Raw genomic sequence first — 108,834 nt, 5'->3', positions numbered from 1 at the left:
CGCGGGCGTTCTTCGAGAGCGTGACGGCCAGCATCTCGATCAGGATGCGGTAGACGTTGTTTTCGGGCTGCTGTTCGGTGAGGCCCAGGGAGTTGACCTGGACACCATAGCGGAAGCGGCGGAAGCGGGCGTCGGTGATGCCGTAGCGGGTCTCCAGAAGCTCGTCCCAGAGGGCCGTGAAGGCGCGCATCTTGCAGAGCTCGGTCACGAAGCGGATGCCGGCGTTTACAAAAAACGACATTCTGCCGGCCATAGCCGGGAAATCCTGGGCCGGAACTTTCACTTTCAGATCATCCAGCACCGCGCAGGCGGTGGCGAGGGCGAAGGCCAGTTCCTGTTCCGGTGTCGCCCCCGCCTCTTGCAGGTGGTAGCTGCAGACGTTCATCGGGTTCCACTTTGGGAGGTGCTTGCCGGTATAGGCGGCGACGTCGGTGATGAGGCGGAGCGAAGGCTGGGGCGGCAGGATGTAGGTGCCGCGGGAAAGGTATTCCTTGATGATGTCGTTCTGCACGGTGCCCTGCAGCTTCGACACGTCGGCGCCTTGTTCCTCGGCCACCGCGATGTAAAGCGCCAGGAGCCAGGGGGCCGTGGCGTTGATCGTCATCGAAGTGTTCATCTCTTCCAGCGGGATGTCCGCGAAAAGCGCGCGCATGTCGCCGAGATGGGCGACCGGCACGCCGACCTTGCCAACCTCGCCCCGGCTGCGCGGATCGTCGGAATCGTATCCGGTCTGGGTCGGCAGGTCGAAGGCAACGGAGAGGCCGGTCTGCCCCTTGGCGAGGTTGGTGCGGTAAAGCGCGTTCGAGGCCGCGGCGGTGGAATGGCCGGCATAGGTGCGGAAGAGCCAGGGAGCATCCTTGGGGGCGTCTTTGGTCATCTCGGCCTCGCGAGTCGTTCGGGTAATTTTATTGCGTCAATGGCGGCATACGCGACAGATCATGCCAATGTCAATCGCTGCGCTGCGGCGACACTCCTCGTGCGCCTTTGGCTTCTCGTCGTCAGGCGCGACGCTGCTTGACGAAATCATCGACGACGGTGCCGCTTTGGGGCAGGGTGGCGTGATGTTCGGCACGGTGGCTGTTCCGGTCTGGCTTCTGATCCTGATCCTCGGGTTCGCGACGATCAGCTTTGCCACCCATTTCCTGTTCCCTTCCGTGCGCTGGTTCTTCCGCGACCGCGCCGAACGCGCGCTGACGCGGCTGAATGCGCGGCTTGACCGGAAGATCGACCTTTTCAAGCTGGCGCAGCGGTCGGACATGGTGGCGCGCCTCGCCTATGACCCGAAGGTGGTCGAGGCCGCGATGGCCCATGCCGAGGAGACCGGTGTGCCGGCTGCCGTGGCCTTCGAGGAGGCCCGCCGCTATGCCCGCGAGATCGTGCCGGGGTTTTCCGCGACGCTTTACTTCGGCATCGCGACGCGGCTGGCGAAATGGCTGAGCCGCCTGCTTTACCGCGTGCGGGTCGGAAAGATCGACCGCAAGCTGCGCAGCATCGACCCGCAGGCGACGGTGATCTTCGTGATGAACCACCGGTCAAACGTGGATTATGTGCTGATCACCTGGCTCGTCTCGAACCGGACGGCGCTGTCCTATGCGGTGGGGGAATGGGCGCGGGTCTGGCCGCTGTCGGCGATGGTGCGGGCGATGGGGGCCTATTTCATCCGGCGTGGCAGCCGCAACGCGCTTTATCGCAAGGTGCTGGCCCGTTACGTCCAGATGGCGACCAAGGAAGGGACGACGCAGGCGATCTTCCCCGAAGGCGGGCTGAGCCTTGACGGGCGGCTGCATCCGGCGCGGATGGGGCTTCTGTCCTATATCGTCGAGGGGTTCGAGCCGCAGGACCGGGATGTGGTCTTTCTTCCGGTCGGCCTTGGCTATGACCGGGTCCTGGAGGACCGGGTGCTGGTCGAGGCGGCGAAAGGCCCGACGCGGCGGTTCCGGAACCGACCGGTTCGCGTGGCTTTTCACGCGTTGCGGTTCCTTGTGGCAAGGGTGCTGGGACGGACCCGGGGGTTCGGCACGGCAGCGGCGGCCTTCGGGGCGCCGATCTCGCTGCGCGAATACCTGACTGCGGGTGGGACGGTCGAGGGGCTGGGCGAGCGGCTGATGTCGGCGATTGCCGAGGTGGTGCCGGTGCTGTCGGTCCCACTGGTGGCGAAGGCCCTGGGCGAGGGGGCGGCCTCACGCGAGGAACTGGCCGGTCGGGTGGAGGCGCGGATCGCAGAGCTTGCCGCGCACAAGGCAGAGCTGAACCTGCCGACAGTGGGAACCGAAGCCATCCTGACCGAGGGGCTGACGCCGCTGATCAAGCGCGGCATTGTGACCGAGGGGTTGCAGCCCGTTGCGGCGGAGCGGGACCTTCTGAACTTCTACGCGGCCGCCGTCCCCGAGATTTCGGCCTTGCCGCAACGCGGCAGACATAAAATTACAAAATAAGCCTACCTGCTATTGCATTATTGCGCGCGAGAATGTCATCTGCGCCGAGACGCGCGGTGATTCTGCGGCGCGGCAACGACCGGGAGGCACGATTGGCTTTGGACACGCAGACCGCAACCCAGACGCAGGACGCGCCGAAGAAGGACCTTTACGCGCTGGGCGAGATGCCCCCCCTCGGCCATGTGCCGAAGCAGATGTATGCCTGGACCATCCGGCGTGAGCGCCACGGGGCCCCGGAAACGGCGATGCAGCAGGAGGTCGTGGACACCTGGGCCATCGATTCGAACGAGGTCCTGGTCCTCGTGATGGCGGCGGGCGTGAACTACAACGGCGTCTGGGCCTGCCTGGGCGAGCCGGTTTCCGTCTTCGACGGCCACAAGCAGCCCTATGCGGTCCTCGGCTCGGATGCGGCGGGCATCGTCTGGGCGGTGGGCGACAAGGTCAAGCGCTGGAAGGTCGGGGACGAGGTGGTGGTCCACTGCAACCAGGACGACGGCGACGACGAGGAATGCAACGGTGGCGACCCGATGTTCTCACCCAGCCAGCGGATCTGGGGGTACGAGACGCATGACGGCTCTTTCGCCCAGTTCACGCGCGTGCAGTCGCAGCAGCTGATGCCGCGTCCGAAGCACCTGACCTGGGAAGAATCGGCCTGCTACACGCTGACCCTTGCCACCGCCTACCGGATGCTCTTCGGGCATGAGCCGCATGACCTGAAGCCGGGGCAGAACGTCCTTGTCTGGGGCGCGTCAGGGGGCCTTGGGTCTTATGCCATCCAGCTGATCAACACGGCGGGGGCGAATGCCATCGGCGTCATCAGCGATGAATCGAAGCGCGACTTCGTGATGTCGCTGGGGGCGAAGGGGGTCATCAACCGCAACGACTTCAAGTGCTGGGGGCAACTCCCGAAGGTCAACAGCCCGGAATACAACGACTGGCTGAAAGAGGCGCGGCGCTTCGGCAAGGCGATCTGGGACATCACCGGCAAGGGGATCAGCGTTGACATGGTCTTCGAACATCCGGGCGAGGCGACCTTCCCGGTCTCGTCGCTGGTGGTGAAGAAGGGCGGCATGGTGGTGATCTGCGCCGGCACGACCGGGTTCAACTGCACCTTCGACGTGCGCTACATGTGGATGCACCAGAAGCGCCTGCAGGGCAGCCATTTCGCGCATCTGAAGCAGGCGGCCGCGGCGAACAAGCTGATGGTCGAGCGCCGGCTTGACCCCTGCATGTCCGAGGTCTTCCCCTGGGCCGAGATTCCCCGGGCGCATACGCTGATGTGGAAGAACCAGCACAAGCCCGGCAACATGGCGGTTCTTGTGCAGGCCCCGCGCACGGGCCTCCGGACCTGGGAAGATACGCTGGAAGCCAGCCAGCAGCGCTGATCGTTCTCCCGCGGCGGACCCGGGGCAGAGTTAATCAAGGGTTTACCCTGATCCGTGAAAGTGGAGAGCTGAAGGTTCTGCGGACAGACCGGCGCGCCAGGCGGCGCCAGGCCATCGCCGCCGTGCAAGGCTTTCTGCCCGAGGGTTCGATGCGCCGCCATGACTGGATTTTCGACATGCTCTCGGACCTGCAGGACTATGCGCGGGCAAACGACCTGCCCGAGCTTGCCGCCAGCGTCGGGTCTACACTCGCGGTCGCACGGCGGGAAACGGCGGGCCATGACGCGGTGGGCGAGGTCGACACCTGTCCTGCGGGGCCGGAGCGGATTCACTAGCCTTTCCATCGCCAGCCAACCGGCGTCCCTTACGCTTTGGCGTGAAGCTGGCTAAGGTCCGGCCATGCACGCCCCCTCGCTGATCTTTTCCGACGACCAGGCCGAGGCTTACGACCGCGTCGCCGCGGCCCTCCTGGGGCAGGGCATCAATCTTGCCGAAGGCGGGACGCAGCCGATGGCGGAAGGCAAGGCCGTGGTCCTTGCGGTGATCGGCAAGGCGGGATCGGGCAAGACGATGCTTCTGGCCGAGCTTTACCGCGCGCTGAAAGCGGCGGGGATCGAGATCGTCTCGGGCGATTACGAAGGTCGGCGGCGGAAGGACCGCCGGACGCTGGCGATCCTTGCGCCGACGAACAAGGCGGCGAGCGTGCTCCGCCTGCGGGGCGTCCCGGCGACGACGATCCACCGCATCCTTTACACCCCGGTCTATGATCCGGAATACGAAAAGATCGCCGAATGGCTGGCCGGAACCGGGACGCGCCCCACGGTCGAAGGGCTGACCGAGGTGGCGCTGGACCGGGCGCATGCCTTCTATGCCCAGGTGGCCAGCATTCCCGGGGCGCTGGCGGCGGCGGGGCTGAAGGGCAGCGACTTCATCAAGGGCTGGAAGCGGCGGGAAGAGCCTCTGGATGTGGGATTCGTCGATGAATCCTCGATGCTGGACGAGCGCCAGTTCGAGGACCTGCGCGAGATCTTTCCGACCCTGGTCCTTTTCGGCGATCCTGCACAGCTGGCGCCGGTCGGGCAGTCGGGCGAGATGGTTTTTGACAAGCTTTCCGAAGGGCGGAAGCTGATCCTGCACCGGATCCACCGGCAGACCGAGGACAACCCGATCCTCGATCTTGCCCATGCGCTGGGGGACGACCGGCTGGGGTTCGAGGAGTTCGAGGGGCTGGTGGCCGACACGGCGCGGGAGGATGACCGCGTGGTCTGGTCCGAGCGGGTGGAAGCGGGGCTGATGGCACGCTCGCCGGTCCTCGTCTGGCGGAACGCGACGCGGGTGCGGCTGATCCAGGCCTTCCGCGCGGCCTATGGAGCGCCCGAGGACCAGCTTTTGCCGGGCGAGCCCCTGATCTGCGACGGGATCGAGCTGCCGCTGAAGCACCGGAAGAAGCGGATCGACCTTGAAGCGCGGGGGCTGATCAAGGGCGCGCAGGTGATCTACCTTGGCGAAGGCAACCGGCCCGGCTTTGCGCGCCTGCATGTTGTGGGGGCGGAGGAGCCGCAGGTTTCGGCGGCGAGCATCATCAAGATCGAGAAGCCGGACGAGGAAGAGCCCTTCATCCCCCATGCCGCCACAATGGGCGCGGCCTTCCTGCATGGCGCGGCCGTCACCATCCACAAGGCACAAGGCAGCCAGTGGGAGGAGGTGCAGGTCTTCGCCCCCGATCTTGCCGCCGCCGCCTATTCGGGGCGGTCCGAGGCGGGGGTGCCCTTGTGGAAGCGGCTGGCCTATGTGGCGATCACGCGGGCGCAGACCCGGCTCCACTGGGTGGTGCGGAACCGCCTCGCGCGGCCGACCGGGCCGCTTTCGGTCGAGGATCTGCGGCGCGAACCGTCGCGCCTGACCCTGGACCAGGCGGGCTAGGCCGGGGGGCCACAATTTTTCGGCGAAAAATTGGGTGCGGGCTGTTCAGCTTGCCACCCTTCCCGGCTATCCTTGCGGCAAAGAAGGAGCCGTCCCATGGCATTGGTATTCGTCCAGTTCCGCTGCACGCCCGGCATGACCTACGAGGTCGCCGATGCGATCTGGGACCGCGAGGTGGTCAGCGAGATGTATTCGACCAGCGGCGATTATGACCTGATTGCCAAGGTCTATATCCCCGAGGGCGAGGACACCGGGCATTACCTGTCGTCGAAGCTGTTCGACATTCCTGGCATCCAGCGCACGCTGACCACGATGACGTTTAAAGCGTTCTGATCGCCCGCGCGATCAGGCAAGGCGTTCTGATCGTCCCGGAGCGACCCTTGCCCGACCCCGGGGGCGCTTCGCCCCCCGGACCCCCCGAGGATATTTGGGCAGAAAGGAAGTCTGAAAGAGTCAGAGCCAGTCGCTGCGGCCTGTGCCGACGGCATCGGTGACATTGTCAAAACCGTCGCGGGCGAGAAGGGCATCGAGGCCCTTCGCGATCCTTGGGATCAGGGACAGCCCCTCGTAGACCAGCGCTGTATAAAGCTGCACCGCCGAGGCGCCGGCGCGGATCTTTTGATACGCTTGTTCGGGGCTGGAGATGCCGCCTACGCCGATCAGCGGCAGCTTTCCTTCAGTCAGGTGCGAAAGCTGCGCGAGGATGCGTGTGGACTTTTCGAACAATGGCGCGCCGGAAAGGCCACCTGCTTCGCTTCGGCTTGCAGATTTCAAGCCTTCGCGGGAAAGCGTGGTGTTCGTCGCGATGATCCCGGCAAGGCCGGAGGAAAGGGCGACCTCGGCGATCTGGCCAAGCTCTTCGGGGGAAAGATCGGGCGCGATCTTGAGGAAGACCGGGATCGGACGCGGCAGGGCGGCCCGGGCCTCCATCACGCCATGCAAAAGGGCTGCAAGGGCGGCAGGGCCCTGGAGGTCGCGAAGTTTCTCGGTATTGGGCGACGAGACGTTGACTGTGGCGAAATCGACATGCGGGCCGCAGGTCTTGAGCACGCGGGCGAAGTCGGCAGCGCGGTTTTCGCTCGTCTTGTTTGCGCCGAGGTTCAGGCCGACGGGCACGGCGGTGCGGGTGCGGGCGGCAAGCCGCGCGCGGATCGCTTCCATTCCGTCGTTGTTGAAGCCGAAGCGGTTGATCGCCGCGCGGTCCTCGGTCAGTCGGAAGAGGCGCGGCTTCGGATTGCCGGGTTGGGGCAGGGGCGTGGCGGCCCCGACCTCGATAAAGCCGAAACCGGCGCGGCTGAGGGGGCCGATGACCGTGGCGTTCTTGTCATAGCCCGCTGCCAGGCCCACCGGGTTCACCAGCGGCATGCCGGCAAGGGTGCAGGCAAGGCGCGGCAGGGAGACCGGGCCGGGCAGGGGGGCAAGGCCGGTCTGCAGCGCGATCAGCGACAGGGCATGGGCGCGTTCGGGATCGATGCGGTGCAGAAGGGCGAGGCCCGCGCGTTCCGGAAGGCTCACCACAGGCCCTCGGGGAAGATGTGGCCGGTCGCGCCAAGCGGCAGGGACTTGTCCCAGACGACCTCGTCCAGCTTCAGCGCGCGGTAGAGATGCGGGAAAAGCTGCCCGCCGCGCGAGGGCTCCCATTTCAGCGCGGGACCGAGGCGGTCGGGGTCGAAGGCGACCAGCACCAGGTCACTTTCCGTGGCAAACCATTTCGCCGCCGTTTCCGCCACCTGTGCGGAGGTGGAGAAATGGATGTAACCGTCGGCAAGGTCGATCGGCGCGCCATGCGTCTCGCCTGCGGCGCGGAAGGCATCCCATTCGGGGCGGCGGAGGATCTTGTAGATCAGCATGGCGCGGAAATACCGGCGATTGCCGGGGCTGGCAATGGTCTGCCATTTCCCGCCGACCGGCTGGCGCGAGGGCCTGATCCTTTGACAGTCCGGCGGCCGCGGGCGCAGAGTCGGCCCATAGTTTGTACAAGTAGAGGAGAGTCGCGATGACCGGGTTTTCCAGACTGGCTGTTCTGATCGCCTTGGCCGCCATGCCGGCCGGGGCCGAGACGGTGAAGCTGACGCTTCTGGGCGTGGGTGATGTCTACAATTTCGAGGAAGAGGACGGGCGCGGCGGCTTTGCGCGGCTGAATGCGGTCGCGAAGGCCGAGCGTGCGGCGAACCCGAACACGCTTTACCTGTTCAACGGGGACATGCTGTCGCCCTCGCTGGCCTCGGGTTTTGATCAGGGGCAGAACACGATCGACTTCACCAACCTTGTCCCCTTCGACCTTGCCGTGCCCGGAAACCACGAATTCGACTTCGGGCCGGAGAATTTCTTTCAGAAGATGAAGGCGTCGAAATATCCCTGGGCTGCGATCAACATCACCAAGGATGACGGCTCGGCCATCGAGGGCCTGGGCGGGGTGATGGTGAAGGAGGTGGCCGGGCTGAAGATCGCGCTCATTCCGGTGGCGCAGGATACCTCGCCCGAGGTGAGTTCCACCGGCAGCCTGAAGTTCCTGCCGACGGTCGAAACGGGGGTGGCCGCGGCCGAGAAGGCCCGGGAAGACGGGGCGGACCTTGTCGTCGGGGTGGTCCAGACCAACATGGATAACGACCGCGCGCTGATGGCCAGCGGGGCCTTCGACGTGATCCTGTCGGGCGACGACCATTCCTATGCCACGGCCTATGACGGGCGGACGGCCTATGTCGAGACCTCGATCGACGGGCAGTTCCTGTCGCCCGTCGACCTGACGGTCGAGGTGGAAGTGAAGGATGACGGCACGCGCGAGATCAGCTGGACCCCGGCCTTCCGCTTCATCGACACGGCAGAGGTGACACCCGACCCCGAGTCGGTGGCGATGGCCGATGCCCTGCGCGCGACGATGGACCAGAACCTGAATGTCGAGATCGGCACGCTGGAAGCCCCGCTCGACAGCCGGCGCAACGTGGTGCGGGGCGAAGAGGCGACGATGGGCAACCTGATCACCGACGCGCTGCGCGACGTGACGGGGGCAGATATCGCGATCATGAACGGTGGCGGCATCCGCGGTGACACGACCTATGAGGCGGGCCGCAAACTGACCCGGCGCGATATCTTGACCGAGCTTCCCTTCGGCAATGTGACGGTGGTGACGGAACTGCCGGGCAGCCAGGTGCTGTTGGCGCTGGAGAACGGGGTCAGCCAGGTCGAGAAAGGCTCGGGCCGCTTTCCGCAGGTGTCGGGCGTGACCTTCGCCTTCGATGCCGCGGCCGAGCCGGGGTCGCGGGTCAGCGAGGTCATGGTCGGCGGCGCGCCGCTTGAGGCCGACAAGGTCTATACCGTGGCGGTGAACGACTACATCCTGGGCGGCGGTGACGGCTATGCGTCGCTCGGCGGCGGGCGGATCGTGACCGAAGGGCCGACCGGGCAGCTTCTGGCCAATGACGTGATGGCCTATGTCGAGAAGCTGGGGACGGTGAACCTGGCGGTCGAGGGGCGGATCAGGAAGCTGGGGCAATAGGCCGGGGCGGGCTCCTTACTTCCTTCGGTCGCTCGTCGCGTCCGAGGACAAGCCGAAGGCGCAGGACGAGGGGGGCTCAGCGTACCACGCTGTGAAGCGCGAGGTCGCGGCCATCGTCGTCCTTGAAGAAGGCCATCCATTCCTCGGTCCCGTCCGGATGGCGGTGAATCAGGTGCGGCGCGGAGCTGAAGGTGACGCCGCGCGCGACGAGGTCGGCGTGGCTGGCGGCGATATCGGCGGTCGGCAGGTAAAGAAGGTCCGCCTCGTCCCGGCTGCCGGTTTCGCGCAGCATCAGGCGGGTCGGGCCGAGGTCGATGAAGGCGAGGCCCGGGAAGGCGTAAAGCTCGGGGAACCCAAGCGTGTCGCGCCAGAAGGCCCGGGCGCGGTCAAGACTTTCGACGCGGCGGGCGATCTGGCTGGGCGGTCCGGAAAGCCGCATCTGGGCACCCTTCTGCGCGGAACAGGCCAAACGAGGGTAGCATGGTTTGCCGGGCTTTGCATGCAGGCCAGGTCGCGCCTATCTTGAGGACATGTGCGGCCGGTTCACCATCACCCACCCGACCGAGGCGCTGGCAGCCCTCTTCGATGCCGTGCCGGGCAACGATCTGCCGCCGGGGCCGAACTACAACGTCTGCCCGACGAACACCGTCACCGTCGTCACCTCGGACGGGAGGCAGCGGCGGCTTCGGGCAATGCGCTGGGGGTTCATCCCGTCCTGGTACAAGGCGCCGAACGACGGTCCGCTAATCATAAACGCAAGGTCTGACACCGTTGCCACGAAACCCGCCTTCCGCGAGGCGATCCGCAGCCGGCGCTGCATCGTGCCTGCCTCGGGGTTCTACGAATGGTCGACGGGCGAGAAGGGCGAAAAGCTGCCCTGGTACTTCACCCGTGCCGACGGCATGCCGATGGCCTTGGCCGGAGTGTGGCAGCGCTGGCAGGACATCGACACCGTTGCCATCGTTTCCACCGACGCCGGGCCGGGCATGTCGGGCCTGCACCACCGTGAGGCGGTGGTCCTGGAACGCGAGGACTGGCCCCTGTGGCTGGGCGAGGCGGGCCACGGCGCGGCGGTCCTGATGAAGGCGTCCGCCGAGGGTGTGATGACCCGGCCGCACCGGGTGGGGGTCGCTGTGAACTCGAACCGGGCAGCGGGGCCTGACCTGATCCTGCCGGTTGCCGCCTGAGCCAGGCACCCAAGTCCGCCAAAGGGCAGCACTGCACGCCTTGACGAGACCTCCGGCTGCGCATACCTACCAAAGGCAGCGCGGGCGTTGTGTAATGGTAAGACCTTAGCCTTCCAAGCTAAAGACGCGGGTTCGATTCCCGCCGCCCGCTCCACACCACCGGCCTTGACTCCTGCCGGGGTGACCACAGTGGTCAGAATCTGATTTCCGCGTAAAATCAAAGCCTTGGTCGTGGGCGTTTACGGTTTCGTAACGCATGAACCAAAGCTTGCGACGCTGGCGAATGTCGTGCCAACATCCCGCGCAAGTAACGGCGCGGCGGCGCCTGCGCTGCACGGGGGCAGATCAAGGGAGAGGTGCAGATGACCGATGGCATCAACCGGCGCGGATTCATCAAGGCGGGGGCTGCGGCTGTGGGCGCAACCAAGGCGATGGGGATCGGGGTCGCGGCGGCCCAGGCAGCCGGGCCGGACCTGATCTTCCTGGACGGGCCGATCGTCACGATGGTCGATGCCGCCCCCTCGGCCGAAGCGGTTGCGGTCACGGCAGGGCGGATCTCGGCGGTCGGGACGGCGGCAGAGATCACGGCGCTGGCCACCGATGCGACGCAGGTCATTGACCTGCAGGGGCGCACGCTTCTGCCGGCCTTCATCGATGCCCACGGGCATTTCATGAACTCGCTGCAGGTTGTGGCCTGGGCCAATGTCTCGCCGGTGCCGGTCGGCCCGGTGACGGCGATCCCCGACATCATCGCGGCGCTGCAGGCGCATGTCGAGAAGCGGGGCATCAAGCCGGGCGAATGGATCCTGGGCTACGGCTACGACGGGTCGGCGCTGGCCGACGGGCGCGAGTTGTCGCGCGACGACCTTGACCCGGTGTTCCCCGAGAACCCGGTGATGCTGATGCATGTGTCGAACCACGGGGTGGTCCTGAACTCGCTGGGCTTTGCCTGGGCCGAGATCGACGAGACGACCGAAACCCCGCCCGGCGGCATCATCCTGCGCCAGCCCGGATCGAACGTGCCGGACGGGCTGGTGATGGAGACGGCCTTTGCCCCGATCCTGGCCAACTGGCCGAAGCCGACCGAGGCAGAGCTTCTGGATACGCTGTTCGACGCGCAGCAGATCTACGCTTCGGTCGGGGTGACGACCTGTCAGGAAGGCGCGACCCATATCGGGGACCTGAAGTTCCTGAAGACGGCGGCCGAGCAGGAGCGCCTCTACCTCGACGTGGTGGCGCTGCCGCTGATCCTCGATGTGCCGCAGTATGTGAAAGAGTATTTCCCATCCTGGAGCGGGGGGACCATGTCGATCCCGGACACCGCGTCCGAGGCCTTCGGCCTTTACGACCGGCGTCTCAAGCTTGGCGGGATCAAGATTCCGGCTGATGGCTCGCCGCAGGGCCGGACCGCCTTCTGGACCGAGCCCTTGCTGACCAAGGGGCCGGGCGGCGAAGAGAACTGGCGCGGCCAGCCCAACCTGCCGCCCGAGATGCTGAACAAGGCCGTCGCCGAGATCACCGGGAAGAACGTGCCCCTTTTCGTGCATTGCAACGGCGATGCGTCGATCGACATGATGATCGACGCCACGCGGCTGGCGGGCGTCACGGCGGATCAGGACCGGCGGATCGTCATCATCCATTCGCAGTTCATGCGTCCCGACCAGATCGCCGCCTATGCCGAACTGGGGATGTCGCCCAGCTTCTTCACCGCGCATTGCTTCTTCTGGGGCGATGTCCATGTCGAGAACACCGGCGAGGCACGGGCCGCCTTCATCAGCCCGATGGCGGCGGCACAGGCGGCAGGCCTGCGCTTTTCCAACCACTGCGATTTCTCGGTCACCCCGATGGACCCGATGCGCATGGTCTGGAGTGCGATGACCCGCGAGACGCGGACGGGCCGGGTGCTGGGGCCGGACCAGCGGGTCGACGCCTGGACCGCGCTGAAGGCGCTGACCATCGATGCCGCCTGGCAGATCCGCGAGGAGGCCGAGAAGGGCACGCTGGAGGTCGGCAAGCTTGCGGATCTCGTGATCCTGGATGCCAACCCCCTGACGGCCGAGGTAGGCGCGCTGATGTCGATTGCCGCCGTCGAAACCTTCAAGGACGGCGTGTCCGTCTACAAGCGGGCGGCCTGATGCCGACCGCGCGGCTTCCCGTCACGATCATCAGCGGCTATCTCGGGGCGGGGAAGACCACGCTTCTGAACCAGCTTCTGACGCAGCCGACCGGCATCCGCTGCGCCGTTCTGGTGAACGACTTCGGCGAGGTGAACATCGACGCGGCCCTGATCGCCAGCCACGACGGGGACACGATCAGCCTGCAGAACGGCTGCATGTGCTGCAGCATGGCCGACGGGTTCGCAGCGGCCCTGTCGCGGGTTCTGAAGAACCCCGGCGAGATCGACCATATCGTCGTCGAAGCCAGCGGCGTGGCCGAACCCGGCAAGATCGCCCAGACCGCGCAGGCCTTCCGCGTGCCGATCGACGGGATCATCGTCGTCGTCGATGCCGAACAGGTGCGCGAGCAGGCCCGGCACCGCTATATCGGCGAGACGGTGTGCCGCCAGTTGCAGCAGGCCGACATGGTCGTCCTGAACAAGGCCGATCTGGTGCCGGAGTTCGAGCTGAAGCGGCTGCGGGACTGGCTGGCGGAACATGCCCCTTCGGCCCCCGTGCATGTGACCACGCAGGGTGTCGTTCCCGGCAGCGTACTTCTGGGCGGGGTGCCGCACCGGGAGGTCTATTTCAGCCTGCCCGCAGGCAGCGGCCACGCGACGGCCTACCGTTCCTGGGTCCTGACGCGCGACCGCCCGGTGGCGCGGCAGGCCCTTACCCGGCTGGCGGACCGGCTGGGCCGCCGGGTGTTCCGCGCCAAGGGCTTTGTGCGGCTGGCCGAGGCCCCGGACGAGGTGCAGCTTTTCCAGCAGGTCGGTCGGCGCTGGACCCTGCGGAAGGTCGAGCCGCCGCAGGCCGGTCTGCCCGGCATGCAGGTCGTGGTGATCGAACAGGCGAACGCCCGGTGATCGGGGCGCGTTCCGGTCAGAGGTTCTCGCCCTGCGGCATCCCCAGCACGTGGTAGCCGCCGTCGACATGCACCACCACGCCCGTCGTGCAGGCGCCCTGGTCTTGCCATGCAAGCATCAGCGGTCGGGGTCTTCATCCGGGGGCGACAGGTGGACGATGCCCGTGGTGCAGTGCAGGTACCGGTCCGGCTGATACCTGGCGTATTTGGCCACGAAACGGGCGCGGCTCTCGTGGAAGGACTGCCACTTGCGGCCTTTGCTATAGTGGCGCAGGTGAAAGTCGATGGCCCAGGCCGTGCCGCCAAGGAATTCGGCCTGCAGGCAGATGTCTGGCCCGTAATAGTGAAATCCTGTCAGGTCGTAGGAACTGACCACCGGTCGGGACCGGCGCATCAGGATGAAGCATTCGTCCAGGGACTCGACCCGGCAGGGAAGCGTGCCCAGGCGGCGATCTTCGCCCGACGGGTCCGAGATATGCGTGGCAAGGCGCTTCCAGTTGTTGCGTCCGACGCGCCAGCGGCCCCCTGCCACGCCGGCCAATAGCCACGCGGGGTCAATTGCATCAAGCTCGGAAAGTCGGGCCAGAAGTGCGTCATGGCCGTCTTCGATCAGTTCCACGTCGTCGTGGCAGAAGATCACGTAGCGGCCCCGTGCCTCGGCCAGAAGGCTCTTCGTCCAGGAATAGCCGTCGAACCTATTCCCGGACCGGTTGTCGGCTGCCAGGAATTCCGAGTTCCCGGGGGTAAACCCCAGCCTGCCAAATGATCTGAGCAGGCGGTCGTACTTCTCGTCACTCTGCACCAGCGTGCAGACCGAGAAAGTCAGGGACGAGCCGTCAGGCTCTTGCACGTAGCGGGGAACCGGTCGCGTCACGCTGCGGTGCCCTCCGGAAGCGGTCGTCCGCCTGCCGCTTCACCCTGCCAGATTGACCGCGACCGGGATTCCATGGGGGCCGGACCTAAAGGTTCTCGCCCTGCGGCATCCCCAGCACGTGGTAGCCGCCGTCGACATGCACCACCTCGCCCGTCGTGCAGGCGCCATAGTCCGAGCAGAGCCAGACCGCCGTGCCGCCGATCGCCTCAAGCGTCGCGTTGGCGCGGAGGGGGGCGTTTTCCTCGGTGTGGCGGAAGGTGGCGCGGGCGCCGCCGATCGCTGACCCCGCAAGGGTCTTCATCGGACCGGGGCTGATCGCGTTGACGCGGATCTTCTGCTGGCCAAGGTCGTTGGCAAGGTAGCGCGTCGCCGATTCCAGCGCCGCCTTGGCCACGCCCATCACGTTGTAGTTCGGTACGACCGCGTTCGAGCCCTGGAAGGTCAGGGTGATGAGCGACCCGCCCTCGGGCATCAGGTCCGCCGCGCGCCGCGCGACATCGATGAAGCTGAAGCACGAGATCGACAGCGAGTTCTGGAAGTTGCCGCGCGTGGTGTTGATGAAGCGCCCGGTCAATTCGGCCTTGTCGGAATAGGCGATGGCATGGACAAGAAAGTCCATCGTTCCCCAGCGGTCCTTCAGCGCGGCAAAGCAGGCCTCGAGGCTGGCGTCGTCGGTCACGTCGACATCGACCATGAAGTCCGATCCGACGCTGGCCGCCAGCGGCTGCACCCGCTTGCCGAAGGCTTCGCCCTGGTAGCTGAACGCCAGTTCCGCGCCTTCCGCCGCCAGCGCCGCGGCGATGCCCCAGGCGATGGAGCGTTCGTTCGCCACGCCCATGACAAGCCCGCGCTTGCCTTTCATCAGGTCGGCCATGCTGCGTTACCCCGGATACCTGGACATGACGAGGGTGGCGTTGGTGCCGCCGAAACCGAAGGAGTTCGACAACACGCTGTCGATGGCCACATTGTCCCGCATCGTGGTGACGATCTCGGACGGGTCGAGGGCGGGGTCCAGCGTTTCCACATTGGCCGAGGCGGCGATGAAGTTGCCGTTCATCATGATCAGCGAGTAGATCGCCTCCCACACGCCTGCGCCGCCAAGGCAGTGGCCGGTCAAGGACTTGGTCGAGGCGATGGGGGGCGTCGAGCCCTGGCCGAAGACGCGGCGGATCGCTTCCACCTCTGTCACATCGCCGACGGCGGTCGAGGTGCCGTGGCTGTTGATGTAGTCGATCTTCCGGCCTTTCGGCAGGGTGGAAAGGGCAAGGCGCATCGCCCGTTCGCCGCCTTCGCCCGAGGGGGCCACCATGTCGTACCCGTCGGAGGTTGCGCCGTAGCCGGTGACCTCGGCATAGATCTTCGCGCCGCGGGCGAGGGCGTGTTCCAGTTCCTCCAGCACCACGACCCCGCCGCCGCCGGCGATGACGAACCCGTCGCGGTTGGCGTCATAGGTGCGGCTCGCGCGTTCGGGCGTGTCGTTGTACTTCGAGGACATCGCGCCCATCGCGTCGAAAAGGCAGGAGAGCGTCCAGTCGAGTTCCTCGCCCCCGCCGGCGAAGACGATGTCCTGCTTGCCCATCTGGATCAGCTCGGTGCCGTTGCCGATGCAATGGGCGCTGGTCGAGCAGGCCGAGGTGATGGAATAGTTCACGCCCTTGATCCTGAAGGGCGTCGCAAGGCAGGCCGAGACGGTCGAGGACATGCCCTTGGTCACGCCGAAGGGGCCGATGCGCTTGGGCGCGCCGGTTTCGCGGACGATGTTGTGGGCCTTGAAGAAGGACTTGGTCGACGGGCCGCCCGAACCGACGATGATCCCGGTGCGTTCGTTCGAGATATCGGCCTCTGAAAGGCCCGAATCCTTCACCGCCTGGTCCATCGCGATGAAGGTATAGGCCGCGCCATCGCCCATGAACCGGAGGTCGCGCTTGTCGATATGGTCTTCCAGCGCGATGTTCGGCTGGCCATGAACCCGGCAGCGGAAGCCATGCTCGGCATAGTCCGGGGCAAAGACGATCCCCGATTTGCCCGCCCGCAGGCTGGCCTCGACCTCGGCAGCGGTGTTGCCGATGGAAGAGACGATCCCGATCCCGGTGATGACGACGCGACGCATGGGGCCTCCCTTGGTACCTGGGGAACTGTTTACGGGAGAGGGGGAAGGGGGGCAAGGCAGTTGGGGCACGGTCGCCTGCTGGGCCGGACGCTAAGGTTTCAGATCGTAGGTCACCCACCCGGTTTTCGCGGCAACCCGGTCGTAAAGCGCACGGGCGCGAGCGTTGTCCTCGGCGGTGATCCAGCGGACTACCGACCATCCGCGCTGTCCTGCGATGGCCTTCAGTTCCGCGAGCAGCGCCTCGGCGGCACCAGAGCCCCGCGCCTCGGGTGCGACGAAGAGGTCATCCAGGAACCCGCCGGTCGTCGCCGACAGGGGCCGCGCGAAGGGACGGAAATGGGCGAGCCCTATGAGGCGACCATCGCCTGCCTCGGCCACCAGCCCTTCGGTCGAATGCGCCGGATCATGCAGCCAGCCCCAGACCTTGTCGCGCATCGCCGGCGTCTGGTCGACCCGGTAGAACGCAGCATAGCCCTGGTAAAGGACTTCCCACCCGGCACGGTCGCCCGGCTGGACGGGGCGGATGCGGAATGTGGACGTGGTCATCGGGATCACGCCTCGCTCAGCGCGACCTTCATGTCCTTGACAAGGTAGATCGTCTCGCCATCCGCCTCGACCCGGCCGTCGGCCACGCCCATGGTCAGGCGGCGGGTCTGCAGGGCCTTGGTGAAATCGACGTAGTAGGTAAGCTTCTTGCGGTCCGGCCGGACCATTCCGGTCAGCTTCACCTCGCCGACGCCAAGCGCATAGCCGCGCCCCTGCCAGCCGCGCCAGCCGAGGTTGAAGCCGGTGAGCTGCCAGAGCCCGTCAAGGCCAAGGCAGCCCGGCATGATCGGGTTGCCGGGGAAGTGGCATTCGAAGAACCAAAGGTCCGGGGTGATGTCGAACTCGGCCACGACATGGCCTTTGCCATGCTCGCCCCGGTCCTCCGAGATGTCGGTGATCCGGTCCATCATCAGCATCGGCGGGGCGGGAAGCTGGGCATTGCCGGGGCCGAAAAGCTCGCCCCTGGAACAGGCCAGCAGCGCCTCCTTGTCGAAACTGGTGGGATAAGACGCCATACCTAGTAGTCCCCTGCAATCCTCTTAACCCTCCCTAGCATCCGCGGGCAAAGCGTGGCAAGGCTGGCGGTCCTGACGGGAAGGGTTGCGGCATGTTCCGGCGGTTTCTGGCGGCAAGCGGGTTGGCCAACCTGGGTGACGGGATCGCGACGCTGGCCTGGGTCTGGGTGGCAAGCACGCTGACCCGCGACGCAGGCCTGATTGCGCTGGTCCCCGTCGCCTTGCGGCTGCCCTGGGCGATCTTTGCCATTCCGGCCGGGATCGTGGCCGACCGTGTGGACCGGCGCCAACTGGTGATCGCGATGGACGCGGTGCGGGCACTGGCCTTCCTTGCGGCAGCCGCCGCGCTGACCCTTCGGGGCGAGGCTGGCCCGGCACCGATGGAGGGGGTCAGCTCGGTTCCCCTCTTCATCGCCCTTTGCCTTTGCGCCGTGACCGTCGGGATCGCCGAAGTCTTCCGCGACAATGCGGCGCAGACGCTGCTGCCCGCGATCGTCCCGGATGCCGGGCTGGAACGCGCGAACGGGCGGCTCTGGACGACCGAGGCGCTGGCGAACCAGATGGTCGGCCCGGCCTTCGGGGCCTTCCTTCTGGGCGTGGCCCTGGCGATGCCCTTTGCCTTCAACGCCCTGGCCTATGCGCTGGCCGCGATCCTGATGGCGCGGATCAGGGGCGATTTCCACCCCGGCCCGCCGTCCGAGGCGCGCTGGCGTGCGGCCCTGGCCACGGCCTGGCGCTATCTCTGGGGCCAGCCGCTTCTGCTGTTGCTGGCGGTGGTGACCGGCCTGTGGAACCTCTGCTTCGAGGCGACGCTCTTCGCCCTTGTCCTTCATGCGCAGGAGAACCTGGGACTTTCCGCGCAGGAGTATGGATTTGTCCTCACCGCCTTTGCCGTCGGTGGGGCAGTGGCCGGGCTGACCGGCGACCGGATCGCCGCACGGCTGGGGACGGGCCGCACCATGCGCCTAACCCTGATCCTCAGCGCCATCATGCTGATCCTTGTGCCGCTGGCGCCGAACGGCTGGTGGCTCGCCGCTGCCTTCGTCGTCTTCGAGATGTCGGGGATCACCTGGAACATCGTCTCGGTCAGCCTGCGCCAGCGGCTGATCCCGGACGAATTGCGCGGGCGGGTGAACAGCCTTTACCGGCTTCTGGCCTGGGGCATGATCCCGCTGGGGATCGGCCTTTCGGGCTGGTTGATCGGGCTGGCCGAGGGCCTTGTCGGGCGTCCACAGGCGCTGACGGTGCCGATCTGGGCGGCGGGCGGGCTGATGCTTTTGCTGGCCCTTCTGGCCCAGCGACCGCTGCAACGTGGTCTCGATCAGGTGAAGGGACGCGGATAGGGTTTGAAACCGGGCCGATTTGTCCTTTATATGACGGGACAGACAGGAACCACGATGACCAAGGCGACAGACCCAGGGCAGACACAGCGCAGCACGGCATGGCTGGCCTCGGCCGGATTGCGGCCGACACGTCAGCGGCTTGCCCTGGCCGAGCTTCTGGTCGGCGACGGCAAGAACCGCCATGTCACCGCCGAAAGTCTTTACGCGCTCTCTTCTTCTTCGGGCGAGAAGGTCAGCCTTGCGACCGTCTACAACACGCTCCGCGCCTTCTGCGACGCCGGGCTGATGAACGAGGTCGTGGTCGACGGATCGAAGAGCTATTTCGATACCCGCACCGACGACCACCCGCATTTCTACTGGGAAGACAGCCACACCCTGACCGATGCCCCGGCGGACGAGCTTGAGATCGCCGCGCTGCCGAAGGCGCCCGCCGGCATGGAAGTCGCACGGGTCGAGGTCGTGATCCGCCTGCGCAAGGCCTGACCGCTTGGCTTAACCATTCACCGGGTCAGAACCACTGCCCCGGTTCCATCATCCCCAAGTCCATCAACTGCTGGCTCTTCCACTGGAACGGGACCGAGTTCGGCCAGCGGAAGGTCGGGATCGCATCACGTGATCCAGGGTTCGTCCGCAGCGCCTTGGCCGTCCGGAAGGAACAGACTGCCGCCGTCAGGTTGTGGTGCCAGGGGCAGGCATAGGTGTTGAGCTCGTCCTCGCTCAGCGTGAAATCCGGTGCCATGCGCAGACCGGCCTCGGCCCGGAAGATCGAGATGCGGTCGATCCGGCGGCGGGTCCAGGGCACATGTTCCTCGAACCTCCAGCGCAGGCCGCCATAGACCTCGATCTGGCGCTCTTTCGGTTCCCAGTTCCGGGCCGGGTCCTTGCGCGCCAGTGCATAGTAGTTCGACCGGTCCAGCCAGGCATCGGTCAGCGACACCGCATCGGGCCGGGCCTGAAGGTCCCCGGCGTAAAGGTCGATCACATAGGTCAGCATCGCCGCGCGGCGTTCCTCGGCATGGAAGGCCAGAAGCTCGCGGACGCTGCGGGTCTCACTGAACGGATAGAACAGGTATTCCGCGTTATAGCAGCAGTGCACCCAGGCCCCCGCGATCCGGTCCATCATCCTGTTCACGGCATGCGGCAGGGCATCTTCGGCAAAGACGTCGTGAACGGCGATCTCGACCGCATCCTCATGGTCCGGCGCGACCTCCAGTCCCTTCGGGGCCAGCAGCACGATGTCGCGAAACCCGGCGGAGAGCAGATGGGCAAGGGTGCTGTCCACCTCGACCGCATCCTCGGCCATGACGATGGCCACGGGACCCTTGCGCAAAGCGGCGGCCTTCCGGTCAAGCAGGGCATCAAGTGAGGCGTGGCGCATCGGGGTCCGGTCCGGGTCTTGGCTGCATTGGTCCGCGATCCCGCGGCGGGATGCAAGGCCGGGCTGCGGTGGGGGGAGGGATCGGTTGCGGGACGGGTGGCCCTGCGCTAGAAGCGGCGCATCCCGGAGACCCGTCCATGCCCGACCCGAAGAAGCTCTTCGTCAAGACCTACGGCTGCCAGATGAACGTCTACGACAGCGAGCGCATGGCCGAGGCGCTGGGCGCGGAAGGCTATGTCACGACCGAGGTCGCGGATGAGGCGGACATGGTGCTTCTGAACACCTGCCACATCCGCGAAAAGGCGTCAGAGAAGCTTTATTCCGACCTTGGCCGGCTGCGGAAACTGAAGGCCGCAAAGCCTGACCTCAAGGTCGGCGTCGCGGGCTGCGTTGCCCAGGCCGAAGGGGAAGAAATCCTGCGCCGCGCGCCGATCGTCGATCTGGTCGTCGGTCCGCAGGCCTATCACCGGCTGCCCGCAATGGTGGCGGCGGGCGGGCGGCAGGTCGATACCGACTTCCCGGTCGAGGACAAGTTCTCGCGTCTTCCCGGCCGAAAGGCCTCGCGCGGACCGACGGCCTTCCTCACGGTGCAGGAAGGCTGCGACAAGTTCTGCGCCTTCTGCGTGGTGCCCTATACCCGGGGCGCCGAGGTCAGCCGGCCCGTCACGCGGCTTCTGGACGAGGCCCGGTCGCTGGTCGCCCAAGGGGTGCGCGAGATCACGCTTCTGGGCCAGAACGTCAACGCCTATCACGGCGAAGGTCCGGATGGCGTCTGGGGACTGGCGCGGCTTCTGCGCGAGATGGCGAAGATCGAGGGCCTTGCGCGGCTGCGCTATACCACCAGCCACCCGAACGACATGGAGGACGACCTGATCGCCGCCCATGGCGATCTACCTGCTCTGATGCCCTACCTTCACCTGCCGGTGCAATCCGGGTCGGACCGCGTGCTGAAAGCGATGAACCGCAAGCACACCGCCGAGGCCTACCTGCGCCTTGTTGAGCGCATCCGTGCCGCGCGACCGGATATCCTTCTCAGCTCGGACTTCATCGTCGGCTTTCCGGGCGAGACGGATGCCGATTTCCGCGCGACGCTCGACCTGATCCGGGCGGTCGGTTACGGCGCGGCATTTACCTTCCGCTACTCGGCCCGCCCCGGCACCCCGGCGGCCGAGAAGAACCCGGTCCCGGCCGAGATCGCCGATGCCCGGCTGCAAGACCTGCAGGCGCTGATCACCGCCCAGCAACGCGCCGCACAAGAGGCGATGGTCGGGCGCGAGGTGACCGTCCTTTACGAAAAGGCCGGTCGCATGCCGGGCCAGATGGTCGGTAAGTCCGATCATCTGCACGCTGTCCATGTCGCTGATGCCGAGGGCGAGGTTGGTCAACTGGTGCGGGTGCGAATCCGCGCGTCTTCAACCAACTCGCTGGCGGGCGAACTGCTGTCGCGGATCGGCTGAAGGCGCCGCGATTGTTGCGCGAACGCTCAAGTTCCGCGCCGTCGAGCCAGTTATCCACGAGATTCTGCCCCGACGGAACCTTCGGACTTTCCCTAAACCCTGCGGTCGTTCTATTGCAGGCAACGACAGGTGGTGTGAGTCGCGCGCGCCTGCAGAGACGGGGAGACAGGGGTTCATGGCGAATTCGGGCATGGTCCGGCGCGGGCTGGTTCTGCTGTGCGGGGGTTTTTTGATTGCCCTCGGCGCGGCCGCTTCGGCGCAGGAGGCCGATCTTCAGGGCCGGTCGGTCACCGGCAAGATCGACTGGGGCATTTGGGTCGATCCCGATGGCTGCCAGCACTGGTGGGCCGATGGCGGCACTGAAGGCTATATGGTGGCGCGCCGCGACCCGAAAACCGGCAAGCCGGTCTGCCTGAAGCAGTCAAGCTGCCTGACCGAAAGCACCGACGCCTATTTCGATACGGCAAGCGCCATGCTCAGCGCCGAAGGCCGCGCAAAGCTTGAAACCTTCTTCACCACGTCCGACGCCTTTTCCTACACGGTGGCAGGCCATACCGACAGCCGGGGGTCGGACGCCTACAACCAGACCCTGTCCGAAGCCCGGGCCAAGGCGGTGGCCGATGTCGCGCGCTCGGTGGGTGCAGTGGTGGACAGCGAGACCGGCTTCGGCGAAAGCCAGCCAGTCGCCTCGAACGCGACCGCCGCAGGCATGGCGAAGAACCGCCGTGTCGAAGTCCTGTGCAAGAAGGGGTGAGGTGATGATGCTTGCAGGACCTCACATGCCCCGCTTCACTGCCGCTGCTTCGGTGCGGCCGACCCTGATGCTGATCCTGGTCGCAGGTCTTTCGGGCTGCGGTGCCTATACCGAAGGCTTCGGCTTTGAAGGCACCCAGCCCTATTCCGGCCCCGACTCGGTCATTGCCGTTGGCGAGGACCAGGGCGTCGACAACCGCAATCTCGTCGACGGACAGGCGGGCATCGCCTATGATCCCGACGGCTGCCAGGTCTGGATCATCGACGACGGGATCGAAGGCTATGCCACCGCGCGCTTTGATCCGAAAACCGGGCTGCCGGTCTGTGACGGGCGCTATCCGCCCGGAACGGTGCTTGGTCCCTACGAATCTTCCAACGCGCCCTTCCCCGACCGCGTGTCGGGCCCGCGCGGGAACCCAAGCGCGAACTAGGCGTTCTTGACGCGGGCACCCGGGCTTCGGCGATTGCCGGAGCCCTTTTTCTTTGCGGCAAGGCCTTGGCTGTCACGAAACCTGCATCTTTCCGCACAAGACTTTGTGGTGGCAGCGGGTTTCGCTTGCCAGATCACGTAGGCAGGGGCAGACTTTCCCCGTGGCCCTGACAAGAAGGAGCGCCCGCTTGGGCATCAGCGCGCTGACCCCCCCGACCGCCGAGGATATCATCGAGACTGTCCTTGAATTCCCCGACAACCGGCTTCTGATCGACCTTTGCGGCGAATTTGACCGCAACCTCGCTCAGGTCGAACACCAGATGGGGGTGCATATCCTGAGACGGGGCAACCGTCTTGCGGTGATCGGCGAAAAGGGTGCGCGGGAACAGGCGGCAGCGGTGCTCCGGTCGCTTTACGCCCGGTTGGAATCAGGCCGGGGCGTCGCGGCAGGCGATATCGACGGGGCGATGCGGATGGGCCGCCCGGTGGGTGAGGCGGAAGGCATCGACCAGGGGGAACTCTTCCAGACCGGGATGGAGATCCGCACCCGGAAAAAGCCAATCGAACCCCGGACCGAGGCGCAGAAGGCCTATGTGGCGAACCTCTTCCAGAACGAACTTGGCTTCGGCATCGGCCCGGCGGGGACGGGGAAGACCTATCTCGCCGTCGCGGTCGGGGTGACGATGTTCATCTCCGGCGCGGTCGAGAAGATCATCCTTTCCCGTCCGGCGGTCGAGGCGGGCGAAAGGCTCGGCTTCCTGCCCGGCGACATGAAGGAAAAGGTCGATCCTTACATGCAGCCGCTCTACGACGCGCTGAACGATTTCCTGCCGTCGAAGCAGGTGGAAAAGCTGATGCAGGAAAAGCGGATCGAGATCGCGCCGCTGGCCTTCATGCGCGGTCGGACGCTGTCGAACGCCTTCGTCGTCCTGGACGAGGCGCAGAACGCGACCGCCATGCAGATGAAGATGTTCCTGACGCGCCTGGGCGAGGGGAGCCGCATGGTCATCACCGGCGACCGCACGCAGGTGGACCTGCCGCGCGGCACCGCCTCGGGCCTGGCCGAGGCCGAGCGGATCCTGAAAGGGGTAAAGGGCGTCAGCTTCAACTACTTCACCTCGCAGGACGTGGTGCGCCACCCCCTGGTCGCGCGGATCATCCAGGCCTACGAAGCCGACGAAAGCGCCGGCTGACCGGGCGAAGGAAGCGGAGCGCTGGCGCGCAAGCCTTTCCTCTCGTTGTCGGCCTTCGCCTCCTCCTCGGCTGACGAGGGGCGCTGCTCCTCGAGCTCCCCGGGATATGTTGACAGAAAGGAAAGCCAAAGGGGCGGTTTGACCTCTCGCCAGGGCCACGATAGGGGAGGCGGATGGAGCTGGTCGAGACCCTGATCGAGGATGCGCGCTGGGAGGCTTTCGGCCTTCCCGCCCTCGCCGAACGCGCCAGCCGCGCCACGCTGGCGGCGCTTGAGATTCCGGTCGAGGGGTTCATGGTCAGCCTGATGGGCTGCGACGATGCCCGCATCGCCGCGCTCAATGCAGATTTCCGCGGCAAGCCCCAGCCCACAAACGTGCTGAGCTGGCCCTCGGAAGAGCGGGCGGCCGAGACCCCGGGCGGCATGCCCGACCTGCCCGAACCGGGCGCGGCGGACGACCCCGAATCCCTTGGCGACATCGCCATCGCCTGGGAGACCTGCGCCCGTGAGGCCGAGGCCGCGGCCAAGCCGATGCAGGACCACGTGACCCACCTTGTCGTCCATGGCGTGCTGCATCTGCTGGGCTTCGACCACATCGATGAGGCGGATGCCGCTTGTATGGAGGCGCTTGAGGTGCGGATACTTGCAACGCTCGGGCTTTCTGACCCATACTGAGGCGGTACCCGCAGGACGGGTACGTTCTGGAAAAAGGACCGATGGGCAGTAGCACCGACGGGTCAGCCGCGGCGCAGGGCGCGCTGCAGGACTTGGCCGATGACACGACTTCCGACCAGGGCCAGAAGGGCTTCTTCGGTCGGCTGCTTTCCGCCTTTACTCCCACCTCGGACAGCGCTGGCGACAGTGCCCCGCAAGCCGCCCCTTCGGCCAGCACCGCCGCAGGTCTTGGCGCGCTGCGCCGCATGCGTGTGGATGACGTGGCGATCCCCAAGGCCGAGATCGTGGCCGTGCCGCTGGACATCGGCAAGGACGAGCTGGTCGAGGTCTTCCGCCAGCACGGCTTTTCCCGCCTGCCGGTCTACAAGGGCACGCTTGACCATCCGCAGGGGCTGGTGCTTCTGAAGGACTTGGCCCTTCAGCACGGCTTCGGGGCTACCGGGCGGTTCAGCCTGAAGCGGCTTCTGCGCCCGATCCTTTACGCGCCCCCGTCGATGCCGACCGGGGTCCTGCTGCAGAAGATGCAGAAGGACCGCGCCCACATGGCGCTGGTGATCGACGAATACGGCGGGGTCGACGGCCTTGTGACCATCGAGGACCTGATCGAGACCGTGATCGGCGAGATCGAGGATGAGCATGACGAGGACGAGGGTGCCCTCTGGGTCGAGGAACGGCCCGGCGTGATCCTTGCCCAGTCCACCGCGCCATTGGAAGAGATCGAGGCCGCACTTGGCCTTGCCCTCCGCGCCGGGGAAGAGGACGAAGAGATCGACACGCTGGGGGGGCTTGTCTTCCTCCGCTCGGGCCGGGTGCCTGCGCGGGGCGAGGTGATCCCGCACGAAAGCGGCGTCCAGTTCGAGATCGTCGATGCCGACCCGCGCCGGATCAAGCGGCTGCGGGTGCGGCTGCCGTCGGCGCAAGGCACGGCTCCGCCTCCGGCAAAGACGGACGCGGCCTGAGGCATGGGTCCTGATGCCTGGCTGACGGGCTGGCGCCGTCTGGTCGCGGCGGCCCTTCTCGGGGTGGCTGCGGCGCTGGGCCAGGCACCCTGGCACCTGTACGGCGTGACACTTCTGGCGCTGGCGGGACTGATCTGGCTGGTCAGCCAAGCCGGGTCTGCGCGCGCTGCCTTCTGGATCGGGGTTGCCGCTGGCACCGGGCATTTCGCCCTTGCCCTTTCCTGGATCATCGAACCCTTCCTGATCGATGTTGCCCGCCACGGCTGGATGGCCCCCTTCGCGGTTGTCCTTCTCTCCTCGGGCCTCGCCCTCTTCTGGGCCGCAGCGGCGGCCCTCGCCCTGCGCTTCCCGCGCCCGGCGCTGGCTTTCGTGGTAGCCTTCACCGCGCTCGAATGGCTGCGTGGTGTGATCCTGACCGGCTTTCCCTGGGCGATGGCCGGGCATGTCTGGATCGGTTCGCCCGCTGACCAGCTTGCCGCCCTGCTCGGACCGTCGGGGCTCACCCTCCTGACCCTTCTGGCCGCCGCACTGCCAGTCGCCCTTCGCTGGCGCGGCCTTGCGCTTTCGGCCGCGGTGCTGACCGCTGCCGTCGGCTTCGGCACCTGGCGTCTTGCCCAGCCCTTGCCCGCCGACGGCGCGGCCACACTCCGCCTTGTCCAGCCCAATGCCGCCCAATCGCTGAAATGGGACGAGACGCTGGCGCGCAGCCATCTTGACCGCCTTCTCGCCCTGACCGCCGAAGGTGCGGGCGCCGACCTGACGATCTGGCCGGAAACGGCGGTGCCCTACATGCTGGAATACGCGCCTTCGGTGGCGGGGATGATCACCGAGGCCTCGCAGGGCCGCCCGGTCGCCACTGGCATCCAGCGCGAAGAGGGGGCGCTTTTCTTCAACAGCCTGCGCGTCCTGACCGGGACGGGCGAGGAAATGGCGCGCTACGACAAGCACCATCTGGTGCCCTTCGGCGAATACGTGCCGTTCGGCGACCTTGCCTATCGCTGGTTCGGGATCTCTGCCTTTGCCGCACAGGCCGGGTCCACCTATTCGGCGGGGCCGGGGCCCAGGGTCCTCGACCTTGGCCCCCTCGGCCGGGTCCTGCCGCTCATCTGCTACGAGGCAGTCTTTCCCCGCCTTGTGAACGCCGCCCCGGAACGGGCCGACTGGATGCTGCAGATCACCAACGACGCCTGGTTCGGCATCCGCACCGGTCCGTTCCAGCACCTTGACCAGGCGCGCCTTCGCGCGGTGGAACAGGGGCTGCCGCTGATCCGGGTTGCCAATACCGGCGTTACCGCCGTGATCGACGCCCGGGGCCGGATCCGGCAGGAATTGCCCTTTGGCGAGGTCGGGGTGCTTGACACCACACTTCCCGCGGCCCTCCCGCTGACGCCCCATTCCCGGACGGGCGATCTGCCCGTCATGCTGATGCTTGCCGGCCTCGCCCTCCTTGCCTTGCGCCGTCCACGCGTGGCCGCCCATTGACGGCAGGGTTGCCGGCAGCTAAGCGCAAATGGAACCGCCACAACGGCTTCCTGACGTGGCGGGGATCAACCGAATGGAGCACTTCCCCATGAGCCGCCTTGATTACGTCTTCACCTCGGAATCCGTTTCCGAGGGGCACCCCGACAAGGTGTGCGACCGGATTTCCGATGCCGTCCTTGATGCCTTCCTGAAGGAAGAGCCGAACGCCCGCGTCGCCTGCGAGACCTTTGCCACCACGAACCGGGTGGTCGTCGGCGGTGAGGTGGGCCTGTCCTCGAAGGACGCCACCCATGGCATGATGGCCCGGATCGACGGCATCGTCCGCGACTGCGTGCGCGACATCGGGTACGAGCAGAAGAAGTTCCACTGGGAAAAGATCAAGGTTCACAACTACATCCACGAACAGTCGGCGCATATCGCGCAGGGCGTGGACCGTGACGGCGCGGGCGACCAGGGCATCATGTTCGGCTACGCCACGCTCGAGACGCCCGAATTCATGCCGGCGCCCATCCAGTATGCCCATGCGATCCTCCGCCGCCTGACCGAGGCGCGGAAATCCGGCGCCGAGCCGACGCTGGGGCCGGACGCCAAAAGCCAGCTCACCCTGCGCTATGCCAACGGCAAACCCGTCGAGGTGACCTCGATCGTCCTTTCGACCCAGCACACCTCGAAGCGCCAGACCTCGAAGGTCATCCGCAAGATCGTGGAGCCCTATATCCGCGAGGTGCTGCCCGACGGCTGGATCACCCGGAAGACTGAATGGCACGTCAATCCGACCGGGACCTTCGTGATCGGCGGACCGGACGGCGACGCGGGCCTGACGGGGCGCAAGATCATCGTCGACACCTATGGCGGGGCCGCCCCGCACGGCGGCGGCGCGTTCTCGGGCAAGGATCCGACGAAGGTCGACCGCTCGGCGGCCTATGCCGCGCGGTATCTGGCGAAGAACGTGGTCGCAGCCGGGCTGGCCGAACGCTGCACACTTCAGGTGAGCTATGCCATCGGCGTCGCCAAGCCCCTGTCGATCTACGTCGACACCCACGGCACCGGCCAGGTCGAGGCCGCCCGGATCGAGAAGGCCGTGGCCGAGGTGATGGACCTGACCCCGCGCGGTATCCGCACGCATCTTGACCTGAACAAGCCGATCTACGCCCGCACCAGCGCCTACGGCCACTTCGGCCGCGCGCCGGATGCGGATGGCGGCTTCTCCTGGGAACGGACCGACCTTGTCGAGGCGCTGAAGAAGGCCGTCTGACCTTTTTCCGGGGGGCCGCCCTCGGGGCATCGAGACCCTCGGACGGCGTCGCCACGTTGGGCTCCGGGCTTCCCTTGACCCTTCGGCCCCGCTCTGCTTGAAGGCCCCGGATCAGCTTCGGGGCCTTTTCACATGACGGATGTCGGCGAACGCCGCAACTTCTATGGCCGCATCCGCGGCAAGACGCTGCGTGCCAGCCAGAAGGAGTATCTGGATCGGGACCTTGGTCCTCTGACCCTGCGCGGCGTGACGCGCGAGGATAACCCCGCCCGGACGCCGCTCGACCTCGGCTTCGTGAAGGGTCCCCTCTGGCTCGAGGTCGGCTTCGGCGGCGGCGAGCATCTGGTCCACATGGCCGCCGCGAACCCTGGCGTCACCCTCATCGGGGCCGAGCCCTTCGTGAACGGCATTGCGATGCTCCTTGGCAAGATCCGCGGGGCGGGGGTCCGGAACCTCTGGCTTCACCCCGGCGACGTGCGGGACCTCTTCGATGTCCTGCCCGACGCCTGCCTCTCGAAGGTGTTCCTCAACTACCCCGACCCCTGGCCCAAGGCGCGCCACCACCGCCGCCGGTTCGTGACACCCGAATATCTGAACCCGCTCGCCCGCGCTATGATCCCGGGGGCGGAGTTCCGCGTGGCGACAGACATTCCCGACTATGTCCGCCAGACCTTGGAGGAGGTGCCCCCTGCCGGGTTCACGCTTGTCCATCAGGCGGGGCAGGGCGGGGCGTGGGAGGACTGGCTTTCCACCCGCTATGAACAGAAGGCCCTCCGCGAAGGCCGCCAGCCGCACTACCTGACTTTCCGGCGCACCTGAGCCTCTCTTCGCTCCCCGTCGGTCGCTCATCGCCGGGCCGACCGCGAAGACCGACCGGAGGGAAGGGATGAGCGCCCCGTTACCCCGCCTTGCCCCCCAGGTCCTCAAGGATCGGACAATCAGGCCGATCATCCCCCGCGCAGGCGTGGACAAGGTGGCGCAGGGTGGCCTGCATCGCCTGCATCTCGGCGATCCGCGCCTCCAGTGCTGCGACCTGAACTTCCGCCAGATGCTTCACATCCGCACTTGCCCGCGACCGGTCCTGCCACAGCGCCAGCAGCTCGGCCACCTTCTCCATCGGAAAGCCAAGGTCGCGCGCCCGGCGGATGAAGCGCAGCGTCTGCACCTCCTTCGGGCCATAGGTACGGTAGCCCGACCGCGTGCGCCCTGCGGCGGGGATCAGGCCCGTCGCCTCGTAGTAGCGGATCATCTTGGCCGAGACGCCCGAGGCCTCCGCTGCTTCGCCGATGTTCATGCTGTGGCTCCATAGCGTTTCAGCCGCAGGGCATTGGTCAGGACAAAGACCGAGGACAAGGCCATCGCCCCCGCTGCAAGGACAGGAGAGAGTAGGATGCCGAAGGCCGGGTAGAGGATGCCCGCCGCCACCGGGATCAGCGCGGCATTGTAGGCAAAGGCCCAGAAGAGGTTCTGACGGATGTTCCGCATCGTCGCGCGCGAAAGCCCGATCGCCTGGTCCAGCGCGGGGAGGCGCCCGCCCACCAGCACCACATCCGCCGCCTCGATCGCGACCTCGGTGCCGGTGCCCATGGCGATGCCCACATCCGCCTCGGCCAGCGCGGGCGCGTCGTTGATCCCGTCGCCGGCAAAGGCGAGACGTCCCTTCGCCTTCAGGTCATGCAGCGCCTTGACCTTGCCCTCGGGCGTGACCTCGGCCACGACCTCGTCGATCCCGAGGTCGCGCGCGATGGCCCCTGCCGTCCGGGCATCGTCGCCGGTGATCATCGCCAGCCGCAGGCCCCGCGCCTTCAAGGCCGCGATGGCCCCCGGCGTTTCCGCCTTCACCGCATCGGCGACCGAGATCAGCGCCACCGCCCGCCCGCCTTTCGCGGCATAGACCGGGCTTTCGCCCCGGTCGGCAAGCTCCGCCGCCTTTCCCGCGAAAGCGGAAATGTCGATCCGCCGTGCTGTCATCTCTCGCGCCGCACCGACCACGATCTCCTCGCCCGCCACCCGGGCCGAGACCCCATGCCCGGGGCTGGCGCGGAACCCTTCCGCAACGGGCAAGCCCATCCCCTCAGCCGCCGCCACGATGGCGCGGGCGACGGGATGTTCCGACGCCGCCTCGACCGCCGCGATCAGCGGCAACAGGCCCTCGCGCGTCTCGCCCGCCGCCACGTGAAACGCCAGCAGGCGCGGCTTGCCTTCTGTCAGCGTGCCGGTCTTGTCGAAGGCCACGACCTCCACCCCCTCCAGCGCCTGCAATGCCTCACCCTTGCGGAAGAGGATACCCAGTTCCGCCCCCCGCCCGGTGCCGACAAGGATCGAGACTGGCGTCGCCAGCCCCATCGCGCAGGGGCAGGCGATGATCAGAACCGCGACCGCATTGACCAGCGCCATCGGCAGCGCCGGGGCAGGGCCGAGAAGCAGCCAGAGGACAAAGGTCGCCAGCGCCGCCGCGATCACCGCCGGGACGAACCAGAGCGTCACCTTGTCGACCAGCGCCTGAATCGGGAGTTTCCCGCCCTGCGCCGCCTCGACCATGCGGATGATGCGCGATAGCATCGTATCCGCACCCACCGCCACCGCCTGCATCGTTAGCGCCCCGGCCTGGTTCACCGTGCCGCCGATCACCGTATCGCCCGGACCCTTCGCCACCGGCACCGGCTCGCCCGTCACCATCGCCTCGTCGACCCAGCTTTGCCCTTCGACCACACGGCCATCGACCGGCACCCGTTCACCCGGCCGAAGGTCCAGGATGTCCCCCGGCCGCACTTCGGCTACGGCCACGTCGACGGACCCGCCATCCCGCCGGACATGGGCCACGGCCGGCTGCAACTCCACCAACCGCCGGATCGCCTGCGACGACCGCCCCTTCGCCCGCGCTTCCAGCAGCCGGCCCAGAAGGATCAGCGTCACGATCACCGCCGCCGCCTCGAAGTAGACGGCGATCGTGCCAGGCGGGAGGAGCGCGGGCAAGAAGGTCGCCAGCGTCGAATAGGCCCAGGCCGCCCCTGCGCCGAGCGCAACAAGGCTGAACATGTCGGGCGCGCCCTTGAAAAGGTTCGGCAGCCCACGCGCAAAGAACCGCCGTCCGGGGAAAGCAAGGACGATCGTGGTCAGCACGAACTGAAGCAGCCAGCTTGTGCCCTGGCCGATGGTCGCGTGGACCCAGTGATGAATCGCCGGCACCAAGTGCCCGCCCATTTCCAGCACGAAGACCGGCAACGTCAGCGCCGCGGCAAGCAGAAGATCGCGCTTCAGCCTTGCCTCCTCGGCTTCGGCCCGGGACTTGGCGTCATCGGCCGGGGCGTCCGGCCCCCACACCGCCAGCCGCGCCTCGTAGCCCGCTCCCTTGACCGCGGCGACAAGGGCCTCCGCCTCTGCCACGCCCACGACCTCGGCCGTCTCGGTCGCAAGGTTCACCCGCGCTTCGGACACGCCCGGCACCGCCTTCAGCGCCCGCTCGACGCGCGCCACACAAGAGGCGCAGGTCATGCCGATGATGGAAAGTCCCGTGCTGCGGGCCGGCACGGAGTATCCGGCCCCTTCCACCGCCGCGACCACCGCTGCGACGCCTGCCGTGCCTTCGACCTCGGCCTGCGAGGTCGCCACGTTCACCGCCGCCCCGGTCACCCCGGGTACCGCCTTGATCGCACGTTCGACCCGCGCCGCGCAGGACGCACAGGTCATGCCCTCGACGGGCAGGTGAATGGTCTGATGCTGGGTCATGGCAGGTCCTCCCGACCTTGGGACCTGCCCTAGATAAGGCTTCCCATGATGGGAAGGTCAAGGCCTCCGGATCAGAAAAGGCGACCCCATGCCGACGCCAGCGAAAACCGGGTTAACGTGACCGCTCGGAAGCTCCTAGAGCTCCAGCCGGTCCGCCACCCAGACGCCCATCGCCTGCACCATGTCGTCGCGCCAGCTCAGCGGCCCGGGCCGGTACAGCGCCGAGGCAAGCGCCCGCTGCTGCTTTTCCAGGATCCCCACATCCTCGCGCGCCACCCGCTCCCAGCGGTCATAATAGGGAGCGGCACGCTCGGCGAAATCGGGCTGGTCAAGGCGATCCGCCGGAAAGCAGCCCCCGACCTCCAGGAGCGTCCGGTTCTCGCTGACGGGCAGGGTGTTCAGCCACCACAGGCAATCCTGCGCCACCGCAAACTGGACCGTCGGCAGGACGACGGTGAAATACGTCCCCTGCTTCGCCTCGTCATCCAGCCCCGCGATCGGGTCGAACGGCGGCACCGCATCGGTCAGCGTGGCGATCGACCGGCCCGAGATCACCTGGATGCAGATCCAGTCACCCTTCGTCACCGGTGTCCGCGACTGCTGCGCGCCCACCGTGTTCTTGTGGACGATCCCGGTGTGATAGGTCTCCATCGCGTTTTCCAGGATGAGCTTCCAGTTGCAGGCCACGTCCAGCGTGACCTTCCAGGTGCAGCGCATCTGGCCCAGCTTGTGGCTGGCCATCCGGTCGGGAAAATCCCCCAGATGCTCCCGCAAGGTCGGCCCGTCGTTGGTGAAGCGGGCAAAGACGAACCCCTCCCAGCTGTCAAGGTCCAGCGCCACAAGGCCGTTCTCCACCTTGTCGAAGCCCTCGGCGTCCTTCATGTCCGGGCAGCCGTAAAGCCGCCCGTCGTTCAGATAGCTCCAAGCGTGATAGGGGCAGGTGATCCTCCCGCCGACATTGCCCTTGCCCTCCAGAAGGATCGAGCCCCGGTGCCGGCAGTAGTTGGCAAAGCAGCGCAAGCGCCCGTCATTCCCCCGGATCAGCAGGATCGGCCCGCCGGGACTGTCGAAGGCGCGGTAGTCGCCCGGGTGCGGCAGTTCCTCGTCAAGCGTCAGGAAGAACCAGTGCTTCAGGAACACCCGTTCCCGTTCCGCCGCAAAGATCGCGGGGTCGGTGTAGAACCCCGCCGGCATGGACCGCGCCCGGTTCAGCGGTTCCTTCGCGGCCGCAAACTCGCGATGGTCAAGGCTCATCCTGTACCCCCTGTCTCCCACCCCCGGCAGATGCCTGACTGTGCCGCCAAGGCCCACCAGATGACAAGCCCGCCCGACGATTTGCCGTGCAAGGACGGGGCCAGAGGCGTAGGGTAAGGCATCGCCCGTTCCGGGCAGCGGGGGACTGACATGGCCAAGGGCATGAACAAGCGCAAGGAAACGAAGAAGCCGAAGAAAGAGGCCGCGAAACCGGCCGTCTCGGTCGCTTCGACCAACGCCAAGGTGACGATCTCCTCGGGCAAGCCGAAGGAATGACCCGCAGCAGGATGGGCAATGCCCGACCTGCGCCTCAGAACACCTCCTTCACCGCTTCCATCGCCACATAGGTCGAGGTGTTTGATACATGGGGCAGGGCGCTGATCACCTCGCCCAGCACCCGGCGGTAGGACTGGATGTCGGCGGTCCGGACCTTCAGAAGGTAGTCGAAGCTTGATGCCATCATGTGGCACTGCTCCACCTCCGGCACCGCCAGCACCGCGCGGTTGAAGGCGGTCAGTGCCGCCTCGCGCGTGTCCGAAAGGCGCACCTCCACAAAGGCCACATGCGCCTGCCCCATGCGGATCGGGTCCAGGATCGCGCGGTAGCCGGTGATGACCCCAGCCTCCTCCAGCCGCTTCATCCGCGCCTGGGTCGGCGATTTCGACAGCCCGATCCGCCGCGCCAGTTCCACCGCCGCAATGCGGCCCTCGGTCTGCAGGACCCGCAGGATGGCCAGGTCAAAGCGGTCCAGATCGGCGCGGTCATTTGACATTGCATAATCCCCGTTGGATCGGCGTTCCGCCTGCATATCGCAAAAGCTTCGGGAAAACAGCCCGGCACTTTGCCCTTATACTGGACAAAACGAAGGGTGCCATATGCCAACCGATTCCGCCTGGACCGTGATCACCACCGAAGCCCTCGCCGACGAGACACCGCTCGTCCGCCGGCTTCTGACCGAGGCCGCGCTTGACGCCCCCGCGCGGGCCAGGATCACCGCCGCCGGTGCCGATCTCGTCACCCGCATCCGCGCCAGCGCGCGCCCCGGGCTGATGGAGGTCTTCCTCGCCGAGTACGGGCTGTCGACCGACGAAGGCATCGCCCTCATGTGCCTTGCCGAAGCCCTTCTCCGCGTGCCCGACGCCGAGACGATGGATGCCCTGATCGAAGACAAGATCGCCCCCTCCGACTGGGGCCGCCACCTTGGCAAATCCGCCTCCTCCCTCGTCAACGCCTCCACCTGGGCGCTGATGCTGACCGGCAAGGTGCTGGACGATGCCGAAGGCGGCATCACCCGCCACCTTCGCGCCGCAGTCAAACGGCTGGGCGAACCGGTGATCCGCACCGCCGTTGCCCGCGCGATGAAAGAAATGGGCCGCAACTTCGTCCTGGGCGAAACCATCGACCTCGCGATGGACCGCGCCACGGAACTGGAAGCGAAAGGCTACACCTACAGCTACGACATGCTCGGCGAAGCCGCCCGCACGGAAGGAGACGCCCGCCGCTACCACCTCAGCTACTCCCGCGCGATCACTGCCATCGCCCGCGCGGCGAAAGGCAACGACATCCGCACCAATCCCGGCATTTCGGTCAAGCTTTCGGCCCTCCACCCGCGCTATGAGGTGGCGAAGCGCGCCCGGGTGATGGAGGAACTCGTGCCCCGCGTCCGCGCCCTTGCCTCCCTCGCCAAGGCCGCCGGCCTCGGCTTCAACATCGACGCCGAAGAGGCCGACCGGCTGGCCCTTTCGCTCGAGGTGATCGAGGCCACCCTTTCCGACCCCGCCCTGAAAGGCTGGGACGGGTTCGGCGTCGTCGTTCAGGCCTATGGCCGCCGCGCGGGCGCGGTGATCGACTGGCTCCACGACCTCGCCACCCGCCTTGACCGCAAGATCATGGTCCGCCTCGTGAAAGGTGCCTACTGGGACGCCGAGGTAAAGCGCGCGCAGGTGATGGGGCTGGAAAGCTTCCCGGTCTTCACCCGCAAGCAGGCGACCGACGTCAGCTACATCGCCAACGCCCGCAAGCTTCTGGGCCTCACCGACCGCATCTACCCCCAGTTCGCCACCCACAACGCCCACACCGTCGCTGCCGTCCTGAACATGGCCGGGGAGATGGGACGCTCACCCTTCGACTACGAGTTCCAGCGCCTGCACGGGATGGGCGAACGCCTGCATGACATCGTCCTGACCGACCAGTCCACCCGCTGCCGGATCTATGCCCCGGTCGGCGCGCATCGCGATCTTCTGGCCTACCTCGTCCGCCGCCTGTTGGAAAACGGCGCCAACTCCAGCTTCGTCAACCAGATCGTCGATGAGGACGTGCCCCCCGCGACCGTCGCCGCCTGCCCCCTGACCTTCGTCGAAGGCCTTGCCGCGATCCCCAGCCCCGCCCTTGCCACCGGCCCCACGCTTTTCGCCCCCCGCCAGAACTCCCGCGGCTGGGACCTGACCGATGCGGCCACCCTTGCCGCCCTCGACACCGCCCGCGGCCCCTTCGAGACCACGGCCTTCGACGCCCACCCCATCCTCGCCGGCCGCGCGGTCGGCGGCCCGCGTCATCCCGTGTTGAACCCCGCCACCGGCGCCCTCGTCGGCCATGTGCTGACCGCCGCCCAGCCCGACGTCGACACCGCGCTCCGCCTTGCCGAACCCTGGTCCGCCGCGCCTGCCCAGCGGGCCGAGGTCCTGAACCGCGCCGCCGACCGGCTGGAGGCGGACCACGGCCGCATCTTCGCACTTCTCGCACGTGAGGCGGGCAAGACCTTGCCCGACGCGGTCGCCGAACTGCGCGAAGCGGTGGATTTCCTGCGCTACTACGCGGCCCAGGCCGACCAGCCGCATCCCCCGCGCGGCGTCTTCGCCTGCATCAGCCCCTGGAACTTCCCGCTCGCCATCTTCTCGGGCCAGATCGGCGCCGCCCTTGCCGCCGGGAACGCCGTCCTTGCGAAGCCCGCCCCCCAGACCCCGCTGATCCCAACCCTCGCCGTCCAGCACCTCCATGCCGCAGGCGTCCCCGCCACAGCCCTGCAACTCCTTCCCGGTGGCGGCGAAGTCGGCGCCGCGATCACCCGCGATCCGCGCGTTTCGGGCGTGGCCTTCACCGGCTCCACTGCCACCGCCCAGGCAATCCGCCGCAATATGGCCGACCACCTCGACCCGACCGCGCCCCTGATCGCCGAAACTGGCGGCCTCAACGCGATGCTGGTCGATTCGACCGCGCTTCCCGAACAGGCGGTGCGCGACATCCTCGCCTCTGCCTTCCAGTCCGCCGGCCAGCGCTGCTCCGCCCTCCGTTGCCTCTACGTGCAGGAGGACGTGGCCGAAACCGTCACCGAGATGCTCTTCGGCGCGATGGACGACCTTGCCCTGGGTGACCCCTGGCACCTCTCCACCGACATCGGCCCGGTGATCGACACCGCCGCCCGTGGCGGCATCCGCGACTATATCGACGCCGCCCGCCACGATGGCCGGCTGCTGAAGGCCTTGAACACCCCGCGCGAGGGAACTTTCATCGCCCCCACCGTCCTCTCCGTCCGCGGCATTGCCGACATGCCGCGTGAGATCTTCGGGCCGGTCCTCCACATCGCCACCTTCAAGGCGCAGGAGATCGACGCCGTGGTCGATGCGATCAACGCCACAGGCTACGGGCTGACCTTCGGCCTTCACTCCCGCATCGATGATCGCGTGCAGCGCATCACCGAAAGGCTTCGTGTCGGCAACACCTATGTCAACCGCAACCAGATCGGTGCGGTCGTCGGGTCGCAGCCCTTCGGGGGCGAGGGGCTTTCCGGCACCGGCCCCAAGGCCGGCGGCCCGCATTACCTGACCCGCTTCACCCGCCCGCCCCATCCGGCGGCAACCCCCGACGACAGCACCGCCACGCCCGACGCCGTCGCCCGCGCCCTGACTGCCCCGCCCGCACCCGCCGCCCCTGTCACCCATGACCTGCCCGGCCCCACTGGGGAGTCAAACCGCCTGTCCCTTGTCGCCCGCGCGCCACTGCTCTGCCTCGGCCCCGGTCGCACCACGGCCGAAGCGCAGGCCCAGGCCGTTCGCAACCTTGGCGGCGCGGCAGTCGCAGCACCGGGGCTTGCCCCCGAGGCGCTTGGCAAGCTTCAGGGATTTTCCGGCGCGCTCTGGTGGGGGGAGGCCGAGGCTGGCCGCCCCTACGCCCAGGCGCTCGCCGCCCGCACCGGCCCGATCCTGCCCCTGATCGCCGCACCCGATGCCGGCCACGCCTGCCTCGAACGGCACCTCTGCATCGACACCACCGCCTCGGGCGGCAATGCCGAGCTTCTTGCCGCAGTCGCCGACGCTTGACGGACCTTCGCGGATCGGAAAGGCTGCCGCCGATGTTTCCGATCCGCGATCACAACCCCTCGGGCCGCACGCCCTATGTCACGATCGCGCTGATCGTGATCAACGTGCTGGTTTTCCTTGGCTACTTCGTCTCGCTTTCGGAACCCGAGCTCAACGGTTTCTTCTTCACCTGGGGCCTCGTCCCGGCCCGCATCATGCTGGGCGACGGGTATGAGACGTTCCTCACCTCGATGTTCCTGCATGGCGGCTGGTTGCACCTCGCCGGCAACATGCTGTTTCTCTACATCTACGGCGACAACCTGGAAGACGAGTTCGGTCACTTCGGCTTTCTGCTCTTCTACCTTGCGGCCGGGCTGGCCGCTGCCGCGCTGCAGATGCTGGCCGATGTCTATTCCCGCATCCCGATGGTCGGCGCCTCCGGCGCGATTGCCGGGGTGATGGGGGGGTATCTCCTGCTCTTCCCCAAGGCGCGGGTGGACGTGCTCTTCATCTTCATCATCTTCTTCAGGATCTTCGCCATCCGGGCGTGGATCGTCCTTGGCATCTGGTTCGCGATCCAGATCTTCGGCGGGCTGAACACGCCCGGTGACGCGGGCGGCGTGGCCTATTGGGCCCATGCCGGGGGGTTCATCGCGGGGCTTGTCCTGACCGCCCCCCTTTGGCTGCGGCTTGGTGGCGCGCGCTTCTGGGCCGAGACGCATGGCCACCCGCCGCACCCCGAAACCCAGTTCGAAGCCGCGCGGTCCAGCGTGCCGGTCATCCCGCGCCGGAGGATGTGACGGGGAACCGATTTCTTCCAAGAAATCGGAACGGAGCCTTAGAAGGCTCCGGTCCGGAGTTTTCGAAAACTCCGCGCGCCCTCAGCCCCGCAGCACCCCGGCAAAGGCGTCGAACAACCCGTCATTCCCGGCGACCAGCGCGCCGTCCAGGGGATTGGCGCCCTTGCGCAGCCCTTCGACCATGCCGCCTGCTTCCTTGACCAAGAGGATCCCGGCGGCCACGTCCCAGGGCTGCAGCTCGCGCTCCCAATAGCCGTCGTAGCGGCCCGCCGCGACATAGGCGAGATCCAGCGCCGCCGCCCCCCAGCGCCGCACGCCCGCGCAGGCCGGCATCAGGCGCGCAAGATCCTGCAGCATGGCCGGCAGCGTTGATTTCGCACCGAACGGTACCCCGGTCGAGAACACCGCCTCGTGCATCGCCCGGCGACCCGAAACCCGCAGGCGGCGGTTGTCGTTCAGCCAGCAGCCCGCGCCTTTCTCGGCCCAGAACATCTCGTCCTTCGCCGGGTCATAGACGACGGCCGAAACGATCTCGCCCTTGTGCTCCAGCGCGATCGAAACCGCCCAATGCGGCATCCCGTGCAGGAAGTTCGTGGTCCCGTCCAGCGGATCGACGATCCAGCGCCGGGTCGGGTCGGCGCCGTCCTGCACGCCCGTTTCCTCGCCGATCCAGCCATAGGTCGGCCGGCCGCCGAGGAGTTCTTCCTTGATCAGCCGCTCCGCCTCGCGGTCGGCCTTCGAGACGAAGTCGCCCGGCCCCTTGGTCGAGACCTGCAGGTTCTCCACCTCGCGGAAATCCTTGACGAGGCTCCGGCCAGCTTTGCGCGCGGCCTTGATCATCAGGTTCAGGTTGGCAGAGCCTTGCATGGGCGTACTCCGGTCGGTCTTCGGCTGTCGGCGATGGGGCGGCGTAAGTCTGGGGTCCACGGAAGTCAGGTCGCCGCAGAGGTCGCGCGGGCATACACGGGCGACGCCGCAAAGTGAAGTGCCGGCAGATGCATCGCCGCGTCGATTGCGCGCTTTCGCTTGATTCACTGGCGCAACTCTCCATGCTCGGCACAAGCTTCTCAGGGAGGGTGGGTGAATGATCTTCGATTGGCTTCAGTCAGGGCATTGTGCCGCACTCATCGGCGGTGGCATTGTCGGCCTGGCGGCTGCGCTCCTTCTCGTGCTGACCGGACGCGCCATGAACCTGTCCGCCATGCTTGGCAGCCTCCTTGGTGGCCACGAGGGGCTGGCGGCCACCAGCATTGCCTTCCTGGCGGGTCTGGTTCTTGCACCGACGATCTGGCTGGTCTGGGCGCCGCTGCCCGCAGCGGGCGGCCCGGTGAACCTGCCACTGGTCATCGTGGCCGGGCTCCTTGCAGGGTTCGGTGCGCGCCTTGGCAGCACCGGCATCAGCGGCCAGGCGATCCTCGGACTTGCGCGACCGTCGATACGGTCGCTGGTGGCGGTGATCTGCCTTCTCCTGGGCGGGCTCCTTGGGGTCGGGGCATCTGGATGGGTTCCTGACGCGAGGGTGCCATCATGATCCGGCTTGCTGCCCTGGCCTGCGGGCTCATTTGCGGGATTGGCCTGATCATTTCGGGCATGGCGGATCCGGCTCGGGTCCAGGCTTTCCTGCGCCCCGGTTCCGGCTGGGACCCGGGCTTCGGCCTTGCGATCCTTGCGGCGGTACTGGTTGCCTTCGCGGGCATCCGCCTGCATCGCCGCATCGGCCGCGCCCTGCTTCCCGGCCCGGCTGTCCCTGTCGAGGTCCTTGCCCTTGATGCCCGGCTGGCCGCAGGAAGCCTGATCTTCGGGCTCGGCTGGGGTCTTTCGGGCTTTTCGCCGGGGACAGCGATGGTCGCCGCAGGGCAGTTCCTTGGGGATGGCGCGCTTTTCGCGGCGGCAGCGCTGGTCGGAATGCTGTTGCATGACGTTTCGACCGCGAAAGGGCGCGCCTCGCTGAAGAATCTGCGGTCGCGCGGTTAGGGACGCACTGGAGCCTTGGAAAACGAGCGCGCGATCAGCCCCGCGCCCAGGATCACCAGCCAGAGCGAAAGGGCCAGGAACCCCGCCACCGCCAGCATCCCCAGTACCGGGGCCTCGTGCCCCAGCGCAAGCGCGAGCCCTTCGCCAAGGCCCAGCGTGATGCCGGCCACAGCCACCCCGGCAGGCACAGCCGCGAGCCGCGACCAGGGCAGCCGCGTGACCCAGGCCTGCCGCGCCGCCAGCCCAACCCAGATGACCGTCAGCATCTGGCCGAGGTGTTCGCCGATCGCCACCCCGCCCCACTGGTTCAGAAGGTGGAACCCAACCTCCAGCGCCGCCCGCGTCGCCACGTCTGCAGCGGGATCGGCATAGGCCACCGCCATCCCCGGAATCGCGAAGACCCAGCGCATGAGGCCGATCGCCTGCGCCAGCCCCGCCAGCGCCCCACGATCGCCGCCGCCACGGCCAGCCCCGGCCGCCGCGCCCAGTCCGCCGTCTCCAGCGCCAGCGCCGGGGCGAACAGGATCAGCGCCACCGCAGACAGGGCAAAGGCATACCAGGTCAGCACCAGCGCCGGACCACCGGCGGCAAAGGCCTCCAGCACCTCGCCCGCCGGGCGGCGCAGGATGTCGGGATAGTCGAACTGTGCGGCTAGTCCCGCAAAAGGCAGGTTGTAGCCGATGGCCAGCAGAAGGGCGGCCGTCCCGAGAAGGGTCCGTTGCATGTTGTCCTCACGATGCTTGTGTGTCACTCTATGGTGACTTGAGGTATATCACCGGTCGGTGACATGCGCAACAGCCGGAGGAACCATGCCCGCAGATTCCCCTGCACCCCGTCCCCGCAACCGCGACGAAACCCGCGCCGCGATCCTGCGCGCAGCCCAGGAGCTTCTGGCGGAAGAGGGATTTTCCTCTTTTGGTGTAAATGCCTTGGCCCGCCGCTCGGGTTTCGACAAGCAGCTGATCTACCGCTACTTCGGCGGGCTCGACGGCCTGATCGACGCCTTGGGCGAGGCGCTTGCCGGCTGGGTCGCCAGCCGGATGGACCCCATCCTTGCCAAGGACCCCGGCCCCGGCTATGGCGATCTGCTTCAGGCGGTCCTCTTCGCCTATCTCGATGCGCTCCGCGCCGATTCGCTGATGCAGAAGCTTGTTGCGTGGGAGTTGTCAGACCCCTCACCCCACGTCCGCCGCCTGGCCGACCAGCGCGCCCGAGCGCTGGGCGAGCTCGTCGCACGCCTGCGCGGCGACCGCCAGCCCGCGCCCCAGGTCGACACGCCGGCCCTGAACGCCCTCCTGATCGCGGCGGTTCAGCATATGGTGCTGGCCGGCGCGACCTCGGGCCGGTTCTCCGGGCTTGCCCTGGCCGATGAGGCCGACTGGACACGCGTCAAGGCCTGCCTGGCCCAGGTGATCCGCGCGCTGCAGGGCTAGGGGCGCCCGCCAGGAGGGCCAGCACCAGTACGACCGCAACCCCGCCCGTCACCCGCCCGGCCAGGCGGGGAAGCGCTCGGTCCAGCACCAGCCGCTGCAAGAGCCGATGGCGAGAAGCAGGAGAATCAGGTTGTAGCCGCGCAAACTCTGCCCCTATCCCCCGCCGAACGCGGGCCTACTGAACGATCTCGATCCGCATGTTGTCCTTGCCTTCCGCCTTCACTATCTGGAACAGGATCGCCGCATTGTCCGGATGCAGCCGCACGCAGCCGTTCGACGCCGGAGCACCCAGCTTCTTGATCTGATCCGTGCCGTGGATCGCGTAATGCCCGTCATAGAAAATCGCGTAAGGCATCGGCGCGTTGTTGTAGAGCCGCGATCGGTGATGCTTTGACAGCGCCTCTGCCCCGACAAAGACGCCGGTCGGGGTGACCTTCCCGGGCTTGGCAGTCGAAACGGTCCAGGTGAAAAGATGCCGCCCCTCGTGATAGACCTTCATCGTCTGGGACGAGATCGACACGCGGGCCACCACCCGCTCGGCATGGGCCACGGCAGGGGCCAGAAAGGCCGCAGCCAGGGCAAGCGCAGCGAAATACCCGCGCATGGAATCCTCCGACGTCAATGTTCAATGCCGTCAGGATTCCAGCAAATCGTGGCAAGTCAAAGGAAATTTCGCGGTGAGCCGGGACAGGACTTCCGCCGCTTACCCAGGAGAAGCCGCGGTCAACCGGGGGGTGATCCCGGCACCGCCAGTCCGCCGATCTCGGGCCCCGAAAGCTCGCGCAGAAGCTTGCGGCGGATCGCCTGCGGAAAGTCGATCTGCCGTTCTGCCAGCTCGACAAAGGCCCCGGGTCCGCCGATCACATAGGTCTGGAAGTACTGCACCAGCCCCTGCTCGTGCTCGCCGATGGCAAGCGCGTTGATCGTGATCCGGTCAAAGTCCAGGGTCGCCCGCACGTTCGAGACGAGGGCACCGTCATTGTTCTGCCCGTCCCCCGCCATGTCCAGCACCCGCCGGTCGCAGGGCGGCGCGCGATCCAGGAGTTCCGCACCAAAGCGCATCGCCTCTCCCAGCGCGGTCAGCTGCCGCACCTCGGGCTGGCGTGCCGCGCGCACCGCCCAGATCACCCGGTCCAGCGCCTCGGGGCCGTCGACCATGATCCAGTCCTGCACCAGCTCCTGGTGCCTCGCCCCGCTCCACTGATAGACCGCCAGCGCCACCGTCCCGCCGCCCTGAAGGATCGCGCGCTGCACCTCCCTGTCCTCCAGAGCCAGCGCCAGCCCCTCGGTCTGGATCACGAAATCCGCAGCGTCGATGGACCGCGAGACATCCGTCGCCAGAGCCAGCGCCAGCCGGCACTCGGCGGACGCCGGGGCAGTCATCAGAAGCAGGCTCAACAGAAGGCGCATGCGGTCCCCCTGTGCCAAAGCATAGGGCCATTGCTTCGTCGCACAATGGCAGGGCTTGCATGACCGCAGGCTTGCCGCCACGCTGCCCCCCGAAGGAGCATCTCATGGCCACCGAAAGCGCCGGCGTCGACATTGCCTCAGTCGTGATCCTGCTTGGCGCGGCGGTGGTCGCCGTGCCGGTCTTCAAGCGCGCGGGCCTCGGCTCGGTCCTCGGCTACCTCGCGGCGGGCCTTGCCATCGGCCCCTTCGGCCTTGGCCTCTTTTCCGACCCCATGGCCATCCTTCACGTCGCCGAACTTGGGGTGGTGATGTTCCTTTTCATCATCGGGCTCGAGATGCAGCCCTCCCGGCTCTGGGCGATGCGGCGTGACATCTTCGGGTTGGGGCTGACGCAGGTCCTCGTGTCGATGGCCCTCCTGTCGCTGGTCGGGCTGGCCCTGGGCTATCCCTTCGCGCCCTCGCTGGTCGCGGGCACTGGCTTTGTCCTCACCTCCACCGCCATCGTCATGCAGATGCTGCAGGAACGCGGCGACATCTCGGCCCCCAAGGGTCAGCGGATCGTCTCGATCCTGCTTCTCGAAGACCTCGCCATTGTCCCGCTTCTGGCCCTTGTCGCCTTTCTCGCCCCGGGGGGCGAGGCGCTGACCATGGCCGACCGGGCAGAAGGCATCGTGATCGGCCTTGCCGCCATTGCCGTCCTGATCCTTGCCGGGCGCTATCTTCTCAACCCCGTCTTCTCGCTCCTCGCCGCCGCCCAGGCGCGCGAGGTGATGACGGCCGCCGCCCTGCTCATCGTCCTCGGGGCCGCGCTCTGGATGCAGGTCGGTGGGCTTTCCGCCGCGATGGGGGCCTTCCTTGCCGGTGTGCTCCTCTCGGAATCCTCCTACCGCCACCAGCTTGAGGCTGACGTGGAACCCTTCCGGGGCCTTCTCCTCGGCCTCTTCTTCCTTGCCGTCGGCATGGCGCTGGACCTCTCGGTCGTGGCACGGAACTGGCAGCTGATCCTGATCTCGGTCGTCGCCCTTACGCTTCTCAAGATGCTGGCGATCTACACCGTCGCGCGCCTTTTCAAGGCCAGTCACCGCGAGGCGGTCGAGCGCCTGGTCCTCATGGCACAGGGGGGCGAGTTCGCCTTCGTCCTCTATGCCGCCGCCCTGTCGGTCGGCCTCATCACCGCCGAAGAGAACGCCACCCTGACCGCAGTTATCATCCTGTCGATGGTGATGACCCCGGTCTTCATCCTTCTCCACGACCGCTTCATGCCGAAGGCCGAGGTCTCGACCGACGGCATGCAGGCCCCCGAGGATGACGGCGATGCCGTGGTCCTGATCGGCTTCGGCCGCTTCGGCCAGGTGGTGACGCAACCGCTTCTCCGCATGGGCCTGCGCCTCACCATCATCGACACCGATCCCGAACAGATCCGCTCGGCGCGCGAGTTCGGCTTCAAGGTTTATTTCGGCGACGGCACCCGGCTTGATATCCTGCGCGCCGCTGGCGTCAGCCACGCCCGCGCCGTCGTCATCGCCGTCGACAACCAGGGTGCCGCCACCCGCATCGCGCATCTTCTGCATGACGAATGCCCGCTGATCCCGGTCTTCGCCCGCAGCTTCGACCGGCGCCACTCGATCGAGCTCATCAAGGCCGGGGTGGAAAACCCGATCCGCGAAACCTTCGAATCCGCTCTCAGCATGGGCGCCACCCTTCTGCGCGCCTTTGGCGAGGACCCCGACCGGGTCGAGGAAACCATCGCCGAGGTCCGCCTCCGCGACGCCGACCGCTTCGCCCTGCAACTCGCCGGCGACATCTACGCCGGTCGCGACCTCATGGTCGGCAACGCCGGGATGGCGGTAGAGAACTCGGGCTGACCGCCGATAGGGGGGCTGAAACCGATTCGGGCGATATGGTTAACGTCTTCTCGTCTCTCCGCGCGTAGAGACGGAAGGAAGACAGAAGGAAGACGCGTTCAAGACGCTCAACCTTTCCGAAACACCCCGGATTAACCCAGCGTTCTGAAGGGCTTACAGGTCACGCTGCAGCTTCACCGGCTCCGACCGCGCCAGCCGCAGGAAATGCGCCATGAAGGGCTTCGCCACATCGGCATCCCGCGTCGCTGCGTACATCCGTTTCGTCACCACCTCCGGCCCTAAGGGTCGCGTGACATAGTCGGCATTCGTCTTCACCTCCCGCATCACCCAGTCCGGCAGGACCGCCACCCCCCTGTTCGATCCGACCAGCATCAGGATCACCGCCGTCAGCTCAGCCGTGCGCTGAGCGCGCGGCTCCACCTTCGCCGGCGTCAGGATTTCCGTAAAGATATCAAGCTTGTCGCGGCTGACCGGATAGGTGATCAGTACCTGGTCGCGGAAGTCCTCCGCCGTGATGAATGCCTTTTCAGCCAGCGGATTCTGGGACGAGGCGACGAAGGTCGGGTGGTAATCGAACAGCGGGTTGAACACGATCCCCGGCGGCGGCTCGCGGTCCGAGGAAATCACCAGGTCCACATCCTCGCGGTTCAAGGCCGGCAGCGCCTCGAAGGCGAGGCCCGCCTTGATGTCCACGTCGATCTCGGGCCAGGCGTGGCGGAACATCTCCAGCACCGGGAACAGCCAGTCGAAACAGGCATGGCACTCGATCGCGATGTGCAACCTGCCGGTTCTCCCGGCCCTCAACGCCCGGAATTCCTCTTCCATCGCGTCTATCTCTGGCAGGATACGCTCCGCCGCCCGCAACATCCTGTGTCCCGCCGCAGACAGCCGCATCGGCTTTGACCGGCGGACGAACAGTTCCATCTCCGCCTGATCCTCCAGCCCCGCCACCTGATGGCTCAGCGCCGACTGGGTCATGTTCAGCATCTCTGCCGCCCGCGCGAGCCCCCCGGCCTGCTGGATCGCGCGGATCGTCCGCAGATGACGCAGCTCGATATACATGAACGAACCTCATGAAGAACGTGAGAACTATGAATTGGTCTCACATCAACCTTTCTGGCACAAGATGGGGAAAGGAGACGCCCATGGTCACGCCGCGCATCAGTTTCGAGTTCTTCCCGCCGCAGTCGCTCGACGCTTCGTTCCGGCTTTGGGAAACGGTGCAGGCCCTGGCGCCGATGAAGCCCTCCTTCGTCTCGGTCACCTACGGCGCGGGCGGCACGACCCGGACACTGACGCATGAGGCGGTCTCGACCATCCACCGCAACTACCGCCTGCCGGTCGCGGCGCATCTTACCTGCGTCGACGCCACACAGACCGAGACGCTGGCCATCGCCGAATCCTACGCCGCCGCCGGGGTGACCGAGATCGTCGCCCTGCGCGGCGACGCGCCGAAAGGGGCACAACGCTTCGTGCCGCATCCCCTCGGCTTTGCCAATTCGGTGGAACTGGTTGAAAAGCTTGCCAGAACCGGCAAGTTCAAGATCCGTGTCGGCGCCTATCCCGAACCCCACCCCGATGCCGCCGACAGCACCTCGGACGTGACCTGGCTCAAGCGCAAGATCGACGCCGGGGCCTCATCCGCCATCACCCAGTTCTTCTTCGAGGCCGACACCTTCTTCCGGTTCCGCGATGCCTGCCTGAAGGCCGGGATCACCGCGCCGATCATCCCCGGCATCCTGCCGATCACCTGCTGGGAAGGGGCGAAGAAGTTCGCTGCTCGCTGCGGCACCCGCGTGCCGCCGAAGCTGGACGAGGCCTTCACCACTGCCGCCCGCGACGGGCGGGAAGAGCTTCTGGCGCTTACCCAGTGCACCGCGCTCTGCGACCGGCTGCTCCAGGGCGGCGTTGAGGATCTTCATTTCTATACCCTTAACAGACCGCACCTGACCCGCGAGGTTGTCCGAGCGCTGGGCATCGCGCCCGAGGTGACCTTGGAAAAGGTTGCATGATTTCAGCCTCTTGAAGGCAAACGATGTCTCCCTGGGCGGCTTTCCGACCTGTTCCCCAGCAGGGTCCGGAAAGCCGCCATTTTTCCTTTTGCTTGCCCCCTTGCCATGATCGGCTAATGTCGCCCGAACCCTTGCGGCGGAAGTCCCATGTCCAAGCTTGTCACCCTTCTGAACGGTCCGAACCTGAACCTCCTTGGCCTCCGCCAGCCCGAAATCTACGGGCGCGAGACCTTGGACGACGTGTCCTCACGCGTGGCCGATCTGGCCGAGGAACTGGGCCTGCGGGTCAAGGCGCTGCAATCGAACCACGAGGGCCAGTTGGTCGACTGGATCCAGGCGGCACGCGGCACCTCGGCCGGGATCATCATCAACCCCGGCGCCTATTCCCACACCTCGGTCGCGATCCTTGACGCGCTCAATGCCTATGAAGGCCCGGTGATCGAGGTCCATATCTCCAACATCCACAAGCGCGAGGCGTTCCGCCACCATTCCTACGTCAGCCACCGCGCCGACGGCGTGATCGCGGGCTGCGGGACCGAGGGCTATCTTCTGGCGTTGCGCCGTCTGGCCTCGCTTCTGGCGGCATGACGGACCGCTTCCGCTGGCACCCCGAAGCGCGGCTGTTCGACAGCGCCGGGCGTGAGGTGCCAAAGGGCAGGGCGACTGGCCCGGTTTTGCCCGACAGCGCCGAAGGGCTGGCGCAAGCCTTTGATCTGCAAGCCTTCCGCATTGGTGCGCCTGATCAGTCCGCGCCCCAACAGGCGGATGTTCCGGTCTTCGAAACCCTCACCTCCGGCTCGACCGGCACACCCCGGCGCATCCTGCGGACGCAAGCGTCCTGGACCGCCAGCTTTGCCGTGAACGCAGGCATCGGCATCGGCCCCGGCGCACGGGTCGCGGTTCTGGGGAGGCTGGTGCACTCTCTCTCGCTCTACGGCGCGGTCGAGGGGCTGCATCTTGGCGCCGAGGTCCACCTTCTGGACAGTCTGCGCCCCGACCGCCAGCGCAAAGCCTTGATTGCACGCCGCATTTCCCACCTTTACGCGACACCCGCGCAACTCCGCCTTCTGGTCGACGACTACGGACTTTGCCCCGATCTGCGGGTGATCCTCGTCGGCGGCTCCAAGCTTGACCCCGGCCTGCGGGCTGGCCTCCAGGCGATGGCCCCGGCGGCGCGGGTCCATGAATTCTACGGCGCGGCCGAGACAAGTTTCATCACCTTTGCCGGTGCCGATACCCCGGAAGGATCGGTCGGGCGCGCCTATCCGGGGGTCGAGATCGCGCTGGATCCCGGGGGCGAGGTCTGGGTCAGAAGTCCCTTTCTTTTCAAGGGCTACGCGGGTGACCCCGGCAGCGCCTGCTGGCGCGACGGCTGGCTTACGGTGGGCGAGATCGGGCGGATGGAGGATGGCTTTCTTTACCTCCATGGCCGGGCAGGCCGGATGGTCACGGTCGCCGATCAGAACGTCTTTCCCGAGGAGATCGAGGCCCTGATGCAGGCCCTGCCCGGTGTCGACCGGGTGGCGGTGCTGGCGGTGCAGGACCCGCGTCGCGGGCACGTGCTGGTGGCGATGGCTCAGGGGGACCCCGCCTGCGAAGGGGCCATTCTTGCCGCCGTCCGCGAAAGGCTTGGGCCGCTCAAGGCGCCCAAATCACTGATCTGGCAGGAAGATTGGCCGGTCCTGCCCTCGGGCAAGACCGACCTTCGCGCGCTGGAGGCGCGGATTCCTTGGCCCGCCTGATCGCCGCCCGCCGCACCGCCGTTGTCCCGCGTGGCGGGGCCTTTGCGCGCCTCTCGATCGAGGACCTCGCCGCCCCGGTCGTGCAAGCCGTACTGGCAGATGCCGGGATTGGGGCTGATGGGGTGGACGAGTTGATACTCTCCAACGCCCTTGGCGCGGGCGGCAATCCGGCGCGGCGCGTGGCGCTGGCGGCGGGTCTGCCCGAGCGGGTGGGGGGGCTGACGATTGACCGGCAATGCGCGGGGGGGCTGGATGCGATCCTCCTTGCCGGGGCGCTGGTCGACAGTGGCGCTGCCGATGTAGTTCTCGCCGGGGGGGCGGAAAGCTATTCCCGCCGCCCCTTGCGCCTTGCGACCGATCCCGATGGCGGGCCGCCGCTTCCGTACGACGAGGCGCCCTTCACCCCCTGGCCCGACCGCAATCCCGGCATGTCCGAGGCGGCGGACGCGCTGGCGTCACGGCTGGGGATCGGCCGGCATCGGCAAGAGGCATGGGCGATGGAGAGCCATGCCAAGGCCTTGGAATCAGACCATTCCGTTGAGATCGTGCCGCTTCACGGTGTCACGCAGGATGCCTTTCCGCGCAGGCTTTCGCCCAGCCTTCTGGCCCGTGCGCCGGTTGTCCATGGCAGCATCACCGCCGCCACGGCGGCGGTCGCGGCGGATGGGGCGGCGCTTTGCCTTGTCGTCTCGGACCGCGTGGCAGAGGGCAGGGGCCTCGCGCTTCTGGCCGGGGCCACGGTCGGCGGCGCGCCGCAAGAACCGGGACTCGCCCCTGTGGCCGCCATCGCCCGCATCTGGCGGGGCGAACCCCTTGAGATGGCAGAGGTCATGGAGGCCTATGCCGTGCAGGCCATCGCGGTCGTCGAAGGGGCGGGGCTTGACCCCGCTATGGTCAATCCGGGAGGGGGCGGGCTGGCGCGCGGGCACCCGGTCGGCGCTTCGGGCGCGATCCTTGCGGTGCGGCTCTTCCACGGCCTTAAGGCTGGACGAGGCCTTGCCGCCATCGCGGCGGCCGGCGGGATCGGGACGGCGCTTTTGGTGGAAGCCTCAGGCGCGTGACAGGACCGCGCCGGGGCGCATCCGGGCGAGCTGGCCGGTGACCACTCCGGTAACGGCGGCCTTGGCAAGGTCACCCGGCACAAAGGCAAGGGCGCCCGCCGCCGTCTCGGCCAGCGTGAATTCGTTCATCCACGCGGCCACCGGAATGCCGATGGCGTAAAGCGTGACCATCCCGCCACCCACGGCGGCAACCCCGGCGGCCCAGGGCAGGGAGATCATCGTCAGCCGCTCGGTCAGCCAGCCGGTGACAAAAGCGGCGATGGGGAAGCCGATCACATAGCCGATGCGGGGGGTGTAAAGCACCGCCCAAAGGTTCGCCCCGCCTGAGAGAAGCGGCAGCCCAAGCGCGATGAGTGCAACGAAGACCAGCACCGCCAGCGCCCCTTTGCGGGCACCCAGGACGGCCCCGGCCAGCATCACCCCCAGCGACTGGAAGGTGATCGGCACGCCGGCAATCAGGTCGATCCGGGGCAGGAAGCCCAGCACCGCGATCAGCGCGGCGAAAAGGGCGATATAGGCGATGCTGCGTTCCAAGGCGGTCTCCTTCCGGCTTGGACGCACCTAGACCGAAGCGCTTCTGGCGCGCAAGGCCTCGGCGGCATGGTCGGCCTCATCAAGGGCGGCCAAGGCAAGGGGTGCGAGCAGCCGGTGGCGTGGCTTTCGCGGCGAGCGCGCCTTCCAGGCCCGGGACAGGTCGCCGGCGCGTTGGGACAGGACAGGCACGAAGCGCACCGTCATGGCAAGCGCCAGCGCGATGCGGTCAACCGGCAGGCCAAGGCGGTTGAGGGGGCGCATGATGCGGGAGAAGGTGGCCAGAAGCTCGTCGAACCGTGTGGTCATCAGCATCAAGGTCGCCGCCGCGAACATGGTCAGCATGCGCAGGGTGATGGCGAGGCCGGTCTCGGGTGTCCCGCGAAAAAGGTGCCAGCCGCCGATGACAAGGACAAAGGGCCAGAGCGGCCAGAGGCGGCGGGGCAGCCGTGCCGCCTCGGCCAAGCCGAGGGGCAGGGCGGCGGCCCATACGGCAAGAAGCGCGGCGGTCAGAAGCCTCGGGTCAGCCGTAAGGCCAAGGGCCAGGCCAAGGACGGCGAGAAGGCCAAACTTCACCCCGGCGGGCCAGCGGTGGAGCGCGCTATCAGTGGCCAGGGGCTGCGTCAGCATCTTCGGCTCCGATCCGGTGCATTTCGGCGGTGAAGGCGGGGATCACATCCTCCGGCCGCCCGTCGGCTGCGATGCGGCCTGCCTCGATCCAGATCACCCTGTCCGCCCCGCTAAGGGTAGTGGGGTCGTGGGTGATCGTCACCAGCCGTTGCGGTAAAGCGGCAAGGCGACGTGCCAGCCGGGCCTGCGTCGGCAGGTCGAGGCCAGACAGGGGTTCGTCCAGCAGGATGGTGCGGGGTGCCATCAGAAGGAGCGCCATCAGGCAAAGACGCTGCCGTTGCCCCTGGCTCATCGTCGAGACTGCGGTGGTGGCCCAGTGGGCAAGCCCGTCTGCGGCAAGGGCCGCATGCACCTGTGCGAGGGCGGTCGGGCGTGTCATTCCCTGCTGGACAAGGCCGAAGGCTAGCTCTTCCTCGACCGTCGGAAAAAGGATCTGGTGATCGGGGTTCTGGAAGAGGATTCCCAGGGACGAAAGCGCGGCCTTCCGATCGCGGAAGGGGTCCGCGCCTTCGACCCGCACGGTGCCTTCGCTGGCCGGAATCAGCCCGGCGATCAGCCGCAGAAGCGTGGTCTTGCCCGATCCATTGCGGCCAAGGACACCGATCCGCGCCTCGGTCAGGTAGAGCGACACGTCCTCAAGCACCAAACGCCCGCCAAGGCGCACGGATGCCCCCGCAAGGTGGATGCCTTCGGAGGGCTGCAATGCCGTGGTGTCTGGTGGGGAGGGCATGGAGGTGGGTCCGGGATGCGCTGCCATTCCAGGGTGCGCATCCGGGACCTGAAGCCTCTCCCGCAGGGCGGAAGAGGCGACCGGGATGGCGCCCCGGATCAGGGCGCTTCAGCCATGGGCTCAGGGGCAGGCAGCCTGGAAGGTGTTGCCGTTCGCGTCGCGATAGGTGCACTGGCCGTTGTTATTGCGGGCGATCAGATTGCCGGCAAGTCCACCGGCGATCGCGCCGACCGCGATGCCCTTGTTGCGGTCGCTGCCCGAGGAAACCGCCGCGCCAAGCGCCGCGCCGCTGAGGGCTCCGACGGTGGTTGCCTGGGTTTCCGGAGTGCAGGCCGACACAAGCATAACGAGGGGCAGAGCAAGATAGGTGAGGCGAGTCATGACATTCTCCCGTTCATGGACACGTGAAGCTTTATGCCGTGTCGCGCGCAGTATTCCAGAAGATTCAGCAAGTAGCGCGCTTTTTCGCGCAACCTTTACCAATGAGGGGCCCGGCGACCGAAACGGCCACCGGGGGTGCCAGCCAAGTCTGCCGAAACGCTCAGGCTTGGCGGGCCGCGGCGACCGAAGCCTCAAGGATGTCCATCGCCTCAGCGAAATGGGCATCGGGGATGGTGATGGGGGCAAGGAAGCGGACCACGTTGCCGTAGACGCCGCAGGTCAGAAGGATCAGCCCGCGCTTCTGCGCTTCCATCCGCACCCGGCCGGTGAAGCCCGCGTCGGGCTCCTTGGTCTTGGCGTCGCCGAATTCGACCGCGACCATGAAGCCCGGGCCACGGATGTCGATGATCTCGGGCGTCGTGGCCCGGAGGGCCTCAAGCCGCTGCTTCAGGCGGCTGCCAAGCTCGTTCGCGCGGGCGCAGAGGTCTTCTTCCTCGATCACGTCAAGGACGGCGTTCGCGGCGGCGATCCCGAGGGGGTTGCCGGCATAGGTGCCGCCCAGACCGCCCGGATTGGCGGCGTCCATCAGCTCGGCCTTCCCGGTGACGGCGGCCAGCGGCAGCCCGCCGGCAAGGCCCTTGGCCATCGTGGTCAGGTCGGCCGCAACCCCATGCATTTCCATCGCGAAAAGGTTGCCGGTCCGGGCAAAGCCGGTCTGCACCTCGTCGGCGATCATCACGATGCCATGCTTGTCGCAAAGCGCGCGGATCGCTTTCACAAGGTCGGTCGGCGCGGGGTAGAAGCCGCCTTCGCCCTGCACGGGTTCAAAGATGATCGCGGCGACGCGGGCGGGGTCGAGGTCCGCCTTGAACAGCTTTTCGATCCCCTTCATCGCGTCGGCGGTCGAGATCCCGTGCGGGTCCATCGGGAAGGGCACGTGGAAGACATCCGGCATCATCGCGCCGAAGCCCTTCTTGTAGGGCTCGACCTTGCCGGTCAGCGACATACCCATGAAGGTCCGGCCGTGGAAGCCGCCGCCGAAGGCGATGACGGCGTTCCGCCCGGTGGCGATACGGGCGATCTTGACCGCGTTCTCGCAGGCCTCGGCGCCCGTGGTGACGAAGATCGTCTTCTTCTTGAAGTTGCCCGGCACCTTGTCGTTCAGGCGCTCGGCCAGGCGGATGTAGTTTTCATAGGGCATCACCTGGTGGCAGGTGTGGGTGAACTTCGACATCTGGTTTGCCACGGCGGCCATCACCTTCGGGTGGCAATGCCCGGTGTTCACCACCGCGATCCCGGCGGCAAAGTCGATGTAGCGGTTGCCCTCGATATCCCAGACTTCGGAATTCAGTGCGCGATCTGCGTAGATCTGGGTCATCATCCCGACCCCGCGCGAGATGGCTTCGTCCCGGCGCTTGGCGACTTCGGCGTTCAGCATGGTTCAACTCCTCTTGGCGACCCCCGTCCAGCGTGCATGGGCCCGGGGAGTCGTGCTTGTCTCTATTTGATCAAATTTACCGACCGGGTTCAATCCTTGTTTCACAGGCGGCGCCGGGACGGATTCAGCTTTCGTTAAGGATAGAGAATGCAGGCTACAGCCGGAAGATGACACTGGGCGCGCGAATCGGGGGCGGATGATGGCGGATGGGCAGCTTGTGATCGCCGATGACGACCGGATCGACCGGCTGCGCCTCTTGCGGTCTCGTCGGGTGGGGGCGGTGACCTTCCATCGGCTGATGACGGAACATGGCAGCGCCCGCGCGGCCCTAGCGGCCCTTCCGGCCATCGCGAAGGCTGCGGGGGTGGAAGATTATGAAGTTTGCCCCCTTGGCGTCGTCGAGGCCGAGTTGCGGCAGGGTCGGGCCTTGGGGGCAAGCCTGATCGCGCATGGAGAGGCGGGTTATCCCGCCCTTCTGGCCGAGGTGCCGGATGCCCCGCCGATCCTCTGGGCATTGGGCGACCTGTCGCTTCTGACGCGCCCGATGGTCGCGATGGTCGGGGCGCGCAACGCCTCGTCCCTTGGGGTGCGGATGGCGAAACGGCTGGGCAACGGGCTGTCCGAGGCAGGCTTCACCGTGGTGTCGGGCCTGGCGCGCGGGATCGATGCCGCCGCGCATGAGGCTGCGCTGGAGGGGCCGGGCGGCACGGTCGCGGTCATGGCGGGCGGGATCGACGTGATCTACCCGCCGGAGAATACGGCGCTTGCCCGGGACATCGCCGCACGGGGCTGCCGGATCAGCGAACACCCCCCGGGGCTGGACCCGCAGGCGCGCCATTTCCCCCTGCGCAACCGCATCGTCGCGGGCCTGTCGCGGGCCGTGATCGTGGCCGAGGCGGCAGCGAAATCCGGCAGCCTGATCACCGCGAAGGCGGCGCTGGACTATGGTCGCGAGGTGATGGCAGTGCCCGGGCATCCCTTCGATGCCCGCGCCTCGGGCTGCAACATCCTGATCCGGGATGGGGCCATTCTGGTGCGCGGCACCTCGGACGTGCTGGAGGCTCTGGGCGCGCCGACGCGGCCCGAGCCCGAGGTCCGGCTGCCGGTCCTGCCGGGACCCGAGGCCGCGCAGCGCCCGTTGAAAGAGGTTGCGCTACTGCACTCCATGATCCTGTCGCGGCTTGGCCCCAGCCCCCTGGCCGAGGACCAGTTGGTCCGCGACCTGAAGGTGACGCCCGCCGAACTTGCACCGGAGCTTCTGAACCTGGAGCTTGAAGGGCGGATCGCCCGGCAGCCCGGAGGCCTTCTGGCCCGGATCGACTGACGTCCGGGGTTCAATCGCGGGCGTTCCTGCGTGTCGAAGGTAACCGAAAACGGCCCCTGTAGCGGCGGCAGGTGGTCGCTGGTGCGCCCGGTTGACAAGCAGGCAGCTTCGCCCACATGGTGCCGCCCCATTCGCAAGGCCTTTGGAGTTCGGGTACACCATGCCAGTCGTTGTCGTCGAATCCCCCGCCAAGGCAAAGACGATCAACAAGTATCTCGGCCCCGATTTCACCGTTCTTGCCTCTTACGGCCATGTCCGCGACCTGCCGGCGAAGGACGGGTCGGTCGACACCGAGCATGGCTTCGACATGCAGTGGGAAGTGGCGCCCGAATCGAAGAAGCATGTCCGCGCGATCGCCGAGGCGCTGAAATCCGACGACACGCTGATCCTTGCGACCGACCCTGACCGCGAGGGTGAGGCGATCAGCTGGCACCTGAAAGAAGCGCTGTCCTCGAGTCTGAAGAAGGGCAAGAAGGTTGCCCGGGTGACCTTCAACGCGATCACCAAGGATGCGGTCACGAAGGCGATGAAGGAACCGCGCGAGGTCGATCAGGCGCTGGTCGAGGCCTACCTCGCCCGCCGTGCGCTGGACTATCTGGTGGGCTTCACGCTGTCGCCCGTCCTGTGGCGCAAGCTTCCGGGGGCGAAATCGGCGGGGCGGGTGCAGTCGGTGTGCCTACGCCTGATCGTCGAGCGCGAGATGGAGATCGAGGCCTTCAAGGCGCAAGAATACTGGACCGTGAAAGCCGTCTTCCGCACGCCGAGAGGTCAGGAGTTCGAGGCCGGGCTGGTCACGCTTGGCGGGAAGAAGCTGCAGAAATTCGACATTCCGACCGCGACCGCGGCTGATTTGGCGGTCGCTGCTTGCACTTCTCGAACATTCAGCGTGGCGGCAGTGGAATCGAAGCCCGCCACCCGCAACCCCTGGCCGCCCTTCATGACCTCGACCCTCCAGCAGGAGGCGAGCCGCAAGTATGGCATGGGCGCCAAGCAGTGCATGAATGCCGCACAGCGCCTCTATGAGGCGGGTCACATCACCTACATGCGGACCGACGGCATCGACATGGCGCCCGAGGCGGTGATGGCCGCGCGGGACGAGATCAAGCGCCGCTTCGGCGCGGATTACGTGCCGGACAGCCCGCGCATGTACAAGAACAAGGCCAAGAACGCGCAGGAAGCGCATGAATGCATCCGCCCGACCGACATGGGCCTCGGGCCGGAAAAGATCCGGGTCGAGGATGACCAGCGCAAGCTTTACGACCTGATCTGGAAGCGCACGATCGCCAGCCAGATGGCGGCGGCGCGGCTGGAGCGGACGGCGGTCGACATTTCCAGCCCGGACGGGCAGGTGGCGTTCCGCGCGAACGGGCAGGTTATCCTCTTCGACGGCTATCTGAAGGTCTACGACCAGGGCCGCGACGACGAGGATGAGGATGAAGGCCGCCTGCCGCAGGTGATGCAGGGAGAAAAACTGGACAAGGGCGCCATCACGCCCGACCAGCACTTCACCCAGCCCCCGCCGCGCTACACCGAGGCGACGCTGGTCAAGCGGATGGAAGAACTCGGCATCGGTCGGCCATCCACCTATGCCTCGATCCTGACCACCATCGTCGACCGTGAATACGTCCGGAAGGACAAGAACCGCCTGATCCCGGAAGACAAGGGGCGGCTGGTGACGGCCTTCCTTGCGAACTTCTTCAAGCGCTATGTCGAATACGACTTCACGGCGGATCTTGAATCCGAGCTTGACGATGTCTCTGCCGGGGACCGTAACTACAAGGACGTGCTCGCGCGCTTCTGGCGCGATTTCAGTGCGGCGGTGGCGGAAACCGCTGACCTGCGCATCGGGGAAGTTCTTGAAAAGCTGGATGATTTCCTCAGCCCGCATCTTTACCCGCCGCGCGCCGACGGCAGCGATCCGCGCGTCTGCGCCACCTGCGGCACCGGGCGGCTGCATCTGAAGACGGCGCGGTCCGGCGGGGCCTTCATTGGCTGCAGCAACTATCCTGAATGCCGCTATACCCGCCCCCTGGCGGGCGATGCCGAAAGCGTCGCCTCGGATGGGCGCGTCCTTGGCCAGGACGAGAACGGGACGGAGATCAGCCTGCGGGCCGGACGTTTTGGCCCTTACGTCCAGCGGGGGGAGGCGTCGGAAGCCAACCCCAAGCCCGACCGTGCAAGCCTGCCCAAGGGCTGGTCGCCCGACACGATGACGCTGGAGCGCGCGCTGGCGCTTCTGTCGCTGCCGCGTCCGATCGGGCCGCACCCGGCGGACGGGACGCTGGTCGAGGCCGGGATCGGCCGGTTCGGGCCTTACGTGAAGCATGGGGCCGTCTACGCCAACATTCCGGACGTCGAGGAGGTCTTCACCATCGGCATGAACCGGGCGGTGGAGGTTCTGGCGCAGAAACTTGCCGGACGCAGGGGCTCTGCTGCGCCTGCGGGACCGTTGAAGGTGCTCGGCACCCACCCGGACGGGGGCGAGGTTCAGGTGATGCCGGGGAAATACGGGCCTTACGTCAAATGGGGCAAGGTGAACGCGACCTTGCCGAAAGGGGTCGAGCCCGAGGCGGTGACGCTGGACGAAGCCCTTGCGCTGATAGCCGAAAAGGCGGGCAAGGGCGGCAAGAAGGCCCCGGCCCGAAAGGCAGCAGCGAAAAAGGCGCCAACGAAGAAGGCGGCAACCAAGGCTCCGGCAAAGAAGGCAGCCGCCGGGAAGGCCGCACCGAAGAAGACGGCCGTCGCCGAAGGGCCGGACGTCGTGGAAGACATCTGAACCTAAACGCAGGGCTATCGCAGCCCGTCAGCTTCCGCGCGGGTTGAGAAGCTTGGCCATCAGCCCGGCGGTGCGGATGAGGCCGAGGTTGCGGCCGTTTTCCTGAACGACCATCTCGGTCACCCCGCCCGACATCATTGCCATGATGTCCTTGACCGGGGTTTCCGCGTCAAGCTTGCGCGCCGCCGGGTTTTCGCCTGGCTCCATCACGTCCCGCGCGGTCAGGACCGAAAGCGGGTTCATGTGGGCGACGAAATCGGCGACGTAATCGCTGATCGGGTTGGCGATGATCTCGCGCGCGGTGCCGCATTGGACGATCCGGCCGCCTTCCATCAGGGCGATCCGGTTGCCGATCTTGAACGCCTCATCAAGGTCGTGGCTGACGAAGATGATCGTGCGCTTCAGCGTGCGCTGGAGGTCCAAAAGCTCGTCCTGCAGCTTTGACCGGATCAGGGGGTCGAGGGCCGAGAAGGGCTCGTCCATCAGAAGGATCGGCGCATCGGTCACAAAGGCGCGGGCCAGGCCAACCCGTTGCTGCATGCCGCCGGACAGGTCACCCACCTTCCGGTCGGCCCATTGCGTCAGATTGACCAGCGCCAGCTGCTCATCGACCTTGGCCTTGCGCTGTTCCGGGCTTTGGCCTGCGAGTTCGAGCCCCAGGCCCACGTTCTCGCGCACTGTGCGCCAGGGCAGAAGGCCGAACTGCTGGAAGACCATCGCGATGGCCTCGCGCCGGACGCGCAGAAGCTCGGCGGGCGTGCATTTCGTCACGTTCGCCGAGCGTTCCCCGTCATTGACGGTCACCGACCCGCGCACAACCGGGTTCAGCCCGTTCACGGCGCGCAAGAGGGTGGACTTGCCGGAACCGGAAAGGCCCATCAGCACCAGGATCTCACCCTTGGCCACGGTAAGCGAGCAGTCATGGACGCCCAGGATCTGGCCGGTGGCGGCCTGGATCTCGGCCCTGCTTTGGCCCTTGTCCATCAGGGGCAGGGCGCGTTCGGGGTGGTCGCCGAAGACGATCGAAACGCGGTCGAAGATGACCGCCGGTTTCTCAGTTGCGGTGTCGGTCATCGCGAAACTCTCAGCATGCGGTCGAGGAGGATGGCCACCACCACGATGATGAAGCCGGATTCGAACCCGAGTGCGGTGTTGACGCTGTTCAGCGCCCGCACCACCGGCACGCCAAGGCCGTTCGCGCCGACGAGTGCGGCGATGACGACCATGGAGAGCGACAGCATGATAGTCTGGTTCAGCCCGGCCATGATCTGCGGGAAGGCATAGGGCAGCTCGACCTTCCACAGCCGCTGTTTCGGCGTGGCGCCAAAGGCCGTTGCTGCCTCAAGGAGCGCCTGCGGGGTGGACGAGACGCCCAGGTGAGTCAGCCGGATCGGCGCGGGCAGGACGAAGATCACCGTGGCGATCAGGCCCGGCACCATGCCAAGACCGAAGAATACGATGGCCGGGATCAGATAGACGAAGGTCGGCAGGGTCTGCATCAGATCGAGGACCGGCACCATGGCGCGGTAAAGCCGGGGGCGGTGCGCGGCAGCGATGCCGATCGGCACGCCGAGGCCCATGCAGACGACACAGGCGGAGAGGATCAGGGTCAGGCTTTCGGTGGTTTCCTCCCAGTAACCCTGGTTCAGGATGAAGAGAAAGCCGATCACCACGCCGAGGCAGACCTTCCAGTTCCGCTGCAGAAACCAGGTCAGGGCGACAAAAAGGGCAATGATGATAAGGGGGTGAGGGGTTTGCAGCAGCCAAAGGATGCCGTCGATCATCCATTCCAGCACGGCGGAGATCGCATCGAACACCCCGCCAAGGTTGTCGTTCATCCAGTCGAAGGCTGCTTTCGCGGCCTTGCCTACCGGGATCTTGTAGTCAGTCAGCCAGTCCATTCCGCCCCCCGCGCGAGGAGAAAGGCCCCAGCTTTCGCCGGGGCCCCGTTATCACTGCAGGGCAGCAGCAACCGCTGCCTTGGCATCACCGCCGTCCTTGGTGGTCACGCCTTCGAGCCATGGCTCCCAGGTGGCGGGGTTGGCGGCAAGCCAGGCCTTCGCGGCATCGCGCGGATCGGCACCGTCGTTCAGGATCGCGCCCATGATCTCGTTTTCCATCGGAAGCGAGAAGACAAGGTTCTGCAGCAGCTTGCCGGTGTTCGGGCATTCCGTGACATAGCCGGCACGGGTGTTGGTCGCGACGATCGCGCCCCCGAAGTTCGGGCCGAAATAGTCATCTCCGCCCGAGAGGTAGGTCATCTTGAAGTTGGCGTTCATCGGGTGCGGTTCCCAGCCAAGGAAGACGATCGGGCGACCATCCTCGGTGGCTTTGGCGACCTCGGCCAGCATCCCCTGTTCCGAGCTTTCGACAACCTCGAAGCCGTCAAGGCCGAAGGGGCCAGAGGCGATCATGTCGATGATCAGGCGGTTGCCGTCGTTACCGGGCTCGATCCCGTAGATCTTGCCTTCAAGCGCATCCTTGTGCGCCGCAATGTTGCTGAAGTCGGTGATTCCCAGGGCCGCGCCGGCCTCGTTGGTGGCGAGCGTGTACTTCGCGCCTTCAAGATTGGTGCGGATCGTCTCGACGGTGCCAGCATCGCGGTAGGGGGCGATGTCGGCCTCCATCGTCGGCATCCAGTTGCCGAGGAAGACGTCGACGTCGCCTTCGGCAAGGCCGGTGTAGGTGACCGGAACCGACAGGACTTTTGTCTCGGTCTCATACCCAAGCGCCTCGAGGACCAGAGTCGTCGCGGCGGTGGTGGCGGTGATGTCGGTCCAGCCGACATCTGAGAACACCACCTTGTCGCAGCCTTCGGCAAAGGCGGAGCCCGCCAGGGCGAAGGTTACGGCGGTGGTGAGTAGAGTGGAACGGACGGACATGGATTCTCCCCGTGGTTTTTTGTTGATTGACGAGTCAATAAACTTCGTGCTGATACGGTCTGGCAAGCATTTTCTGGGGCCGCGCCGATGCCGAAGCTTGGGATGGAGCCTATCCGCAAGGAAGCCCTTGTCAAAGCCACGATTTTCGAGATCGGGCGCACAGGTTCGTTAGACGTCACCGTAAGCCAGATTGCCAGGCGGGCAGGCATGTCGAGCGCGCTGGCGCATCATTACTTCGGCTCGAAAGAAGACATGTTCCTTGCGGCGATGCGCCATATCCTGACGCTCTACGGGGCCGAGGTGCGCGGTGCGCTGGCGGCTGCCGAGGGGGCTGACGGGCGGATCAAGGCGATTCTGCGCGCCTCGTTCAGCCCGGGAAACTTCCGGCGCGAGGCGGTCAGCGCCTGGCTGAACTTCTGGGTGCTGGCGCAGTCGGTGCCCGAGGCCAAGCGCCTGCTCGCGGTCTATCAGGGGCGGCTGAAGTCGAACCTGATCGCGGCGCTGCGCCCGCTGGCGGGGGACCGGGCGCCGGATATTGCCGCATCGCTTGGTGCACTGATCGACGGGCTTTACCTGCGCGAAGTCCTGAAGTCGGGGCCGCCGGACGGTGCTGCCGCCGTGGCGTTGGCGCTGCGGCACCTTGAAGCCGAACTGGTGCGGGGGGCCTGATGCACGCGGATTATGTGATTGTCGGCGCAGGGTCGGCGGGGTGTGCGATGGCCTACCGGCTGGCCGAGGCCGGGCGGCGCGTGACGGTCATCGAGCACGGCGGGTCGGACGCGGGTCCGTTCATCCAGATGCCCGGGGCGCTGAGCTATCCGATGAACATGGGCATCTACGACTGGGGCTTTGCGACCGAACCCGAGCCGCACCTCGGTGGGCGGCGGCTGGCGACGCCGCGCGGAAAGGTCATCGGCGGGTCATCCAGCATCAACGGGATGGTCTATGTCCGCGGCCATGCGCGGGACTTCGACACCTGGGCCGAGCTGGGGGCGGATGGCTGGTCCTATGCCGCCGTGCTGCCCTACTTCAAGCGGATGGAGCAGTCGCACGGTGGCTCGGGCGCCGAGTTCCGGGGCACCGACGGGCCGCTGCACATCTCGCGCGGGGCACGGGAGAACCCGCTTTTCGACGCCTTCATCGAGGCCGGGCGGCAGGCGGGATATCCTGTCACGCACGACTACAACGGCCAGCAGCAAGAGGGCTTCGGCCCCTTCGAGGCCACGATCTGGAAGGGCCAGCGCTGGTCGGCGGCGAATGCCTATCTGAAGCCCGCGATGGCTGGCGGCAATGTGCAGATCGCCCACGGCTTCGCCCGCCGCGTGGTGATGGAGGGGACCCGTGCCGTCGGCGTCGAGATCGAGACGCGGGGCGAGAGGCGGGTGATCCGGGCGGGCAGGGAGGTCATCCTTGCCGCGTCTTCGATCAACACGCCGAAGCTTCTGATGCTGTCCGGGATCGGTCCCGGCGCGCATCTGCAGGAACATGGCGTGCCGGTGGTCGCCGACCGGAAGGGCGTCGGGGCGAACCTGCAGGATCACCTCGAGATCTACATGCAGTTCGCGGCCGCCCAGCCGATCACCCTTTACAAGTACTGGAATCTCTGGGGCAAAGCCTGGGTCGGGGCGCAGTGGCTGTTGACCGGGAAGGGCCCCGGCGCCTCAAACCAGTTCGAGGCCTGCGCCTTCATCCGGTCAAGGGCAGGGATCGAATATCCCGACATCCAGTATCACTTCCTGCCGATCGCGGTGCGGTATGATGGGAAGGCCGTGGCAGCAGGCCACGGGTTCCAGGCGCATGTCGGCCCGATGCGGTCGAAGTCGCGCGGGGCGGTCAGCTTGCGGTCGGGCAACCCGGCCGACGCGCCAGTGATCCGCTTCAACTACATGTCGCATCCCGACGACTGGGAAGAGTTCCGCACCTGCATCCGCCTGACTCGTGAAATCTTCGGGCAGGCGGCGATGAAGCCGCATGTGAAGGCCGAGCTTCAACCGGGGCCGGGCGTCGAGACCGACGCCGAGATCGACGCCTTCATCCGCGAGCACGCCGAAAGCGCCTATCATCCCTGCGGGACGGCGCGGATGGGGCGGGCGTCGGACCCGATGGCAGTCGTCGACCCCGAGTGCCGGGTGATCGGCGTCGAAGGGCTGCGGGTCGCGGATTCGTCGATCTTCCCGCAGGTGACGAACGGCAACCTCAATGCGCCTTCGATCATGGTGGGCGAGAAGGCCGCGGACCACATCCTTGGCCGCCAGCCCCTGCCGGCGTCGAACCTTGAACCTTGGATCAACCCGAACTGGCGCACCGCACAGCGCTAGACTTGATCCGGGTCAATGCAGGGTGGGGCCCCGTCTTCTACAATTGGCGTGACAGTCAAGAAGGAGACAGGCATGTCGAACACCCCGCACACGCTGCACGACGAATTCCCGGCAGAGGCGCAGAAGATCAGCGCGCTCAAGGCCGCGGATCCGCATTTCGCCCGGCTTCTGGTCGAGTACGACGCGGTGAACGACAAGGTGCATCGGTCGGAAATGCGGCTGGACCTGTTGACCGAGGAAGAGGAAGAGCATCTGCGCAAGTCCCGGTCGCGGCTGAAGGACCAGATCGCGGCGGCCTTGCGCAAGTGACGCTCGTCGTGCGCCTTCGGCTTCTCCTCGCGGCCGAGGAAGACCGAAGGGAACGACGAGGAATCAGCCGATTTCGTAGGGCAGCACGTCCCGGGCGTTGGGGTTGATCTTCAGCCTGCCTTCCAGCGGCGGGACCGAGCGCTGGTGGCAGTTCACCCGCTCGCAGATCCGGCAGGAGATGCCGATGGGCTCGAACCGGCCTTTCAGGTCAAGCCCGTCGGAATAGACAAGCTGCGGGGCGTGCTGCACCTCGCAGCCCAGCCCGATTGCATAGCGCCGGACGGGGGCAAGGTAGGCCCCCGCCGGTTTCGACACGTCGCGCGCAAGGCACAGGTAGCGCACGCCGTCCGGCGTCTCGGCCAGCTGGCGCAGGAACTGCCCGGGCGTCTCAAAGGCCTGGTGGACGTTCCACAAGGGGCAGGCGCCGCCGAAGCGGGCGAATTGCAGCCGGGTCGAGGAGTGGCGTTTGGTGATCGTTCCGGCCTGGTCGACGCGGACGAAGAAGAAGGGGATACCCTTCGCGCCCGGGCGTTGCAGGGTGGAAAGCCGGTGACCCACCTGTTCGATTGACGCGCCGAAAATGTCGGCCAGCCGCTCAAGGTCGTGGCGCACCTCCTGTGCTGCGGCAAGAAAGGCGCGGTAGGGCAGCAGGGCCGCCCCGGCGAAATAGTTGGCCAGCCCGATCTTCGCGATCTCGCGCGCCTCGTCGGTGGAAAAGCGTGCTAGGTCGAGCGTCGCCTCCAGAAGGTCGTTCTGGGTCAGTAGGGCGATCTGGTGCAGAAGCTGGAACCGCTGCGACGGACCCGAGGCGCGGGCCGAGATGTCCAGCCTGCGCGCGCTGGGATCGTAATGGCGCAAAGGTGCGGTGCCCGAATAGTGCAGGCTGATCCCTGCCCGTTTCAGCAGGTCCTGCGCCAGGACTTCGACGGGTTTCCCGTTGGTCGAGGTGGCAAAGTGTTCGGCTGCCCGGTCGATGGCATCAAGGTAATTGTCGCAGTAATGGAAGAAGTCCCGGACTTCTTCCCAAGCGGAAGGTCGCAGGGCTGCATCCTCTCGCCCCAGCGCCTCGTCAAGCGAGGCAAGGCGTTCATGGGTCTGCCGGTAGGCCCGGTGCAGGTTCAGGAACGCACGCGCCAGGGCAGGGGCGTTCGACGCCGCCAGGCGCAGGTCCGCGACCGGCGGCGTGGCCGAGGTGAAGACCGGATCCGCCAGAGCCTCGCGCATATCGGTGACAAGACGCTCGCTTTCGCCGACGGTCAGTTCGGTGACATCGAGGCCGAACTCCTGCGCCAGCGCCAGCACCACGGCGGCGCTGACGGGGCGGTGGTTGTTCTCCATCTGGTTAAGATAGGGCAACGAGACCGAAAGCTTGTCGGCAAAGGACTTCTGGGTCAGTCCCAGTCGGCTGCGGATCTCGCGCAGCTTTACTCCGGCATAAAGCTTCTGGGTTGCCATTCCTGTCCCCTTTGCAAAAGGGACGTTGGCTTTGCAAAAACGTGCCGTCAAGCGCCGATCTGCCGGGCGCGGCGCATGACGAAAAGGGTTGCGATCACAGAGGCCACCGAAGAGGCCAGCATCAGAAGGATCAGCGGCATCTCGGTCGCTCCGGGGCCGAGAAGCACCCCGGCGACCGCCGCCAGCGCCGCCCCGCCGCCGATCAGGATCGCGCCGCCAAGGCCCGAGGCTGTTCCGGCAAGCTCCGGGCGGACCGAAAGCATCCCCGCGTTCGCGTTCGGCAGGCAAATGCCGTTTCCAAGGCCCATGAAGATCGTCAGGCCGAAGAACACGACCGGGCCAGACAGGCCCGCAACTGTCAGCAGAGCCAGCACAGCAAGGCCAAACGTGGTGACCAGCGTGCCGATCAGGATCATCTGGTTCATGCCGACCCTGACGGAATAGCGACCGGCCAGGAAATTGCCGACCGCATAGCCGATTGCGGTCAATGCGAACAAAGCGCCCACTTCGGTCGAGCTAAGCCCGAACACCTTGTCGCCGACATATGGGGCGCCTCCCAGGAAGGCGAAGAAGCAGCCAGAGGCAAAGGCCGCTGCCAGCGTGTAGCCCCAGAATCGCCGCGAGGCGAGCAGGGTCGGATAACTGCGGACCTGCGCGACAAGGCTGACGTCGCGAAGTTCCGCCGTCTCGCCAAGATCGGCCCAAACCAGCGCCAGCACGGCGATTCCGGCGACAAGAAGCAAGGCAAAGCTCGCACGCCAGCCGAAGGCATCATCAAGAAGACCGCCGATCACCGGGCCGATCATCGGCACAAGGCTCATTCCCATCGTGACATAGCCGATCATGCTGGCCGCCTGCGCGTCGGCGACCATGTCGCGGACCACCGCCCGGGACAGGACCATGCCCGAGGCAATAACCGCCTGCGCCATCCGGAAGATCAGGAAGACCGTGGCATTCGGCGCAAGAAGCGTGCCTACGGTGGCGAAAAGAAACAGGATCAGAGATCCGATCAGCACCTTCCGGCGTCCATAGCGGTCGGAAATCGGGCCGATCACGATCTGCAGCGCGGCCGAAAGCGCCAGATAGAGGGCGACCGATTGCTGCATCAGGCCATAAGGCACGCCGAAATAGGCGGCCATTCCCGGCAACGATGGTAGGAATATGTTCATCGTCAGAGCCGACAGGCCCGCAAGGAGGATCAGCGTGACGATCTTGGGAGGGGTCGTCCGGTCAAGAAAACGGGGAGAAGTCGGCTCGCTCATTGCTGAGGACTAAGCCTCCATTCGGTCGGAGTCCAGCATCCGCCCGCGATGTCCGCAAGGTCGCAAATCGCAAAAATGGGGGCAACCAGAAGCTTGCGCCGCCGGCTGCCCCCAGATGGGCCGATGCGACCCGAAAGGCATGTCGTCCAATGCTCCTTGAAAAAACGTGAAACCCGCAATCAGGCCGGCACGCCGCCTTGCGCGACCGTCACGGGCGCTTTTGCCCAGATCCGGGGGGCCGGGGCGCGCGCCGCGCGGGTCGTTACCGTTTGCGGTTCGGCAAAGGTAACCGCAGTCTTCTGGGCAGTCCTTGCCAGCACATGTCCGGTAACACGGTGAGGGGCAGCCGCCTGATCAGCGGAAATCTTCTGCCCGGGCAGGACCACGATGCCGATGTCGTCAAGCAGGTGCGGCGAGGTCTCCCACATGCAGATGAGGGACCGTTCGTAATCGCGCGCTGCCTTGCGCGCCTTGATGGTCTCGCGGATCGACGCGGGCAGCAGGCGCATCGGCCAGGAAGCCCGCATCGGCGCCGGAGCGGTCTTGAGGTGGTGGGCGAGATCGTCGTTCAGGATTTCCGGCCCGTTGTCCTGGCCGACCAGCGACGTCATGATGACATTACCGTTGCAGAAGGGAAGCATGGCGGGTCTCCGTAGGGTGGGTTTCGGTTCGTCTTGAACTGATGTTCCCTCATCTTGCGAGCCGTTGCTGTTCCCTAGGTAACGCTGGCCGCATCCCCCCGCATGAACATCCTCGAAATGCGCATTGGCGATGTTCCCTGGACACGACGCGCACAGGACCCGCAGGCATTACTCTGCCGGCAGTCTGGGTCTCGACGGGAGAAAAGACTTTGACTCGGTCCCGGAATAGGCCCGGCGCCCGGCCATCAGTTCAAGATGGCATCAGGTCCACTTGTGAAAAATGAAGAAGGCCCCGGTGGCGATGAAGCCGAAGCCCACAAGGTGGTTCCAGGTCAAGGGCTCTTTCAGGTACAGAACCGAAAACACCGCGAAGACCGAAAGCGTGATGACTTCCTGAATGGTCTTCAGCTCTGCTGCCGAGAAATGGCCGTGGCCGATCCGGTTCGCGGGCACCATCAGGCAGTATTCGAAGAATGCGATTCCCCAGCTGACAAGGATCACCGTGATCAACGCGGATTCCTTGAATTTCAGGTGCCCGTACCAGGCAAAGGTCATGAAAATGTTGGAGGCGAGAAGGAGGCCGATGGTGATGACCGGGACGGGAAGTGACAACATGGAGACCTCGGGTTCAGGGCCCGTTCTGGATAGAAGCTGTCGCATCGCAGCACCAGAGTTTCGCAATTTCGCAATTTGATCACAGTACTTTCAAAGACGTTTGCAAATTTTCTCATTCCTGCTTCTTTCGTTTTGTGGCTTCCCCTAGATTGGCCCCGCCATCGGTCATGGGGGGAACGATGAAGGACATCCTGGAACAACTTGAAGCACGCCGTGCCGTCGCCCGCGCCGGGGGCGGGGAAAAGCGCGTCGCGGCCCAGCATGGCAAGGGCAAGCTGACCGCGCGGGAACGGATCGAGCTTCTGCTCGACGAAGGCAGCTTCGAAGAGTTCGACATGTTCGTCGCCCACCGCTGCACCGATTTCGGCATGGACGGGGAACGCCCGCCGGGGGATGGCGTCGTCACCGGCTGGGGAACTGTCAACGGCCGCATGGTCTATGTCTTCGCGCAGGACTTCACGGTCTTTGGCGGCTCGGTTTCCGAAACCCACGGTGCCAAGATCTGCAAGATCATGGACATGGCGATCCAGAACGGGGCGCCCGTCATCGGGATCAACGATTCCGGCGGTGCCCGCATCCAGGAAGGCGTCGGTTCGCTTGCGGCCTATGGCGAGGTCTTCCAGCGCAACGTGATGGCAAGCGGCGTGGTGCCGCAGATCAGCCTGATCATGGGCCCCTGCGCCGGCGGCGCGGTCTATTCGCCCGCGATGACGGACTTCATCTTCATGGTGAAGGACTCCTCCTACATGTTCGTCACCGGCCCCGACGTGGTGAAGACCGTGACCAACGAACAGGTGACAGCAGAGGAACTGGGCGGCGCCAGCACCCACACCCGCAAATCCTCCGTTGCCGATGGCGCCTTCGAGAACGATGTCGAGGCGCTGGCCGAAACGCGCCGCCTGATCGACTTCCTGCCGCTGAACAACCGCGAAAAGGCACCGGTGCGGCCCTTCTTCGACGATCCCGCGCGGGTCGAGATGTCGCTGGACACGCTTGTTCCCGACAACCCGAACCAGCCCTATGACATGAAAGAGCTGATCGTGAAGATCGCCGACGAGGGCGACTTCTTCGAGATCCAGCGCGATTTCGCCGGCAACATCATCACTGGCTTCATCCGGCTGGAAGGGCAGTCCGTGGGGGTCGTGGCAAACCAGCCGATGGTCCTCGCCGGATGCCTTGACATCGACAGCAGCCGCAAGGCCGGACGGTTCGTGCGGTTCTGCGATGCCTTCGAAATCCCGATCCTGACGCTTGTCGACGTGCCCGGTTTCCTGCCCGGCGTCAGCCAGGAATACGGCGGTGTGATCAAGCACGGAGCGAAGCTGCTCTTTGCCTATGCCGAGGCGACGGTTCCCAAGGTCACCGTCCTGACCCGCAAGACCTATGGCGGGGCCTATGTCGTGATGTCGTCCAAGCACCTCCGCGGCGATTTCAACTATGCCTGGCCGACGGCCGAGGTCGCGGTGATGGGCGCCAAAGGCGCGGTCGAGATCCTTTATCGCAGCGAACTCGGCGAGCCCGACAAGATCGCCCAGCGGGTCAAGGACTATGAGGACCGCTTCGCCAACCCCTTCGTGGCAGCCGAAAAGGGCTTCATCGACGAGGTGATCATGCCCCATTCGACCCGCCGCCGTGTCGCCCGCGCCTTCGCCGCCCTGCGGTCGAAGAAGCAGGCCAATCCCTGGAAGAAGCACGACAACATTCCGCTTTAGGTTCCGATGCACGCGCGCGCCTCCTCACGTCTTGCGGTCTTTCTGGCGGCCACGTCGGCGCTTGCCGCCTGTCAGGAGGACGCGCCTGCCGAAGGTTCCATTGCGGTCCCCTCCGGCCGCAACGTCCAGCCGCTGGACGTGATCACCAATGTGCCCGGCACGGCGGGCGCCGCCGCGCGGTTTCGCTTTGTCGTTCCGGGTCTCGACGAGGATGATCTCGAGGCTTCCGCGGCCGACATGCAGGCGCTTTGCGATGATCATGCCATCCCGCTGACGGTCGGAATGGTGCCTGTGCCGCAGCAGATCATCATCACCCTGATGGCGTCCGAGGTTCCTTTCGGCCAGCCTTCTCCTGATGTCGTCCAGTTCTTCGAGACCTACGGGGTCGAGGACGGCGCTTGCGTGGTGGAGCCCTTCTGATGCGTGCTGCACCGGAAATGCACAGAATGTCCCGTTACCGTGCCTTCAGCACACCACGGGCCGCGAATGTGACAAGGGCCTGTTGCCCTTCATCACGCGCTTCGCTATGGGTGGCGGCAGGCCGGCCAAGTTCGGCCACGTTCCGTAAACCGCGCTTCGGCACCGGATTGGTGTCAGCGCAACAAGAAGAATGGAGTCGAGGATGTCGAAGAGCGCTCAGATCGTTCTGGTCATGGCTGTCGCCGCTGTCATGGCGGCTTGCGCCCCGAAAGCGCCGGAGCCTGCACCGGAAATCACCGTCGAGCCGACCGAAACCGGCAAGTACAAGTAATCTGACGGCGCGGGCCTGGCGGCCATCGCCAGCCGGGCCCGCACCTTTCCCCGGCCTCCCGCACAGCGGTCCGAGGCAGTTTTTCCAACCATCATCGGCAGGCTCGCTGCGCCTTTCTGGCACGGTTTCGGCTGATCTGGCCTTCGGTCCTGCAAGGAGCCAAGCCAGATGCTGAAGCACCGCGGCTTTCCGGGGCGCATGCCCGGAACCGATTTCCAGTTCACGATCCGCCGCGCCAACGTCAAGGAAGGCGCGACCAGGCTGATCCGGCGCGAGCGGTTCAAGGACCGCAAGCATGTCGACCGTCTGGCCGACCAGACCTTCATGGCCGCCCTCTGGCAGCATTTCGGTGCCGAACCCTTCGAACGCGGCAATCTCGACGCCGGCCGCCTCTCCTGGCTGTTCGGGCGTGAGGTTGTGCCGGCCGAAGATCCTTTCGACCCCGCCTCCTATGACGCGCTTCTGCGCATCGACGTGAAGCGGGCCGAAGCCTCGTTTCCCGAGGTCTTCGCCGAGGATGCGCCGGTGATCGCCGGGGATGACGACGACGAGGACTCGGCATGATTTCGCCAACGCAGGGTCCGGTTCGGCAAGCTTTCGCGCAGGGTCCGCGCGACCCTGGCATGGGGTTTGCCTTGTCGGTTCCACTGGTGAATTCTTTCGGTGCTGGTCGGGCGCAGCGGCAGTCCGGGCAGCAGAAGACTGATCGCTTCCCTTCCCCTGACTTCCGGTCCGGCCCGTCCCTGGCCGGACCGTCCCCTTACCGGGGCGCAGCGGTAAGCCAGATCAAAAACCGCTTGGAAATCCCTGATTTTCCGGTAAAATCTGCCCCAATAACAACAACGCTACGAGGCAGTTCACCATGCGGAAGTCGCTTATCGTCTTCGCTCTTCTCACCACAACCCTTGCCGGCTGCATGCAGGATCCTGCGACGCGCGGCCTTGCCGGTGCAGCCGGCGGCGCGCTTATTGCCGATGCGCTGGACGAAAACATGCTTGCCGGTGCGGCCCTTGGCGGCATGGCCGGCCTTGCCACCTGCGGGATCGAACTGGGCCTGCCGCCCTGCGACACCGGCTACTGACCTGACCGCCTACGGGCGGACCACAACACCACGCAAGGCCACCCGGGCAGACCGTCCGGGTGGCCTTCGGCATTTCTGCGCCTGAGGGGGACGCCATGTTCAAGAAGATCCTGATCGCCAACCGGGGTGAGATTGCCTGTCGCGTGATCAAGACCGCGCGCAAGATGGGGATCAGGACCGTCGCGGTCTATTCGGATGCCGACCGCAACGCGCTCCATGTCCAGATGGCAGACGAAGCGGTCCACATCGGCCCGCCCCCCGCCGCGCAGTCCTACATCGTGATCGACAAGATCATGGCCGCGATTAAGGCGACGGGGGCCGAAGCCGTGCACCCCGGCTATGGCTTCCTGTCGGAAAACCGCAACTTCGCTGCCGCTCTTGAAGCCGCCGGGGTCGTCTTCATCGGCCCGCCCTCGCCGGCGATCGAGGCGATGGGCGACAAGATCACCTCGAAGAAGATCGCCCAGGAAGCGGGCGTCAGCACGGTGCCGGGCTACATGGGCCTGATCGCCGACGCGGACGAAGCGGTCAAGATCAGCCGCGAGATCGGTTATCCGGTAATGATCAAGGCCTCGGCCGGCGGTGGCGGCAAGGGCATGCGGATCGCCTGGAACGACCAGGAGGCAGCCGAGGGCTTCCAATCCTCGAAGAACGAGGCGGCGGCCAGCTTCGGCGACGACCGCATCTTCATCGAGAAATTCGTCACCCAACCCCGCCACATCGAGATCCAGGTGCTGGCCGACAAGCACGGCAACTGCGTCTACCTCCACGAACGCGAATGCTCGATCCAGCGCCGGAACCAGAAGGTCATCGAAGAGGCACCCTCGCCCTTCCTGGACGAGGCGACGCGCAAGGCGATGGGCGAACAGGCCTGCGCGCTGGCCAAGGCCGTGGGCTACACCAGCGCCGGGACGGTCGAATTCATCGTCGACGGCAACCGCAACTTCTACTTCCTCGAAATGAACACCCGCCTCCAGGTGGAGCATCCGGTCACCGAACTCATCACCGGCGTCGACCTTGTCGAACAGATGATCCGCGTCGCCAACGGCGAGCCGCTGCCCTTCAAGCAGTCAGACATCAGGATCAACGGCTGGGCGATGGAGTCACGCCTTTACGCCGAAGACCCCTACCGGAACTTCCTGCCCTCCATCGGTCGCCTCACCCGCTACCGGCCCCCGGTCGAGGGCAGGACCGACCGCGGCGGGATCGTGCGGAACGATACCGGCGTCTATGAGGGCGGCGAGATCAGCATGTTCTACGATCCGATGATCGCCAAGCTCTGCACCTGGGCCCCGACCCGGGAAGAGGCGATCGAGGAGATGCGGCTTGCACTCGACACGTTCGAGGTCGAAGGCATCGGTCACAACCTGCCCTTCGTCGGCGCGGTGATGGACCATCCGCGTTTCGTGTCTGGCAACATCACCACCGCCTTCATCGCCGAGGAATACCCCGAAGGCTTCCAGGGCGCGACGCTGGACGAGGTCACGCTGCGCCGCGTGGCGGCTGCTGCTGCTGCGATGAACCGGGTCGCGGAAATCCGGCGCACGCGCATTTCCGGCACGATGGACAACCACACTCGCCGGGTCGGCGACGACTGGATGGTCAGCCTGCAGGGCGAGGTCTATGCGGTGAAGATTGCCGCGGATCCGAATGGGTCGACCGTCACCTTCGCAGACGGGCAGGCTTTGCGCGTCGAAAGCGACTGGACGCCAGGGCAGCCCCTTGCCCGGATCTGGGTCGAGGGCGCGACGCTGGCGATCAAGGTCGGGAAGATCCCGATGGGCTTCCGGATGCGCCTCCGCGGCGCGGACCTCAAGGTCCACGTCCGCACGCCGCGCCAGCATGCGCTGGCCGGCCTCATGCTGGAAAAGGCCCCGCCGGATACCTCGAAATACCTACTCTGCCCGATGCCGGGACTGGTCGTGAAGATCAACGTGGGCGTCGGCGATGAGGTGCAGGAAGGCCAGGCACTGGCGACCGTCGAGGCGATGAAGATGGAAAACATCCTAAAGGCCGAACGCCGGGGCGTGGTGAAGGCGGTGAAGGCCAACGCGGGCGCAAGCCTCAAGGTCGACGACGTGATCCTGGAGTTTGAATGATGTCGCCCGTCGCGGCCTCCTCGTGCGACTTCGTCTTCTCGTCGGCGGTGCCGCAGCGAGGAGTAACGAAGTCATCGACGAGCGGTCGCGGATCAGCGCCCCGCCGGGTTCCGCTCCAGCATCTCTTCGCGCCGCAAGGGGAAGCGGTCGATCGCATGCACGATCTCGCGCATCGACCAGGCCGCCGGGGCGCGGCGCTTCACCTCGCCGTCCTTGTCCATCAGGACCAGCGAGAACCCGCGCGGCCTGAGGCGCTGGCGCACGGCGCTGCGCGCCTCGGGGTCGGTGTCGGTGATGACGACGACATCGCGGTCCTCAAGGCTGGCAAGATCTGCCTCGATCGCCTGCATCTGGCGACGGAAGTTCGGATCGTTCGGCGTGTCCGCAAAGACCACTACCGGGCGGCGCAGCCAGAGGAACTGGTCAAGATCGCCGATTTCGGCCGCGCTGTAGGGCCCGACGGTGAACTCCTTCGGCGCGGCCTCCTCAGCCAGGGCGGCAATGGGCAGAACGGCTGCGACGGCAAGGATATGGAAGAACTTCATGCGGCACCCCTTTGGCCCCGATATAGGGCACTGCCGCAGGAAACCCAAGGTTTTGCCGGGGCCTGACCCCCGGACAAGGATGCGAAGGACGGATTCCGATGGCGGACAAGCTTGATACCTGGGCGGCGCTGGCCGCGCGCGAGTTGAAGGGTGCGACACCCGACAGCCTGGTCTGGAACACGCTGGAAGGCATCCCCGTTAAGCCGCTCTACACCGCCGCTGACGTGGCGGGCCTGCCGCAGCTGGACGAGGTGCCCGGCGTCGCCCCCTTCACGCGCGGGGTCCGCGCCACGATGTATGCGGGCCGCCCTTGGACGATCCGGCAGTACGCCGGTTTCTCCACCGCTGAGGAATCGAACGCCTTCTTCCGCAAGGGCCTTGCCGCCGGCCAGCAGGGTGTGTCGGTCGCCTTCGACCTTGCCACCCACCGGGGCTATGACTCTGACCATCCGCGCGTCCTTGGCGATGTCGGCAAGGCGGGGGTGGCCATTGACAGCGTCGAGGACATGAAGATCCTCTTCGACGGCATCCCCCTGGAAAAGATCAGCGTTTCCATGACGATGAATGGCGCGGTGATCCCGATCCTCGCCAGCTTCATCGTGGCTGGCGAAGAGCAGGGCGTGTCCCGCGCGGCCCTGTCCGGGACGATCCAGAACGACATCCTTAAAGAGTTCATGGTGCGGAACACCTACATCTATCCGCCCGAACCCTCGATGCGGATCGTGGCCGACATCATCGAATACACCGCAAAAGAGATGCCGAAGTTCAACTCCATCTCGATCTCCGGCTACCACATGCAGGAGGCCGGGGCGAACCTGGTGCAGGAACTCGCCTTCACCCTCGCCGACGGCAAGGAATACGTGAAGACCGCCATTGCGCGCGGGATGGACGTGGACGACTTCTCTGGAAGGCTGTCGTTCTTCTTCGCCATCGGGATGAACTTCTTCATGGAGGCGGCAAAGTTGCGCGCCGCGCGGATGCTCTGGCACCGGATCATGGCGGGCTACGGGGCGAAGAAGGACTCAAGCTTGATGCTCCGCACCCATTGCCAGACCTCGGGCGTGTCCTTGCAGGAACAGGATCCCTGGAACAACGTGATCCGCACGGCTTACGAGGCGATGTCGGCGGTCCTTGGCGGCACCCAAAGCCTCCACACCAACGCCCTCGACGAGGCGATTGCCCTTCCGACCGAGTTCAGCGCCCGGATTGCCCGCAATACCCAGTTGATCCTGCAGGAAGAGACCGGGATCACCCATGTCGTCGACCCCCTCGCCGGCAGCTATTATGTCGAGGCGCTGACGGACAGGCTCGCCTCCGAAGCCTGGAAGCTGATCGAAGAGGTCGAGGCGATGGGGGGCATGACGAAGGCGGTGGCCTCTGGCATGCCCAAGCTGCGGATCGAGGAGACTGCGGCCCGGCGGCAGGCGAAGATCGACCGGGGCGACGAGGTGATCGTCGGGGTCAACAAGTACCGCAAGGATCAGGAAGACCCGATCGACATCCGCGACATCGACAACATCGCCGTGCGTGAGGCGCAGATCGCCCGGCTGAAGTCGATCCGCGCCAGCCGGGATGAGGCCGCCGTGCAGGCCACGCTGGCCGAACTGACCCGGCGCGCAGGCGAGGGCGGGAACCTTCTGGAAGCAGCCATCGAAGCCGCCCGCGCGCGGGCCACGGTCGGGGAGATCTCGGACGCCATGGAAAAGGTATTCGGCCGCCACCGGGCGGAAGTGAAGACGCTCGCCGGGGTCTATGGCGCCGCCTACGAGGGCGACCAGGGCTTTGCCCGCATCCAGAAGGACGTCGAGGCCTTCGCCGAGGCCGAGGGTCGACGCCCCCGGATGCTGGTGGTGAAGATGGGCCAGGATGGCCACGACCGGGGGGCGAAGGTCATCGCCACGGCCTTCGCCGACATCGGGTTCGATGTCGACGTGGGACCCTTGTTCCAGACGCCCGAGGAAGCCGCCCAGGATGCCATCGACAACGATGTCCATGTGATCGGCATCTCGTCCCAGGCGGCGGGGCACAAGACGCTGGCCCCGAAGCTGATCGAGGTCCTGAAGGCCCGGGGGGCGGGGGATATCCTCGTCATCTGCGGCGGGGTCATTCCGCAGCAGGACTATGATTTCCTGAAGGCCGCCGGCGTGAAGGCGATCTTCGGGCCGGGGACGAACATCCCCGAGGCGGCGAAAGAGATCCTGGACCTGATCAGGGCGGCGCGGGCGTAAGGTGTCCACGGTGGACAATCCTGGACTTGTCAATCTTTGCAACAGGTTAGGATCTTCTGTAAGGGTTTCGTTAACCCCCTGCGAGACCTGCCGTTCCTATCTGCCGATGTGTTCCAGCACCAGTTCGGTCGTATCGCTGGCTGTGATACCGTCTGCGCTGCCGCGGCCTTCCCAAGCGTAGCTGAAGATCTTCGGATGCGATCCGGGCTTCATGAGCCTGAGGTTGAAGACCGATCCCGCCCGTTCCCGGCTGTGGGCGATTTCCCAAAGCACGGCCGCGGAATCCTGTTCAAGGGGACCGTAGTCCTCGATGTTGATGACTTCGGTCATCTGCAGGGGCCGTATGCTCAGTTCGACCCTGAGCGGTCGGCGGTCTTCGCGAAACTCAAGGTTGCGCAACCGTGCCATCAGCGGGCCCTTGATGTTTACCGAAGCCAGCTTGTCGTCCGTGAAGGGATCTACATAGGTCACGCTGTGCGATGTCGGCCCAGCCTCGCCTTCCAGAAGGTAACTTGTGTAGCCGGCATCGGTGAAGCTTAGCCGGATCGGCACGTCGATGGTGTATTCTGCCGTGCCGTACACCCCCGCCTCGTCCTCCCAGCGTCCGGATGCCCTGACGGTCAGCTTGTAGCGCCCGCAGCGTTCCATCGCGGCGCGGATGGCCGCCACCATCGCCGGGTCGAGCGCTTCGTCACCTCCCCCCATGCCAAGCAGCGCCCGCATCCGTTCGTAAAGGATGCCGAACTTGACCAGAACCGTCAGATCCCCGCTGGCAAGGCAGACCTGCAGCGCTTCTTCCAGACAACTCATGACCCGCGCGTTCATGATCCCGGCCACCCGGTCCAGGGCTTCGGACCCCGTGTCCACGCCGAACAGCGCGGTGATCCGCTCGGCCCCGATGATCTCGTTCAGCGCGTTGGTGATATCGCTGCATCGCGCGCCCGGACGGTTGGCAATGGCAGTCTGCCCGGCCTCGATCGCGCGCCTGCCCTCGACCAACAGGTTGACGACCGCGTCCATGCTGGCCCGGCCCGCATTGACTTCGCGCAAAAGCAGCGCTGCCTGCGTCCTGAGCCGGTCAAGCAGGGATGCCTGCTTCCAGCGGTCAAGCTGCAGGTTCACCTGGTCGGCAAGGCTGACGCCCGCACCCGAGAAATGGTCGATCGAAAGGGTGATGCGGTCGCTTTCAAGGCCCGGAATGTGCAGGAACGCGTCCGAGCCGGTCCCGTAGAACCCCCAGTGCAGCCGGTTTTCGACCGGGATCGGGGTTGCCGGCCTGATCTCGAGCGTGGCTGTCCGGGCAAGTTGAAGCCCGTCCGGTTCAAGCAGCACGCCGACAAGGGCCCCGGTCCCTTCGGGCAACCCGGAGGTGCCGGAAATCGGCGTGGCGGTGATCCGGGTGTCGGTCAGGAGCGCACCTTCCGGAAAGGTCAGGAGAAACTGGTCCCCAGCCGCATTGCGAAGGTCAAGCGAGCCCCCGCTGGTTCCGATTACCGCTGACGCAGCGGCGCCTTCATCGGTCGTGACGGCAAGGTCCAGCGGCGCGGGTGGCGTAGAAAACAGGGCCTTGATGTCAGTGACAGTCTCGGCCCCTGCGGCCAGCGGCAGAAGCAACAGGAACAGCCGGAATGCCCACATGGAATCGTCTCCCCCTGAAATGGCGGGGAGATTAGCACGGCCGATCTAGAGGTCTATCTCGCCGTTCGGGCCGGGAACGGGCGTGTCCGGCAGGCGGGGCAGGGGCACGAGGGGTGTCGGCGACCCAAGGGGAGCATTCCGGCGGATCAGGATGTCGCCGTTCGGCAGCATCACCGGCGCGTCGTAATTCCTGAAGTCGTCGATCATCGCGATCAGCTCGGCGATCTTCGGCCTGATCTCCTCGCCGAATCCTTCGAGCGCCGGTCCGACCTCATCCAGCGCCTTGCCCATTTCTTCGCCGAAGCCTTCCAGCGCCGGACCGACCTCGTCCAGCGCCTTGCCCATTTCGTTGAGCGCCGGCTGCATCTCGTTGAAGAGGCCGCGCAGCACCATCCGCGCGCCTTCCTCGACAAGGCTGAAACCGTCGTCTTCCGGCACCGGCGCGGGGGCGGTGTCCTGCGCCAGCACGGGCGCGGCACAAAGCGAAAGGACCAAGGCGAGTCTCATGCCGCCACTATGGGGAAGGCGTCCCTGCAATACAATTCACAACTGGGGAAGGTCGACCGTCACCGGGAAATGGTCCGACGCCTGCAGAAGCGCCTCGCGCAGGTCGGGGACCTTGGCGACATCGGGGTCGTTGAAGGGATGCCAGATCCTCCACTTCGGCCCTGACGCTGCAAGGTCGGGCGAGACCATGATGAAATCGAGCAGGGCTTCGAAGAAGCGCTTCTGCGGCGCAAGGTAAAAGCGCGCCGTCGTCGGTGACAGGCCCACCCGGCTTTGCAGCGCCATCGCGGCATGGGGGTCGGTCAGCCGCAGCGCGGGATCGGGCGTGGTGCCAAGCACGATCTCGACCCCCGAATGGCCGAAGAGCTTTTCGAATTCGTCGATCCCAGGGCCGTCGTTGAAATCACCCATCACGACAAGGCTGTCGCCTTCCGCCAGATGCCCTTCGACCCGCTGGCGCAGCCAGAGGCATTGCGCCAACTGTTTCCGGCGGTTTTCGATCGAAAGGCGCATCTGGGCCTCGCGTCCGATCGCGCCGTAGGGGTTCTTCGACTTGGCATGCACCCCGATCAGCCGCAGCTTCGCGCCCTTGGCGGTCGTGACCGCAAGCTCCAAGGGCGGCTTCGAAAAGCGGATCGTTTCCGAGACCATGTCGGCGTCAAGGTCGTAGCGGAAAGTCGTGTCGAAACGCGGGGCCTCAGACGAGCCATGGCTGGTCGATGCCGCGCCCTTGGGGTCGTGGCGCACATGCAGCCGGTCGGGGTCGTAAAGAAAGGCGATCTCCTGCTCGGTCTCGGAAGGGTAGCCGATCAGGGCCTTCCGGGCCCGCAGGCCATAGGCGCGGGCAAAGTTTTCCAGCGCCTTGACAGTGGACCGTTTGCCGTTCGTATCCGGCGCCTCGATGATGGTGATCCCGTCGGCATCAAGCGCGGTGAAGACGATCCCCAACGCCCCAAGCTGTTCCCCGCGCGAGACCTTGTAGCGCGTCGAGGGGGCGCCATCCTCCAGAAGCCGGCCATGATCGTCGAAGAGCGCGTTGAACCATTCGACATTGTAGGTCGCAAGGCGCAGGGGGCGGTCCGGTATCACGCCGCTTCCTTCGCGTTGATCTCGCGCCAGGCCTCGTTGATCAGCTGCATCCGCCGTTCGGCCAGCTTCATCGCTTCGGGCGGGACGCCGCGGGCCTGCATCACATCCGGATGCGTATCGCGCACGAGGTCCTTCCACGCCTTGCGGGCATCGGCCTTGGTCGCCGTGCGGGGCAGGCCGAGCACGTCATAGGGATCGCGCGGGGCGCCTTCGACCAGACGCGAGCGGACGATGCGGAAGCAGGCCTCGTCCAGCCCGAACGCGTCGGCGACATGGGCAAGAAAGGCGTCCTCGCCCGCGTGGTAGGACCCGTCGGCGATGGCAACCTGGAAAAGCGCCTCAAGGATGTCGACCAGCACGTGATGGTCATCGGCACAGATCTTGTGGCCGTCGGGATTGAAGAGGCGCGCGACCTTGCGGGCATAGGCGTCGAACCCCGCCACGTCCTGCCGCGCAAGGTTGAAGACATGGGCAGCATGCGCCTCTTCGCCTTCGGGGAAGGTGAAGATCCGGCGAAAGGCGGTGACCTCGTCCCGCGTCACGGTGCCGTCGGCCTTGGCCATCTTGGCCCCAAGGGCAAGGACCGCGATGGTGAAGCCGACAGACTGTTCGGGTGCCGGGGCCCCGCGCAGCCGGTCGAAGACGACCGACAGGGGTTCTCCGCTGGCAAGGGCGGACAGGGCTTCGGCGATGCGGGTCCAGATCGACATGATGCGGCGATACTAGCCGCGCAGGTGCCGCTTGTCAGAGGAATTTCTGCATCAGCACAAGGTCGATGAAGCGTCCGAACTTGTGCCCGGCCTCGCGGACGCGCGCGATCTCGGTGAAGCCGACGGCGGCGTGAAAGGCGACCCCGTCCGTGTTCTCTGCCGAGACGCCCGCGATCATCTGATGCGCGCCGGCGGCGGCCGCGTGTTGGCAGATCGCGGTCATCAGCCCCCGGCCGGCCCCACGGCCGCGCGCCGAGGGCGCAAGGAGGATCGAATGTTCCATGCAGGTCCGGTAGCCGACCCCGGCGCGGAATTGGGAGTAGGAGGCAAAGCCAAGGATGGCCTCCGCCTCGGCGACGAAGGTCGCATGGCCCAGCCGGTCACGGTCGGCGATGAAGGCGGCGATATCGGCGGGGGATTTCTCGACCGGGTTGAAGGTCACCGCGGTGTCGCGGATGTAGGGGTTCCAGATTGCCGCGATGGCGGTGGCGTCGGCGGCGTTGGCGCGGCGGATCAGCACAGGACGCGGCTTCCGGTTGGCGTGTCGATGGTGGCCCGCAGGGAAACGCGGTCGGCGTGGATGACCTTGACCCGCGCGTCGTCCAGCCGCCCCATCAGGGCCGCCGACAGGCCTTTTGCTTCGGGGTGGCCGATCTCCAGCCGGGTCAGGCGCAGGCCGTGGTCGGGCAGAGCGGGGGCAGGGTGGGATGTCCCCTCCCAGCGGATCAGCGCCGGGAAGGCCCCGTCGAAGGGGAGCCGACCGTCAGGGGGAACCGCCATCTGCCAGCGATAGTCGCCCCGGCTGAGGGCTATGGGGTCGCCGATCCCGTCGGGCCCCAGCGCCACTTCGGCTGCAAGGTCATCGCAGGCGGCGACCCAGTTCGTCAGGCGTGGCGGTCCGGTGAAGCGATCCATGTCGAACCAGCGCGGGCGGCCAGGGTGGGGCGCCTCGGGGTCGGGGGCGATGACCTCGAGGTACAGATCGCCGAGGTTCAGCAGGCGGTTGTGTGTGCCCATCAGGGGATGCCTGCCGCCCCCGGCCATCGGCACGCCGATCAGCGCCTCGACTGCGGCAACCCCGTCCTCCAGCCGTTCGGCCACGACGGCCAGATGGTCGATGTGCAGCATCAGCCGGTCCGGGTCACGCGGGTTTCGGCCTTCATCGCCAGGGCCAGGGACTGGAATCGCGCCTGCGCCACCTCGCCGAACAATCCTTCGCCTGCGGGGGTCAGCTCCAGTTCAAGGACCCGCTTCTTCGGTTGCCAGATGAGCCTGCCGGCCTTGGCCGGGTCGCCGACCGAGAACATGGCACCGAAGCGCATGGCCTTGCCCAGCACCTCGGCCGCCTGGATCTGGTCTTCCTCCAGAAGGCGGAACATCGGCTCCAGCCGCGAGCCCGAGCGGCTGTTCTTGTAGCGGTGGAGGAGGGCGAGGCCCAGGAACACCCGGCCGGGATGGTCGAGCCCGCCGAGGTTGGCGCGGGTGGCGTTGTCGAAACAGGCTTCGGCGCGGAAGTCGGGGTGCGCGCGCCAGGTGGTGTCATGCAGAAGGCAGGCGGCCTTGATCAGCCGTAGCCGGTCCTTCGGCGCCTCGGGGAACAGGGGCAGGAGGAAGTTGAAAAGCTTCTTTCCGAAGCCCGGGATGCGGGCCTGGACGAGTTCCGACATCCGCGCCGCCTCGATCAGCGGGTCGCGGGCGCGGAGGCCTTCGGGCATGTGTTCGTAAAGAAGCCCCTCGCGGATGCCATAGGCCGAAACGTCGATCTCGGACGGTTTGAAGATCGCCAGAAGTTCGCGCAGGACCTCGCAGGCAAGGGGGACGAGTTCCATCCGTTCGGCGCTTGTCCCCGTGCGGCCGCGCAGGACGGCAAGGTCAGCGACGGCCAGCCAGTCCAGCGTGTCGTCCAGGCTGCGCGGGGTCATGCGGTATTCGTGCAGCACGGTCAGCGGATAGTTCCGCCGCTCCATGTCCAGCCGCGCGATCACGCGCCAGCTGCCGCCCACAAGGTAGATCCGCTCTCCGGTCGACTTCAGCATGGACTGGGCCGACTTCAGCACCTTGTCGATATGCGCCCGGCGGGCCTTTGGATCATCCGAAAGCTGCTGCAGCCGGAACGGGCCAAGGGGCGTCGAGACGCGCTTGCCGACCTTGCCGTCGCCGATCCGGGCCAGCTCCATCGAGTTCCCGCCGATGTCGCAGACGATCCCCTTGGCATCCGGCCAGCCCAGAAGCACGCCCTGCGCCGAAAGCCGGGCCTCTTCGTCGCCGTCAATGACGTGAAGCCGAAGGCCCGTTTCGCGCAGCACCTCGGCCTGGAACTCCGGCCCGTCGGCGGCCTCGCGCGTGGCGGCGGTGGCGACCACGGTCAGGGGGTTCACCTGCATCCCCTCGGCCAGAAGGGCAAAACGGCGGAGCGCGGAGAGGGCACGGACGCGGCCCTGGGGGTTCAGCCGACCGGTCTGCGCCAGACCCTTGCCCAGCCCGCACATGATCTTTTCGTTGTAGAAATAGGCCGGACTGCGCGCGGCACCGTCGAAGACCACCATCCGGACCGAGTTCGACCCGACATCGACCACTCCGACCCGGCTGAGTGCGCGGGCCGAGGGATCATCAAACAGAGGCGGGCCGAACGGGCCTTCGTCATCCTCGTCCCCCATGGGTTTCTGTCCGTCAGCCATGCCGGAATCCCCTTCGTCTTGCGGCGGCATCGTGACCTCCGCCCGGCACATGGTCAATCGTCCGAAAGGGAAGGATATTCCCCTTTGTCTGGACGTTGGGCCGGGTCGATTCGTCCTTTGTCCGCGCGCTGATCTTACTCGGCAGCGGTGTCGCTTGCCCCGGCATCATCGCGGATCTGCACCAGCCGTGGTGCGTCCTTTGCCGCTGTCCCGCGCCCCGAAAGCGACGGGTTTTCCATGAAGAACTGATGGCAGCTGAAGAGCCGTGTCCCCGACGCGCCAAGGTCGCGCGTGTAGGTGCCGTCCGGCGCAAGCACCCAGCTTTGCGCGGTATCGGCCATGTTCGCGGCCATGATCTGCGTCAGGATCTGGCTTTTCACCGTCGGGTTATGCGCCTCGACCAGCGTTTCCACCCGCCGCGTCAGGTTCCGCCCCATCCAGTCGGCGGAGGAAAAGAACACCCGCGCATTCTTGGCCGGCAGACCGAAGCCATTCCCGAAGCAGACGATCCGGCTGTGTTCCAGGAACCGCCCGACGATCGACTTGACGCGGATGTTCTCACTGAGACCCTTCACGCCCGGGCGAAGCCCGCAGATGCCGCGGATCACGAGGCTGATCTTCACCCCCGCCTGACTGGCCGCGTAAAGCGCGTCGATCACGTCCTGTTCGATCAGGCTGTTCATCTTGGCCCAGATTTCCGCCGGACGACCCGCGCGGGCATGGTCGGCCTCGGCGGCGATCATCTCCAGGAGGCGCGGCTTAAGCGTTACCGGCGCAATCGCAAGGTTTTCCAGACCCTCGGGCTGAACATAGCCCGAAAGATAGTTGAACACCTTCGTCGCATCCCGGCCAAGCGCGGGATCGCAGGTGAAGAAGGACAGGTCGGTATAGATCCGTGCGGTGATCGGGTGGTAGTTGCCGGTGCCGTAATGGGTATAGGTGACCAGCTGGTCGCCCTCACGCCGGACGACGGTGCTGATCTTGGCGTGGGTCTTGTAGTTGACGAAGCCATAGACGACATGGGCCCCCGCACGTTCCAGCCGCCGCGACTGCCGGATGTTCGCCGCCTCGTCGAAGCGTGCCTTCAGTTCGACCAGGGCCGTCACCGACTTCCCGGCCTCAGCCGCCTCGCAAAGCGCGCTGACGATGGGGCTGTCCCATGAGGTGCGGTAGAGCGTCTGCTTGATCGCCAGCACGTTCGGGTCCCGCGCCGCCTGTTCCAGGAAGCGGATGACCATGTCGAAGGTCTCATAGGGGTGATGCAGCAGCATATCCTTCTGCCGGATCGCGGCGAACATGTCGCCGTCATGGTCCGTCACCCGTTCCGGCACGCGCGGCGTAAAGGGCGGCCACATGAGGTCCTTGCGGCTGGAAAGGATCAGCTCCTTGAGGTCCGCCACGCCCAGCAGGCCCTTGACCTCAACCACCTCATCCTCGGTGACGGCCAGTTCCTCCATGATGAGCGCGCGCAGCTCTTCCGGGGCACCCGCCGACATCTTCAGCCGGATCACCTCGCCCCGGCGGCGGCGTTTCAACGCGGTCTCGAATTCGCGCACCAGGTCTTCGGCCTCGTCCTCGACTTCAAGGTCGCTGTCGCGCAGGACGCGGAAAGTGCAGTGGCCGCGGTCCGTGTATCCCGGGAAAAGCATGCTGAGGTGCAGAAGCAGCAGCTCTTCCAGCGGCAGAAAGCGGTGCTCGCCGTCCTTCGCGGGCAGGGGAACGAAGCGGGCGATCTGCTGCGGGATCGGCAAGAGCGCCTTCAGCTGCCGGTGGTCGCTTTCCCGCTCCAGCTCCAGCGCAAGGGAAAAGCCGGTGTTCGGAATGAACGGAAAGGGATGCGCCGGGTCAATCGCCAGGGGCGACAGCACGGGAAAGACGTTCTGCAGGAAGTGGGCCTCGAGGTGCTTCAGGTCACGCGCCGTCAGCTTTGCGCGCTGGAGGATCGAGATGCCCTCGCCCTCCATCTCTTTCCGCAGCCGGTTGAAGGTTGACTGCTGGGTCTGCATAAGCCTGCGGGCGTCGGCGTTGATGAGCTGCAACTGCTCGGCCGGGCTTCGGCCGTCTTCCGACAAGGTGGCGTTTCCGTTCCGGACCAGCGCCCGCAGACCTGCCACGCGGACGGTATAGAATTCGTCAAGGTTCGTCGCGCTGATCGACAGAAAGCGCAGCCGTTCCAGAAGCGGGACCGTGGGGTTCGCTGCCTCTTCCAGAACGCGCCAGTTGAAGGCGAGCCAGGAGAGTTCGCGGTTGAAGTAGCGCCCCGGCCCCGCCGTCTCCGCAAAGGGCAGCTCGGTCGCGGGCGGGAAGGCAGAGTTGAGGAAATCGGCTTGGATCATGGGCGAGGATATGCCCTGCGAAGTGTGACGTTGCGATGACAGTCTTTCACTCCGGGAAAAGGCTGTCCAGAACCTCTCCGGCAAGTTGGCGGGTGATCGGTCGCGCCTCGGCCAGGGCGCGGGCGTCTAGTGCGGCCACAAGCTGGCGCGCGGCCGCGATCTGGCGCGGCATCCGGCTGACGAGATAGGGGATCAGGTTGGCCGCAACGGTGACCTGGCGGTCCGCGAAAAGCTTGACGAGGACGGCCGACAGAAGCGCATCGTCCGGGCCTTCCAGATGCGCGACCGGGGCGGCCTGAAGGCGGCTGAGAAGATCGGGGAGCGCGATGCCCCAGTCACGTGGCGGGGTTCGGGCGGTCATCAACAGCGGACACCCCGGCCCGATGTGGTTCAGAAGGTGGAAGAGCGCAGCCTCGCCCGGGACAGAGCCTGCCAGCCGGTCAGCATCCTCGACCACCACCGGCCACTCTGCCAGTCGGTCGATGTCGCAAGTGGCAATGCTGGCGGCGGGCACCAGTTCGGCCCCGTTTTCGGCGGCCCAGATATGCGCGAGATGCGTCTTGCCTGCACTTTCGGGGCCGACAAGGATCATCCGTCCCTGAGGCCAGGTCGCCCACTGGACCAGCATCCCCAGCGCCAGCGCGTTTGAAGGGCCCACGAGGAAATCGTCACGCGACCGGGACTCGGTGCCCGGCAGGTCGAAGGTCAGCTGGCGGATCACGCCCCTTCTCCGCTCCGGCTCTTGCGGCTGCGGCGCGGTGCCGGAGGTTCCATCCGTCTGCCTTCATCCGAGGGTGGCTCTTCCCGCCCTTCGATCCCGCGGTAAAGCAGGCTCGCCTGGTACTGCTCTACGCCGAAGCGCATCAGGACACCGATCATCGCCGCGACCGGCACCGCCACCAGCATGCCGACGAAGCCGAAGACCGACCCGAAGGCCGAAAGTGCCAGCAGGAGCCAGACCGGGTGCAGACCCACCGACTTGCCGACGAGCTTCGGGGTCAGGATGTTGCCCTCGATGAACTGCCCGCTGGCAAAGATCGCCGCCACGATGGCGATCGAGGTCCAGTCGCCCCAGAACTGGAAGAGCGCAAGGCCAATGGCCAGCATCCCGCCAACCAGCGAACCGACATAGGGAATGAAGGTGATCGCCCCGGCGATCACACCGACGATCAGGCCATAGTTCAGCCCAGCCAGCATCAGCGCGAAGGCATAGTAGGTGCCAAGGAGAAGGCAGACCGAAAGTTGCCCGCGCACGAAACCGGCAAGCACGGCGTCGATCTCGCCCGCCAGCCTCCGGATCGTGGGCGCATGGTCCAGGGGCAGCATCGCATCGATCCGCCCGACCATCCGGTCCCAGTCGAGAAGCAGGTAGAAGGCCACGACCGGGACGACGACGATGAAGACCACGATCGACACGAGGCCAATGGCCGAAGACAGGATGCCCCCCGCAAGCTGACCGCCGCGTTCTTGGATCGCGAGGCCGATGTCCTGCAGGGCCTTGCGCATCACCGACGTGCTGTCGGCAAGGTCCGGGAAGGTCTCGATCAGGAAGGCCTGGGCCCGCCGCGCCATCTCGGGCGCCGAATTCACCAGCGCGGTCAGCTGGTTGACCAGCGTCGGGATCACCGCCAGCACCATCAGCACCACCGCCAGAAGCGCCACAAGCGAGATCACCGTGGTCGCAGCCACGCGGCTCAGGCCGGCCCGTTCCAGCCGGTCGGCAACGGGATCAAGGAAATAGGCGATCGCCCCACCCACGATGAAGGGCAGAAGGACGTCGCCCAGGAACCACATCAGGACGAAGAAGATGAGGGCGGCAATGCCCCAGTAGCGGAACTGGTCCTTGATCGGCAGTGCCATGGTCTGTCCTTCTGCGACGTCACAGGTATCGCCGCAGCCGGGGCAACGTGCAAGGGGCGGGTTTCAAAGCGTCAGCGCCTGCTTATCCGGCCCCGGGTAAGCAGCCCGGCAATCGCCAGACCCCGCACCGCCGTGTCAATCGCTGCCTCGCCGAGGCCCAACGCCCGGCGCAATGCTTGAAAGGCAGACACATGCAGAAACTTCTTCTCTCCCTTTCCCTCGCCGCCCTGACCCCGATGGCCGCGCTTGCGATGCCCGCGATCGGCGATGTCGTCGGCACCGATCCCGCAGCCGCGAAGGCCGCGCTGGAAGCCGCCGGCTGCATGGTCGACGAGTTCGAAGCCGAGGACGGCAAGATCGAGGCCAAGTGCAAGGACACGGCGACCAACAAGGACATGGAAGTCTACATCGACCCCGCCTCCGGCGCCGTCGTCGATATCAAGGCCGAAGACTGACATGGTATCCCCCCAGATCGTGCCCAAGGTTGTTGTCCCCGACCTTGACCTGGCAAGCCCGCAGCCGGCAGTTGTCACCGCGCCCAGCCTCTGGGACCCGGTGGTGCGCCTGACCCATTGGGGGATCGCCGTTGCGGTCCTTTCCAACGCCCTTGTCACTGAGGGCGGCAGCCTGACCCATGTGTCCCTGGGTTGGCTCGGGATGGCGCTCCTGCTGCTGCGGGTGATCTGGGGGGTCCTCGGCCCCAATGAAGCGCGGTTCTCGGCCTTTCCGCCGAACCCCGCCGCCGCACTCCGCCACCTCGGCGATCTTGTGCAAGGTCGTCCGCGCGAATACCGCTCGCACAACCCGGCGGGCGCGCTGATGGCCTATGCGCTCTGGGCCTGCCTGGGCATCGTCATTGCGACCGGGCTGGTCTTGACCGGCGGCGCGACACCGATGGAGGTCGCCCGCGAAAAGGCCGCTGTTGCATCCGGCGACTGGTCGGCCTTGATTAAGAAAGGCGAGTCGTCCGACGACGAGGACAGTACGCTCCGCCATACCGCCGAGGAGATCCACGAAGTGGCCGCGAACCTGATGTTGCTTTTCGCCGTGCTCCATGTGGCGGGCGTCGTCATCGAAGGGCGCGCGCTGCGGCGGAACCTGGTCGCACCGATGCTTCTCGGTCAGGGCGACCGGCGCAAATGACCGGCACGACCGACCTGCGCCAGGCCGGTCGGCGGCAGACGGCTGCCCTCGCGGGCTTCCTGGTCGTCCAGACGCTGGGGACCGTGTTCTTCGTCGGCGATGTCATCGGCGACCTGCGCGAGGATCCGGGGTCGGTCCATTTCATCTTCGAGGCCGCGGTCACCTTCGTCCTCGTGCTCGGCATCATGTTCGGCGTCTGGGCGCTTCGCCGCACGATCGAGCTTCTGCGAGCCCAGGAGGCCGCCCTCGATGTCGCGCGCGGTGCACTGTCGCAGGTGATCGACCAGCAGTTCACCGCCTGGTCCCTGACTCCCGCGGAACGGGACGTGGCCTTCCTCGCGCTCAAGGGTCTGGATGTGGCCGAGATTGCGGGCATGCGCGGGGCGGCCCAGGGCACCGTCCGCGCCCAGTTGACGAAGATCTATGCCAAGGCCGGGGTCTCGGGCCGCGCGCAGTTCGCCGCCTATTTCGTCGAGGACCTCCTCGGTGCCAGCCTGCCCCCGGCACGGCCAGAGGCGGATTCCCCCGCCGCATGAGCCCCCCGCCCGTGGGCAGGGGGCGACGCATCAAGCTTAGTGGCAGGCCGGCCGGGTTCCCGGCAGCAGCACCTTGTCGATGACGTGGATCACGCCGTTGTCGGCCATGATGTCGGCCACGATCACGGTCGCCACCTCTCCGGTCCCGTCCGCGATGGTGACGGCGGTGCCCGAGTTCGTGATGCAAAGCCGCTGGCTCGTCAGCACCGGCTTGAAGTAGTTCGACCCCGACGGGATGCCGGCTGCCGTCAGCTTGCGGTCATCGACGTGGTAAAGAAGCACATCGGTCAGCTGCTGCTTGTTCTCGGGCTTCAGAAGCGTGTCGACGGTCCCGGCGGGCAGGGCCGCGAAGGCATCGTTCGTCGGCGCGAAGACAGTGAAGGGGCCGGGGCCAGCCAGCGTCTCGGCCAGACCGGCGGCGGTCACGGCGGCGACGAGGGTCGAGAAGCGCTCATCCCCCGCGGCGATCTCGACGATGTTGGCGGCGTTGGCGGCGGTGCCAAGGGTAAGTGCCGCGAATGCAGCGGCGGCGAAGGTGCGATATGCCATGGTGGTTCCCCATTGGTTGGCGTTGATGCTCCCCTCCCTGTGTTTGGGGATGCAAGCCGGTTACGCGGCGTCATGTCGCACCGGACCACCACGTTACCGGGCCTGACAGAAGGGTGATCGCCCGTGATCAGGCGCGGAGCGTGAAGCCCTTCGCCAGATGCCGCCGCACAAACCAGATCATCAGCACGCCCGGCAGCAGCGACAGGCAGGTCATCGCCATGACCAGGCCGATATCCGTCTGGAACCCGAACATCGCCTGGATCGCCATGGTGATCGGCTTGCCCCCGGTCACCGTCAGGATCCGCGCCAGGACCACCTCGACCCAGGAGAAGATGAAGCAGAAGAAGGCCGCGACGCCGATGCCCGGCGCGATCTGCGGGATCAGGTGGCGCAGGAAGAACGACGGCCCCGAATGACCGTCCAGAAACGCCGTCTCGTCGAACTCTGGCGGGACGGCGCGGATGAAACTTTCCAGGATCCAGATCGCCACCGGCAGGTTGAAAAGGCAATGGACCAGTGCGATGCCAACGGGCGTGTTCACCAGCCCGAACTGCGAGAAAAGGATGAAGATCGGCAGGGACAGCACCACCGGCGGCGTGACGCGGAAGACCAGCATCAGAAGCAGGAAATGCCGGTCTCCGGTAAAGCGCGTGCGCGCCAGCGCATAGGCCGCAGGCAGGCCGAAACTGATGCAAAGCACCACGTTCAGGAGGACATAAATCAGCGAATTGACCATCGCCGCCCGAAGCTCGGGTGAGGCGAGGACACCCCGGTAGTTCATCAGGCCAATGGTGCCCTCCGCCACCGTGTCGGTCGGCAGGGTGGCCGTGAAGCTGAGGATGATTGCCTGCACGAGGGGCAGCAGGATGAAGACCGCCAGCGCCGCGATGCCCAGGTGCCGCATCATTCGGGCCTCCGCGTCACCGCGATGAAGGCCCAGACCACCGCCAGCACGATCAGGAAGTAAAGCGTCGCCCGCGCCGCCGCCTGCCCGTAGGAAAAGCCCTTGATCTCCTCCCCGAGTTCCAGGGACAGGAACCGCGTCGCATCCATCGGCCCGCCTGCGTTGATCGCAAAGGCCTCGGTGTAGATCATGAAGCTGTCGACGAAGCGCAGAAGGAAGACGATGGCCAGTGCGCCCGCCAGCTTCGGGAGTTCAATGTAGCGGAAGACCGCCCAGCGGGACGCCCCGTCGATCGCTGCCGCCTGCCGGTAGGCCGGCGGGATCGCCGCCAGCCCGGCATAGGCCAGGACCACGACCAGCCCCAGCCAGTGCCAGGTGTCCATCACCAGGATCAAGACCCAGGTGTGCCAGCCGGTGAACTTCCAGTCGAAGCCGATGGCCGCAAGGCCGGGCCCCAGGAGCCCGGTCTCGGGCTGGACCAGCCCCAGCCAGAACATCGGGATCATGTTCCAGGGCACCACAAGGGGCAGCGCCACCAGCATCAGCCCCCAGACCGCCCGCCTGCCATAGGCCAGAAGGAGAAGCGCCACCCCGATCCCCAAGGGCACCTGGATGCCGATGGCGAGGGTGGAAAACAGCAGGCTCCGCCCGAAGGTGGCAAGGAAGCGTTCCGATTGCAGGATGTCGGCATACCACTGGAACCCCACCCAGTGGACGTCGCTCAGGGTGAAGATGTCGTGGAAGCCATGGTTGATGACCGCCAGCAGCGGTAACGCGCCGAAAACACCCAGAAGTGTCAGGGCCGGAAGGACAAGAAACCACGAACGGTTGTCATGCGGACGCATGGCGACAGGGGAGGGGGAAGGGCGGGGCAAGTCAAGGGCGGGTCGAGCGGTAACCCGTAGGTCGGGCTTCAGCCCGACTCCCCCCGCCCCGAACCCGTAGGGTGCGCATTCATTGCGCACCATTCTCCCCCACCCGGCTTCACTTGCCCTTAACCGTTTCCCCCGGATAGGATTCCCTGAAACGGAGCGCGCGCATGCCCAACCACCTGCACTACGGCGACAACCTCACCGTCCTGCGCGACAGCATCCGAGATGAGAGCGTGGACCTGATCTACCTCGAACCGCCTTTCAACTCGAACGCCGGGTACAACGTCCTCTTCAAGGCCCCCGATGGGTCGGGGAGTGCGGCGCAGATCGAGGCGTTTGACGACACCTGGCACTGGAACGACAGCGCCGAGTCGGCCTTCGCCGATGTCCTCCGCTCCGGTAACGGGGCCGCGGCGGCAGAGGTGCAGGGTTTGTTTACCCTAGGTGCAAAGGTATAAACAGACTGATGAAGTGCTATCAGTGTAACCGTCCTGCAATGTACTTGGTGGGCGAGAAGGGCAACATACCTCTATGTCTCGACTGCTATGCGAAGCTATCGCATATACAGAATATGGAGTTTCTTCAGAATGCAGCGATGATGAACCGCGCATTAGACGACATAGACATGGTTACTGGCTTTCCAATCTCTGGTGGGCGGATGCCTGTTCAAGCACTTGCCCGAGCGATGCAGAGGAGCCATACGTTGAACAACATTCATATCTCCCAGTCGCAAATCGGCGTCCTGAATACTGGCTCTATCGAAAGAATAGATGCGGCCATTACCCTGTCAAAAGGATCCGACGCAGAGGAAGTGGGCTCCCTGATAAATGCTCTTACGCAAGCAGTCATCAAATCCAAGGAACTAGATACGCTTCAGCAAAACGAGCTAATTGATCTTACTGAGACTCTTGCTGGGGAAGTTGTTGGAAAACGCAAGCCAGCAACTATCACCGCTGTCATGAAAGCAATTACAGAAAAGGTCAGCGGTGTGGCAGCTTTGGCAGGTGCCGCCGAAAAGCTTTGGCAGGCGATCAAGCCGATCCTTCCTGTTTGAGATACGCTTGACACTTGACACTGACGGCGCCGCTTTGCCTATACGTTCACAACGTTCCTAAACGCCTCCACCAATCCCGGCGACGACATCACCCACCTTGCCATCGGCCTGATCGAACATCGTCTGCGCGATGCCTTCCCATCTCTGAAGCCGCCTCTGCGGTACTCCGCGACGAACCCGGATTCGCCCCCGTCCCGAAACTCCAGATCGTCACCGTCGAGGACGCCATGTCCTTGCGGGAACGTACCGTCCAGCTTCCCGCCCGCCGCGACGACGCCTTCAGATGGGCGGCACGGGAAGAGGACACCCCCCGCCAAAGCACGCTCGACCCGTAGGCCGGGCGTCAGCCCGGCGCGCGCCCATCTTCCGACAGGGATGCCGTGCTGAAGCCCGGCCTACGGGAATCGCGCCCATTCCCACACCTTTCCAAACGGTTAACGCCCACGACTAACCCATTGAAATACAATGCGATCCCGGATTTGACCACTGTGGTCAGACCCTCGCACCTTGCCTGCCCGGCCCGGACCCGCTAGGAAACCGAAGTCCCTTTCCAAGGCAGGCTCCCGATGCGTCTTTCCCGCTACTTCCTCCCCGTCCTCAAGGAAAACCCCGCCGAGGCGCAGATCGTCAGCCACCGCTACATGCTGCGGGCCGGGATGATCAAGCAGCAGGCCGCCGGGATCTATTCCTGGCTGCCCCTTGGCTTCCGGGTCCTGAAGCGGATCGAAGAGATCGTCCACCAGGAACAGATCCGGGCCGGTCACATCCCGCTCCTGATGCCCACGCTCCAGCCCGCCGACCTCTGGCGCGAGTCGGGCCGCTATGACGACTACGGGCAGGAAATGCTGCGGATCAAGGACCGGCAGGAGCGTGAGATGCTCTACGGACCCACCAACGAGGAGATGATCACCGACATCTTCCGCGCCCATGTTTCCAGCTACAAGGACCTGCCCCTCACCCTCTACCACATCCAGTGGAAGTTCCGGGATGAGATGCGGCCCCGGTTCGGGGTGATGCGGGGGCGCGAGTTCCTGATGAAGGACGGCTACAACTTCGACGTCGACCGGGATGCGGCCTTGCACGCCTACAACCGGCACATGGTCAGCTACCTGCGGACCTACGAACGCATGGGCCTGACCGCGATCCCGATGCGGGCGGCATCCGGCCCCATCGGCGGGGACAACACGCATGAATTCCTCGTCCTCGCCCAGACCGGCGAAAGCGAGGTCTTCTATGACGACCGGGTGACACAGCTGAAACTCGGCCAGCGCGACATCGACTACGATGACCGGATGCAGGTCGCGAAGGTCTGCGAGGAGTTCACTACCCTCTACGCCCGCACCGACGAAACCCATGACGAGGCCGTGTTCAACCAGGTCCCGGAGGCCCATCGCAAGGTCGGCCGCGGGATCGAGGTCGGGCAGATCTTCTACTTCGGCACGAAGTATTCGGCCTCGATGGGGGCCGAGGTGGTCACCAAGGAAGGGACCAAGGTACCGGTCGAAATGGGCTCGCACGGGATCGGCGTCAGCCGTCTTCTGGGTGCCATCATCGAGGCAAGCCACGACGACAAGGGGATCATCTGGCCCGAGGGCGTGACCCCGTTCCCGGTCGGAATCGTGAACCTCAAGCAGGGCGACAGTGCCGCCGATGCCGCCTGCGACGGGCTTTACAAGGCCCTCAAGGCAAAGGGATTGGAAGCACTTTACGACGACCGCGACGAACGGGCCGGGGCGAAGTTCGCGACCATGGACCTGATCGGCCTGCCATGGCGGATCACCGTCGGGCCGCGGGGCCTTGCGAACGGGGTGGTCGAACTGACCAGCCGCCGGACGGGAGAAAGCGAAGAGATGTCGCCTGAGGCCGCCGTGGCTCGGGTGGCGCAGATCTACGCCGGGGTCTAGGCCCCTGCAAACCGCCTTGCCTGACATTTCCGGTCCGCCACCACCGTGGCGGGCCACCGCAACCCTATGGAGGCCATCATGGACTATCGTCGTCTTGGAAAATCGGGGCTGAAGGTCAGCGAGTTCTCCTTCGGGTCCTGGGTGACCTTCGCCAAGCAGGTGGACCTGCGGCCGGCAAAGGAGCTTCTGACGGCGGCCTATGACGCCGGTATCAACTTCTTCGACAACGCGGAAGGCTATGAGGCCGGGCGGTCCGAGCTGGTCATGGGCCAGGCGATCCAGGAGCTGGGTTGGAGCCGTGACAGCTACATCGTCTCGTCCAAGGTGTTCTGGGGCGGGGAAAAGCCGACGCAGCGGGGCCTTTCCGCCAAGCATGTGACCGAGGCCTGCCATGCCGCGCTGAAGCGCCTGCGGGTCGATCACCTTGACCTCTACTTCTGCCACCGTCCCGACATCGACACCCCGATCGAGGAAACGGTCCAGGCGATGCACAACCTGATTGTCCAGGGCAAGGTCCTTTACTGGGGCACGTCGGAATGGTCGGGTCAGGAGATCACCGAGGCGCATCTGGTGGCCCGCCGTGATGGGCTGACGCCTCCGACGATGGAGCAGCCGCAGTACAACCTTTTCGAGCGCGACAAGGTAGAGCGGGACTATGCCGCCCTTTATGACACGCATGGGCTGGGGACGACGATCTGGTCGCCGCTGGCCTCGGGCCTGCTGACCGGCAAGTACAATGACGGGATCCCGCAGGACAGCCGGGCGGCGCTGCCGGGGTATGAATGGCTGCGCGACATCATCGCCGGGCCGAAGGGCCGCCGCCGGGTAGAGCAGGTGAAGGCGCTGGCGAAGATCGCGGACGATGCCGGGATGCCGATCCACCACCTCGCGCTGCTCTGGTGCCTGGCCAACCCGCGGGTGTCGACGGTGATCCTTGGTGCCTCGCGGCTGGAACAGCTGACCGACAACCTGTCGGCGCTGGACCGCAAGGCGGCGCTGACGCCCGAGGTGATGGCGGCGATCGAGGACGTGGTGCAGAACCGGCCCGAACCGGCGCAGCGCTACTGACTGCGACGTCGGGTCATGCGGCGGCATGACGGCTTGACCTACGCCCTGGCAAGATCATCCTTTGAAAAGGAATACTTGTCAGACTGAGTCCATGACCCTGCCCGCCGACCATTACCGGATGACCAAGCGTGATCTCACGCTGAACGAGCTTCTGGCCGATGGGATCGTGCATGCGCTGGCGCTTCTGGCCGGGCTGATCGCCTTTCCGATCCTGCTGTTTCACACGCTGCAAACGGCCGGGGTCGGGATGTTTGCCGCGCTTTCGGTCTACGCCGCGGGCTTCTTCCTGATGTGGGGGTTTTCGCTGGCCTACAACATGGCCCCGCCTAGCGCGCTGAAATGGCTGCTCAGGCGGTTCGATCATTCGATGATCTACGTTATGATCGCCGGAACCTATACCGCCATCATCCCGCATCTGCCGGCCGGCTGGGCGTGGGGCCTGGGCGCCGTCGTCTGGACCGGAGCCGTGCTGGGCATCCTGGTAAAGGTGGTGCTTCCGGGCCGGTATGACCGGCTGGCGATCCTGGCCTACATGATGCTTGGCTGGGTGGGGGTGATTGCAATCGGCCCGGTTTCTGCCGCGCTTCCTGCGGTGTCGCTGTGGCTGATCGTGGCAGGAGGGCTGACCTATATCGCGGGCGTGGCCTTCTATGTCTGGGAGCGGCTGCAGTTCCAGAATGCGATCTGGCACGCGTTCGTCGCCGTGGCGGCGGGGCTGCACTTTGCCGCGATTGCGGTGGCTTTGGCTTGAGCCGGGTCAGACCATCCGGACGACCAGATTGCCCGGTTTGTGAAAGCTTTCCGCAATCTGATGGGCGCGAGCAAGGTCGTCAAAGGGCAGAACCTGCCCGACGACCGGTGTGTAGCCGCCAGCGACGTGCAACGCCAAAAGCCGCCGCATCGCTGGCAGCCCGTCCCCGCTGGTGCCGGTGATCACCCTCCGTCCGCTGCGCCGGGAGCGGAGGCCCGAACCCAGCATCTCGGCGAGGGTTGCGGTGATCTGCAGAAGCCGCCCGTTTGGAGCGAGGAGCGGTTCGGCCCCGGACCAGCCCAGCCGGCCCATGACGTCGAAGACCACATCGAAGGGGCCGGCGGGCGGCGGATCGCGGTAGTCGGACACGCTTTCCGCGCCCAGCTGCCGCGCAAGGGCGTGGTTCGCGGGCGAGGCCGTCGCGCTGACCCGCGCGCCAAGATGCCGTGCGATCTGGACCGCGGCCCCGCCAACGGCACCGGTCGCGCCAGCTACGAGCAGACGTTCTCCGGAAGAAAGGCCTGCCTTGTCGATCAGGAACTCGGCCGCCGTCAGCCCGCCGAAGAAGAAGGCCGCACCCGTGTCGTGGTCCATGTCCGCGGGCAGGAGCAGGACGCGGCCGTCCGCCGGGATTACCAGGTATTCGCGGTGGGCACCGCCCTTGAAGCCCATGAGGCCGAAGACGCGCTGGCCTGGGGCAAAGCTGGTGACCTTGGCTCCGACTGCGACGATCTCTCCCGAAAAGGCATACCCGGGGGCTACCCGAGGGCGGCTGATACCGATGAAAGCGCGGAGCATCAGGCCCATGCCGCGCGGGACCTTGCCCGAGCGCATGCGAACGTCGGCCGCCGTCACCGGGGCGGCATGGACGCGGACCAGAAGGTCTGTCGGGCCGGGGTTGGGGATCGGGTGATCCTCGAAGACAATCGTCTCCGGCGGTCCATAGGCCGTGTAGAGGGCAACCTTCATCTAGTTTCTCCTGCTGGCGTCCGGACCGGGACGACGGGGCAGGGGCAATCTGCCGCAAACGGGCGATCCCCGCCACCCGTCTCGGTTCGATCCGCGCGTTGACCCGGCCTTTGCCTGCGCCTAGCCTGAAAGGATCAGGGAGGACTGCGATGGCCACGGCACTGATTACCTGGGGCGGATGGGAGGGGCACGAGCCGGACAAGGTGGCGGCGCTTTTCGCCGACTGGCTGCGCGAGGCGGGAATGACCGTCGAGGTGACCGACAGTCTGGCCTGCTTTGACGACCCAGCGCGGCTGGCAAGCCTGGGCCTGATCGTGCCGGTCTGGACGATGTCGAAGATCGGCAAGGAACAGGCGGTGAACGCCTGTGCCGCCGTCGCCTCGGGGGTGGGGCTGGCCGGCTGTCACGGTGGGATGTGCGACGCCTTCCGCGAGAACGTCGACTGGCAGTTCATGACCGGCGCGCAATGGGTGGCGCATCCGGGCAATGACGGGGTGGAATATGGGGTCAGGATGGTGTCGGAAGATCCGCTGGTCGCAGGCGTGAGCGATTTCACGGTCAAGACCGAGCAGTACTATCTGCACGTCGATCCCGTGGTGAAGGTGCATGCGGTCTGCGATTTTCCGGTGGTGGACGGCCCCCATGCGTCGAACGGTCCGGTGGCGATGCCGGTCGTCTTCACCAAGCGCTGGGGGGAGGGGCGGGTCTACTACAACGCGCTCGGCCACCAGCGGAACGTGATCGAGCATGGCCCGGCGGCCGAACTGTTGCGGCGCGGGCTGATCTGGGCGGCGCGCTCCCGTTAGGCGATCAGCCTGTCGAAGGCGGCCTCGGCATGGGCGAGCGGGGCCTTGCTGCCGAACATCCGGACCGAGGCCCAGACCCCTTCCAGCATCAGGAACACCTGTTCCGCCACTTTCCGCGGATCGGTCAGCCCTTGCGCCTTTGCGCGGGCTTCGAGCGTTTCCAGCACACGTCGCTTGACCCCGATGGCGGCGGCATGGGCGGGATGGGACTGATCGGCGAATTCGGCCGCTGACCCCTGGTAGGTGCAGCCAAGACAGTGCGGCCGCCCGGCAATCGCCAGCATGTGGCGGAGATAGGCGGTGAGCGCCTCAGGTCCGTCCGGTGGCGGAAGGTCGACAAGGGACTGCGCCTCGGCCCGTTCGATCCAGGCGACGATGAGGGCGTCCTTCGAGGGAAAGTGCTTGTAGAACGTCGCCTTGGCCACGTCCGCCTCGGCAATCACCCGGTCGATCCCGATGGCGCGGTAGCCTTCGGTGTAGAAGAGCCGGCCGGCGACCTGAAGGATCCGGTCGCGCGGAGATGGCGGCTTTTCGGCTGCGGCGAGAGTTTCGCTTGACATGTAGACAGACCTGTCTGTATCTGGATCGGAGGGTAGACGAACCTGTCTGTCTGTAGCATGGAGCAAGGGCGATGAGAATAGGCATGATTGGCGGCGGCGCGGTGGGCCAGACCCTTGGTGTGGCGCTGCTGGCGCGAGGCCACGAGGTGATGATCGGCGTTCGCAACCCCTCGGCGGAGGAATTGGCGAAGCCGAGGGCGCAGGCAGTGCCGCTGGCGGAGTGGGCACTGAAGACCCAAGGGCAGGTGGGAAGCTTCGCCGAGGCTGCGGCCTTCGGCGAGGTGGTCTTCAATGTCACGCAAGGTGCGCATTCCATTGCGGCGCTGAAGGCGGCGGGGGCAGGGAACCTTGCCGGAAAGGTGCTGGTCGACGTGGCGAACCCGCTGGATTTCTCGGCCGGGATGCCGCCGTTCCTGAGCCGGGAGTTCAGCGGCCCGACCAGTCTTGGCGAGGCGATCCAGGCGGCTTTCCCGGCGGCAAGGGTCGTCAAGGCCTTCAACACGATCACCGCTTCGGTGATGGTCGACCCGTCGCTGATCCCGGGGGAGCACGACCTCTTCCTCAGCGGCGACGATGAGGCCGCAAAGGCCGAGGTCGCTGACATCGCCCGTGGCTTCGGCTGGGCCTCGATCGTCGATCTGGGCGACATCAAGGGCGCCCGGGCGCAAGAGGCGGTGCTGCCGATCTGGGTGAGGCTCTGGATGACCGGGGGCAGCCCGATGGTCAACCTGAGGGTCGTGCGGGCCTGAAGCGCAAGACCGCTCGCGCCCCTTTGCCTTGACCTTTCCGCCCGTCTTGCCCAATGGTCGCGGGCGAGGAAGGCAGGGGTACATGGCAGGCAGGACGGCGCCGTTTTCGGGCTTCGAATTCATGATCGCCTGGCGCTATCTGCGCGCCCGGCGGGCGGAAGGCGGGGTCAGCGTGATGACCTGGATTTCCCTCATCGGGATCACACTGGCGGTCTTCGCGCTGATCCTGACGCTGGCTGTGCGGGCCGGATTCCGGGCTGAGTTCGTGGACACAATCCTGGGCGCCAACGCCCATGTCAGCGTTTATTCCAGCGGCGAGATCGGGGCTGACGGTCAACTGCTCCGCGGCTTCGGCACGCCCGACGCGGTGGCGGCCCGGATCGCCGAAGTGCCGGGCGTGACCCGCGCGGCCCCCTTGATCCGCGGCAAGCTGATGATCACCGACGGCGACGACACCACGGGCGCCGAGGTTTTCGGGATGCTGCCGGAGGACTTCGCGTCGATCCCCCGGATCGGAGCGGGCGCGGACGCCATCGGCGACCTCGCGCGTTTTCCCGAAGGCATTGCCGTCGGCGCGGGCATCGCGCGCGAACTGGGCATCACGACCGGTGACCGCGTCCGGCTGATCGCGCCGGGCGGGGTCAGGACGGCGATGGGCTCGGCCCCCCGCGTGAACGCCTATGAGGTGGTCTACATCTTCAGTGCAGGGCGCTACGACATCGATACCACCCGCATCTACATGCCCTTCATCGAGGCGCAGAGCTTCTTCAACAAGGAAGGACGCTCGGACGAGATCGAAGTCATGGTGGAAAACCCCGATGCGATCGAAAGCTACGGTCCTGCGATCCTTGAGGTGGCCGGACCTTCGGCGCAGCTTTGGACGTGGAAGGACAGCTCGGGTGCCTTTCTGCGTGCGCTTGATATCGAGGACAACGTGATGTTCGTCATCCTGTCGGTCCTTGTGCTGATCGCCGCGATGAACATCGTCTCCGGCCTGATCATGCTGGTGAAGAACAAGGGCCGTGACATCGGCATCCTGCGGACGATGGGGCTGACCGAAGGGTCGGTCCTGCGCATCTTCTTCATCTGCGGGGCCTTCACCGGGGTGATCGGGACGGTTGCGGGCGTGATCCTTGGCTGCGTCGTCGCCCTGAACATCGACCAGATCATGAGCTTCCTGAACTGGCTGAACGGGGCCGAGGTCTGGGATCCCTCGATCCGGGGGATTTACTCGCTGCCTGCCCGGTTGCAGCTGGTCGATGTCCTGTCGGCGGTGGCCCTGTCGCTGGGTCTGTCGTTCGTGGTCACGCTTTTCCCGGCGCGGCGGGCGGCACGGATGAACCCGGTCGAGGCCCTGCGCTATGAGTGAGCCGATGCTGGAGCTGAAGGGCGTCGAAAAGGGCTATAACAGGGGCAAGCCGTCCGAGGTGATTGTGCTGCGCGGGGTGGACCTGACCGTGGCGCGGGGCGAGGTGGTGGCGCTGGTGGCACCTTCCGGCGCGGGGAAATCCACGCTTCTGCACATCGCAGGCCTTCTGGATACGGCGGATGCGGGCTCGGTGACGCTTGGCGGGCGGGGGATGACAGGCCTCTCTGACCGCGCCCGGACCGAGGCGCGGCGCGCCGAGGTGGGATTCATATATCAGTTCCACCACCTTCTCCCTGAGTTTTCGGCGCTGGAGAACGTGGTCATTCCGCAGCTTGCGAACGGTATCCCGAAGGCCGAGGCCGAGGCCCGGGCGCAGGATTTGCTGACCCGTGTCGGCGTCGGAGGCCGCGCGGATCATCGTCCGGCCGCCCTTTCCGGCGGCGAACAGCAGCGTGTTGCCTTCTGCCGCGCGCTGGCCAATGCACCGAAGCTCTTGCTGGCGGACGAGCCGACGGGCAATCTGGACCCGGGAACGTCGGATCAGGTCTTCGGCGTGCTCATGGATCTGGTGCGGTCGACCGGCCTTTCTGCGTTGATCGCGACACATAACATGGAACTGGCTGCGCGGATGGACCGGGTGGTCCGCCTGACCGGCGGCAGGATCGATTGAGGGGCAGGAGGGTGCGGGGAATGCGTTTTAGATGGATCGTAGTGCCGCTTGCCCTTGCGGGATGCGTGGAACGCGAGGCACCGACCCCGACGGGTGCCGAGGATTTCGCCCAGTATTGCGCCGGCTGCCACGGTGCTTCCGGCAAGGGTGACGGCCCGGCGGCAGCTGGTCTGGCCGTGAAGCCGGCCGATCTGACCCGGATCGCGGCACGCAATGGCGGCACTTTCCCGGGCACCAAGGTGATGGCGAAGATCTGGTCCTATTCGGGTGGTCCGGGGGCCGAGACGCCGATGCCGTCCTTCGCCCCGCTCCTCGATGGTCAGCTGGTCGGTTACGATGGGGGCGACGGCATCGCCAGCCCGACCCCGGTGCGTCTGGTCCAGGTCGCCGAATTCCTGAAGTCGATCCAGGAATAAAGCCTTTTCGCAAGGTCTGTTGCGGCGGACGCTGGGCAGGCATGAAGGAGACGAATCCGTGGACGAACCCCTGGCCGAACGTTGGCGGATGGCGCTGGTCGGCGCGGTCGTGGGCCTTCTGGTCTGGGCGGTGTTCGAGGCGGGCGATGCCGGCTGGTTTGGCGACCGTCATGGCGTGGTCCTGTTCGCGCTGATCCTGACTGCTGGAATGGCGACGCTTGCGATGTCGGGTCCGATCCTGTTCCGCCAGGCCTTGCCGCGTGCGCTGGGGTTGGCGGCGGTCACGGCGGCGCTCGTCTGGCTGGGCGGGCTGCGGCACGTCGATGGCATCTTCGGCTCGGGTCTTTCGGTGCTGGCTGCGCTGGTGGTCGCAACCTTGCCGGTGCCCTTCCTGCAGGTTCAGGCGCTTGGAAACTGGCGGGACTATGCCGCACTTTTCTCTGCCAGCTGGGCGATCGTGGTTCGGCTAGTCGCGTCAACCGCCTTCGTCGGCATCTTCTGGGGTGTCGTGTTCCTGTCCGACCAGGTGCTGGAAATCGTCGGGCTGACGCTGATCTCGGACCTGCTGGAGTATTGGATCGTCGTTGCCGTCCTTACAGGCGCGGTCTTCGGGCTGGGGATGGCGATGGTCCACGAACAGGCCGAGACGCTTTCCCCTTATCCTGTGCTGCGGCTTTTCCGTCTGCTTCTGCCTGTCGTGCTTGGGGTGATGCTGGTCTTCCTTCTCGCCTTGCCGTTCAGGGGGCTGAACGGGCTTTTCAGCGGGCTGTCGCCGACGCTGCTGCTGCTGACGATGATCGGGGCAGGGGTTTCACTGACCTCGATCAACGTGGCGCAAAGCGATGCAGAGGCGACGCAAAGCCCGGTACTGCTGCAATCGGCGCGGGTCACTGCACTGATCTTGCCGATCATGGCGGCGCTAGCTGTCTACGCGGTTTGGCAGCGCGTCGACCAGCACGGCTGGACTCCCGAGCGCCTGTTTGCGGCTTTGACCTCTGCCCTGGCCCTTGGCTATGGGCTGACCTACGCGCTGGCCGTTATTCGTGGTGCCGATTGGCAAGCGCGAATCCGGCAGGCCAACATCGCGGTCGCGCTGATGGCGATCCTTGTGGCCGGGCTGTGGCTGACGCCGATCCTGAACGCGGAACGCATTTCGGCCCGCGATCAGCTGGCCCGGCTTGATGCCGGGACAACGGCGGTCGAGCAGCTGGACGTCGCGGCGATCCGGCGTTGGGGAAACCCGGGGCAGGAGGTGCTGGATCTTCTTGCCGAGCATGCGAAGGAACCCGGGCAAGAGGCGCTTGCTGCTCGGCTGGCCGGGACCGATGCTTCGGGCGGCACTGACGTGGCACTGGCGGCGGAAGAGCTCGCCGCCCTGATGCCGGTCCAGCCGGCAGGTGCCGCCGGAACGCGGGCAACGCTGCTTGCCGGGGCTGACGCGTTCCTGTTGCGCGACTGGGCCGAGGGTTGCCGCCGCGACCTTGACGGCCAGCCGGGATGCCTGATGGCCGTGGCCGACCTTCTGCCTGCACGTCCGGGGGAAGAAGCCATCCTGCTTCTCTTCCGGGACGAGGCTTATGCCGAGGTGATCGGCCTATACCTTGACGATGCCGGGCGCCTTGCGACGCGGGGGGTGCAGCGGGTCGATGGCCGGCAACCGGATGCGGCCGAAGCGCGGGCGTTGCTGGATGGCTGGCTTGCGGCCCCGCCGCCCCTGACCGCTGCGCCGATCAACCAGCTTGGCACCGGCGAGAACGGCCTTCTCTTCCTGCCGTAGCCCGGTTGGGCTTTGTTAACCCTTGCACCCTAGCATGACCCCGGAAGCGGTGACGGGGACGGCTATGGATGCGCTCTTGCTGCGCTCTTTGCAGGGCTATGTGCGCGATACCTTCGGTGCGGCGGTCTGGCAGGCGGCATGCCGCCGGGCCCAGCTTGCGACCGAGACTTTCGAGCCGATGCTGCGCTATGATCCCGGCACAGCCGACCGTGTCGCGCAAAGCGTGGCAGATGTACTGGGACGTCCGGTCGAAGCGATATGGGAAGACATGGGGACCTATCTGGTCACGAACCCTGGCCACGAAGGCGTGCGCAGGCTTCTCCGGTTCGGAGGGGCCACCTTTGCGGACTTCCTCTTGTCGCTTGAGGAAATGCCGGGCCGGGCGCGCCTGGCCATGCCCGACCTGCGCTTTCCCGAGATGACCCTGACCGAACCCAGCCCCGACCGGTTCGCGATCCGCTGCCTTTCCGGCGTGCTTGGGCTGCCTCGGGTGCTGGTAGGGATCCTGACCGCGATGGCGGATGACTACGGCGCACTCTGCCTGATCGAGGATGAGGGCGAGGCGCGGATTTCCGTCCGCATCCTTGACCGCAGCCACGCCGAAGGTCGCCGCTTCGACCTTGCCCGGCCCGAGGGCTGACCATGGACACCCGTCCCCTACAGCTGACCTGCACGCTCGCAGCCGAGGTGCTGGCCCGCTTCATGCCGATGCACCTGCTTCTGGACCGGGAAGAGCGGGTGGTCAGCCTTGGTCCGACCCTGGCGAAGGTCCTTGGTGAGGGGGACCATGCCGGCGTGCGGTTCGCTGATCTTTTCGAGGTGCGCAGTCCCGGTGGCGCTGACACGGTTGACGGGCTTCTTGACCTTGCCGGTGACCGCATCCGCCTCGTGGTCAAGGCGGGCTCGCGCATCGGGCTGCGCGGCCTTGGCATGCGCGTCTCGGCCGGCGAATACGTCTTGCTCAACCTCTCCTTCGGCATCGACCTCATCGCCGCGGTGCGGGAGTTCGCCCTGACGGACACGGACTTTGCGGCCACCGACCTTGCGATGGAACTCCTTTACCTGGCTGAGGCGAACGCCGCCGTCACGCGCGAGCTGCGTGGCCTGAACCTGCGCCTCGAAGGGGCACGGCTTGCGGCTGAGGAAGAGGCGCTGACCGATCCCTTGACCGGCCTCCGCAATCGGCGGGCGGCGGACCTGTTCCTGGAACGGCTGTGCCAGGCCGGCGCGCCCTTCGGGCTGCTGCATCTCGACCTCGACTACTTCAAGGCGGTGAACGACACGCTTGGCCATGCGGCAGGGGACATGGTCCTGGCCGAGGTTGGACACATCCTGCGCGACCAGACGCGGGCCGAAGACTGCGCCGCCCGCATCGGCGGCGATGAATTCGTCGTCGTCGTCAGCGGCCGGACCGAACCGGCCGTCCTTATGGCGATTGCCGACCGCATCATCGCGCGGATCTCCGAACCGATCGACTTCGAAGGGGCCGCGTGCAGGGTCTCGGCCAGCGTGGGGATCGTCCGGGCGGTCGACATGGTCAATCCTGATCCGGCACGCATCCTGGCTGCCGCCGACCGCGCGCTTTACGCCGCCAAGCACGCCGGGAGGTCTCGCGCCATCCTTCTGCCGGCACCGCTGGAGTGACCGTCAGCCCCGGCCTTCCCGGCCGGTGTCTGAAATGACCCATGTGGCCTCGGCCGGAAGGCTGACCTGCACCTCGGCTCCGGGCGCCAGGCCCGAGAGGCTGTCGGGCGCTGTCAGCGCCTCCAGTGTCACCGGGCCGACCTGCAGTGTGAAGCGCCCCTGTGTGCCAAGGAAGGCAGCCGACAGGACCCGTGCCGGAAAGGCATTCCCGGACAGACCAAGGCGTATCGCCTCGGGCCGGATGGTCAGGATGCCCGCGCCATGAGCCGCTGCCGCCGGCAAGGGCAGGCAACCCAAGGCACAATGAAACCCCGCGCCGTCAGCATGCCCCGGCAGGAAATTCACCCCGCCCAGAAAGCGCGCCACCTCGACCGATGCGGGGCGGCGGTAGATGTCCCAAGGTGTGGCATCCTGCGCCAGCCGCCCGCCCAGGATCAGCGCGATCCGGTCACCCAGGGCAACTGCTTCGGTTTGGTCATGCGTCACGACCATCATGGTCGTGCCGGTGTCGCGCTGCAGGCTGCGGATCAGGCCCCGCATCTCGTCCCTGAGACTGGCATCAAGGTTCGACAGGGGCTCATCGAGCAGAAGAAGCTTCGGCGACAGGATCAGCGCCCGCGCCAGCGCACCGCGTTGCGCCTGTCCCCCCGAAAGCTCGGAGGGCCGACGGTGGCCAAACCCGGTTAGCTGCACGCGCTCCAGCATCGCGGCCACGCGTTCCGCGATATCGGCGGACGGCATCCCCCGCATGCGAAGGCCGAAGCCGATGTTCGCCTCAAGCGTCAGGTGCGGGAAGAGGGGTGCGTTCTGCATCACCATCACCACGCTGCGCCGTTCGGGCGGAAGGCCGAGAAGCGACTGATCCCCAAGAAGGATCTCGCCCGCATCAGGCTCACCCAACCCCGCGATCAGCCGCAGAAGGGTGGACTTGCCCGATCCCGAGGGGCCAAGAACGGCCGTCAGCCCACCGGCAGGCACGTGTAGCGACAGCCCGTCGATCACCGGTGCGGCGGCGCCCGGATAGGTCTTGCTGACGTTCCTCAAGGCAAGGGCGGTCACCGGAAGCCGCCTCCGGCCAGGGCCGGGTGCCGGCCTGTCACCCGGCGCGCGGTGACAAGCAGGATCAGGACTCCGGGTAGGATGTAAAGGATCGCAATCGCCCCGGCGAGGTCGTTCCGTCCTGCGCTGGCATAGGCGAAAAGGGTCAGGGGCAGCGTCTGCACCCGCCCGCCGCCGATCGACAGGGTCAGCAGGTACTGCGACCAGGAGACAAGAAAGGCGAAAAGGGCGCCCGTCAGCAGCCCCGGCAGGATTGCGGGCAGGGTGACATGGCGCCACACGGCCCAGGGCCCCGCGCCAAGCGACCGGGCCTGATCCTCATGCACCGTGTCGAAGCCGGCGAAGACGCTGGCCATGATCAGCGTCATGTAGGGGATCACCGGAACAAGATGGGCCAGGATGACGCCCCAGACCGTGCCCGTCAGCCCAAGGCGCAGGAAGATGCCGTGCAATCCCGGGGCCACGGCGATGGCGGGCATGATCACAGGTGCCGCAAGCAAAAGCAGAACCAGCCCCCTGCCGCGGAAGTCATGCAGTCCAAGCGCCCGTCCCGCAGGTACCCCGACCAGGGCAGCCAGCGCGGTCGAAGCAACTGCGATGAAAATGGTCAGCCACAGACTCTCCAAAGCGCCGCCCCCTGCCGACAGGGCGACATGCCAGGCTTCCAGCGTCCAGTCCTGTGGCAATAGGGACGGAAAGCGCCAGCCGCGAGCAAAGGACCAGATCGCAAGGGGGACCAGCGGCAGGACAAGCCAAAAGGCCAGTAGACCCCCTGCCAGAAGGCGCATCCTGCCAGCGGTCACGGGCGCCTCCGGCCGGACAGCGCCAGGCGCGCGTAAACGATCAGAAGCGCCGCCCCGATCAGCGCGATCATGAGGGACATCGCATAGGCCTCGGGCCGGCGGTCAAGGTCGACATCGGTAAAGCCCTGCCAGGCCAGGATTGGCAAAGCCTCGGGCGCATGGGCGCCAAGGAGAAGGGGGATCTCATATGCGCCAAGCGCAAATGCGAAGACTACCGCCGAGGCGGCAACGAGCGCGGGCAGAAGCAGCGGCAGAAGGACATGGAAGAAGGTCTGAACCCGGCTTGCCCCAAGGCAGCGAGCGGCGGCTTCATGCCCTGGCCCGATGGTCTGCAGCTTGGCCAGCAGGATCAGGCCGATGAAGGGCACCTCCTTCCAGACATAGCTCAGGATGATCCCGATGGCGTAGGGGTCATGGGTCAGCACCGGAAACTCCGCGGGTGCAGCAATCAGGCCAGCGGCATGGGCCAGCCGGGCAAAGCTTCCGGACTGCGCGAAAAGGTAAAGGATCCCCAGCGCCCCGACGAGATGCGGCACCGTAAGGTTCAGCTGGAAGAGAACGGCGATCAGCGACCGGCCCGCGAAGGCTTGCCGCAAAAGGAGGGCAGCCCCAAGGGCGATGGCGGCCGAGATCACCGTTGACGCCCCGGCGATCCAGAGGGACAGACCGAGGGACGCAAGAAACCCCGGCGCGCCAAGAACCGCCGCGAAGGCCTGAAGGTCCGGCTCGGTCAGACCGATCGCCGGCATGTAGCGCAGCGACCGCACCAGCGCGAACCCAAGGGCCGACAGGAACAGCCCCCCAAGCAGCAGGACAGCCGGGGCGAGAAGCAGGATGATGCGGGTCCTCTGCGTCACGGCAACGCCTCCCTTGCACCGGGAAGGGTGACGGCTTCAGCCAAGAGGCGCAAGGTGCGTCACGCAGTGAGGGCCGGCCTAGTTGCCGACCGAGGCCTTCCAGCCTTCTTCGATGGCGGTCAGCCAGTCGGCCTGCAACTCGGGCAAGGCCGCCTTGGCAAGCTCGGATGCAGGCACCACGGAAGGGTGCGCCTTGATCGCGGCAAAACCGGCCTGAACCTCCGGCGAGGTCCGCTGGATGTCGATGGCGGGCGAGGCCCCCCAGACTTCGGTCTTCGCCTTTTCCAGTTGCTCTTCGCCCGAAAGAAGCAGGTTCTGCACCACCATCGCCGCCGCCTTGTTCGACGCGTTGAACGGGATCAGCGTGTAGTTCGTGTTGCCGATCGTGCCGTCCGCCAGCCCGAAGGAACGGGTGGTTTCCGGATAGATCCCGGCATCTACGGCAAGACCGAACTGCGCGGGGTCATAGTTGAAGGTGAAGGCCACTTCACCATTGGCGTAAAGCTCGTTCAGCTGGGTGACCGTGGTGGGGTAAGTCGCACCCTCGCGCCAGAGATAGGGTTCGATCTCGTTCAGGATGACCCAGGTCTTCGCGGCGACTTCGTCAAAGCGGGCTTTGTCGAAGGGACCAAGCAGCGCCTCCGGCCCCCCTGCGGCATGCAGGAACACGTGGCGCACGAAGGCCGATCCGGTGAAGTCCGGCGGGGCCGGATAGGTGAACTGGCCGGGGTTGGCCTTTATCCAGTCAAGGAGCGCGCCCATGTCCTGCGGCGGTTCGGGCAGTGTGGCGCTGTTATGGGCGAAGGCGAACTGGACGGTGTTCCAGGGCACCTCACACCCGTCCACAGGCACGCCGAAATCGTTGGCGATGGCGGGGTTTTCCCAGTCCACCAGTGTGTCGTTCGGAAGGATGCCGGTGTAGCCGCAGAAGGCAAGGCCCGCCTCCTTCATCGACCGGAAGTTCTCGCCGTTGATCCAGATCAGGTCGACCGCGCCGCCTTCGGTGATCCCGGCTTCCTTCTCGGTCAGGACCATGTTCACCACATCCGCCGCATCGGTGATCGGCACGCGGTTCAGGGTGATGTCATACTCCGCTTTCAGCCGCGCGCCCACGTGGTCCGAGACATAGGCGTTGATCGTGTCCGACCCGCCCCACATGAACCAGGTGACGGTATCGCCGCGCGCCTCGGCGACGATCTCGTTCCAGGTCATCCCGCTGAGCGCGTCAGGGGTCTGGGCATGGGCGGATGTCGTCAGAAGCACGATGGCGGCGATGGAGCGCAGCATGGAAACCTCGGTTGAATGTGCGCCCCATCAAACCGAAGCTTTGGGTGAAGGCCAGTCACATGGCCGTGCCCTGCCTGAAACAAGGCTCATGGTAAGTGGCTGTGGGACTTGTGCTTTGCGGCACAATCCGGCGCGCTGTCAGCCGTCGATTCTCGCTCCCATGATCGCGATCGCCTGCTGGTAGACCTTGGCGGCGTTCCACTGCCGGATCACCTCGAAGTTCGGCTCGCCTTCCTGGTAGCCCTTGCCCGGTTTCCAGCCCTTCTGCCGCAGGAAGTTCGCGGTCGAGGCCAGCGCATCGGTGAGGTTATAGAAATCCACCGCGCCGTCACCGTTTCCGTCGACACCGTAGGTCAGGGCGTTGCCCGGCAGGAACTGGGTATGGCCAAGCTCGCCATGCTTTGCACCCACCGTGGCGGCCGAGATCGAGCCCTGGTCCACCAGCTTCAGTGCGCCGATCAGATGCGGGCGGAAGAAGTCCGAGCGTCGGCAGTCATAGGTCAGCGTGGCGATGGCCGAGACCACGTTGGTGTCGCCCATGAAGCCACCAAAGCCCGTCTCCATCCCGTG

The 108,834-nt window shown here is 66.1% G+C and carries 112 protein-coding genes, 1 tRNA gene, 1 pseudogene and 1 riboswitch (2 of these 115 cut by a window edge); of the genes and pseudogenes, 60 read left to right on the top strand and 54 right to left on the bottom strand.

The annotated features are described in order from the left end of the window. Positions 1 to 877, bottom strand: the start of a protein-coding gene (locus tag AC2D9V_RS01415; protein ID WP_484712247.1) for a protein meaA. 1,091 nt of this gene lie to the left of the window's left edge; 877 of the gene's 1,968 nt are visible here — the first part of the coding sequence; its start codon is at positions 875 to 877; its stop codon lies beyond the left edge, outside the window. Between the two features lie 67 nt (positions 878 to 944). On the opposite strand from AC2D9V_RS01415, the gene AC2D9V_RS01410 reads away from it, so the two are divergent. The 5 genes from AC2D9V_RS01410 (at position 945) to AC2D9V_RS01390 (ending at position 6,076) form a co-directional block, all read left to right on the top strand. Continuing rightward, complete coding sequence (locus AC2D9V_RS01410; RefSeq protein WP_484712246.1) at positions 945 to 2,435, top strand: 1-acyl-sn-glycerol-3-phosphate acyltransferase; 1,491 nt, start codon at positions 945 to 947, stop codon at positions 2,433 to 2,435. Between the two features lie 92 nt (positions 2,436 to 2,527). Then, positions 2,528 to 3,820 carry a crotonyl-CoA carboxylase/reductase gene (gene ccrA, locus AC2D9V_RS01405; protein ID WP_484712245.1) on the top strand — a complete coding sequence of 431 codons (1,293 nt, stop codon included), beginning with the start codon at positions 2,528 to 2,530 and terminating at the stop codon, positions 3,818 to 3,820. 149 nt (positions 3,821 to 3,969) lie between these two features. Then, positions 3,970 to 4,155, top strand: coding sequence for a hypothetical protein (locus AC2D9V_RS01400; protein WP_484712244.1), 186 nt, complete (start codon positions 3,970 to 3,972; stop codon positions 4,153 to 4,155). A gap of 64 nt (positions 4,156 to 4,219) precedes the next feature. Then, positions 4,220 to 5,743, top strand: a complete 1,524-nt coding sequence (locus AC2D9V_RS01395; protein WP_484712243.1) for an ATP-dependent DNA helicase — start codon at positions 4,220 to 4,222, stop codon at positions 5,741 to 5,743. A gap of 96 nt (positions 5,744 to 5,839) precedes the next feature. Beyond that, positions 5,840 to 6,076 (top strand): Lrp/AsnC ligand binding domain-containing protein, encoded by a 237-nt coding sequence (locus tag AC2D9V_RS01390; RefSeq protein ID WP_484712242.1) that lies wholly within the window; start codon positions 5,840 to 5,842, stop codon positions 6,074 to 6,076. A 120-nt stretch (positions 6,077 to 6,196) separates the two neighbouring features. Here AC2D9V_RS01390 and AC2D9V_RS01385 read toward each other — a convergent pair whose 3' ends face one another. After that, a complete protein-coding gene (locus tag AC2D9V_RS01385; protein WP_484712241.1) occupies positions 6,197 to 7,258 on the bottom strand; it encodes a quinone-dependent dihydroorotate dehydrogenase in 1,062 nt (353 codons plus the stop codon). After that, a complete protein-coding gene (locus tag AC2D9V_RS01380) occupies positions 7,255 to 7,593 on the bottom strand; it encodes a DUF952 domain-containing protein (RefSeq protein WP_484712240.1) in 339 nt (112 codons plus the stop codon). The genes AC2D9V_RS01385 and AC2D9V_RS01380 overlap by 4 nt, the downstream gene beginning before the upstream one ends. 146 nt (positions 7,594 to 7,739) lie before the next feature. Between AC2D9V_RS01380 and AC2D9V_RS01375 the strand changes: the two genes are divergently transcribed. Beyond that, positions 7,740 to 9,239 carry a bifunctional metallophosphatase/5'-nucleotidase gene (locus AC2D9V_RS01375; protein ID WP_484712239.1) on the top strand — a complete coding sequence of 500 codons (1,500 nt, stop codon included), beginning with the start codon at positions 7,740 to 7,742 and terminating at the stop codon, positions 9,237 to 9,239. Between the two features lie 76 nt (positions 9,240 to 9,315). Here AC2D9V_RS01375 and AC2D9V_RS01370 read toward each other — a convergent pair whose 3' ends face one another. Further along, complete coding sequence (locus AC2D9V_RS01370) at positions 9,316 to 9,678, bottom strand: VOC family protein (RefSeq protein ID WP_484712238.1); 363 nt, start codon at positions 9,676 to 9,678, stop codon at positions 9,316 to 9,318. Positions 9,679 to 9,769: 91 nt separating this feature from the next. Here AC2D9V_RS01370 and AC2D9V_RS01365 point away from each other — a divergent pair, with 91 nt between their 5' ends. The 4 genes from AC2D9V_RS01365 (at position 9,770) to AC2D9V_RS01350 (ending at position 13,448) form a co-directional block, all read left to right on the top strand. Then, the gene (locus tag AC2D9V_RS01365; protein ID WP_484712237.1) at positions 9,770 to 10,426 is read left to right on the top strand and encodes an SOS response-associated peptidase; all 657 of its coding nucleotides are present in this window, start codon (positions 9,770 to 9,772) and stop codon (positions 10,424 to 10,426) included. Between the two features lie 80 nt (positions 10,427 to 10,506). Further along, positions 10,507 to 10,580: transfer RNA gene (locus tag AC2D9V_RS01360), tRNA-Gly, on the top strand. A 208-nt stretch (positions 10,581 to 10,788) separates the two neighbouring features. Then, positions 10,789 to 12,561, top strand: coding sequence for an amidohydrolase (locus AC2D9V_RS01355; protein ID WP_484712236.1), 1,773 nt, complete (start codon positions 10,789 to 10,791; stop codon positions 12,559 to 12,561). Then, complete coding sequence (locus tag AC2D9V_RS01350) at positions 12,561 to 13,448, top strand: CobW family GTP-binding protein (RefSeq protein WP_484712235.1); 888 nt, start codon at positions 12,561 to 12,563, stop codon at positions 13,446 to 13,448. Before AC2D9V_RS01355 ends, AC2D9V_RS01350 begins: the two co-directional genes overlap by 1 nt. A 16-nt stretch (positions 13,449 to 13,464) precedes the next feature. Here AC2D9V_RS01350 and AC2D9V_RS01345 read toward each other — a convergent pair. The 6 genes and pseudogenes from AC2D9V_RS01345 to fabA form a co-directional block, all read right to left on the bottom strand. After that, a pseudogene (locus AC2D9V_RS01345) lies at positions 13,465 to 13,551 on the bottom strand (NADH-specific enoyl-ACP reductase); the annotation flags it as partial. 14 nt (positions 13,552 to 13,565) lie between these two features. Continuing rightward, a complete protein-coding gene (locus AC2D9V_RS01340) occupies positions 13,566 to 14,321 on the bottom strand; it encodes a hypothetical protein (protein WP_484712234.1) in 756 nt (251 codons plus the stop codon). Between the two features lie 85 nt (positions 14,322 to 14,406). Next, on the bottom strand, positions 14,407 to 15,195 hold the full coding sequence (locus AC2D9V_RS01335; RefSeq protein ID WP_484712233.1) for an enoyl-ACP reductase FabI: 789 nt from the start codon (positions 15,193 to 15,195) through the stop codon (positions 14,407 to 14,409). 6 nt (positions 15,196 to 15,201) lie between these two features. Continuing rightward, positions 15,202 to 16,431: a beta-ketoacyl-ACP synthase I gene (fabB, locus tag AC2D9V_RS01330; RefSeq protein WP_484712232.1), complete on the bottom strand. Its 1,230-nt coding sequence runs from the start codon at positions 16,429 to 16,431 to the stop codon at positions 15,202 to 15,204. 90 nt (positions 16,432 to 16,521) lie between these two features. Then, entirely contained in the window at positions 16,522 to 16,977 is a 456-nt protein-coding gene (locus tag AC2D9V_RS01325; RefSeq protein WP_484712231.1) for a GNAT family N-acetyltransferase, read from the bottom strand. A 5-nt stretch (positions 16,978 to 16,982) separates the two neighbouring features. Next, entirely contained in the window at positions 16,983 to 17,492 is a 510-nt protein-coding gene (fabA, locus tag AC2D9V_RS01320; protein ID WP_484712230.1) for a bifunctional 3-hydroxydecanoyl-ACP dehydratase/trans-2-decenoyl-ACP isomerase, read from the bottom strand. Positions 17,493 to 17,584: 92 nt separating this feature from the next. Between fabA and AC2D9V_RS01315 the strand changes: the two genes are divergently transcribed. Together AC2D9V_RS01315 and irrA are read left to right on the top strand one after the other, a co-directional pair. Beyond that, entirely contained in the window at positions 17,585 to 18,835 is a 1,251-nt protein-coding gene (locus AC2D9V_RS01315) for an MFS transporter (RefSeq protein ID WP_484712229.1), read from the top strand. 54 nt (positions 18,836 to 18,889) lie between these two features. Next, positions 18,890 to 19,318 carry an iron response transcriptional regulator IrrA gene (gene irrA / locus AC2D9V_RS01310; RefSeq protein ID WP_484712228.1) on the top strand — a complete coding sequence of 143 codons (429 nt, stop codon included), beginning with the start codon at positions 18,890 to 18,892 and terminating at the stop codon, positions 19,316 to 19,318. A 25-nt stretch (positions 19,319 to 19,343) separates the two neighbouring features. Here irrA and AC2D9V_RS01305 read toward each other — a convergent pair whose 3' ends face one another. Next, positions 19,344 to 20,213: a hypothetical protein gene (locus AC2D9V_RS01305; protein WP_484712227.1), complete on the bottom strand. Its 870-nt coding sequence runs from the start codon at positions 20,211 to 20,213 to the stop codon at positions 19,344 to 19,346. A 137-nt stretch (positions 20,214 to 20,350) separates the two neighbouring features. Between AC2D9V_RS01305 and miaB the strand changes: the two genes are divergently transcribed. The 9 genes from miaB to trmB all read left to right on the top strand — a co-directional run bounded on the left by miaB (position 20,351) and on the right by trmB (position 29,235). Next, positions 20,351 to 21,670: a tRNA (N6-isopentenyl adenosine(37)-C2)-methylthiotransferase MiaB gene (gene miaB / locus AC2D9V_RS01300; RefSeq protein WP_484712226.1), complete on the top strand. Its 1,320-nt coding sequence runs from the start codon at positions 20,351 to 20,353 to the stop codon at positions 21,668 to 21,670. Between the two features lie 175 nt (positions 21,671 to 21,845). After that, the gene (locus tag AC2D9V_RS01295; RefSeq protein WP_484712225.1) at positions 21,846 to 22,424 is read left to right on the top strand and encodes an OmpA family protein; all 579 of its coding nucleotides are present in this window, start codon (positions 21,846 to 21,848) and stop codon (positions 22,422 to 22,424) included. A gap of 25 nt (positions 22,425 to 22,449) precedes the next feature. Next, the gene (locus AC2D9V_RS01290; protein ID WP_484712224.1) at positions 22,450 to 22,854 is read left to right on the top strand and encodes a hypothetical protein; all 405 of its coding nucleotides are present in this window, start codon (positions 22,450 to 22,452) and stop codon (positions 22,852 to 22,854) included. A 187-nt stretch (positions 22,855 to 23,041) separates the two neighbouring features. After that, a complete protein-coding gene (locus AC2D9V_RS01285; protein ID WP_484712223.1) occupies positions 23,042 to 24,046 on the top strand; it encodes a PhoH family protein in 1,005 nt (334 codons plus the stop codon). Positions 24,047 to 24,219: 173 nt separating this feature from the next. Then, positions 24,220 to 24,720, top strand: coding sequence for an rRNA maturation RNase YbeY (ybeY, locus tag AC2D9V_RS01280; protein WP_484712222.1), 501 nt, complete (start codon positions 24,220 to 24,222; stop codon positions 24,718 to 24,720). A 41-nt stretch (positions 24,721 to 24,761) separates the two neighbouring features. Further along, positions 24,762 to 25,679 (top strand): transporter associated domain-containing protein, encoded by a 918-nt coding sequence (locus AC2D9V_RS01275; RefSeq protein ID WP_484712221.1) that lies wholly within the window; start codon positions 24,762 to 24,764, stop codon positions 25,677 to 25,679. 3 nt (positions 25,680 to 25,682) lie between these two features. Next, entirely contained in the window at positions 25,683 to 27,161 is a 1,479-nt protein-coding gene (lnt, locus tag AC2D9V_RS01270) for an apolipoprotein N-acyltransferase (protein WP_484712220.1), read from the top strand. Between the two features lie 31 nt (positions 27,162 to 27,192). Next, positions 27,193 to 27,242: riboswitch (SAM-SAH riboswitch) on the top strand. Between the two features lie 7 nt (positions 27,243 to 27,249). Then, positions 27,250 to 28,416, top strand: coding sequence for a methionine adenosyltransferase (gene metK, locus AC2D9V_RS01265; RefSeq protein ID WP_484712219.1), 1,167 nt, complete (start codon positions 27,250 to 27,252; stop codon positions 28,414 to 28,416). A 132-nt stretch (positions 28,417 to 28,548) separates the two neighbouring features. Continuing rightward, on the top strand, positions 28,549 to 29,235 hold the full coding sequence (trmB, locus tag AC2D9V_RS01260) for a tRNA (guanine(46)-N(7))-methyltransferase TrmB (protein WP_484712218.1): 687 nt from the start codon (positions 28,549 to 28,551) through the stop codon (positions 29,233 to 29,235). Between the two features lie 79 nt (positions 29,236 to 29,314). Here the strand turns inward: trmB and cueR are convergent, their stop codons facing one another. From cueR to AC2D9V_RS01245, 3 genes are all read right to left on the bottom strand, one after another. Continuing rightward, positions 29,315 to 29,710, bottom strand: coding sequence for a Cu(I)-responsive transcriptional regulator (cueR, locus tag AC2D9V_RS01255; protein WP_484712217.1), 396 nt, complete (start codon positions 29,708 to 29,710; stop codon positions 29,315 to 29,317). Next, positions 29,707 to 32,145 carry a heavy metal translocating P-type ATPase gene (locus tag AC2D9V_RS01250; protein WP_484712216.1) on the bottom strand — a complete coding sequence of 813 codons (2,439 nt, stop codon included), beginning with the start codon at positions 32,143 to 32,145 and terminating at the stop codon, positions 29,707 to 29,709. Before AC2D9V_RS01250 ends, cueR begins: the two co-directional genes overlap by 4 nt. Before the next feature lie 135 nt (positions 32,146 to 32,280). Continuing rightward, positions 32,281 to 33,399, bottom strand: coding sequence for an aromatic ring-hydroxylating oxygenase subunit alpha (locus AC2D9V_RS01245; RefSeq protein ID WP_484712215.1), 1,119 nt, complete (start codon positions 33,397 to 33,399; stop codon positions 32,281 to 32,283). A 150-nt stretch (positions 33,400 to 33,549) separates the two neighbouring features. On the opposite strand from AC2D9V_RS01245, the gene AC2D9V_RS01240 reads away from it, so the two are divergent. Beyond that, the gene (locus tag AC2D9V_RS01240; RefSeq protein WP_484712214.1) at positions 33,550 to 33,675 is read left to right on the top strand and encodes a hypothetical protein; all 126 of its coding nucleotides are present in this window, start codon (positions 33,550 to 33,552) and stop codon (positions 33,673 to 33,675) included. 34 nt (positions 33,676 to 33,709) lie between these two features. Here AC2D9V_RS01240 and AC2D9V_RS01235 read toward each other — a convergent pair whose 3' ends face one another. Continuing rightward, a complete protein-coding gene (locus AC2D9V_RS01235) occupies positions 33,710 to 34,171 on the bottom strand; it encodes an Lrp/AsnC ligand binding domain-containing protein (RefSeq protein WP_484712213.1) in 462 nt (153 codons plus the stop codon). A 103-nt stretch (positions 34,172 to 34,274) separates the two neighbouring features. On the opposite strand from AC2D9V_RS01235, the gene putA reads away from it, so the two are divergent. Both putA and AC2D9V_RS01225 read left to right on the top strand, forming a co-directional pair. Further along, entirely contained in the window at positions 34,275 to 37,715 is a 3,441-nt protein-coding gene (putA, locus tag AC2D9V_RS01230; RefSeq protein WP_484712212.1) for a bifunctional proline dehydrogenase/L-glutamate gamma-semialdehyde dehydrogenase PutA, read from the top strand. Positions 37,716 to 37,747: 32 nt separating this feature from the next. Beyond that, entirely contained in the window at positions 37,748 to 38,494 is a 747-nt protein-coding gene (locus AC2D9V_RS01225; RefSeq protein ID WP_484712211.1) for a rhomboid family intramembrane serine protease, read from the top strand. Between the two features lie 81 nt (positions 38,495 to 38,575). Here AC2D9V_RS01225 and AC2D9V_RS01220 read toward each other — a convergent pair whose 3' ends face one another. Next, positions 38,576 to 39,361, bottom strand: a complete 786-nt coding sequence (locus AC2D9V_RS01220; RefSeq protein ID WP_484712210.1) for an inositol monophosphatase family protein — start codon at positions 39,359 to 39,361, stop codon at positions 38,576 to 38,578. 217 nt (positions 39,362 to 39,578) lie between these two features. On the opposite strand from AC2D9V_RS01220, the gene AC2D9V_RS01215 reads away from it, so the two are divergent. Both AC2D9V_RS01215 and AC2D9V_RS01210 read left to right on the top strand, forming a co-directional pair. Next, positions 39,579 to 40,025 carry a YeeE/YedE family protein gene (locus AC2D9V_RS01215; protein ID WP_484712209.1) on the top strand — a complete coding sequence of 149 codons (447 nt, stop codon included), beginning with the start codon at positions 39,579 to 39,581 and terminating at the stop codon, positions 40,023 to 40,025. Further along, positions 40,022 to 40,468 (top strand): DUF6691 family protein, encoded by a 447-nt coding sequence (locus AC2D9V_RS01210; RefSeq protein WP_484712208.1) that lies wholly within the window; start codon positions 40,022 to 40,024, stop codon positions 40,466 to 40,468. The genes AC2D9V_RS01215 and AC2D9V_RS01210 overlap by 4 nt, the downstream gene beginning before the upstream one ends. On the opposite strand, the gene AC2D9V_RS01205 is transcribed toward AC2D9V_RS01210, so the two are convergent. Together AC2D9V_RS01205 and AC2D9V_RS01200 are read right to left on the bottom strand one after the other, a co-directional pair. Continuing rightward, on the bottom strand, positions 40,465 to 40,818 hold the full coding sequence (locus AC2D9V_RS01205; RefSeq protein WP_484712207.1) for a hypothetical protein: 354 nt from the start codon (positions 40,816 to 40,818) through the stop codon (positions 40,465 to 40,467). The genes AC2D9V_RS01210 and AC2D9V_RS01205 overlap by 4 nt on opposite strands. Beyond that, positions 40,776 to 41,192: a hypothetical protein gene (locus AC2D9V_RS01200; protein WP_484712206.1), complete on the bottom strand. Its 417-nt coding sequence runs from the start codon at positions 41,190 to 41,192 to the stop codon at positions 40,776 to 40,778. The genes AC2D9V_RS01205 and AC2D9V_RS01200 overlap by 43 nt, the downstream gene beginning before the upstream one ends. 85 nt (positions 41,193 to 41,277) lie before the next feature. Between AC2D9V_RS01200 and AC2D9V_RS01195 the strand changes: the two genes are divergently transcribed. Then, the gene (locus AC2D9V_RS01195) at positions 41,278 to 41,901 is read left to right on the top strand and encodes a TetR/AcrR family transcriptional regulator (RefSeq protein WP_484712205.1); all 624 of its coding nucleotides are present in this window, start codon (positions 41,278 to 41,280) and stop codon (positions 41,899 to 41,901) included. Positions 41,902 to 42,076: 175 nt separating this feature from the next. On the opposite strand, the gene AC2D9V_RS01190 is transcribed toward AC2D9V_RS01195, so the two are convergent. Both AC2D9V_RS01190 and AC2D9V_RS01185 read right to left on the bottom strand, forming a co-directional pair. Further along, positions 42,077 to 42,505: a L,D-transpeptidase gene (locus AC2D9V_RS01190; RefSeq protein WP_484712204.1), complete on the bottom strand. Its 429-nt coding sequence runs from the start codon at positions 42,503 to 42,505 to the stop codon at positions 42,077 to 42,079. A gap of 119 nt (positions 42,506 to 42,624) precedes the next feature. Continuing rightward, positions 42,625 to 43,311, bottom strand: coding sequence for a DUF1194 domain-containing protein (locus tag AC2D9V_RS01185; protein ID WP_484712203.1), 687 nt, complete (start codon positions 43,309 to 43,311; stop codon positions 42,625 to 42,627). Positions 43,312 to 43,415: 104 nt separating this feature from the next. Here AC2D9V_RS01185 and AC2D9V_RS01180 point away from each other — a divergent pair, with 104 nt between their 5' ends. After that, positions 43,416 to 45,176, top strand: coding sequence for a monovalent cation:proton antiporter-2 (CPA2) family protein (locus AC2D9V_RS01180; RefSeq protein ID WP_484712202.1), 1,761 nt, complete (start codon positions 43,416 to 43,418; stop codon positions 45,174 to 45,176). Positions 45,177 to 45,329: 153 nt separating this feature from the next. On the opposite strand, the gene AC2D9V_RS01175 is transcribed toward AC2D9V_RS01180, so the two are convergent. Further along, positions 45,330 to 46,238: a LysR family transcriptional regulator gene (locus tag AC2D9V_RS01175; RefSeq protein WP_484712201.1), complete on the bottom strand. Its 909-nt coding sequence runs from the start codon at positions 46,236 to 46,238 to the stop codon at positions 45,330 to 45,332. 83 nt (positions 46,239 to 46,321) lie between these two features. Between AC2D9V_RS01175 and metF the strand changes: the two genes are divergently transcribed. From metF to AC2D9V_RS01155, 4 genes are all read left to right on the top strand, one after another. Then, a complete protein-coding gene (gene metF, locus AC2D9V_RS01170; RefSeq protein ID WP_484712200.1) occupies positions 46,322 to 47,188 on the top strand; it encodes a methylenetetrahydrofolate reductase [NAD(P)H] in 867 nt (288 codons plus the stop codon). A gap of 147 nt (positions 47,189 to 47,335) precedes the next feature. Continuing rightward, the gene (gene aroQ / locus AC2D9V_RS01165) at positions 47,336 to 47,776 is read left to right on the top strand and encodes a type II 3-dehydroquinate dehydratase (protein WP_484712199.1); all 441 of its coding nucleotides are present in this window, start codon (positions 47,336 to 47,338) and stop codon (positions 47,774 to 47,776) included. Further along, positions 47,773 to 48,930, top strand: coding sequence for an AMP-binding protein (locus AC2D9V_RS01160; protein ID WP_484712198.1), 1,158 nt, complete (start codon positions 47,773 to 47,775; stop codon positions 48,928 to 48,930). Before aroQ ends, AC2D9V_RS01160 begins: the two co-directional genes overlap by 4 nt. Then, positions 48,918 to 49,991: a thiolase family protein gene (locus AC2D9V_RS01155; RefSeq protein WP_484712197.1), complete on the top strand. Its 1,074-nt coding sequence runs from the start codon at positions 48,918 to 48,920 to the stop codon at positions 49,989 to 49,991. Before AC2D9V_RS01160 ends, AC2D9V_RS01155 begins: the two co-directional genes overlap by 13 nt. Here AC2D9V_RS01155 and AC2D9V_RS01150 read toward each other — a convergent pair. The 5 genes from AC2D9V_RS01150 to AC2D9V_RS01130 all read right to left on the bottom strand — a co-directional run bounded on the left by AC2D9V_RS01150 (position 49,980) and on the right by AC2D9V_RS01130 (position 53,701). Then, positions 49,980 to 50,525: a biotin transporter BioY gene (locus AC2D9V_RS01150; protein ID WP_484712196.1), complete on the bottom strand. Its 546-nt coding sequence runs from the start codon at positions 50,523 to 50,525 to the stop codon at positions 49,980 to 49,982. The two genes, AC2D9V_RS01155 and AC2D9V_RS01150, sit on opposite strands and share 12 nt — an antisense overlap. 27 nt (positions 50,526 to 50,552) lie before the next feature. Beyond that, positions 50,553 to 51,152: an energy-coupling factor transporter transmembrane component T gene (locus AC2D9V_RS01145; RefSeq protein WP_484712195.1), complete on the bottom strand. Its 600-nt coding sequence runs from the start codon at positions 51,150 to 51,152 to the stop codon at positions 50,553 to 50,555. After that, a complete protein-coding gene (locus AC2D9V_RS01140) occupies positions 51,127 to 51,882 on the bottom strand; it encodes an energy-coupling factor ABC transporter ATP-binding protein (RefSeq protein ID WP_484712194.1) in 756 nt (251 codons plus the stop codon). Before AC2D9V_RS01140 ends, AC2D9V_RS01145 begins: the two co-directional genes overlap by 26 nt. Before the next feature lie 120 nt (positions 51,883 to 52,002). Continuing rightward, complete coding sequence (locus tag AC2D9V_RS01135; protein ID WP_484712193.1) at positions 52,003 to 52,263, bottom strand: YMGG-like glycine zipper-containing protein; 261 nt, start codon at positions 52,261 to 52,263, stop codon at positions 52,003 to 52,005. A gap of 160 nt (positions 52,264 to 52,423) precedes the next feature. Continuing rightward, the gene (locus AC2D9V_RS01130) at positions 52,424 to 53,701 is read right to left on the bottom strand and encodes a 4-aminobutyrate--2-oxoglutarate transaminase (protein WP_484712192.1); all 1,278 of its coding nucleotides are present in this window, start codon (positions 53,699 to 53,701) and stop codon (positions 52,424 to 52,426) included. Between the two features lie 199 nt (positions 53,702 to 53,900). Here AC2D9V_RS01130 and dprA point away from each other — a divergent pair, with 199 nt between their 5' ends. Both dprA and topA read left to right on the top strand, forming a co-directional pair. Continuing rightward, positions 53,901 to 55,025: a DNA-processing protein DprA gene (dprA, locus tag AC2D9V_RS01125; protein WP_484712191.1), complete on the top strand. Its 1,125-nt coding sequence runs from the start codon at positions 53,901 to 53,903 to the stop codon at positions 55,023 to 55,025. Between the two features lie 160 nt (positions 55,026 to 55,185). Then, the gene (gene topA / locus AC2D9V_RS01120) at positions 55,186 to 57,801 is read left to right on the top strand and encodes a type I DNA topoisomerase (RefSeq protein ID WP_484712190.1); all 2,616 of its coding nucleotides are present in this window, start codon (positions 55,186 to 55,188) and stop codon (positions 57,799 to 57,801) included. Positions 57,802 to 57,828: 27 nt separating this feature from the next. Here the strand turns inward: topA and choV are convergent, their stop codons facing one another. From choV to choX, 3 genes are read right to left on the bottom strand one after another with little or no spacing between them, the layout of a single operon-like run. Continuing rightward, positions 57,829 to 58,875, bottom strand: a complete 1,047-nt coding sequence (gene choV, locus AC2D9V_RS01115; protein ID WP_484712189.1) for a choline ABC transporter ATP-binding protein — start codon at positions 58,873 to 58,875, stop codon at positions 57,829 to 57,831. Further along, positions 58,872 to 59,702, bottom strand: coding sequence for a choline ABC transporter permease subunit (gene choW / locus AC2D9V_RS01110; protein WP_484712188.1), 831 nt, complete (start codon positions 59,700 to 59,702; stop codon positions 58,872 to 58,874). The genes choV and choW overlap by 4 nt, the downstream gene beginning before the upstream one ends. Before the next feature lie 51 nt (positions 59,703 to 59,753). Beyond that, positions 59,754 to 60,683 (bottom strand): choline ABC transporter substrate-binding protein, encoded by a 930-nt coding sequence (gene choX / locus AC2D9V_RS01105; RefSeq protein ID WP_484712187.1) that lies wholly within the window; start codon positions 60,681 to 60,683, stop codon positions 59,754 to 59,756. Positions 60,684 to 60,770: 87 nt separating this feature from the next. Here choX and betI point away from each other — a divergent pair, with 87 nt between their 5' ends. From betI to AC2D9V_RS01090, 3 genes are all read left to right on the top strand, one after another. After that, complete coding sequence (betI, locus tag AC2D9V_RS01100) at positions 60,771 to 61,352, top strand: choline-binding transcriptional repressor BetI (protein WP_484712186.1); 582 nt, start codon at positions 60,771 to 60,773, stop codon at positions 61,350 to 61,352. Further along, positions 61,352 to 63,001, top strand: coding sequence for a choline dehydrogenase (gene betA / locus AC2D9V_RS01095; protein ID WP_484712185.1), 1,650 nt, complete (start codon positions 61,352 to 61,354; stop codon positions 62,999 to 63,001). Before betI ends, betA begins: the two co-directional genes overlap by 1 nt. Positions 63,002 to 63,073: 72 nt before the next feature. Then, a complete protein-coding gene (locus tag AC2D9V_RS01090) occupies positions 63,074 to 63,310 on the top strand; it encodes an HP1242/YdcH family protein (protein WP_484712184.1) in 237 nt (78 codons plus the stop codon). Positions 63,311 to 63,373: 63 nt separating this feature from the next. Here the strand turns inward: AC2D9V_RS01090 and AC2D9V_RS01085 are convergent, their stop codons facing one another. From AC2D9V_RS01085 to AC2D9V_RS01070, 4 genes are all read right to left on the bottom strand, one after another. Beyond that, positions 63,374 to 64,765 (bottom strand): helix-turn-helix domain-containing protein, encoded by a 1,392-nt coding sequence (locus AC2D9V_RS01085; RefSeq protein ID WP_484712183.1) that lies wholly within the window; start codon positions 64,763 to 64,765, stop codon positions 63,374 to 63,376. Positions 64,766 to 64,812: 47 nt separating this feature from the next. Then, positions 64,813 to 66,027, bottom strand: a complete 1,215-nt coding sequence (locus AC2D9V_RS01080; RefSeq protein WP_484712182.1) for a multidrug effflux MFS transporter — start codon at positions 66,025 to 66,027, stop codon at positions 64,813 to 64,815. A 179-nt stretch (positions 66,028 to 66,206) separates the two neighbouring features. Next, positions 66,207 to 66,668 (bottom strand): hypothetical protein, encoded by a 462-nt coding sequence (locus AC2D9V_RS01075; protein WP_484712181.1) that lies wholly within the window; start codon positions 66,666 to 66,668, stop codon positions 66,207 to 66,209. A gap of 261 nt (positions 66,669 to 66,929) precedes the next feature. After that, a complete protein-coding gene (locus AC2D9V_RS01070; protein ID WP_484712180.1) occupies positions 66,930 to 67,283 on the bottom strand; it encodes a DMT family protein in 354 nt (117 codons plus the stop codon). 179 nt (positions 67,284 to 67,462) lie between these two features. On the opposite strand from AC2D9V_RS01070, the gene AC2D9V_RS01065 reads away from it, so the two are divergent. The 6 genes from AC2D9V_RS01065 (at position 67,463) to AC2D9V_RS01040 (ending at position 72,926) form a co-directional block, all read left to right on the top strand. After that, complete coding sequence (locus tag AC2D9V_RS01065; RefSeq protein ID WP_484712179.1) at positions 67,463 to 68,995, top strand: acyl-CoA carboxylase subunit beta; 1,533 nt, start codon at positions 67,463 to 67,465, stop codon at positions 68,993 to 68,995. A 6-nt stretch (positions 68,996 to 69,001) separates the two neighbouring features. Beyond that, positions 69,002 to 69,415 carry a DUF6497 family protein gene (locus AC2D9V_RS01060; protein ID WP_484712178.1) on the top strand — a complete coding sequence of 138 codons (414 nt, stop codon included), beginning with the start codon at positions 69,002 to 69,004 and terminating at the stop codon, positions 69,413 to 69,415. A 202-nt stretch (positions 69,416 to 69,617) separates the two neighbouring features. Then, positions 69,618 to 69,746: a hypothetical protein gene (locus tag AC2D9V_RS01055; RefSeq protein ID WP_484712177.1), complete on the top strand. Its 129-nt coding sequence runs from the start codon at positions 69,618 to 69,620 to the stop codon at positions 69,744 to 69,746. A 168-nt stretch (positions 69,747 to 69,914) separates the two neighbouring features. Then, on the top strand, positions 69,915 to 70,310 hold the full coding sequence (locus tag AC2D9V_RS01050) for a hypothetical protein (protein WP_484712176.1): 396 nt from the start codon (positions 69,915 to 69,917) through the stop codon (positions 70,308 to 70,310). A gap of 298 nt (positions 70,311 to 70,608) precedes the next feature. Then, on the top strand, positions 70,609 to 70,827 hold the full coding sequence (locus AC2D9V_RS01045; protein WP_484712175.1) for a hypothetical protein: 219 nt from the start codon (positions 70,609 to 70,611) through the stop codon (positions 70,825 to 70,827). 95 nt (positions 70,828 to 70,922) lie between these two features. Beyond that, positions 70,923 to 72,926: an acetyl-CoA carboxylase biotin carboxylase subunit gene (locus tag AC2D9V_RS01040; RefSeq protein ID WP_484712174.1), complete on the top strand. Its 2,004-nt coding sequence runs from the start codon at positions 70,923 to 70,925 to the stop codon at positions 72,924 to 72,926. A 92-nt stretch (positions 72,927 to 73,018) separates the two neighbouring features. Here the strand turns inward: AC2D9V_RS01040 and AC2D9V_RS01035 are convergent, their stop codons facing one another. Next, positions 73,019 to 73,471, bottom strand: coding sequence for a DUF4174 domain-containing protein (locus AC2D9V_RS01035; protein ID WP_484712173.1), 453 nt, complete (start codon positions 73,469 to 73,471; stop codon positions 73,019 to 73,021). Between the two features lie 98 nt (positions 73,472 to 73,569). On the opposite strand from AC2D9V_RS01035, the gene scpA reads away from it, so the two are divergent. Then, positions 73,570 to 75,699 (top strand): methylmalonyl-CoA mutase, encoded by a 2,130-nt coding sequence (gene scpA, locus AC2D9V_RS01030; protein WP_484712172.1) that lies wholly within the window; start codon positions 73,570 to 73,572, stop codon positions 75,697 to 75,699. 96 nt (positions 75,700 to 75,795) lie between these two features. Here the strand turns inward: scpA and AC2D9V_RS01025 are convergent, their stop codons facing one another. The 10 genes from AC2D9V_RS01025 to AC2D9V_RS00980 all read right to left on the bottom strand — a co-directional run bounded on the left by AC2D9V_RS01025 (position 75,796) and on the right by AC2D9V_RS00980 (position 86,517). Then, positions 75,796 to 77,337 (bottom strand): hypothetical protein, encoded by a 1,542-nt coding sequence (locus AC2D9V_RS01025; RefSeq protein WP_484712171.1) that lies wholly within the window; start codon positions 77,335 to 77,337, stop codon positions 75,796 to 75,798. 45 nt (positions 77,338 to 77,382) lie between these two features. Further along, on the bottom strand, positions 77,383 to 77,844 hold the full coding sequence (locus tag AC2D9V_RS01020; protein ID WP_484712170.1) for an AAA+ family ATPase: 462 nt from the start codon (positions 77,842 to 77,844) through the stop codon (positions 77,383 to 77,385). A 36-nt stretch (positions 77,845 to 77,880) separates the two neighbouring features. Then, positions 77,881 to 78,933, bottom strand: coding sequence for an endonuclease/exonuclease/phosphatase family protein (locus tag AC2D9V_RS01015; RefSeq protein ID WP_484712169.1), 1,053 nt, complete (start codon positions 78,931 to 78,933; stop codon positions 77,881 to 77,883). Next, positions 78,930 to 79,643 (bottom strand): TerB family tellurite resistance protein, encoded by a 714-nt coding sequence (locus tag AC2D9V_RS01010; protein ID WP_484712168.1) that lies wholly within the window; start codon positions 79,641 to 79,643, stop codon positions 78,930 to 78,932. Before AC2D9V_RS01010 ends, AC2D9V_RS01015 begins: the two co-directional genes overlap by 4 nt. Before the next feature lie 34 nt (positions 79,644 to 79,677). Next, positions 79,678 to 80,160, bottom strand: a complete 483-nt coding sequence (locus tag AC2D9V_RS01005; RefSeq protein ID WP_484713388.1) for a GNAT family N-acetyltransferase — start codon at positions 80,158 to 80,160, stop codon at positions 79,678 to 79,680. Then, positions 80,157 to 80,771, bottom strand: a complete 615-nt coding sequence (locus AC2D9V_RS01000) for a VOC family protein (protein ID WP_484712167.1) — start codon at positions 80,769 to 80,771, stop codon at positions 80,157 to 80,159. Before AC2D9V_RS01000 ends, AC2D9V_RS01005 begins: the two co-directional genes overlap by 4 nt. Further along, positions 80,771 to 82,321: a Ppx/GppA family phosphatase gene (locus AC2D9V_RS00995; RefSeq protein WP_484712166.1), complete on the bottom strand. Its 1,551-nt coding sequence runs from the start codon at positions 82,319 to 82,321 to the stop codon at positions 80,771 to 80,773. The genes AC2D9V_RS01000 and AC2D9V_RS00995 overlap by 1 nt, the downstream gene beginning before the upstream one ends. A gap of 134 nt (positions 82,322 to 82,455) precedes the next feature. After that, on the bottom strand, positions 82,456 to 84,657 hold the full coding sequence (locus tag AC2D9V_RS00990) for an RNA degradosome polyphosphate kinase (RefSeq protein WP_484712165.1): 2,202 nt from the start codon (positions 84,655 to 84,657) through the stop codon (positions 82,456 to 82,458). A 46-nt stretch (positions 84,658 to 84,703) separates the two neighbouring features. Further along, a complete protein-coding gene (locus AC2D9V_RS00985) occupies positions 84,704 to 85,378 on the bottom strand; it encodes a P-loop NTPase family protein (protein WP_484712164.1) in 675 nt (224 codons plus the stop codon). After that, positions 85,375 to 86,517: an AI-2E family transporter gene (locus AC2D9V_RS00980; protein ID WP_484712163.1), complete on the bottom strand. Its 1,143-nt coding sequence runs from the start codon at positions 86,515 to 86,517 to the stop codon at positions 85,375 to 85,377. The genes AC2D9V_RS00985 and AC2D9V_RS00980 overlap by 4 nt, the downstream gene beginning before the upstream one ends. 191 nt (positions 86,518 to 86,708) lie before the next feature. Between AC2D9V_RS00980 and AC2D9V_RS00975 the strand changes: the two genes are divergently transcribed. From AC2D9V_RS00975 to AC2D9V_RS00965, 3 genes are read left to right on the top strand one after another with little or no spacing between them, the layout of a single operon-like run. Then, positions 86,709 to 86,972 (top strand): PepSY domain-containing protein, encoded by a 264-nt coding sequence (locus AC2D9V_RS00975; RefSeq protein WP_484712162.1) that lies wholly within the window; start codon positions 86,709 to 86,711, stop codon positions 86,970 to 86,972. Between the two features lies 1 nt (position 86,973). Continuing rightward, complete coding sequence (locus tag AC2D9V_RS00970; RefSeq protein WP_484712161.1) at positions 86,974 to 87,660, top strand: cytochrome b/b6 domain-containing protein; 687 nt, start codon at positions 86,974 to 86,976, stop codon at positions 87,658 to 87,660. Beyond that, positions 87,657 to 88,196 carry a helix-turn-helix transcriptional regulator gene (locus AC2D9V_RS00965; RefSeq protein WP_484712160.1) on the top strand — a complete coding sequence of 180 codons (540 nt, stop codon included), beginning with the start codon at positions 87,657 to 87,659 and terminating at the stop codon, positions 88,194 to 88,196. Before AC2D9V_RS00970 ends, AC2D9V_RS00965 begins: the two co-directional genes overlap by 4 nt. Before the next feature lie 36 nt (positions 88,197 to 88,232). Here AC2D9V_RS00965 and AC2D9V_RS00960 read toward each other — a convergent pair whose 3' ends face one another. The 3 genes from AC2D9V_RS00960 to AC2D9V_RS00950 form a co-directional block, all read right to left on the bottom strand. Beyond that, the gene (locus AC2D9V_RS00960; RefSeq protein WP_484712159.1) at positions 88,233 to 88,745 is read right to left on the bottom strand and encodes a fasciclin domain-containing protein; all 513 of its coding nucleotides are present in this window, start codon (positions 88,743 to 88,745) and stop codon (positions 88,233 to 88,235) included. Positions 88,746 to 88,872: 127 nt separating this feature from the next. Then, the gene (locus AC2D9V_RS00955) at positions 88,873 to 89,652 is read right to left on the bottom strand and encodes a carbohydrate ABC transporter permease (protein ID WP_484712158.1); all 780 of its coding nucleotides are present in this window, start codon (positions 89,650 to 89,652) and stop codon (positions 88,873 to 88,875) included. Continuing rightward, on the bottom strand, positions 89,649 to 90,494 hold the full coding sequence (locus AC2D9V_RS00950; protein ID WP_484712157.1) for a carbohydrate ABC transporter permease: 846 nt from the start codon (positions 90,492 to 90,494) through the stop codon (positions 89,649 to 89,651). Before AC2D9V_RS00950 ends, AC2D9V_RS00955 begins: the two co-directional genes overlap by 4 nt. A 194-nt stretch (positions 90,495 to 90,688) precedes the next feature. Between AC2D9V_RS00950 and AC2D9V_RS00945 the strand changes: the two genes are divergently transcribed. The 5 genes from AC2D9V_RS00945 to trhA all read left to right on the top strand — a co-directional run bounded on the left by AC2D9V_RS00945 (position 90,689) and on the right by trhA (position 95,298). Continuing rightward, a complete protein-coding gene (locus tag AC2D9V_RS00945) occupies positions 90,689 to 90,979 on the top strand; it encodes a modification methylase (protein ID WP_484712156.1) in 291 nt (96 codons plus the stop codon). A gap of 113 nt (positions 90,980 to 91,092) precedes the next feature. Beyond that, positions 91,093 to 91,575, top strand: coding sequence for a hypothetical protein (locus tag AC2D9V_RS00940; RefSeq protein ID WP_484712155.1), 483 nt, complete (start codon positions 91,093 to 91,095; stop codon positions 91,573 to 91,575). Positions 91,576 to 92,141: 566 nt separating this feature from the next. Beyond that, a complete protein-coding gene (gene proS, locus AC2D9V_RS00935; RefSeq protein WP_484712154.1) occupies positions 92,142 to 93,479 on the top strand; it encodes a proline--tRNA ligase in 1,338 nt (445 codons plus the stop codon). A 78-nt stretch (positions 93,480 to 93,557) separates the two neighbouring features. After that, positions 93,558 to 94,547: a potassium channel beta subunit family protein gene (locus tag AC2D9V_RS00930; protein WP_484712153.1), complete on the top strand. Its 990-nt coding sequence runs from the start codon at positions 93,558 to 93,560 to the stop codon at positions 94,545 to 94,547. A 91-nt stretch (positions 94,548 to 94,638) separates the two neighbouring features. Continuing rightward, the gene (trhA, locus tag AC2D9V_RS00925; protein ID WP_484712152.1) at positions 94,639 to 95,298 is read left to right on the top strand and encodes a PAQR family membrane homeostasis protein TrhA; all 660 of its coding nucleotides are present in this window, start codon (positions 94,639 to 94,641) and stop codon (positions 95,296 to 95,298) included. A gap of 6 nt (positions 95,299 to 95,304) precedes the next feature. Here trhA and AC2D9V_RS00920 read toward each other — a convergent pair whose 3' ends face one another. Continuing rightward, positions 95,305 to 96,267 carry a quinone oxidoreductase family protein gene (locus AC2D9V_RS00920; RefSeq protein ID WP_484712151.1) on the bottom strand — a complete coding sequence of 321 codons (963 nt, stop codon included), beginning with the start codon at positions 96,265 to 96,267 and terminating at the stop codon, positions 95,305 to 95,307. 149 nt (positions 96,268 to 96,416) lie between these two features. On the opposite strand from AC2D9V_RS00920, the gene AC2D9V_RS00915 reads away from it, so the two are divergent. After that, complete coding sequence (locus AC2D9V_RS00915; protein WP_484712150.1) at positions 96,417 to 97,073, top strand: ThuA domain-containing protein; 657 nt, start codon at positions 96,417 to 96,419, stop codon at positions 97,071 to 97,073. Here the strand turns inward: AC2D9V_RS00915 and AC2D9V_RS00910 are convergent. Beyond that, a complete protein-coding gene (locus AC2D9V_RS00910; RefSeq protein WP_484712149.1) occupies positions 97,070 to 97,633 on the bottom strand; it encodes a TetR/AcrR family transcriptional regulator in 564 nt (187 codons plus the stop codon). The genes AC2D9V_RS00915 and AC2D9V_RS00910 overlap by 4 nt on opposite strands. Positions 97,634 to 97,704: 71 nt before the next feature. Between AC2D9V_RS00910 and AC2D9V_RS00905 the strand changes: the two genes are divergently transcribed. The 7 genes from AC2D9V_RS00905 to AC2D9V_RS00875 all read left to right on the top strand — a co-directional run bounded on the left by AC2D9V_RS00905 (position 97,705) and on the right by AC2D9V_RS00875 (position 104,258). After that, positions 97,705 to 98,382, top strand: a complete 678-nt coding sequence (locus AC2D9V_RS00905) for an NADPH-dependent F420 reductase (RefSeq protein WP_484712148.1) — start codon at positions 97,705 to 97,707, stop codon at positions 98,380 to 98,382. 82 nt (positions 98,383 to 98,464) lie between these two features. Next, the gene (locus AC2D9V_RS00900; protein WP_484712147.1) at positions 98,465 to 99,751 is read left to right on the top strand and encodes a lipoprotein-releasing ABC transporter permease subunit; all 1,287 of its coding nucleotides are present in this window, start codon (positions 98,465 to 98,467) and stop codon (positions 99,749 to 99,751) included. Continuing rightward, the gene (locus AC2D9V_RS00895; RefSeq protein ID WP_484712146.1) at positions 99,744 to 100,421 is read left to right on the top strand and encodes an ABC transporter ATP-binding protein; all 678 of its coding nucleotides are present in this window, start codon (positions 99,744 to 99,746) and stop codon (positions 100,419 to 100,421) included. The genes AC2D9V_RS00900 and AC2D9V_RS00895 overlap by 8 nt, the downstream gene beginning before the upstream one ends. 20 nt (positions 100,422 to 100,441) lie before the next feature. Then, positions 100,442 to 100,837: a c-type cytochrome gene (locus tag AC2D9V_RS00890; RefSeq protein ID WP_484712145.1), complete on the top strand. Its 396-nt coding sequence runs from the start codon at positions 100,442 to 100,444 to the stop codon at positions 100,835 to 100,837. Between the two features lie 58 nt (positions 100,838 to 100,895). Continuing rightward, positions 100,896 to 102,614 (top strand): DUF4153 domain-containing protein, encoded by a 1,719-nt coding sequence (locus tag AC2D9V_RS00885; RefSeq protein ID WP_484712144.1) that lies wholly within the window; start codon positions 100,896 to 100,898, stop codon positions 102,612 to 102,614. Positions 102,615 to 102,648: 34 nt separating this feature from the next. Next, positions 102,649 to 103,254: a heme NO-binding domain-containing protein gene (locus AC2D9V_RS00880; protein ID WP_484712143.1), complete on the top strand. Its 606-nt coding sequence runs from the start codon at positions 102,649 to 102,651 to the stop codon at positions 103,252 to 103,254. Between the two features lie 2 nt (positions 103,255 to 103,256). Beyond that, positions 103,257 to 104,258, top strand: coding sequence for a GGDEF domain-containing protein (locus AC2D9V_RS00875; protein ID WP_484712142.1), 1,002 nt, complete (start codon positions 103,257 to 103,259; stop codon positions 104,256 to 104,258). Between the two features lie 3 nt (positions 104,259 to 104,261). Here AC2D9V_RS00875 and AC2D9V_RS00870 read toward each other — a convergent pair whose 3' ends face one another. The 5 genes from AC2D9V_RS00870 to AC2D9V_RS00850 form a co-directional block, all read right to left on the bottom strand. After that, positions 104,262 to 105,317 (bottom strand): ABC transporter ATP-binding protein, encoded by a 1,056-nt coding sequence (locus AC2D9V_RS00870; RefSeq protein WP_484712141.1) that lies wholly within the window; start codon positions 105,315 to 105,317, stop codon positions 104,262 to 104,264. Beyond that, the gene (locus tag AC2D9V_RS00865) at positions 105,314 to 106,120 is read right to left on the bottom strand and encodes an ABC transporter permease (RefSeq protein ID WP_484712140.1); all 807 of its coding nucleotides are present in this window, start codon (positions 106,118 to 106,120) and stop codon (positions 105,314 to 105,316) included. Before AC2D9V_RS00865 ends, AC2D9V_RS00870 begins: the two co-directional genes overlap by 4 nt. Then, positions 106,117 to 106,977 carry an ABC transporter permease subunit gene (locus AC2D9V_RS00860; RefSeq protein ID WP_484712139.1) on the bottom strand — a complete coding sequence of 287 codons (861 nt, stop codon included), beginning with the start codon at positions 106,975 to 106,977 and terminating at the stop codon, positions 106,117 to 106,119. Before AC2D9V_RS00860 ends, AC2D9V_RS00865 begins: the two co-directional genes overlap by 4 nt. Before the next feature lie 78 nt (positions 106,978 to 107,055). Further along, positions 107,056 to 108,264, bottom strand: coding sequence for an ABC transporter substrate-binding protein (locus AC2D9V_RS00855; protein WP_484712138.1), 1,209 nt, complete (start codon positions 108,262 to 108,264; stop codon positions 107,056 to 107,058). A gap of 138 nt (positions 108,265 to 108,402) precedes the next feature. Further along, on the bottom strand, positions 108,403 to 108,834 hold the 3' portion of the coding sequence (locus AC2D9V_RS00850) for a lytic murein transglycosylase (RefSeq protein WP_484712137.1). Its footprint extends 366 nt past the window's final position; only the last 432 of its 798 coding nucleotides appear in the window; its start codon lies off the right edge, out of view — the gene reads right to left on this strand; its stop codon occupies positions 108,403 to 108,405.

The sequence above is a fragment of the Tabrizicola sp. T46 genome (genome assembly GCF_057219895.1).
This window is presented reverse-complemented; position numbering and strand designations above follow the sequence as displayed.

Excerpts from the sequence above, each read along its gene's own strand:
- AC2D9V_RS01160 (WP_484712198.1), top strand. The coding sequence starts at position 47,773 with ATGACGGACCGCTTCCGCTGGCACCCCGAAGCGCGGCTGTTCGACAGC.
- AC2D9V_RS01050 (WP_484712176.1), top strand. The coding sequence starts at position 69,915 with ATGCTGAAGCACCGCGGCTTTCCGGGGCGCATGCCCGGAACCGATTTC.
- AC2D9V_RS00950 (WP_484712157.1), bottom strand. The coding sequence starts at position 90,494 with ATGCGTCCGCATGACAACCGTTCGTGGTTTCTTGTCCTTCCGGCCCTG.
- metK (WP_484712219.1), top strand. The coding sequence starts at position 27,250 with ATGAGCCGCCTTGATTACGTCTTCACCTCGGAATCCGTTTCCGAGGGG.
- AC2D9V_RS01085 (WP_484712183.1), bottom strand. The coding sequence starts at position 64,765 with ATGGCAACCCAGAAGCTTTATGCCGGAGTAAAGCTGCGCGAGATCCGC.
- putA (WP_484712212.1), top strand. The coding sequence starts at position 34,275 with ATGCCAACCGATTCCGCCTGGACCGTGATCACCACCGAAGCCCTCGCC.
- AC2D9V_RS01400 (WP_484712244.1), top strand. The coding sequence starts at position 3,970 with ATGCGCCGCCATGACTGGATTTTCGACATGCTCTCGGACCTGCAGGAC.
- cueR (WP_484712217.1), bottom strand. The coding sequence starts at position 29,710 with ATGAACATCGGCGAAGCAGCGGAGGCCTCGGGCGTCTCGGCCAAGATG.
- AC2D9V_RS01070 (WP_484712180.1), bottom strand. The coding sequence starts at position 67,283 with ATGTTGTCACTTCCCGTCCCGGTCATCACCATCGGCCTCCTTCTCGCC.
- AC2D9V_RS01020 (WP_484712170.1), bottom strand. The coding sequence starts at position 77,844 with ATGAGACTCGCCTTGGTCCTTTCGCTTTGTGCCGCGCCCGTGCTGGCG.
- AC2D9V_RS00960 (WP_484712159.1), bottom strand. The coding sequence starts at position 88,745 with ATGGCATATCGCACCTTCGCCGCCGCTGCATTCGCGGCACTTACCCTT.
- AC2D9V_RS01045 (WP_484712175.1), top strand. The coding sequence starts at position 70,609 with ATGCGGAAGTCGCTTATCGTCTTCGCTCTTCTCACCACAACCCTTGCC.
- betA (WP_484712185.1), top strand. The coding sequence starts at position 61,352 with ATGCACGCGGATTATGTGATTGTCGGCGCAGGGTCGGCGGGGTGTGCG.
- AC2D9V_RS00910 (WP_484712149.1), bottom strand. The coding sequence starts at position 97,633 with ATGTCAAGCGAAACTCTCGCCGCAGCCGAAAAGCCGCCATCTCCGCGC.
- AC2D9V_RS01370 (WP_484712238.1), bottom strand. The coding sequence starts at position 9,678 with ATGCGGCTTTCCGGACCGCCCAGCCAGATCGCCCGCCGCGTCGAAAGT.
- irrA (WP_484712228.1), top strand. The coding sequence starts at position 18,890 with ATGACCAAGGCGACAGACCCAGGGCAGACACAGCGCAGCACGGCATGG.
- fabA (WP_484712230.1), bottom strand. The coding sequence starts at position 17,492 with ATGGCGTCTTATCCCACCAGTTTCGACAAGGAGGCGCTGCTGGCCTGT.
- AC2D9V_RS01235 (WP_484712213.1), bottom strand. The coding sequence starts at position 34,171 with ATGTCAAATGACCGCGCCGATCTGGACCGCTTTGACCTGGCCATCCTG.
- AC2D9V_RS00905 (WP_484712148.1), top strand. The coding sequence starts at position 97,705 with ATGAGAATAGGCATGATTGGCGGCGGCGCGGTGGGCCAGACCCTTGGT.
- choV (WP_484712189.1), bottom strand. The coding sequence starts at position 58,875 with ATGACCGACACCGCAACTGAGAAACCGGCGGTCATCTTCGACCGCGTT.
- scpA (WP_484712172.1), top strand. The coding sequence starts at position 73,570 with ATGGCGGACAAGCTTGATACCTGGGCGGCGCTGGCCGCGCGCGAGTTG.
- ybeY (WP_484712222.1), top strand. The coding sequence starts at position 24,220 with ATGGAGCTGGTCGAGACCCTGATCGAGGATGCGCGCTGGGAGGCTTTC.
- AC2D9V_RS00995 (WP_484712166.1), bottom strand. The coding sequence starts at position 82,321 with ATGGCTGACGGACAGAAACCCATGGGGGACGAGGATGACGAAGGCCCG.
- dprA (WP_484712191.1), top strand. The coding sequence starts at position 53,901 with ATGGCGGATGGGCAGCTTGTGATCGCCGATGACGACCGGATCGACCGG.
- AC2D9V_RS01195 (WP_484712205.1), top strand. The coding sequence starts at position 41,278 with ATGCCCGCAGATTCCCCTGCACCCCGTCCCCGCAACCGCGACGAAACC.
- AC2D9V_RS01275 (WP_484712221.1), top strand. The coding sequence starts at position 24,762 with ATGGGCAGTAGCACCGACGGGTCAGCCGCGGCGCAGGGCGCGCTGCAG.
- AC2D9V_RS00980 (WP_484712163.1), bottom strand. The coding sequence starts at position 86,517 with ATGGCACTGCCGATCAAGGACCAGTTCCGCTACTGGGGCATTGCCGCC.
- AC2D9V_RS00920 (WP_484712151.1), bottom strand. The coding sequence starts at position 96,267 with ATGAAGGTTGCCCTCTACACGGCCTATGGACCGCCGGAGACGATTGTC.
- AC2D9V_RS00890 (WP_484712145.1), top strand. The coding sequence starts at position 100,442 with ATGCGTTTTAGATGGATCGTAGTGCCGCTTGCCCTTGCGGGATGCGTG.
- AC2D9V_RS00895 (WP_484712146.1), top strand. The coding sequence starts at position 99,744 with ATGAGTGAGCCGATGCTGGAGCTGAAGGGCGTCGAAAAGGGCTATAAC.
- AC2D9V_RS01075 (WP_484712181.1), bottom strand. The coding sequence starts at position 66,668 with ATGCTTCCCTTCTGCAACGGTAATGTCATCATGACGTCGCTGGTCGGC.
- AC2D9V_RS01220 (WP_484712210.1), bottom strand. The coding sequence starts at position 39,361 with ATGCAAGGCTCTGCCAACCTGAACCTGATGATCAAGGCCGCGCGCAAA.
- AC2D9V_RS00975 (WP_484712162.1), top strand. The coding sequence starts at position 86,709 with ATGCAGAAACTTCTTCTCTCCCTTTCCCTCGCCGCCCTGACCCCGATG.
- AC2D9V_RS01025 (WP_484712171.1), bottom strand. The coding sequence starts at position 77,337 with ATGTGGGCATTCCGGCTGTTCCTGTTGCTTCTGCCGCTGGCCGCAGGG.
- AC2D9V_RS01130 (WP_484712192.1), bottom strand. The coding sequence starts at position 53,701 with ATGCTGAACGCCGAAGTCGCCAAGCGCCGGGACGAAGCCATCTCGCGC.
- AC2D9V_RS00990 (WP_484712165.1), bottom strand. The coding sequence starts at position 84,657 with ATGATCCAAGCCGATTTCCTCAACTCTGCCTTCCCGCCCGCGACCGAG.
- AC2D9V_RS00945 (WP_484712156.1), top strand. The coding sequence starts at position 90,689 with ATGCCCAACCACCTGCACTACGGCGACAACCTCACCGTCCTGCGCGAC.
- AC2D9V_RS00955 (WP_484712158.1), bottom strand. The coding sequence starts at position 89,652 with ATGATGCGGCACCTGGGCATCGCGGCGCTGGCGGTCTTCATCCTGCTG.
- AC2D9V_RS01395 (WP_484712243.1), top strand. The coding sequence starts at position 4,220 with ATGCACGCCCCCTCGCTGATCTTTTCCGACGACCAGGCCGAGGCTTAC.
- AC2D9V_RS01035 (WP_484712173.1), bottom strand. The coding sequence starts at position 73,471 with ATGAAGTTCTTCCATATCCTTGCCGTCGCAGCCGTTCTGCCCATTGCC.
- AC2D9V_RS01065 (WP_484712179.1), top strand. The coding sequence starts at position 67,463 with ATGAAGGACATCCTGGAACAACTTGAAGCACGCCGTGCCGTCGCCCGC.
- AC2D9V_RS01210 (WP_484712208.1), top strand. The coding sequence starts at position 40,022 with ATGATCCGGCTTGCTGCCCTGGCCTGCGGGCTCATTTGCGGGATTGGC.
- AC2D9V_RS01215 (WP_484712209.1), top strand. The coding sequence starts at position 39,579 with ATGATCTTCGATTGGCTTCAGTCAGGGCATTGTGCCGCACTCATCGGC.
- AC2D9V_RS00965 (WP_484712160.1), top strand. The coding sequence starts at position 87,657 with ATGACCGGCACGACCGACCTGCGCCAGGCCGGTCGGCGGCAGACGGCT.
- AC2D9V_RS01250 (WP_484712216.1), bottom strand. The coding sequence starts at position 32,145 with ATGACCCAGCATCAGACCATTCACCTGCCCGTCGAGGGCATGACCTGT.
- AC2D9V_RS01225 (WP_484712211.1), top strand. The coding sequence starts at position 37,748 with ATGTTTCCGATCCGCGATCACAACCCCTCGGGCCGCACGCCCTATGTC.
- AC2D9V_RS00900 (WP_484712147.1), top strand. The coding sequence starts at position 98,465 with ATGGCAGGCAGGACGGCGCCGTTTTCGGGCTTCGAATTCATGATCGCC.
- AC2D9V_RS01350 (WP_484712235.1), top strand. The coding sequence starts at position 12,561 with ATGCCGACCGCGCGGCTTCCCGTCACGATCATCAGCGGCTATCTCGGG.
- trhA (WP_484712152.1), top strand. The coding sequence starts at position 94,639 with ATGACCCTGCCCGCCGACCATTACCGGATGACCAAGCGTGATCTCACG.
- AC2D9V_RS01000 (WP_484712167.1), bottom strand. The coding sequence starts at position 80,771 with ATGCTGCACATCGACCATCTGGCCGTCGTGGCCGAACGGCTGGAGGAC.
- AC2D9V_RS00875 (WP_484712142.1), top strand. The coding sequence starts at position 103,257 with ATGGACACCCGTCCCCTACAGCTGACCTGCACGCTCGCAGCCGAGGTG.
- AC2D9V_RS01305 (WP_484712227.1), bottom strand. The coding sequence starts at position 20,213 with ATGCGCCACGCCTCACTTGATGCCCTGCTTGACCGGAAGGCCGCCGCT.
- proS (WP_484712154.1), top strand. The coding sequence starts at position 92,142 with ATGCGTCTTTCCCGCTACTTCCTCCCCGTCCTCAAGGAAAACCCCGCC.
- AC2D9V_RS00880 (WP_484712143.1), top strand. The coding sequence starts at position 102,649 with ATGACCCCGGAAGCGGTGACGGGGACGGCTATGGATGCGCTCTTGCTG.
- AC2D9V_RS00940 (WP_484712155.1), top strand. The coding sequence starts at position 91,093 with ATGGAGTTTCTTCAGAATGCAGCGATGATGAACCGCGCATTAGACGAC.
- AC2D9V_RS01090 (WP_484712184.1), top strand. The coding sequence starts at position 63,074 with ATGTCGAACACCCCGCACACGCTGCACGACGAATTCCCGGCAGAGGCG.
- AC2D9V_RS01410 (WP_484712246.1), top strand. The coding sequence starts at position 945 with ATGTCAATCGCTGCGCTGCGGCGACACTCCTCGTGCGCCTTTGGCTTC.
- AC2D9V_RS01140 (WP_484712194.1), bottom strand. The coding sequence starts at position 51,882 with ATGCCCTCCCCACCAGACACCACGGCATTGCAGCCCTCCGAAGGCATC.
- AC2D9V_RS01135 (WP_484712193.1), bottom strand. The coding sequence starts at position 52,263 with ATGACTCGCCTCACCTATCTTGCTCTGCCCCTCGTTATGCTTGTGTCG.
- AC2D9V_RS01245 (WP_484712215.1), bottom strand. The coding sequence starts at position 33,399 with ATGAGCCTTGACCATCGCGAGTTTGCGGCCGCGAAGGAACCGCTGAAC.
- trmB (WP_484712218.1), top strand. The coding sequence starts at position 28,549 with ATGACGGATGTCGGCGAACGCCGCAACTTCTATGGCCGCATCCGCGGC.
- AC2D9V_RS00915 (WP_484712150.1), top strand. The coding sequence starts at position 96,417 with ATGGCCACGGCACTGATTACCTGGGGCGGATGGGAGGGGCACGAGCCG.
- AC2D9V_RS01325 (WP_484712231.1), bottom strand. The coding sequence starts at position 16,977 with ATGACCACGTCCACATTCCGCATCCGCCCCGTCCAGCCGGGCGACCGT.
- AC2D9V_RS01390 (WP_484712242.1), top strand. The coding sequence starts at position 5,840 with ATGGCATTGGTATTCGTCCAGTTCCGCTGCACGCCCGGCATGACCTAC.
- AC2D9V_RS01290 (WP_484712224.1), top strand. The coding sequence starts at position 22,450 with ATGCCCCGCTTCACTGCCGCTGCTTCGGTGCGGCCGACCCTGATGCTG.
- AC2D9V_RS01380 (WP_484712240.1), bottom strand. The coding sequence starts at position 7,593 with ATGCTGATCTACAAGATCCTCCGCCGCCCCGAATGGGATGCCTTCCGC.
- choW (WP_484712188.1), bottom strand. The coding sequence starts at position 59,702 with ATGGACTGGCTGACTGACTACAAGATCCCGGTAGGCAAGGCCGCGAAA.
- AC2D9V_RS01355 (WP_484712236.1), top strand. The coding sequence starts at position 10,789 with ATGACCGATGGCATCAACCGGCGCGGATTCATCAAGGCGGGGGCTGCG.
- AC2D9V_RS01295 (WP_484712225.1), top strand. The coding sequence starts at position 21,846 with ATGGCGAATTCGGGCATGGTCCGGCGCGGGCTGGTTCTGCTGTGCGGG.
- aroQ (WP_484712199.1), top strand. The coding sequence starts at position 47,336 with ATGTCCAAGCTTGTCACCCTTCTGAACGGTCCGAACCTGAACCTCCTT.
- AC2D9V_RS01190 (WP_484712204.1), bottom strand. The coding sequence starts at position 42,505 with ATGCGCGGGTATTTCGCTGCGCTTGCCCTGGCTGCGGCCTTTCTGGCC.
- AC2D9V_RS01185 (WP_484712203.1), bottom strand. The coding sequence starts at position 43,311 with ATGCGCCTTCTGTTGAGCCTGCTTCTGATGACTGCCCCGGCGTCCGCC.
- AC2D9V_RS01365 (WP_484712237.1), top strand. The coding sequence starts at position 9,770 with ATGTGCGGCCGGTTCACCATCACCCACCCGACCGAGGCGCTGGCAGCC.
- AC2D9V_RS00855 (WP_484712138.1), bottom strand. The coding sequence starts at position 108,264 with ATGCTGCGCTCCATCGCCGCCATCGTGCTTCTGACGACATCCGCCCAT.
- AC2D9V_RS01180 (WP_484712202.1), top strand. The coding sequence starts at position 43,416 with ATGGCCACCGAAAGCGCCGGCGTCGACATTGCCTCAGTCGTGATCCTG.
- AC2D9V_RS01315 (WP_484712229.1), top strand. The coding sequence starts at position 17,585 with ATGTTCCGGCGGTTTCTGGCGGCAAGCGGGTTGGCCAACCTGGGTGAC.
- AC2D9V_RS01240 (WP_484712214.1), top strand. The coding sequence starts at position 33,550 with ATGGCCAAGGGCATGAACAAGCGCAAGGAAACGAAGAAGCCGAAGAAA.
- AC2D9V_RS01040 (WP_484712174.1), top strand. The coding sequence starts at position 70,923 with ATGTTCAAGAAGATCCTGATCGCCAACCGGGGTGAGATTGCCTGTCGC.
- AC2D9V_RS00930 (WP_484712153.1), top strand. The coding sequence starts at position 93,558 with ATGGACTATCGTCGTCTTGGAAAATCGGGGCTGAAGGTCAGCGAGTTC.
- AC2D9V_RS01200 (WP_484712206.1), bottom strand. The coding sequence starts at position 41,192 with ATGCAACGGACCCTTCTCGGGACGGCCGCCCTTCTGCTGGCCATCGGC.
- choX (WP_484712187.1), bottom strand. The coding sequence starts at position 60,683 with ATGTCCGTCCGTTCCACTCTACTCACCACCGCCGTAACCTTCGCCCTG.
- AC2D9V_RS01175 (WP_484712201.1), bottom strand. The coding sequence starts at position 46,238 with ATGTATATCGAGCTGCGTCATCTGCGGACGATCCGCGCGATCCAGCAG.
- fabB (WP_484712232.1), bottom strand. The coding sequence starts at position 16,431 with ATGCGTCGCGTCGTCATCACCGGGATCGGGATCGTCTCTTCCATCGGC.
- metF (WP_484712200.1), top strand. The coding sequence starts at position 46,322 with ATGGTCACGCCGCGCATCAGTTTCGAGTTCTTCCCGCCGCAGTCGCTC.
- AC2D9V_RS01055 (WP_484712177.1), top strand. The coding sequence starts at position 69,618 with ATGTCGAAGAGCGCTCAGATCGTTCTGGTCATGGCTGTCGCCGCTGTC.
- AC2D9V_RS01375 (WP_484712239.1), top strand. The coding sequence starts at position 7,740 with ATGACCGGGTTTTCCAGACTGGCTGTTCTGATCGCCTTGGCCGCCATG.
- lnt (WP_484712220.1), top strand. The coding sequence starts at position 25,683 with ATGGGTCCTGATGCCTGGCTGACGGGCTGGCGCCGTCTGGTCGCGGCG.
- AC2D9V_RS00970 (WP_484712161.1), top strand. The coding sequence starts at position 86,974 with ATGGTATCCCCCCAGATCGTGCCCAAGGTTGTTGTCCCCGACCTTGAC.
- AC2D9V_RS01335 (WP_484712233.1), bottom strand. The coding sequence starts at position 15,195 with ATGGCCGACCTGATGAAAGGCAAGCGCGGGCTTGTCATGGGCGTGGCG.
- AC2D9V_RS01145 (WP_484712195.1), bottom strand. The coding sequence starts at position 51,152 with ATGCTGACGCAGCCCCTGGCCACTGATAGCGCGCTCCACCGCTGGCCC.
- topA (WP_484712190.1), top strand. The coding sequence starts at position 55,186 with ATGCCAGTCGTTGTCGTCGAATCCCCCGCCAAGGCAAAGACGATCAAC.
- AC2D9V_RS01010 (WP_484712168.1), bottom strand. The coding sequence starts at position 79,643 with ATGTCGATCTGGACCCGCATCGCCGAAGCCCTGTCCGCCCTTGCCAGC.
- miaB (WP_484712226.1), top strand. The coding sequence starts at position 20,351 with ATGCCCGACCCGAAGAAGCTCTTCGTCAAGACCTACGGCTGCCAGATG.
- betI (WP_484712186.1), top strand. The coding sequence starts at position 60,771 with ATGCCGAAGCTTGGGATGGAGCCTATCCGCAAGGAAGCCCTTGTCAAA.
- AC2D9V_RS01080 (WP_484712182.1), bottom strand. The coding sequence starts at position 66,027 with ATGAGCGAGCCGACTTCTCCCCGTTTTCTTGACCGGACGACCCCTCCC.
- AC2D9V_RS01060 (WP_484712178.1), top strand. The coding sequence starts at position 69,002 with ATGCACGCGCGCGCCTCCTCACGTCTTGCGGTCTTTCTGGCGGCCACG.